This is a genomic window from Micromonospora sp. NBRC 110038 (genome assembly GCF_020884815.1).
GTDB classification, from domain to species: Bacteria; Actinomycetota; Actinomycetes; order Mycobacteriales; family Micromonosporaceae; genus Micromonospora; species Micromonospora haikouensis.
Genome location: NZ_BBOL01000005.1, coordinates 55,588 through 167,321, shown reverse-complemented (window position 1 = coordinate 167,321; position 111,734 = coordinate 55,588). Strand labels below are relative to the sequence as shown.

The following is a 111,734-nucleotide window of genomic DNA, read 5'->3' as shown; positions in this document are numbered from 1 at the left end:
GCGGCCCGGCCGGCGACCTGTACGTACACGTGAAGGTGCGGCCGGACGAGTTGTTCGGGCGTACCGGGGACGACCTGACCCTGACCGTGCCGATCACCTTCCCGGAGGCCGTGCTCGGCACGGACCTGCGGGTGCCCACGCTCGACGGCACGGTGACCCTGCGGGTCCCGCCGGGCACGCCGAGCGGCCGGGTGCTGCGCGCCCGGGGCAAGGGCGTGGTACGCCGCGACGGAAAGGCCGGTGACCTCCTGGTCACCCTCGACGTGGTGGTTCCGGCCGGGGTGTCCGACGAGGCGCGGGCGGCGCTGGAGGCGTTCGCCGAGCAGACCCCGCCGGCCGCCCGGGAACATCTCGACGCCCGGGTGCGTCGGTTCAGTTGAGCCTGCTGGAGTGTGTGCGGAGGTGAGCGGCGATGGCGGGAGAGCACGTCGGCTCGGGTGACCCTGCCTACGAGGCCAAGGTGCTGATGATCTCGGTCGCGGCGCGGATGGCGGGGATGCACCCCCAGACCCTGCGCCAGTACGACCGGCTCGGCCTGGTGCAGGCCGGCCGGGCAGCCGGCGGCGGGCGCCGCTACAGCGTCCGGGACGTGGTGCTGCTGCGCGAGGTGCAGCGGCTCAGCCAGGACGAGGGGGTCAACCTCGCCGGGGTCAAGCGGATCATCGGCCTGGAACGCCTGCTGGAGCAGGCCCAGCAGCGGATCGCGCGGCTGGAGGCCGAGCTGGACGCCGCGTACCGGCGGGTGGCGGAGCTGGAGTCCCTCGCCCGGTTCCCGGGCAGCGACCTGGTGCCGACCAACCGCACCTCCACCGCCCTGGTGGTCTGGCGTCCCCGGCGCGACCGCTGACCCGTCGCTCACCCCGCCGGAGCATCGTCGGCCCGGTCCGCTTCCCGGAACCCCGGCGCGGGCCGGGCCGGCTCCACTAACCTGCGAATCAGGCCGGCCCGCACGATCCGGGCCCACCGCGCTGGCGAGGGGGAGCCATGTCGGAACAGGCCAAGAAGGTGGCGCAGCAGGCGGAGGAGCGGCTCGACCGGGTCGCCAGGTCCGCCCGGCAGCGGTTCGACAAGATCACCGAGGGTCGGTTCACGGACAAGGTCCGGGAGGGCCGGTTCGCCGACCGGGGCGACGGTGCCGACCGGGGCCGGGCCGACCAGGGCTCCGGGCAGGCCGACCGGCGCTCCGGGCAGGGTGCGCGGGACGCGCGCGGCGGGCAGGGCACGCGCGGCGAGGGGCACGGCGGATCGGCCGCCTGAGGCGGCCGCGGCGTCAGCCGATGCGGCGGTTCTCGCGGACCAGGCCGCCCTCGCACCAGTCCCGGTAGTCGAACAGGTGGGGGCGCGCCAGCAGCACCCGGCTGTTGTGCGCCCACGTCCGCATCATCTCGTCGCCGGTCCGCTCCGACTGCTCGACCAGCTTGCGGAAGCGGCGCTTCGGGTGGGCACGGAAGTTCGTCCGGATGCCGTCGGCGGCGTAGATGTAGAGGCAGTGCAGCGCGAACCGGCGGGCCGGGCAGGCCGGGTCCATCGCCAACTCGAAGAGGGTCTGCACCAGGTGGTCCCCGGAGACCAGCAGGTCCCAGTCCGGCGGCATCGACGTCAACGGCACCGAGTCGGGGTGGTACGCCCACGCCCGCAACTCCGCCGGGGACGGGTCGACGGGGTTGGCGAAGCCGTGGAACGTCGAGTCCTGCACGCTCACCGGCCAACCTTCCGCTCGCGCCCGAGGGCGACCGGACGGCCTCCCACGGACCCTTGCTGCTGGGGCGAAACGGTAACCCGGTCCGCCGACCAGGGGGAAGGGGCTCCCAGCACAATTCGGCATCCGATGGACGCGGGGCGGGGCCGGCCGTACGGCCGACCCCGCCCCGGCGGGCGAAACTGAGTGCCGAATCAGTCGGTGGTGACCAGCGGCTCGGCGCGTTGGGCGACGGCCCGTTGGCGCAGCCACACCTTGAACCAGGCGAAGTCGGGCAGCCGTGCCAGCATCGGCCCGGTCACCACCGTGATCAGCACGTACGCGGTGGCCAACGCCGCCAGCTTCGGCTCGACGCTGCCGGCGGCCACGGCGAGCCCGGCGATGACGATGGAGAACTCGCCGCGCGGCACCAGGGCCAGCCCGGCCCGCCATCGGCCGGGTTCCTTGATCCCCACCCGTCGGGCGGCCAGGTATCCGGTCAGCGTCTTCGTCCCCATCGTGACCACGGCCAGCGCGAGCGCCGGCAGCAGCACGGGCGGGATGTCCCGGGGGTCGGTGACCAGGCCGAAGAAGACGAAGAACACCGCGGCGAACAGGTCCCGCAGCGGGGAGAGCATCTCGGTGGCGTGGTGCGCCACGGGGCCGGACAGCGCGATGCCGACGAGGAACGCGCCGACCGCCGCCGACACCTGGAGCTTCGCCGCGATGCCGGCGACCAGCAGGGTGAGCCCGAGCACGCCGAGCAGCAGCGCCTCCGGGTCCTTCGCCGACAGGGCGGAGGAGATCAGGTGGCCGTACCGGATCGCCACCACCAGCACCAGCACGACGGTGCCGACGGCGACGCCGAGCGCGATGCCGCCGCCGAGCAGGCCGGTGCCGGCCAGCACGGCGGTGAGCAGCGGCAGGTAGAGCGCCATCGCCAGGTCCTCGATGACCAGCACCGACAGGACCACCGGGGTCTCCCGGTTACCGAGCCGGCCCAGGTCGGCCAGCACCTTGGCGATCACGCCGGAGGAGGAGACCCAGGTGATGCCGGCCAGCACGATCGCGGCCACCCAGTCCCAGCCGAGCAGGAAGGCGAAGGCCGCGCCGGGCAGCGCGTTGAACACGCCGTCGATCAGGCCGGCGGGGGCCGCCGAGCGCAGGTTGCCGACCAGTTCGCCCGCCGAGTATTCCAGGCCGAGCATGACCAGCAGCAGGATCACGCCGATCTCCGCGCCGACGGCGAAGAACTCCTCGCTGGCGGTCAGCGGCAGCACGCCGCCGTGGCCGAAGACGAGCCCGGCGAGGAGGTAGAGGGGAATGGGGGAGAGGCCGATCCGCCGCCCGAGCCGCCCCAGCAGCCCGAGCAGGAACAGCAGCGCACCGACCTCGATGAGCAATATTGTGGTTTCCTCGTGCATCCGCGCCTCAGCCGTCCGGGTCGCTGTCGGCGAGGATGGCGGTCACGCCGTCGAGCCCCTTGCGGGTGCCGACCACGACCACCACGTCACCGGCGTCGAAGCGGAAGGCCGGGTCGGGCGAGACGATCACCTCGCCCTGGCGCAGCACCGCGACGATCGAGGCGCTGGTCCGGGTGCGGGCCTTCGTGTCGCCGAGCCGCCGGTGGACGTACTTGGAGCCGGCGGGGATGGCGATCTGCTCGGTGAGCAGCCCGGCCGCCTGCTCGCGCAGCCCGGAGAGTTGGCCGAGCATCAGCGACGCGCCGAGGATGTCCGCAAGCGCCTCCGCCTCGTCGTCTGTCAGCGGTATGTCGTGCTGGCAGGAATCGGGATCATCGGGGTCATAGAGGACAAGGTCGCGGCGGCCATTGCGGTGGGAAACCACACCGAGCCGGCGTCCGGATTCCGTCAACAGGTCGTGACGCATTCCGATCCCGGGTAGGGCAGTCTGTTCGACACGTACTCGCACGGCGTCAGGCTACCGGTTGGGGGGTAGGCCGATGACTCGTCGGTTCGGCCGCAGAATGGTCGCGCTGCTGCTCGCGCCCCTGCTGACCGGCTGCTCGATCGGCGACGTCCGTCGCCCGCCGCCGGACCGCACCGCGCCGTCGCCCCGACCGACCGCGATCGAGCCGACGCCGTCGCCCCCGGCCCCCGCCGTCGAGTTGCGCGACGTCCGGGTCCCGGTCGGCAAGGGGTACGACCACCCGTACGTCGAGTTCGTCACCGCCGAGCAGGCGTACGCCCTCTTCTCCAGCTGCCCTGCGGAGCGGGGCTGCCCCGCGGTGCTCTACGCCACGGTCGACGGCGGCCGGTCCTGGCGGCGGCTCACCCATCCCCGCCCGGTCGCCGAGAATCAGCAGCTCTACGTCGCCCCGGGCGTGCTGATGCTGCTCGCCGAGCCGCACGGCCGGTACACCTCCACCGACGGCGGGCGCACGTTCGCGCACACCACGGGCGAGCAGGAGCCCGTCGCCTGGCGGGCCGCCCAGGGCCGGTTCCAGATCGAGGAGGGCGCCGGCCGGGTGGTCCGCTGGGCGGGACTGCGCGCGACGCCGCTGCCCGCCCAGCCGCCCGTGCCGGTGCCGCACGGCGTCGTCGAGGCCCGCGGCCTGCTGGTGGTGGCCGGCGTCGACGGCGGGAAGCCGTACGCGGCGGTCTCGACGGACCGGGGGAGCACCTGGCAGCGGACCCCGGTGCCGGTGCCCGACGGCGAGGTCGGGGTGCTGCGGCCGATGGTCGGGCCGGACGGTGAGGCGCGGCTGGTCGGCTGGCCGCCGGACCGGAGCGGCTTCCCGGCGCTCTGGCGGTACCTGGGCCGGTGGGTGGCGGTGCCCGCCGCGGGGCATCCCGCGCGGGCGGATTCCGTGGTGCCGCTGACCACCGGCCGGTTCGCCGTCAACGGCCCGGACGGCGCAGGCGTGGTGGCCGACGGCCGGTACGAACGGCTCGACTGGCCGGTCGCCCCCAAGCACCACCTGACCCTGCTGGCCGACGGCACGCTGGTGGGCCGCGCCCCCGACGAGGTGCTGCTGGCCACCGGGCCGGTCGGCAACCGCCGCTGGGTGCGCGTGGTGCTGGCCCCGGCCTGACCGGCCGCGCCGCCCCGCGCCCGCCGCCCGGCCGGAGTCGTGAGTGACGCAGGTCACAGCCGCAAGGTTGAGCGGAATAGGCTCAACTCTGGTTGTGTCCTTCCTAGTGGACACGCCGATCCGGGGGAGCCCATGAACACGGAACGTCTCACCACCAAGAGCCGCGAGACCATCACCGGTGCCGTCGCGCTGGCGAACCAGCGCGGTCACGCCACCGTGGAGCCCTGGCACCTGCTGCTGTCGCTGCTGGACACCGAGGGGTCGACCGCCGCCGGCCTGCTGCGCGCCGCCGGGGCCGACCCCGCCGAGCTGCGCCGGGCCGCCCAGCGCGCCGTCGCCGCCCTGCCGGCCGCCCGGGGTTCCAGCATCGCCGAGCCCACGCTGGCCCGCGAGTTCGTCAACGCCATCGGCGCCGCCGAGCAGATCGCCCGGCCGCTCGGCGACGAGTACACCTCGACCGAGCACCTGCTCGCCGGCCTGGCCCGGGTGGGCGGCGCGGTCGCCACTGCGCTGCGCAACGCCGGCGCGACCGAGGAGAGCCTGGTCGCCGCGTTCCCGACCGTCCGGGGCGGGGACCGCCGGGTCACCACCGCCGACCCGGAGCAGACCTACCAGGCCCTGGCCAAGTACGGCGTCGACCTGACCGCCAGCGCCCGCGACGGCAAGATCGACCCCGTGATCGGCCGGGACTCCGAGATCCGCCGGGTCATCCAGGTGCTGTCCCGGCGTACCAAGAACAACCCGGTGCTGATCGGCGAGCCCGGCGTCGGCAAGACCGCGATCGTCGAGGGCCTCGCCCAGCGGATCGTGGCCGGCGACGTGCCCGAGTCGCTGCGCGACAAGAAGCTGGTCTCGCTCGACCTCGGCGCGATGGTGGCCGGCGCGCAATACCGGGGCCAGTTCGAGGAGCGCCTCAAGTCCGTGCTGGAGGAGATCAAGAACTCCAACGGCCAGGTCATCACCTTCCTCGACGAGCTGCACACCGTCGTCGGCGCGGGCAAGGGCGAGGGCTCGATGGACGCCGGCAACATGCTCAAGCCGATGCTCGCGCGCGGCGAGCTGCGGATGGTCGGCGCGACCACCCTCGACGAATACCGCGAGCACATCGAGAAGGACCCGGCCCTGGAGCGCCGCTTCCAGCCGGTGCTGGTCGGCGAGCCGACCATCGAGGACACCATCGGCATCCTGCGCGGGCTCAAGGAGCGCTACGAGGTGCACCACGGCGTACGCATCACCGACGCCGCGCTGGTCGCCGCCGCCGCCCTCTCCGACCGCTACATCACCGACCGGTTCCTGCCGGACAAGGCGATCGACCTGGTCGACGAGTCCGCGTCCCGGCTACGCATGGAGATCGACTCCCGGCCGGTCGAGGTCGACGAGATCGAGCGGGCCGTGCGCCGGCTGGAGATCGAGGAGATGGCGCTGGCCAAGGAGCCCGACGCCGCCTCCGCCGAGCGCCTCGACCGGCTGCGCAAGGAGCTGGCCGACAAGCGCGAGCAGCTCACCGCCCTCTCCGAGCGCTGGCAGACGGAGAAGAGCCACATCACCAAGCTCTCCACCGCCAAGGAGGAGCTGGAGCGGCTCGGCGGCGAGGCCGAGCGGGCCGAGCGCGACGGCGAGCTGGAGCGGGCCGCCGAGCTGCGCTACGGGCGCATCCCCGCCCTCAAGGCCGACCTGGCCAAGGCCGAGGAGGAGCTGGCCCGGCTCCAGGCCGACGGCGCGATGCTCAAGGAGGAGGTCGGCGCGGACGACATCGCCGCCGTGGTCGCCTCCTGGACGGGCATCCCCGCCGGCCGGCTCCTCGAAGGCGAGACCGCCAAGCTGCTGCGGATGGAGGAGTCGCTGGGCGCGCGCGTGGTCGGCCAGGCCGAGGCCGTCTCGGCCGTCTCCGACGCGGTGCGCCGCGCCCGGGCCGGCGTCGCCGACCCGGACCGCCCCACCGGCAGCTTCCTCTTCCTCGGTCCGACCGGCGTCGGCAAGACCGAGCTGGCCAAGGCGCTCGCCGAGTTCCTCTTCGACGACGAGCGGGCCATGGTCCGCATCGACATGAGCGAGTACGGCGAGAAGCACTCCGTCGCCCGGCTCGTCGGTGCCCCGCCCGGCTACGTCGGCTACGAGGAGGGCGGCCAGCTCACCGAGGCGGTGCGCCGCCGGCCGTACTCGGTGATCCTGCTCGACGAGGTCGAGAAGGCCCACCCGGACGTCTTCGACGTGCTGCTCCAGGTGCTCGACGACGGCCGGCTCACCGACGGCCAGGGCCGCACGGTGGACTTCCGCAACGCGATCCTGATCCTCACCTCCAACCTCGGGTCGTCGGTGATCAGCGACCTGACGCTGGCCGAGGAGCAGCGCCGGGAGGGCGTCCTCGCGGTGGTCCGGTCGCACTTCAAGCCGGAGTTCCTCAACCGGCTCGACGACATCGTGGTCTTCGCCGCGCTGCTGGGCGACGACCTGCGGGCCATCGTCGACATCCAGCTCGACCGGATGCGGAAGCGACTCGCCGACCGCCGGCTGACGCTGGACGTCAGCGAGGCCGCCCGGGGGTGGCTCGCCGAGCACGGGTACGACCCGATCTACGGTGCCCGCCCGCTGCGCCGGCTGGTGCAGTCGGCCATCGGCGACCAGCTCGCCCGGGCGCTGCTCTCCGGCGCGATCCGCGACGGCGACACGGTCCAGGTCGACCTGGCCGACGGCAAGGACGGGCTGACGGTCGCCGCGGCCTGACCCGCCGGCCCGGATGCCGATAGGGGCCCCCTGTGCAACGCTTTGCGTCGACAGGGGGCCCTTCCATACTCAAGGGGGTTGGGATGGTCGAGCGGCTCGACGCGGCCGTGCGGGAGCTGGCGGGCACCGACACCCTCGCCTTCGGCGGGGTCGGCTTCGCCGGCACGGTGCTGCCGGAGACCGAGGCGTACTTCGAGGTCGAGCGGCAGCTCGACGCGCACCCGGAGCGGGCCCGGCGGAAGGTCGACTGGCTGCTGGCGCACGGCTCGCCGGCCGGCCGGGCGTACGCGGCGACCCTGCTGGGGCGGGTCGACCCGGCCGCCGCCCGTGCCGCCTGGGAGGCGCTGCGCGGCTCCGAGGCCGAGTTCGTCACCTTCGCCGGCTGCATCATGGGCCGGACCAAGCTGGGCGAGTACGCGAACACGCAGCTCAACCGGCCTGAGGGCGGTTCGTAACTGAGTCATTACTCAACTCCGCTCGGGTTTCGCCACGTGCGCGGGGTTGTTACCGTCTCCGCCGACGCGACTGGGGGAGGCGATCGGGTTGAACGGTTCGGTGGCGTATCTGGTGACGGCGGCGGGCTGCCTCATCGCGGTGGCCGGTGTCGTCATCGCCGTGGTGGCGATGCAACGTTCCCGTAGGCGCACGGGCGGGCGGCCCGGCCCGGTGGACCCGTTCCGGGACCGCGACGCCGACGCGCTGCGGGGCGACCCGCGCCGGCTGAGCCCCGGCGACATCGTCGAGATCCGCGGCACGTCGTACGGGGTGCGCGGCTCCGTGCTGCTCAGGGAGGGCAGCTGGACCTGGTCGGAGCACCTGCTCGACGACGCGGCCGGCGGCCAGCTCTGGCTCTCCGTCGAGGAGGACCCCGACGTGATCATGGTGCTCTGGACGACCGATCCGGCGCTCACCATCACCCCGGGCGTGCCGAGCATCGACCTCGACGGCCACCGGTACGTCAGCAAGGAGGCCGGGCACGCGCGGTTCACCGCCACCGGCAGCACGGGCCTCGACCCGTCCGGTGCGATGCGCTACCACGACTACCGGGGCCCGGGGAAGCTGCGGCTCTCCTTCGAGGCGTACGGCAACGCCGCCTGGGAGGTGGCCCGGGGCGACGAGCTGCACCGCTCCGACGTGATGATCTACCCGCAGTCCGGGCCGGGGAAGGTGAGCTGACCCGTGCTGGTCACCCTCGACGCCCCGTACGTCGACACCAGCGCCGCCGACCTCAGCCTCGCCCTCGGCGACGGCGAACGCCCCGCGCTGCACGTGCTCGACCTCGACCTGCCCGGCGGGATCCGGCTGCGGCTGCGGCTGCTCGGCGCGTCCCACCAGGTGGTGCTGCGCGCGGCCGGCACCGAGCTGACCGAGACCGTCGCCTGCCTGCCCGGCCGCCCGCCCGAACTGCCCGCCACCCGGCTGGACGAGGCGAACGGCTACCGGTTCACCGCCACCGTGCTGCGCCCGGCCGGTGCCGAGCTGAGCACCCGGGTCGCGGCGCTCCGCGCCGAGCTGGCCGGCGACCCGTACGCGCTGGTCGGGGTGTTCCCCGGCGACGCCGACGCGGTGACCGCCCTCGCCGTGCGCACCGACCCGCCGGACGGTGCGGTCGGCTGGCGCACCTGGCACGCGTACCCCCAGACCAACGAGCTGGTCCTGACCGAGACGGTGGTGGCCCTTGTGAGCGCGAGGAGTGAGCCGGGTCTGCGAGCCCCGCAGTCGCGAACGGAGGTGGCGCTGTGACGTACCGACGCTGGTTCGTGGTGGGAGCGGCGGTCGCCGTGGTCGGCGCGCTGCTCGCCGCCTTCGCGATCTTCTACGGCAACTTCTCCCCGCGCGGGTACGTGCAGGACCGGTACAACCGGGCGGCCAGCCGCGACATCGGCGGGCAGGCCGTGGCGTACACCTCGACGAAGACGCCCAGCCAGGTCGCCAAGGAGGTCACCGACGCCTGGCAGCCGGCCGACCAGTACGTCGACGGCAGCGGCGTCTACCTGCGCTACGACGACGACTCGGTGGTGATCCTGCCGATCGCCGCCGGCTCGGTGATCCTGCTCGAACGCATGACCACCGCCTACCCCCGTTACCACTCGACCGTCGGGTCGCACTGGGGCTGGGGACGCGGCAGCACCGTCCGGGGCGGCGGCCCCGGCGCCGGCAAGTAGCCCGACGAACGCCCCTCACCCTGGAGTGTCCCCCTTGCAGAACCTCGTCACCGATCTGCTGGTCACCCTCGCCTACGGCGTGGTCGGCGTCGTCCTGATGGGCGTCGGCTACGGGCTGGTCGACGTGGCCACCCCCGGCAAGCTGCACGAGCTGATCTGGACCGAGCGCAACCGCAACGCCGCCCTGCTGCTGTCGTCCAACCTGCTCGGCGTCGGCACCATCGTGGTCGCCGCGATCGTCGCCAGCGAGGACGACTTCGTGCTCGGCCTGGTCGGCGCGGCGGCGTACGGGATCGTCGGCCTGGTCATCATGGCCGCCGCGTTCCTGCTGCTCGACGCCGTGACCCCGGGGCGGCTCGGTGAGCTGCTGGTCGACCCGGAGCCGCACCCCGCCGTGTGGGTGTCCGCCGTCGTGCACCTGGCCACCGGCGCGATCATCGCCGCCGCGATCAGCTGATGGCCGCCGGCAAGCACCCGGGCGGCGGGCGGCCCGGCCAGCCGGCGGCGAAGAAGTCGTCGACCGCCAGCGGCTGGGTCATCGCGCTGGTGACCGTCGTCCTCGTCGGCGGCTGCATCGGCATCGGCGTGGTCAACGGCGACTCCGGCGGCACGACCGTGCCCGCCCCGGCGGCCGACGAGCGGGCCGACACCGTGCCGATCCTCGCCCAGGCCGCCGCCAGCCAGGGCATCTGCTACGGCTGGCGGCTGGAGAGCTGGTACGGCTCCACCCCGGTCAGCGTCGGCTCCAACCTCGGCGACGGCGTCCCCGTGGTCGACGACCCGGCCTGCCCGCGCTGGGTCGAGGTGACCGCCGACGTCCGCTACACGTCGGAGAGCAGCGAGAGCAGCGACTCGGCGGCCATCGACGTGACCGGCTCGCCCGACATCGACCGCGCCGACCTGTACGCCGTCGAGACCGGCCTCGCCCGCTTCGGCCTCGTGGAGGACGTGTTCGTCGACGACCCCGGCTGGGCGGTCTGCCGGGCCGCCGTGGCGCTGCCGCTGCTGCTCGCCGAGACCGGCGTGGTGTCGCCCGCCGCCGCCCCCAGCGCGCAGCCCGGCGCGGCCGTCGCCCCACTGCCCGACGCCGGCAGCGACTTCTGGCGGGACCGCTGGGGCTGGCTGCTCGCCACCGGCGGGCTGCTGCTGGTCACCGCGCTGCTGTTCACCGTCGGGTTCGTGCAGCGCAGCCGGCAGCGCGCGGCGGCGCCCGCCGGGCGTACCCCGGGGAAGGCGTGACCACCGAGACGCCGGCGGCGGTCGACGGCGAGGCCCCCGCCGCCGCCCGGCCGCGCTGGCGGCTGGCCCGCTCGGCGGTGCTGGTCGCGGTCTTCGTCTGCGCCGCCTGCGGCCTGGTCTACGAGCTGGCCCTGGTCGCGCTCGGCAGCTACCTGATCGGCGACGCCGTCGGTCAGGCGTCGATCGTGCTCGGCGTGATGGTCTTCGCGATGGGCGTCGGCGCGCTCGCCGCGAAGCCGTTGCAGTCCCGGGCCGCCGCCGCGTTCGCCGTGGTCGAGCTGGTCCTCGCCCTGCTCGGCGGGCTGTCGGTGCTCGGCCTCTACGCCGCGTTCGCCTGGCTCGACCTGTACGGCCCGGCGCTGGTCGGCACCGCGTTCGTGCTCGGGCTGCTCATCGGCGCGGAGATCCCGCTGCTGATGGTCATGCTGCAACGCATCCGCGAGCAGTCCGCCGGCAGCGCCGTGGCCGACCTGTTCGCCGCCGACTACGTCGGCGCGCTGCTCGGCGGGCTGGCCTTCCCGTTCCTGCTGATCCCGGTCTTCGGGCAGCTCAAGGGCGCGCTCGTGGTCGGCGCGGTGAACGCGGTGGCCGGCGTGGCACTGGTCTGCACCGTGTTCCGGGCGGAGCTGAGCCGCCGGGCGCGCGTCGCCGTCGGCGCCGGCTCCGTCGTGGTCGCGCTCTGCCTGGGGTACGCCTGGGTCACCGCCGCCGACTTCGAGGTGACCGCCCGCCAACAGCTCTACCGCGACCCGGTGGTGCACGCCGAGCGCAGCCGCTACCAGGAGATCGTGCTGACCCGCTCGGTGCGGGAGGTCGGCCACGCCGACACCGACCTGCGGCTGTTCCTCAACGGCGACCTCCAGTTCAGCTCGATCGACGAGTACCGCTACCACGAGGCGCTCGTGCACCCCGCGCTGAACGGCCCGCGCGGCGAGGTGCTGGTGCTCGGTGCCGGCGACGGGCTCGCGGTGCGGGAGATCCTGCGCTACCCCGACGTGCGGCGGGTGACCGTCGTCGACCTCGACCCGGCCGTGGTGGCGCTGGCCCGCAGCGAGCCGCAGCTGCGCGAGCTGAACGGCGACGCGTTCGCCGACCCCCGGGTGCGGGTGGTCAACGTCGACGCGTTCGGCTGGCTGCGCTCCGCCACCGAACGGTTCGACGTGGTCGTCGCCGACCTGCCCGACCCCGACGAGACGGCCACCGCCAAGCTCTACACCGTCGAGTTCTACGCGCTGGTCCGGGCGGTGCTCGCCGACGGCGGGCGGCTCGTCGTGCAGTCCGGCTCGCCGTACTTCGCGCCCCGGTCGTACTGGTCGATCGAGGCGTCGGTGCGCGAGGCCGGCTTCGCCACCGTGCCGTACCACGTCGACGTGCCCAGCTTCGGCGACTGGGGGTTCGTGCTCGCCGCCCCGGGTGCCGCCCCGCCCGCGCTGGCGCTTCCCGCCGACGCCCCCCGGCTGCGCTTCCTCACCGCCGGCACGCTGGCGTCGGCCGCGAACTTCCCCGCTGACCGGGGCCGGCTCGACGTGCCCGCCTCCACGCTGCTGCGGCCCAGGGTGCTGGAGTACGCCCGCGTCGAGTGGCGCGGCTACTAGCGTCGGGACCATGGTGCGCGGACCGTCGCGTCGTCACTGGATGCCGCCCCGGGCGCTGGCCGCGGCGGCGTACCTCCAGGCGTTCGTGCTGTCCGGGGTGGCCGCCGTGTTGCTGACCCGGGTGCTGCTGCGGGCCACCGGCTATCCCCAGCTCGGCGGCGGCGGCCTGCACATCGCGCACGTGCTCTGGGGCGGCCTGCTGCTGGCCGCCGGCCTCGGCGTGGCACTGGTCTTCCTCGGCGGCGCGGCCAGGATGACCGGCGCGATCCTCGGCGGGATCGGGTTCGGCCTGTTCATCGACGAGGTGGGCAAGTTCGTCACGGCCCGCACCGACTACTTCTACGCCCCCGCCGCCGGCATCATCTACGCCGTCTTCGCGGTGCTGGTGGTCATCACGCAGGCGGTCCGGGAGCGGACCCGGCTGATCCCCGAGGAGCGGACCGCGAACGCCCTGGACGCCGTCGCCGGCGGCCTGATCGACGGGCTCACCGACCGGCGTCGGGCGCAGGTGCTGCGGCTGGCCCGGGGCTCCGGCGCGGAGACCGAGGCCGCCGTGGCCGCGCTGCTCGACGCGGTGCCCCGCCGGGAACCGCCGCCGCCCCGGTTCTGGCAGCCGTGGCTGGCCCGCGTCCGCCGGGTCGCCGTCGGGCTGACCGACCAGCGGTGGGTGGTCCGCTTCGTGGTGCTCTACCTGGTGGTGGAGCCGGCGCTGACCGTGGTCGGGGTGGCGGTCGACGGCGTCACCGGGGCGCTGGACGAGGAGCGGGAGTGGGGCGCGGTGCTCGGCGTCTCGGCGTCCGCGCTGGCCACGGCGGTGCTCAGCATCGCGGCGGCCGTCCGGCTGCGGCGGGACCGGATCGGCGCGTTCCGGCTGTTCAAGCTGGCGATCCTGGTCGACCTGCTGTTCGGGCAGATCTTCAACTTCACCGTCAACCAGTTCGGGGCGGTCGCCGCGCTGGCCTTCGACCTGTTCCTGCTCGCCGTGGTGACGGCCGAGCACCGCCGGCTGTCCCGGGCCGGCTGACGCCCGCCGCGCCGAGTCGGGTGGCCCGTCTTGCCCCGGGACGGCCCGGGGCGGCTCGCCGACGGGCGGCACGGGACTCCGGACGATACCGTGACGTCGTGATCTAGAAGGGAGAAGTCATGGTCGATACCCACAGCACGCCGTCGCGGGCCCGTCCGGGCATCGTGACGATCTCCAGTTACCTGCTCATGTTCTTCGCTCTGCTCCAGCTGCTCAACCTCGTCACGACGATCGCCGTGGCCGGCAAGCTCCGGCAGGGCTTCGAGGACGCGTTCGCGGGCACCGCGAGCGGGGCCGAGGGGCTGGGCACCTTCGTCGTCGGCTTCGCCATCGGCAGCGCCGTGCTGATGCTGGTCCTCGCCCTGGTCCTCGTCGTACTGGCGATCTTCAACAACCGGGGCAGCAACGGCAGCCGCATCACCACCTGGGTGCTCGGCGGCATCCTGCTCTGCTGCGTCGGCGGCAGCATGATCAACGGCGCGGCCGGCTCGATGGGCGGGCCGTCGGCCGGCGGGGACGCGCCGAGCGCCGAGGAGATCGAGCGCAGCCTGACCGCGGCGCTGCCCTCCTGGTACACCCCGGTCAGCCTGCTGCTCGGGGTCGCGGGCCTGCTCGCCGTGCTGGCCGCGCTGATCCTGCTGGCCCTGCCGAAGGCGAACGAGTTCTTCCGCAAGCCGAAGCAGGGCTGGGAGCCGCCGGTCCCGGGTGCCGCCTACCCGGCGTACCCGCAGCAGCCCGGCTACCCGCAGACCCCGGGTTACCCGGCCGCCCCCGGCTACCAGCCCGGCCACCCGACGTACCCGCACGGGACCCACAGCTCGTCCACCCCGGACCAGTCGCCCTACCCGGACCAGCCGGGGCCGTCCCCGTCCGATCGGCCGGACCCGTCCGGGCCCGGGCAGGGCAGCGACCCCGGGCCGTCGCCCTCCAGCGGCTCGTCGGACTCGGGCTGGTCGTCCGGCGGTTCGTCGGACTCCGGCTCCTCGTCCGGCGGTTCGTCGGACTCGGGCTCGTCGTCCTCCTCGTCGTCGGACTGAGCATCGATGCCGCCCCGCCCGCGACCAGCCGGGCGGGGCGCGCCGGATAACGGCGACACCGACGGTCCCTCCGAGTAGGTTCCAACCGGACGCCTACCGGAGGGACTCGTCGTGTCGTACCCCGATCAGGTGCCGGCCCGTCGCCCCGCGGCCGTCGGGCTGGCGGCGGCGGTGCTGCTGCTGATGGCCGCCGGTGCCGTGGCCTCGGCGGTCGCCGCGCTGCTCGTCCTCGGCGGCACCGTCGGGCGGTTCCGGTCGGCGGCGGCCGGCACCTCGGCCGGTGCGGCGGAGGTCGACGACGCGGTCCTCCTGCTGCGCGGCGCGACGATCGCCTCGGCGGTGGTGACGGTGCTGGTGGGCGTCGTGCTGGTCGGCCTGGCGGCCGGGCTGCTCGCCGGCCGGCCCGGGGCCCGGGTGGCGACCTGGGTGGTCTGCGGGCTGGGCGCGCTGTTCGGCTGCTGCGCGGTGGCCGCGCTGGTCGGCCAGCGGGCCGTGCCGCTGCGGCTGTCCGCCGCCGACCGGTCCGCCGCCGAGCTGCTGGGCCTCGTCGGCGACGCGTACCCGGAGTTCTGGCTCGCGGCCAACGCCGCGCTTTCGATCGGCCAGGCGCTCGGTTACCTTGTGGTAGCCGCGTTGCTGGTCTCGCCGAGCGCCAGCGCCTGGTTCCGCCGGCGGCACCCCGCGCCGGCACCGACCGCCACCCCGCACCATCCGCCCCGCTGAGGATCGTCCGTGACGCCAGAGCAGGTCCCCGCCATGCGCCGTGCGCTGGTCACCGGGGCGACGGCGGGCATCGGCGCGGAGTTCGCCCGCCGCCTCGCCGCCGACGGCTGGGCCCTGGTGCTGGTGGCACGCGACGCCGCCCGGCTGGCGGAGAAGGCCGCCGAGCTGACGGGCCGGTACGGCCACCCCGTCGAGGTGATCCCGGCGGACCTGTCCACCGCCGACGGCTGCGCCGACGTGGAACGGCGGCTGGCCGGCGACGAGCAGGTGGACCTGCTCGTCAACAACGCCGGGATCAGCCTCAACCAGCCGTTCCTGCGGTCCTCGATGGCCGATGAGTCCCGCCTGCTGGGGCTGAACGTGCACGCGGTGCTGCGGTTGACCCGCGCGGCGGTCGGCCCGATGATCCGGCGGGGCGACGGGGCAGTGATAAATGTCTCTTCGGTCGCCGGCTTCGGTCCCGTGATGCCGGGATCGACGTATCCGGCGAGCAAGGCGTGGGTGACGGCCTTCAGCGAGTCCGTCGACCTCGCGACCCGCCCGCGTGGAGTACGCGTGATGGCCCTCTGCCCTGGTTACACCCGCACCGGCGCGCACGAGCGGATCGGGATCGACATGTCCGGCACGCCCCGCCTGATGTGGCTGACAGCCGAGCAGGTCGTCGACGAAGCCCTGCGTGACCTGCGGAAAGGTCGCACGGTCAGCGTCCCGTCACGGCGTTACAAGCTGGCCGTCGCGGCGGTGCGGCACGCCCCCCGGGGGCTGCTGCGCCGGTTCGCCCGGGACACCCGGGGCCGCGACGACCGTCGCCCCGGCTGACCTGCGGCGCAGCGGCGGCGGACCGTCCCGTTCGGCGGTTCGGCCGACCCGGCCCGGCGAATCGATCGCACAGAGTAGCCGAATATCGCCAACCATCGGTCGCCCGTGGGGCTGACCGGGGTGGACCCCACACACACCTCCCAGACTTGCGCAGTACCCTCTATCGCCATGGGGGACCACGACGACCTGCGTAAATTCATCATCGACCTGGCTGTGGTCCACGGGCGGGTGGTGCTCTCCTCCGGTCGGGAGGCGGACTGGTACGTCGATCTGCGACGTGTCACGCTCCATCACCAGGCCGCTCCGTTGGTCGGTCGGGTGCTGCTCGACCTGACCGCCGACTGGGAGTACGACGCCGTCGGTGGCCTGACCCTGGGCGCCGATCCGGTGGCGCTCTCCATGTTGCACGCCGCGTCGGCGACCGACCGGTCGCTCGACGCTTTCGTCGTCCGTAAGGCGGGTAAGGCTCATGGTCTGCAACGCCGCATCGAGGGGCCGGACGTGGCCGGACGACGGGTACTGGCGGTCGAGGACACGTCGACGACCGGTGGCAGCGTGCTGACCGCAGTAGAGGCGCTGCGCGAGGCCGGAGCCGAAGTAGTGGGTGTGGCGGTTATTGTTGATCGTGGCGCCGGCGACGCGGTGGAAGCCGCCGGACTGCCGTATCGGGCGGCCTATACGTTGGCTGACCTCGGCCTTGTGGCCTAAAAGTTTGCCGATTCGGACTTGCTGATATGCAGGCGGATCGATGCTGCTGGTGGAAGGATGGAATACGTGGGAACTGCGTTGGCTGAAATGACCATGCCTCAGATCTCGCCGCTTGCCGGCGAGCCGATCGAACGCGCCGACGCCGAGCGGCTGGCGGGGGTCCTCAAGGCCCTTGCCGACCCCGCCCGGCTGCGGCTGCTCAGCCTGATCCAGTCGGCCCCCGAGGGCGAAGCGTGCGTGTGCGACCTGACCGCGCCGCTCGGCCTCTCCCAGCCGACGGTCAGCCACCACCTGCGTATCCTCACCGAGGCCGGCTTGCTGGAGCGGGAGAAGCGCGGGGTCTGGGCGTACTACCGGTTGGTGCCGACCGCGATCGCCACGATCGCGGATCTGCTGACCCCGCCGCGTAAGCGGGCCACCAAGAAGGCCCGCTGACGAGGTTCTCCGTTCCGGCCGTCCCGCCTCAGGACGGCATCGGGTGGCGTGCAAGGGGTGGCGCCACCACCGGACGGTGACGCCTGCCCGGGTAACCGGCAGTCGCCTCGTTACTTCATTGCGGCTTGAACGATGGCCGGTCCCGTCGAAACGGGACCGGCCATCGACGTACGCCTTCTCCGTCAGTGGCCCTCGCCGCGCTCCGGCCACCGACCGCCGTCCTGCGGCGGCTGCTGCGGGAACTGCTGCTGCCCGTGCGGGGCCTGACCGTGGTGGTCGTGGTGGTGCTCGACCGTGTCCCGGACGGCCTCCACCGCACCGGCCGCGCTGGCGGCGGCGATCACCGTCATGACCTCGCCCCGCTTGCGGGCCCGCCGGTCGCGGAGGAACTCGAAGAAGATCGGCAGCACCGAGATCAGGATGATCAGCGCGACCACCGGCAGGATGTACCGGTCGATCTTGTCGCCGATCGCGTTGTAGATCTGCTCGGCGAGCAGGTAGCCGATCAGCAGGATGCCGTCCACCCACAGGATCGCCCCGACGACGTTCCACAGGAAGAACTGCTTCGCCGGCATGCCGAGCACGCCGGCCACCGGATTGAGGAACGTGCGGACGATCGGGATGAACCGGGCCAGCACCACGGCCTTGGCCGGGCCGAACTTCCGGAAGTAGTGCTCGGCCTTCTCCACGTACTCCCGCTTGAACAGCCGCGAGTTGGGGCGCTCGAACATGCGCCGGCCGTACCGCGCGCCGAGCCAGTGCCCGAGCTGCGCACCGACGATCGCGCAGATCGGGCCGCCGATCAGCAGCCCGACCAGGGAGAGCCGGGTGCCGTCGCCGAAGATCGCGTCCGCCACCGGCGAGGCGGCGACGCCGGCCAGGAACAGCAGCGAGTCGCCCGGGAAGAAGAAGCCGACGAGCAGCCCGGTCTCGGCGAACAGGATCACCCAGACGCCGATCAGCCCGAAGGTCTGGAGTAGATCCTTCGGATCGAGCGGGTTCAGGGCGACGGTCTCGGAGACCGCCCGTGCCTTCTCTGCTGTGTCCACGGCCACACAGGGTACCGAACCCGGAACCGGTCGCGCTCCGCGCCGCCCCGGACCGGGCCGGCCGCCGCCCGCACCGGCGGGGGTGACCAGCCCGGTCCCGCCTCACAGGCGCGGGTCGACCGGCTCCGACTCGCAGGCCAGGACGGCGAAGACCAGCTCGTGGCGACGCCACAGCGGAGCGCCGTCCGCCAGCGCGGCCAGGGCCGCCAGCCCGAGCGCGTGCTCGCGCAGGGCCAGCCCCCGCTTGCGCCCCAGCGACCGGCGGCGCAGCGCGGCCAACTGCTCCGGCTCGGTGTACCCGGGACCGTAGATGATCCGCAGGTACTCCCGGCCCCGGCACTTGATGCCCGGCTGGAGCAGCGACCCCTTCGGCGACCGGGAGGCCAGCCCCGCGTACGGCTTGACGACCATGCCCTCCCCGCCGGCGGCGGTCAGCGCCAGCCACCAGCCGGTCGCGTCCGCCTCGGCCGAGGCGTCGGCCAGGTCGACGACCCGCCGCCGGGTGACCGTGAAGAACCCCGGGTCGGCGGCGCACAGCCGGTCGGCCAGGTCCAGGTGCCAGCCGTGGTCCCGCTCGACGTGGCTCGCCCCGGCGGAGGCGAGCACCGCGAACGGGGCGAGGGCCACCCCGGCCAGCCCGTCCGTCGGCGCCACGTACGCCCGGTACGCCGCCGAGTACGCCTCGACGTCCGCCCGGCGGGCCGCCATCCGCGCCCGCAGGTCGCCCACCGGCAGCCCCCGCCCGGCCGCCGCGTCCAGGGTGGCCAGCACCGCCGGCAGGGCCGCGCGGCCCGCCGCGCCCACGCTCGCGTACTGCTCGCGGATCAGCCCGCCCGCCTTCGCCGACCAGGGCAGCAGCTCGCAGTCGAGCAGCAGCCAGTCGGTGTCCAGCTCCGCCCAGAGCCCCGCCACGCCGACCGCCGCCCGGACCCGGCCCAGCAGCTCGCCGTCCAGCGGCGGGCCGAAGAACGGTCGGCCCGTGCGGGTGTGCACCACCCCGCCGCCCGGCCCGAACGGGCCGCCGTCGGGGTCGCGGCAGACCAGCACCACCGCCCGCGAGCCCATGTGCTTCTCCTCGCACACCACCCGGTCGACGCCGGCCGCCCGGTAGTCGGCGAACGCCTGCGCCGGGTGCTCCAGGAACCCGTCGGCCGTGGCCGTGGAGCAGGGCGCCATCGTCGGCGGCAGCCAGGTCAGCCAGCGCGGGTCCACGGCGAACCGGCTCATCACCTCCAGCGCGGCGGCGGCGTTCTCCGCCGGCACGGTCAGCGTCCCGTACGCGTGCTCGACGTGCCGCCGCCCGGTCACGTCGCGCAGGTCCAGCACCGCGTCCGGGCGGGCCGGGGCGGGCGCGACCAGCGGGCGGGCCGGGGCGTACCACTCCTTGACCGCCGGGACGGAGACCAACTCCTTCTCCGGGTACCGCAGCGCCGTCAGCTTCCCGCCGAACACGCAGCCGGTGTCGACGCAGATCGTGTTGTTCACCCACTCCGGCTCCGGGGTGGGCGTGTGCCCGTACACGACCATGGCCGAGCCCCGGTAGTCGCGTGCCCACGGGTAGCGCACCGGCAGGCCGTACTCGTCGGTCTCGCCCGTGGTCTCCCCGTACAGCGCGAACGACCGGACCCGGCCCGACGCGCGGCCGTGGTATTCCTCCTTGAGCCCGGCGTGCGCGACGACCAGCCGGCCGCCGTCGAGCACGAAGTGGCTGACCAGGCCGTCCACGAACGTCGCGACCTCGGCCACGAACGCCGGGTCCTCCGCGTCGAGCTGGGCCATCGTCTCGGCCAGGCCGTGGGTGAGCCGCACGTCCCGGCCGCGCAGCCTGCGCAGCAGCTTCTGCTCGTGGTTGCCCGGCACGCAGATCGCGTGGCCGGCCGCCACCATGCCCATCACCAGGCGGAGCACCCCGGGGGAGTCCGGGCCGCGGTCCACCAGGTCACCGACGAAGACAGGGGTACGACCAGCCGGGTGCACCGCGTCCACCGGGCGGCCCGCGTCGTCGCGGCGCAGCACGTAGCCCAGCCGGAGCAGCAGCGCCTCCAGCTCCTCGCGGCAGCCGTGGACGTCGCCGACGATGTCGAACGGGCCGGTCAGCTCCCGCCGGTCGTTGAACAGCTTCTCGTAGCGGATCTGCGCCGCGTCGATCTCGTCGACGCCGCGCAGCACGTGCACCTTCCGGAAGCCCTCCCGGGCCAGCCGCCCGTACGACTGCCGCAGGTCCCGCTGCATCCGGGTCAGCACCTGCCGGCCGTGGGTGCGGTCGGCCCGCCCCTGCGTGCGCTCCCACGCCACCGCCTCCGGCACGTCCAGCACGATCGCCACCGGCAGCACGTCGTGCTCGCGGGCCACCCGGACCAGCCCGGCCCGGGCGTGCGGCTGGAGGTTGGTGGCGTCCACGACGGTGAGCAGCCCCCGCCGCAGCCGGATCCCCGCCACGTGGTGCAGGGCGTCGAACGCGTCGGCGGAGGCCGACTGGTCGTTCTCGTCGTCGGCGACCATCCCCCGGAAGGCGTCGGAGGAGAGCACCTGGCTGGGCGCGAAGTGCCGCCGGGCGAAGGTGGACTTGCCGGAGCCGGAGACGCCGACCAGCGCCACCAGGGCCAGCTCGGGAATCTCGATCATCGGGCGGCCTCCTTCGTCGTCTCGGTGGTCGTCGGTTCGGCGGTCGTCCCCGGCTCGGCGGTCGTCGTCGTCCCGGTGGTGCGGAACACGGCGAGCTGGGTGGGCGGACCCACCTCCGGGTCGTCGTCGCCGACGCCCCGGATCTGCGCCGCGTAGCCGTACGTCGCCGCGACCCGGTCCACCCAGGCCGCGAACTCGGCCCGGGTCCACTCGAAGCGGTGGTCGGCGTGCCGGAACCGGCCCGCGCCCAGCCCCTCGTAGCGGACGTTGTGCTCCACGTTCGGCGTGGTCACCACGACCGTCGCCGGCCGGGCGTGGCCGAACACGGCGTCCTCCAGCGCCGGTAGGCGCGGCGGGTCGACGTGCTCGATCACCTCCATCAGGACCGCCGCGTCGTACCCGCGCAGCCGGTCGTCCCGGTAGGTCAGGGCGGACTGCCACAGCCGGATCCGGTCCCGCTGCCGCTCCGGCAGCCGGTCCAGCCGCAGCCGGCGGGCCGCCAGCGTCAGCGCGTGGGCGGACACGTCCGTGCCGACGACCTCCGTGAACCGTCGGTCGCCCACCAGGGCGGACAGCAGCGCGCCGGGACCGCAGCCGAGGTCCAGCACCCGGGTCGCCCCGCTCGCCGCGAGCGCGGCGAGCACCGCCTCCCGGCGGCGCAGCGCCAGCGCCGGCTGGCGCGGGACCTCCGCGCGTTCCTCCTCGGCCACGCTGTCGGCGGGCGGCTCCTCGGCCAGCCGCTGCTCGGCGAGACGGGCCATCGCCTCCCCCGCGAGGGCGCGGCGGTGGGCCAGGTAGCGGCGGGTGATGGTGGCCCGCTCCGGGTGGTCGGCGAGCCAGCCCGCGCCCGCCCGGAGCAGCTTGTCGATCTCGTCCGGGGCGACCCAGTAGTGCTTCGCGTCGTCGAGGACGGGCAGCAGCACGTACAGGTGGTTGAGGGCGTCGGCGAGCCGCAGCGTGCCGGTGAGCGTCAGGTCGACGTACCGGCTGTCGCCCCACTGCGGGTGCGCCTCGTCGAGCGGGATCGGGGTGGCCGTCACGGCCCAGCCCAGCGGGGCGAACACCCGGGCCGCCAGGTCGCCGCCGCCCCGGCAGCGCAGCACGGGGACCCGGATCTCCAGCGGGATCGGCGCGGCGGCCAGCTCCGGGCGGTCCCGGGACTCGCCGCGCAGGGCCGAGCGGAACACCTTGGCCAGCGCCGAGGCCAGCAGGCTCGACGCGGCGTACGGCCGGTCGTTGACGTACTGGCCGAGGGTGAAGGTGTCCGGGGTGGCCGCCTGCCGGTGGCCCCGGCCCCTGCCGTGCCCGCCGGCCAGTCGCAGCGGGTCGACGTCAACGAGCAGGGCGGCGGTGCAGCGCTGCTCGTCGGCCTCCGGGTAGAGCACGTGCGCCGCGCCGACGGGCAGCTCGAAGGAGTGCATCCGGTCCGGATGCTTGACGAGCAGGTAGCCGAGGTCGGTGGCGGGGCGGTGCGTCGTGGTGAGGGTGAGCAGCACGGCCCCATGGTGTCAGGGGCCTCGATCTTGCGTCGTCCGCTTTTCGTTGTGTGGCTGGTTGCGGTGGGGGCTCCCCGGAAACCCTTCGTGGTGCCGTGCTTGGGGATGCTTCTCGGTCAGGCGACGAAGTGGGTGCGGCGGCGCTTGGCCAGCAGGTAGCCGCCGACGCCGGCCGTCAGGAGGAGGCCGCCGATGCCGGCGATCAGCCCCGTGGAGGCACCGGTGATCGGCAGCGTGCCGCCCCCGCCGCCGCTGCTGTCGGCGTTGACCACGATCAGGGCGCGGTCGTTGGCCGGCTTGAGGTCGTCCCGGAAGCCGCCCTCACACTCGCACTTCGCGTTGACCAGCACCGTGCCCTGGGCGTTCGGCACGACCTTGTCGATGCGCAGCCGGAAGTCGCCGGTCGACGTCTCGCCGGCCACGGAGATCGTGTCGGCGAGGCAGCGGTACGCGCGGGCACCCGGCTTGCCGAAGTCGCCCCAGTCGGTGCCGTTGCCGCTGCGCGGGGCGCACTCGGCGGGAACCTCGACGGCGGTGGTGCCGGCCGGCACGTCGACGTCCAGGTAGGTGACGGACATGTCGCCGCGGATGTAGTTGAGCGTCGCCGGGCCGTTGTTGCGGAAGCCGACGGTCGCGGTGACCACCGCGCCGGCCGCGCCCTCGACCGTGTCGCCGATCGCCTCCAGGTCGGTGCCGTTCTTGCCGGTGACCGTGATGTTCCACGAGGTGTAGTTGTTGCCCCGGTCGGTGTCGGTCTGGGCGGCCGCCGCCCGCAGCTTCTGCGGGGCGTCGCGCAGGGTCAGCTTCGCGGACCCGGTGCCACGCGCGGCGGCGCGGGCGCCCGCGTCCTCGCGCAGCCCGAACAGGTCCTCGAAGTCCGCGTTCGTCATGAACTCGGCGTTGCCGTACTGGCGGCCCGGCGCGTAGGTGTCCTTGCCGAGCTGGTAGTTCAGCGTCGTGGTGCGCCCCTCGCCGGCCGGGATCTCCTCGTCGAACTGGCAGGCGAGCAGGTGGTCCTCGACGTAGAGGCAGTTGCTGAACCGCTCCTTGGTGCGGATCGAGTAGTCCAGGTCGAAGAACGCCACCACGCCCTCGACGGCCTTCTCGCCGACGTTGACCACGGTCAGCGGGGCCTCGAACGAGCCGCCCGGCGCGGCGCTCAGCTTGCTGTCCGGGCCGCCCGCCAGGTCGACGCCCTCGCCGATGCGGATCCGGGACGTGTAGCTGCCGCGCTGCTTGCCGGCCACCTGGAGGCTGATCTTCAGCTCGCCGGAGTCGCCGAGCTTCGCCTTGTCGGTGGGCGCGATGAGCACCGGTTCGGTCTGCCCGCCGTAGACCTCGTCGAGGGGCACCTCGAAGGTCTCGGCGCAGACCAGGACGCCCGCCTCCGGGGCGGTGCACTGCGCGTTCCCGTCGTCGGCCAGGGTGACCTTTCCGGCGAGCGAGCGGTAGTCGTACCGCACCGTGACGTCGGGGAGCACGGCCGGCTGATCGGCGAACAGCCGCAGGGCCTGCGACTTGCCCGGCGAGTCCGCCGCCAGGGTGGTGTCCTGGAAATAGAGCTCGATGTCGGCCGCGGGCGCGGCGACGGCGGGGCTGGCGGAGGCGGCGACGAGCGCGCCTGCGACGCCGAGCCCGGCCAGCCAGCGCCGGGTCGGATGCTTGAGCATGAAGGGTTCCTCCCCGTGAGGGTGCAGGTGGAGCCCGTGGATCTTAAGGATTCCTTAAGGCGGCAGGTCAACCCGTTCCGTCGATCTTTCCCGGAACGGGCCGAACGGCTGACCAGGTCTGCCGCAACGTCCGGCGGCCCCGGCGTCCCGGGGTCGGCTCCGATCAGCGGTAGTCGTCCTCGTCGCCCGCGACGATCCGGGCCTGCTCCATGGCGTCCCAGTCGCCGACCTCCAGGCCCCGGCTCGGCTCGCCCTCGCTGTCGGCCGGGTCGGTGGAGGCGGCCTGCTCCACGGCGTCGGCCGCCGGGGCCTCCGGGTCCCGCTCCTCCGGCGCGAGGTGGTCGCTCGGGGTGAAGTCCTCGTCGGGCTGACCCATCGTCCCTCCCTGAATCGGCGGAAAGCTACCCACACCGTACGGGCTGGCCGGGGCTGCCGCTCGGTGGCGGGGGTGGAGTCGGCGGATTCCCTCCTCCGGATCGGGCCGGCGGTGCCAGGATGGTGCCGTGGGCTTCCTGATCCGGCTGGCGATCACCGCGATCGCGTTGTGGATCACCACGCTGATCGTGCCCGGCGTCGACGTGGGTGGCCGCAGTGGCGGCAACACCGCGCTGACCCTGGTGGCGGTGGCGTTGATCTTCGGCGTGGTCAACGCGGTGCTCAAGCCGGTGATCAAGGTGGTGGGCTGCGTCTTCTACCTGCTGACCCTGGGGCTGTTCGCGCTGGTGGTCAACGCGCTGCTGTTCCTGCTGACCGACTGGATCGCCCGGCACCTGGACCTGCCGTTCCGGGTGGAGGGTTTCTGGCCCGCCTTCTGGGGGGCCATCGTCATGGCGGTGGTGACCTGGCTGATCAGCGTCGCCGTGCCGGACAGCCTGGCGGACCGGTGAGGCTCCGACCGGGTGCCGCCGGGCCTTGCGGGCGGCCCGCGCGGCGGCCGGCCATGGGCCGGTTTCGTCCGTGGCCACCTCCTGCGGGATACTTCCGGCGGAGGACAGCGCGGTCCGGCGCACCCACGGAAGACAGCGGCCGGTGACGGCCGACAGCGGTAAGTAAGGAGCGTTCGACATGCCCATCGCTTCCCCCGAGGTCTACGCGGAGATGCTGGACCGCGCCAAGGCGGGCCGGTACGCGTACCCCGCGATCAACGTGACGTCCTCGCAGACGCTGAACGCGGCGCTCAAGGGCTTCGCCGACGCGGAGAGCGACGGCATCATCCAGGTCTCCACCGGCGGCGCGGAATACCTGTCGGGTCCGTCCGTGAAGGACATGGTCACCGGCGCGGTGGCGTTCGCCGCGTACGCGCACGAGGTCGCCAAGAAGTACCCGGTCAACGTCGCGCTGCACACCGACCACTGCCCGAAGGACAAGCTGGACAAGTTCGTCCGGCCCCTGATGCAGATCTCCAAGGAGCGGGTCGCCGCCGGCCAGGAGCCGCTGTTCCAGTCGCACATGTGGGACGGCTCGGCCGTGCCCGTGGCGGAGAACCTGGAGATCGCCGCCGAGCTGCTCGACCGGGCCGCCGAGGCCAAGATCGTCCTGGAGATCGAGGTCGGCGTCGTCGGCGGCGAGGAGGACGGCGTCGAGAACGCCATCAACGACAAGCTCTACACCACCGTCGAGGATGGCCTGGCCATGGTCGAGGCGCTCGGCCTGGGCGAGAAGGGCCGCTACATGGCGGCGCTGACCTTCGGCAACGTGCACGGCGTCTACAAGCCGGGCAACGTGAAGCTCCGGCCGGAGATCCTGAACAACATCCAGGAGGCCGTCGCCGCCAAGTACGGCAAGGAGAAGCCGCTCAGCCTGGTCTTCCACGGCGGCTCCGGCTCGCTGCTGTCCGAGATCCGCGAGGCGCTGGACTACGGCGTGGTGAAGATGAACATCGACACCGACACCCAGTACGCCTTCACCCGGCCCGTCGCCGACCACATGTTCCGCAACTACGACGGCGTGCTGAAGATCGACGGCGAGGTCGGCAACAAGAAGCAGTACGACCCGCGCACCTGGGGCAAGCTCGCCGAGGCCGGGCTCGCCGCCCGCGTCGTCGAGGCCTGCGAGCACCTGCGCTCCACCGGCACCAAGCTCAAGTAACCCCCGCTGCAAGGAAGGGCCCCTTGTCGTCGCCTGGGCGATGACAAGGGGCCCTTCCTTGCACCTAGCCCGCCGTCAGGACGCGGACCGCCTCGTGCACGTCGTCGGTGAGGTGCACCGTGCCCGACAGGTCGCCGAACGGCGAGGCGGCCAGCAGCGGGCGCAGCAGCGACTCCACCGGCAGCTCCGTCGTCCAGTACGCCCGGTCGAGGAAGACGTACGCGCCGCTCGCCCCGTCCGTGCCGTAGTAGGTCTTCGTCGCCGCCTGGAACACCTCCTGCACCGTGCCGGCCCGGCCGGGCGCGAAGACGATCCCGCCCCGGGCCAGCCGCAGGATGGTGTCCTCCCGGATGGCGTTCGAGAAGTACTTCGCGATCCGCCCCGCGAACAGGTTCGCCGGCTCGTGCCCGTAGAGCCACGTGGGGATGGCCAGCCCGCCGGCCCGCGCCCAGCCCAGATCCAGGTTGAGGTCCGGGTCGCGCTGCCGGGGCACCGCCGGGGCGTACCGCACCCGGACCTCCAGGGCGGCGGACGTGTACCGGTCGTGGTCGGTGAAGTCCGGCGCGGTCGCGAGCAGGTCGATCGCCGCCGTCAGCTCCCCGGCCGGCCGGGTCGACAGGTACGCGCCCAGGTTCGCCGCCTCCATCACGCCCGGCCCGCCGCCGGTCACCACCAGCCGGTCGGCCCGCGCCAGCTCCCAGCCCAGCACCGCCGCCATCCGGTACGGCACGCTGCCCCGGCGCACCGCGTGCCCGCCCATCACGCCCACCACGGACTGCGGCCCGTGCGTGGCCAGCCAGGCCCGGGTGGCGTCGACCAGCGCGTTGTCCACGCCGTGGTCGTGCAGCCGCTGGCCGAGCGCCTCCTTCACCTCCGGCAGCGCCCCGCCGTGCGCCCGGAAGTGCTCGTACACCCGGGTGTCGTACATGCCGGCGAAGCCGCCCTCGGCGAACCCGGCGGCCAGGTCCTCCGGGGTGTACAGGTGCGACGGCTGGGTCGGGTACGGCAGCCCGGAGAAGGGCGGCACCACGTTCGCGCCGCGCCGGACCAGGTCGGCGCCCACCTCGCGGGAGGCGAACCGGCAGCCGACGAAGAGGGTGCCCGTCACCTCCGTCGCGCTCAGGTCGGGGACCGGGTCGACGTCGAGGCGCAGGCCCTGCACGGTCAGCCCGGCCAGGCTTCCGCCGGCCAGCCGCTGTTCGAACGCGCTGCGGGTCTCGATCTCGGTGGCGCTGGTGTCGTGCGGGGAGAGCACGTCCGCGGGAGGTGGGGTCGGCACGACGCCATCCTGCCCACCCGGGTCAACCCCGCAAACCATCTGTACGCACAGGAGCCCGGCGGCGAGGCCACCGGGCTCCTGCTCCAACCGGGTCCTGGGGAGGCTCCGGACCAATAGTTGTAGTGGAAAACATCACCCGTCGGCATGGGCCGCAGGTCCGGCCCCGGGAACCGCAGGTCCGGCCGGGGCGAACCGCAGGTCCGGCCATCGTGGACCGCAGGGTCGGTGCCACGACCACAGGCGTGACGAAAGCCTCAACCGTTCAGGTGGCCGGGTCTGCGGACCCCCTCGCGCGGCGCAGAGCGAAGCGGGTTGAATGGGACGATGCAGAACCTGTTGCCTGAGCCACCGGCCACCCTCCTGCCGGCCCACGACGAGGCCGACACCGCCCTGGCCGCCGCCAAGGAGGCCGGCACCGACGAGGCGTACGCCGAGGTCGCGGCCCGCTTCCCGACCTACAGTGCGGGCTGGGGTGCGCTCGCGAGCCGGGCCCTGGCCGACGGCCAGGTCGTCCCCGCGTACGCCTACGCCCGGACCGGATACCACCGGGGCCTCGACCAGCTGCGCCGCAGCGGCTGGAAGGGCCACGGCCCGGTGCCCTGGTCGCACGCGCCGAACCGGGGCTTCCTGCGCTGCCTCTACGTGCTCTCCCGGGCCGCCGGCGAGATCGGCGAGGCGGACGAGGCCGCGCGCTGCGCCCAGTTCCTGCGCGACTGCGACCCGGCCGCCGGGGACGCCCTGGCCAGCGCCTGACCCCTCCCGAGCAGGTGCGGCGGCCGGTCCGACACCCGTCGGGCCGGCCGCCGCGCTGATCGGGGCCCCGCCCCGGTCGGAGCCGGGTGCCGGTCAGAGCCCCTCGGCGACCGATGCGGCGATCTTCAGCCAGGCGTCGCGGGTGGCCGACGAGAGCTGCCCGTACCGGATCGGCTCGCCGGTGTCGATCAACCGCTCGTACGGGGCGAGCAGCACCGCCCTGGTCCGGGCCGCGAAGTGCTCCTGGATGGCGGGCAGGTCGATCTCCTTGCGCGAGGGCGGCATCGACACCACCGTCACCGCCTGCCGGACCAGCCGGTGCCGGCCGCTCTGCTCCAGGTGGTCGAGCATCCGGGCGGCCGTCTCCGCCGAGTCGTTACGGGCCGACATGGTCACCACGAGCTGGTCGGTGGCGTCCATCGCGGCCTGCCAGTTCTGCGCCCGGACGTTGTTGCCGGTGTCCACGAAGATCAGCTTGTAGAACCGGCTGACCACCTCCCGGATCTCGGCGAACGCCGACGCGGTGAGCATCTCCCCGCCGGTGGCCGACTCGTCCGAGGCGAGCACGTCGAACATGCCCTCGCCCTGCGAGCGGACGTACTGCGACAGGTCGCCGACCCGCCCGTGCGCGCCCTGGAACTGGCCGAGGTCGCGCAGCATGTCCCGCACCGTGCGGGAGTGGAAGTCCTGCTGGGCGCGCATCCCCAGGGTGCCCTGGGTCTCGTTGTTGTCCCAGGCCAACACGTACCCGCCGCGCTTCTGGCCGAAGGTCATGGCGAGCAGCAGGATGGCCACGGTCTTGCCCGCGCCGCCCTTCGGGTTGACCACGGTCACCTGGCGCAGCCCGCCGAAGTTGCGACGCACCATCTCGATGTCGCGGCGCATCTCCTGCTCCTGCCGCCCCGGCGGGAGCTTGATCAACCCCGTCTTGTTCACCACGGCCCGTACGCCCATCGTGGCCACCGGGTCGGCCGGGCGCACCTGCCGGCGGCGGGCGAAGTCCTCTGCGGTCGGCGCGATCCCGGTGTCGGGCGTCCACGCCGGTTCCGGGTACCCCGGCGGCACCCGGGTCACCCCGTCGGCCTGCCGGTACGGCGGCTGCGGCACCGGTGCCACCGGCTGCTGTGCCACGGGAGACGGGGGCTGCGGCGGCCAGCCCGGTGGGTACCACCCGGACGTGGCCGGCTGCCCGGGCCCGGGTTGCCCCGCGACCGGGTGGCCCTGTTCGGGGTGACCCTGTTCGGGGTGGCCCTGGTCGGGATGCTTCGGGCCCGGCGGGGCCGCGTCGGGGCGGGGCGGGGCGGGCGGCGGTTGCTGCTGGCCGGGACCCCATCCCGCCGTTGCCTCGCCCGCCGTGGCCGGATAGCCCCCCGCGTACGGGTCGACCGGCCCGGCCGCAGCCCCGGCGACGGCCGGCGGGTACGGGGTGGGGGCCAGCGGCCCGGGCGGGTTCATCACCGGCGGGAACGGCCCGGGTGGCTGCGGTGGCGCTGCCTCGACCGGGCGCGGCACCCCGTCGACCGGCTGCGGCGGCCCGGGCCGTGTGGCCGTGTCGACGGGCTCCGGTGCCACCACGGCTGGCTGCGGCGGTGCGGGTCGTGGGACCGTTTCGGCCGGCTGCGGCGGTGCGGGTCGGGCCGCCGCCTCGGTCGCCCGCGCCGCTGCGGGTCGCTGCGGCGGCAGCGCCCACGGCGACTCGGCCACCCGCCCACCACCGTGCGAGGCCGTGCCGCCCGTCTCGCCATGCGAGGTCGTGACGGCCGCTCCGCCGTTCGACGTGCCGTGCGACGCCGTGGCAGCCGCCCCGCCCGAGCCGTCCGCCGCGTCGGTACCGCCCGGCCCCTCCGCGCCGCCGGCCGTACCGTTGCTGCCCGCGCCCGTGTTCCCGGCCGCTGACACGGCCGGTGCCGCCACGGGCCCGACCGCCGTCACGCCCGGTGCCACCGGGACCGGCCCGGCGGCCGACGTCTCGTCGGCGGTCCGAAAGGTCCCGGCAGCCGTCGGCTGCTCCGACGCCACCGCGTCGCCCGGCGACCCGTTCCCCTCGCCGGGTAGCGGCCCGGGCGACGCCTGCGGGTCCAGGGTGAAGGGCAGGTGCAGGTCGACCGGACCCGGCGCCGGCTGTCCGGCCCGGGGAGCCGGCACCCCGCCCATGGCGGGCGGCGCCCAGGCGGTCTCCGCCGGGACCGGGGCGGGACCGCCCGTGCCGTGCGTGGCCCAGGCGTCGGGCCCGTCCGCGCCGTGCGCGGCCCAAGCGTCGGGGCCCGGCCCGCCCTGCTCCGGGCCCGTCGCCGCGGGCGCTTCGCCCTGCGGACCGGCCACCTGGTACGGCGCGTAGGTGCTCGGCGTTGCTCCCAGCGACGGGTAGGCGTCGGAGGCGACGAACGACGGCTCGGTGTCCTCCTGGTACGGCACGGGACCCGCCGCGGCTGTCATGGCCCATGCCGGAGCGGAGCCGCCCCGCCCGGGATCGGTCGCTTCCGGCGGCCAGAGCGGTTCGATGTCCCGCTCCGGCACCGGCTGCTGGCCGGGCACGTGGACCCGGTCGGCGTTGTCGTCCACGCGGTTCCTCCCAATTCCTCCTGCCGAGGATAGGCCCCGGAGCCGAGCCGCCGGGATCGACGCGGGTCTCCGCCGGCGTTCCCGGCGCGCCGGTCTCCGCCGGCGGTGCCACGGTGCCGACGGCCGACCGGGGGTGCGCCGGTCAGGCCGCGTAGACCGCCCAGGCCGCAGGCTCGACCCACCAGGACCGCTTCCGGCTCAACTCGCCCTCGACCCCGTCGTCGAGGTACGGCACCCGCTCGTCACGCGGCACGACGGCCACCGCGCGCCCCCGCGCGCGGCGCACCTCGAACCGCACCCGTTTCCTACCCAACGTCGAGCGGGTCACCACGGGAACGGCCACCGCCACTTCCACCAGCCCGTCCGTCGGGTCGCCGGTGGTGAGCAGCGGCAGCCCGTCGAGCCGGGCGTACCCGGCCGCGTTGCCGATCGCGCAGGCCAGCAGCGGATCGTCGCCGGCCGAGAGCACGGCGTCGTCCACCTCGACGCGCCCCCGCCAGTGCAGCGGCCGGCCGGCGTCGTCGGCGGCGCCGATCAGCGCGCCGTCCAGGGTCACCGAGCCGCCGTCGTTGCGCAGCAGGTCCAGCCGCCGGACGGTGCCGTCCAGCACCGCGGCGGCCACCGCCGCCGGGTCGCGCGGCAGGCCGAGCTGCGCGGCCAGGTCGCGCTGCCCGCCGGCCCGGGCCGGATCGAGCGGGAGTAAGCCCACCGGCGGCAGGTCCGGCACCGTACGGTTGCCGGGCAGGTCGGCCGGGCGGCGGCTGGGCGGTGGGGCGTACCGCCGGACGAGCCGGCGCACGACGGCGCGCAACTGGCCGTCGCTGGCCGTGGCGACGACCAGCCGGGTCTTCGAGTCCGGGTCGGGCCAGGTGAGCCCGTCGGGGCGGGGCGGGCCGTCGAGCCGGGCGAGCACGTCGTCGATCTCCGCGTCCGAGCGGGCGGTGACCGTCTCCACCCGGGCGCCCCGGGCGGTCAGGGCGTCCGCGCAGGCCAGCACCGGCACCCGGGGGGTCTCGCACCGCTGCTCGGCCGGGGCGTGACCGTCGTCACCGGTCGCACCGGCATGGGTCGCCCCGCCGCCGCTCGCTGCGTCACCGGTTGCGCCGTCCTCGCCGCCGCAGCAGGCGCCGCCGCTGCCGCAGGCCCCGCCGGGAGCGTCCCGCTCCGAGCCGAGGGTGAGCAGCACCACGTCGTACACGAAGGAGCCTCCTGCCTGTCGACGAACCCCTGCCGGTCCCGCCGTGACCTCTTGTTAGCCTGACACCCCGGGCTCGCTTACCGGTCGCCACCTGGCACCCGAGCCTTCTGGAGGCGGAGAAGATGCCAGCGATCGTGCTCATCGGCGCTCAGTGGGGCGACGAGGGCAAGGGCAAGGTTACCGACCTGCTGGGTGAGCGGGTCGACTACGTCGTGCGCTACTCCGGCGGCAACAACGCCGGCCACACGGTGATCACCCCGGACGGGCAGAAGTACGCGCTGCACCTGATGCCGTCGGGCGCGCTCTCGCCGAGCGCGATGATCATCATCGGCAACGGCGTGGTGGTCGACCCGAAGGTGCTGCTGACCGAGATCGACGGCCTCGCCGAGCGCGGCGTGGACGTCTCCCGGCTGCGCATCTCCGGCGACGCGCACCTGATCATGCCGCACCACCGGGCCTTGGACCGGGTGGTCGAGCGCTACCTGGGCAGCGCCCGGATCGGCACCACCGGCCGGGGCATCGGCCCGGCGTACGGCGACAAGGTCGCCCGGATGGGCATCCGGTTGCAGGACCTGCTCGACCCGGGCATCCTGCGCAAGAAGCTGGAGCTCGCCCTGCGCGAGAAGAACCAGATCCTGTTCAAGGTCTACAACCGCAAGGCGATCGACGTCGACGCGACCGTCGAGGAATACCTGGCCTACGCCGAGCGGCTCAAGCCGTACATCGCCGAGACCCGGGTGATGCTCTGGGACGCCCTGGACCGGGGCGAGACGGTGCTGCTGGAGGGCGCCCAGGCCACCATGCTCGACATGGACCACGGCACGTACCCCTTCGTGACCTCGTCGAACCCGACGGCGGGCGGGGCGTGCGTGGGCGCGGGCATCCCGCCGACCGCGATCAACAAGGTCATCGCGGTGAGCAAGGCGTACACGACCCGCGTCGGGTCCGGCCCGTTCCCGACGGAGCTGTTCGACGACAACGGCCAGCACCTGCGCAAGGTCGGCCACGAGTACGGCACGACCACCGGCCGGGAGCGCCGCTGCGGCTGGTTCGACGCCGTCGTCGCCCGGTACGCGTGCCGCCTCAACGGCGTCACCGACCTGGTCATCACCAAGCTGGACGTGCTCACCGGCCTGCCGAAGGTCCCGCTCTGCGTCGGCTACGAGATCAACGGCGAGCGGTTCGACGACATGCCGATGACGCAGACCGACTTCCACCACGCCACGCCGATCTACGAGGAGCACGACGGCTGGTGGGAGGACATCACCAAGGCGCGGACGGAGGACGAGCTGCCGGAGAACGCGCGCCGCTACATCGCGCGCATCGAGGAGCTCTGCGGCACCCGCGTCAGCGTGGTGGGCGTGGGCCCGGGCCGCGAGGAAAACGTGACCCGTCACCCCCTCCTCCCCTGACCACCCTCCCCTGACCCGCCGGCTCGCCGGCCGCGGGCCCTCGTCGGTGATCAAGAGAAAAGCGTCACCGTTGACCTCTGCGGTGACGCTTTTCTCTTGATCACCAAGCGGTGGGCGTCGATATCCACAGGGTTGTCCACAGGGGTCGAGGGGTTGGGGGTGGGCGGGGCAGGGTGGGGTGGTGACGCCGTTCGAACTCATCCACCAAGTCGCCGCCCGGCAGGACGGCATGATCACCCTCGCCCAGGCGCAGGCGGCCGGCCTGAGCCGGGACCAGATCCGGCAGCTCTGGCGGTCCGGCCGGTGGACGCGACTGGCGCGCGGCTGCTTCGCCCCCGCTGGCAGCCCGAGCGGCGCTGCTTTCGGCCCGAGCGGCCTGAGCGCCCCCGCTCTCGGCCTGAGCGCCCCCGCTCTCGGCCTGAGCGTCGCTGCCTTCGGCCCGAGCGGCCCGAGCGGCCCTGCTTTCGGTTCGAGCGGCCCGAGTGGCCGGGACAGCCTGGGCGATTCGGGTGGCTTGGGCGTCGGCCCGCGCGGTCCGGTGCCAACCCGGGCCCGGGTCCGTGCTGCGGTGGCCAGTCTGGGGCCGGGGGCCTTCGCGGTGCTCGACACGGCACTGGAGCTGCACGGCATCGCCGGCCTGCGCCGCAGCTCCACCGTCCACGTCTCCGTGCCGGTGGACCGTCCCCGCCCGCAGCGGAACAGCGATCCCGCGTTGACGGTGCACCAGCTCACCACGGCTGCGGGTGACATCGTCCGGGTGGCCGGCATTCCCGTGACCTCTGTCCTGCGTACCGTGACCGACGTGATCCTCCGGCAGGACCGGTACCCGGCCGTGTCCGTGCTCGACTCGGCGCTGAACCGGGGGGCCCTCACCCCGGACGACCTGTGCACGGCGGGGGTGCTCATCCGGGGGCGACGCGGTGCCGTTGCCGCTCGGGGATACCTGCGTGAGGCGGACGGTCGAGCGCAGTCACCGTTGGAGACCCGGTCCCGGCTGAGATGCATCGACGGCGGCGTCCCCCCGGACACGCTGCAACTCCAGGTACGCGACGAGGACGGTCACCTCCTCGGCGTCGGTGACCTGGGCTGGCGCGCCGCCAGGCTGATCGCCGAAGCCGACGGGGCCGGCCCGCACAGCTCGCCGGAGGCGCTCCTGGCCGACCGCCGACGACAGAACCGCCTGGTCAACGCGGGGTGGCGAGTGCTCCGGTTCACCTGGTCCGACACCCTGAACCCGGACTACATCCCCTGGACAGTCCGCCAGGCCCTATCCACCCCCCACTGACCCCACCCACCCACCTACCTACCTACCTACCTACCTACCCACCCACCCCCACCCTCCCGCCGCCCCCGCCCCTCCCGCCGCCCGCGTCGGTGATCAAGAGGATTCGGTCAAATCGAAGATCAAACTTGACGCAAACCTCTTGATCACCGGGGAGGGGGCGGGGCGGGCGGGGAGGGGGCAGGGTGGGGGTGGGTAGAGTTCGTGGGCGTGCGCGTACTTCTTCTGGGTGGTGGCGGGCGGGAGCATGCGCTCGCCCTGGGGCTCGCAGCCGATCCGGCCGTCGAGGGGCTGATCGCGGCACCGGGTAATCCGGGGATCGCCGAGGTCGCCGAGCTGCGGTCGGTGGACGCCGCCGACCCCGCCGCCGTCGCCGCGCTCGCCGTGGAGACCGGCGTCGACCTGGTGGTGATCGGCCCCGAGGCACCGCTGGTGGCCGGGGTCGCCGACGCCGTACGCGCCAAGGGCATCGCCGCGTTCGGGCCGTCCGCCGAGGCCGCCCGGCTGGAGGGCTCGAAGGCGTTCGCGAAGGACGTGATGACCGCCGCCGGGGTGCCCACGGCGCGGGCGTACACCTGCACCGACCAGGAGGGCACGGCTCGGGCGCTGGACGAGTTCGGCCCGCCGTACGTGGTGAAGAACGACGGGCTGGCCGCCGGCAAGGGCGTCGTCGTCACCGACGACCGGGCCGCCGCGCTGGCGCACGCCGCCGAGTGCGGCCGGGTCGTCGTGGAGGAATACCTGGCGGGCCCCGAGGTCTCCCTCTTCGTGGTCACCGACGGTGAGGCGGCGCTGCCGCTGCTGCCTGCCCAGGACTTCAAGCGCGTCGGCGACGGCGACGCCGGCCCGAACACCGGCGGCATGGGGGCGTACGCGCCGCTGCCGTGGGCCCCGCCCGGCCTCGTCGACGAGGTGATGGCCGACGTCGTCCACCCGACGCTGGCCGAGATGCGCCGCCGGGGCACCCCGTTCTCCGGCCTGCTCTACGTCGGCCTGGCGATGACCGCCGCCGGCCCCCGGGTGATCGAGTTCAACGCCCGCTTCGGCGACCCGGAGACCCAGGTCGTCCTCGCGCTGCTGGAGACGCCGCTCGGCGGCCTGCTGCACGCCGCCGCTGCCGGCACCCTGGCCGACCACCCGCCGCTGCGCTGGCGCGACGGCGCGGCGGTGACCGTGGTCGTGGCCGCCGGCAACTACCCGGGCACCCCGCGCACCGGCGACGTGATCACCGGCGCCGACCGTCCGGGCGTCATCCACGCGGGCACCGCCCGCCGGGCCGCCGACGGCGCGTTGCTCTCCGCCGGCGGCCGGGTCCTCTGCGGTACGGCCACCGGCCCCACCCTCGCCGCCGCGCGCGACGCCGCGTACGAGCTGGTGGGCGGTATCGGGCTGGCGGGCTCGCACCACCGCACCGACATCGCCGCCGCGGCGGTCGACGGCCGGATCACGATCCCCGGCTGACCCAGGGATCGTGGCCGGCGAGCGGGTTCCGGCGGGACCGGTCAGGCCATGCCGAGCGCGGCGCTGATGACGGCCTGGGCGGTCGCGCTCAGCTCCTCGCCCTTGGCGTCCGTTGCGGTGATCGAGTACTCGACCCGGAACCGGCCGTCCCGGGTCGACGCCGCAGCGGCCAGGTAGCCGTACCGGGAGCCGGTCTTGGCCCAGAGGATCTCGCCGTCGGCCAGCCGCATGGCGGTCAGCCCCGCGCCGTACCGGGCCGGGCCGCCCGCGACGTCGTCCACGGGCGGGAGGGTGAACATCTCGGTGAGCTGCGGCTCCGGCACCACCCGGCCGGCGAACAGCGCCGTGGTGAAGGTGTCCAGGTCGGCCAGGCTGGAGATGAGGTCACCGGAGGCGGGGGTGAAGGTCTGGCTCCACACGGTCGCGTCCACCAGCTCGGTCACCCCGTCCCGGGTGACGGCCTGGTAGCCGTGGGCGTGCGGGCCCCGGATGCGCGGGTCGTCGCCGGGCCCGTACGTGTCGCGCAGCCCGAGCGGCCGGGCGATCCGCCGCGACAGCTCCTGCTCGTACGTGTGTCCCGTGACCTTCTCGACGAGCAGGCCGGCGACGATGTAGCCCATGTTGGTGTAGTCCTGCTTCTCGCCGGGGTCGAACGCGCGCGGGTTCTCCAGCCCCGCACGGACGATCTGCTCCGGGGTCCACCGGTCGTACCGGTGGGCGAGCTGCCACTCGATGTCGTCGGGCACCGTCGGGCTGGAGATGCCGCTGGTGTGGTTGAGGAGCTGGCGGACGGTCACGGTCGGGTAGTCGGCGGGCAGCAGGCCGGGCAGGTAGTCCTGCACCGTCCCGTCGAGGTCGATCCGTCCCTCGGCGGCGAGTTGCAGCACCAGCGCGGCGGTGAACATCTTGGTGGCGCTGCCCACCCGGAACCGGGCGTGCGGCGGCACCGGGGCCCCGGTGCGCAGGTCCCGCACCCCGCTGGTGCCCGTCCAACAGCCGTCCGGGGTGGTGATCCGGACCTGGGCGCTGGTCGCGTCGGCGTTGGGTAGACCGGCGATCGCCGCCCGCATCGGGGCGGCGTCGAGGGTGCCGGGTCGGCAGTCGACCCCGGACCGTCCGGCGTCGAGCAGGGCGGCGTCGAGCGGGGCGGGCGCGGGGCCGAGGGGCGCGGCGGCGCGCGGGGCCGCGGTGCCGGTGCCGGGGACGGCGACGGTGAGCAGGGCGGCGAGCGCCGTGGCGGCGACCGTACGCCGATTCATGATTGTCATGGCCGTCAGCCTGCCGGCGGGGGGACCCGAGGGCATCCGGGGAAGTCCCCCGGCGGACCCGGGCGGCGGCCTCGGGGATCCCCGGTCAGCCGAAGTAGCGGCGCAGCTCGCGGGTGAGCACCTTGCCGGTGGCGTTGCGCGGCAGGTACTTCACGAAGACCACGTCGCGGGGGACGCTGAACCGGGCCAGGTAGTGCCGGACGTACTCGCGGACCGCCTCCGGGTCGAGGGTCTCGCCGGGGTGCAGGGCGAGGAACGCGGCGAGGCGCTGGCCGTACTCGTCGTCGGGCACGCCGATCACGGCCACCTCGCGGACCTGCGGCAGCCGGGCCACCAGGTCCTCCACCTCGGACGGGAAGACGTTCTCCCCGCCGGAGACGATCATGTCGTCGGCCCGCCCGTCGACGAAGAGCAGCCCGTCGGCGTTGACCCGGCCGAGGTCGCCGGTGTCCAGCAGCCCGTCCCGGCTCTCCCGGGCGGTGCCCGAGGTGTAGCCCTCGAAGAGCATCTCGTTGCCGACGAAGATCCGCCCGACCCGGCCGGCGGGGACCGGTCTGCCCTCGTCGTCGAGGATGCGCAGCCGGGTGCCGTGCGGCGGACGGCCGGCGGTGGTCGGGGCGGCCCGCAGCTCGGCGGGGCCGGCGATGGACGCCCAGGACACCTCGGTCGAGCCGTACAGGTTGTAGAGGACGTCGCCGTAGGTGTCCATGAAGCGCAGGGCGAGCCCGCCGGGCAGCGCCGACCCGCTGAGGGCGACCACCTTCAGGGGCGGCTTCGGCTCGGGCGGCGGCACCTCCATCAGCCGCTGCACCATCACCGGCACGGCGAACATGGCGTCGCAGCGGTGCGCCGTGAGCGCGCCGAGCGTGGCGGACGGGTCGAAGCGGCGGTGCAGCACGATGGTCGCCCGCAGGGCGAAGCAGACCTGGAGCGCCGCGTACCCCCAGGTGTGGAACAGCGGCGCGGCGATCAGCACGGTGTCCCGGACGCGCAGCGGGATGCGGTCGATGATGGAGACCAGTGGGCCGAAGCCGTGCGGGGTGGGCCGGCGTGCCCCCTTGGGCGCGCCGGTGGTGCCGGAGGTCAGCACGATGGTGCGGCCCTCGCGCGGCGGCGGCTGGAGGTCGCCGGGCAGCGCCGCCGCGATCAGCTCCTCCAGCCGGGCCTCGTCGACCCGGTGCAGGTCGGCGGGGAGGCCGAGGGCCCGCTCGGCGAACTCGGCGTCGTGCACGAGGACCTTCAGCCCCTGCTCCTCGGCGACGGTGGCGAGCTGCGCGGGGGAGAGCCCCGTGTTGACCAGCACCGCGTCCGCGCCGAGCAGGGTGGTGGCGACCATGGCCTCGATCAGCCCGTGGTGGTTGCGGCAGAGCAGCCCGATGCGGTCGCCGCTGTGCACGCCGAGGCCGCCGCGCAGCGACTTCGCCAGCCGCTCGGCGCGGTCGAGCAGGGCGCCGTACGTCAGCTCGGCGCCCTGCTCGTCGACGACGGCGGTGCGGCCCGGGTCCCGGGCGGCGGCCTGGCGCAGCTCGCCGGCGAGGCTCCAGCCCCACCGGCGCAGCGCGTTGAGTTGGGCGGCGACCCGGATCGGCGGGCCCGGGGTGAGCAGCCCGCGCCGGGTCAGCGTGGCGACGGTGAACGGCAGATCCATCCGCGGGCCTCCTCCGGGCGTGCGGGACCCACCCGGGGCATCCGGGTCGAGTCGGTTCGTGGTCGGGTCAGCGGACGTGGACGCCGGAGATGGCGCGGGAGATCACCAGCCGTTGGATCTCCGACGTGCCTTCGAAGATGGTGTAGATCTTGGCGTCCCGGTACCAGCGCTCGACCGGGTGGTCCCGCAGGAAGCCGGCCCCGCCGAGCAGTTGCACGGCCTTCTCGGTGACCGACACGGCCACCTCGCCGGCCTTGAGCTTGGACATCGAGCCCTCGCCGGCGGTGAACGGGCGGTTGTTGCGCCCCATCCAGGAGGCCCGCCAGACCAGCAGCCGGGCGGCGTCGATCTCCATCTTCATGTCGGCCAGCGCGAACGCGACCGCCTGGTTCTCGATGATCGGCCGGCCGAACTGCACCCGGTCCTTCGCATAGTCCAGCGCGTACTCGTAGGCGGCGCGGGCCACGCCGAGCGCCTGCGCGCCGACGGTCGGCCGGGACAGCTCGAACGTGCGCATGGCGGCCTGGCCGGAGGCCTTCTGGCCGGAGCGGGCGCGGGCCAGCCGCTCGTCGAGGGCCTCCTTGCCGCCGAGCAGGCAGCGGCCGGGGACCCGGACGTCGTCGAGGAAGACGTCCGCCGTGTGCGAGGCGCGCAGCCCCAGCTTGCGCAGCTTCCGGGTCGCGCTCAACCCGGCGGTGCCCGGGGGTACGACGAACGCGGCCTGCCCGCGCGAGCCGAGCGTGGGGTCGACCGAGGCGGTGACGACGTGCACCCCGGCGATCCCGCCGTTGGTGGCGTACGCCTTCTGCCCGCGCAGCACCCATTCGTCGCTGGCCTCGTCGTAGACGGCCCGGGTGCGCATCGCGCCGACGTCGGAGCCGGCCTCCGGCTCGGTGGTGCAGAACGCGGCGACGGCCGGGGAGTCGGCGTCGCCGAAGCACTGGGGGACCCACTCGACGAGCTGGTCGGGGGTGCCCGCGCCGTAGATGGCGGCCACGGCCAGCGAGGTGCCGAAGATGCCGAGGCCGATGCCGGCGTCGCCCCAGAAGAGCTCCTCGCTGGCGATCGGCAGGGACAGGCCGGTGGGGTCGGCCCAGCAGGTGGCGAGGAACTCGAAGCCGTACAGCCCGACCTTCGCCGCCTCCTGGATCACGGGCCAGGGGGTCTCCTCGCGCTCGTCCCACTCGGCGGCGGCCGGGCGCACGACCTCGGCGGCGAAGCCGTGCACCCAGTCCCGCAGGTCCCGCTGTTCCTCGTTCAGGTCGAGCGAGAACTCGGCCATCGTCAGCCCTTGGGGATGTCGAACAGGTTGGCGATGTTGGCGGCGAGGCCGAGGTCGCCCTTGGCCTTCAGCTTGCCGGTCATGAACATCATCACCGGGTTCGCGCCGCCGGAGACGATCTTCAGGAACTCCAGGGGGCCCATGGTGAGGCTCAGCTTGGGGTCGTGCTGCGGGGTCTCGTTGACCGTGCACGCGCCGTCGGCGACGACGATCTCGTAGGTGTCCGTGCCGCCGTCCGGGCGGCCCGTGATGCCCCAGTGGATCACCGCGTTGGTGGAGCCGGCCCGGTCGGCGCGGAACAGCGTGGGCATCCGGCCGAAGACCTCGCTTAGGACCTTGCCGCGCAGCTCGCCGGACATCACCTCGACGATCTTGTCGTCGGGGGTGGACTTGACCAGCTGGGCGAACTCCTTGGGGCCGTAGTTGGCGAAGTTGGCCGGGTCGAAGTCAGTCATGGAAAGGAACCTCTCGAGCGGCGACTGTGGTTACTCTAGCGTAACCTTACGCACGAGTAGGTATGCTCGCAAGGTGTCCAGCACCCCCACCTTCAAGCGCCTCCCCCGGGCCGTACGCGAGCAGCAGATGCTCGACGCCGCCGTCCGGGTCTTCTCCCGACGCGGCTTCCACGCGGCCAGCATGGACGAGATCGCCGAGGACGCCGGCATCTCCAAACCCATGGTGTACGCGTACCTGGGCAGCAAGGAGGAGCTCTTCGTCGCCTGCCTGCACCGCGAGGGCACCCGCATGATGGAGGCCATCGCCGGCGCCGCCGCCCCCGACCTCGACGCCGACGAGCGGCTCTGGCGGGGCCTGCGCGCGTTCTTCGGCTTCGTCGGGGCGCACCGCGACGGCTGGGCGGTGCTCTACCGGCAGGCCCGCGGCTCCCAGCCGTTCGCCGGGGAGCTCGCCGCCATGCGGGCCCGGCTCGTCGAGGTGGTCGCCGGGATGCTCGACCACGCCCTGCGCGCCCGGGGCCGCGAGGTGGGTGCCACCGACCTGGAGGTCGTCGCGTACGCCCTGGTCGGCGCGAGCGAGTCGCTGGGCGACTGGCTCGCCGACCACCCGGAGGCCGACCCGGAGAAGACCGCCACCCGGATGATGAACGTCGCCTGGCTCGGCGCCGACCAGCTCCTCCGCGGCGTCACCTGGCACCCCGAGGGGTAAGGAAGGGCCCCTGCCAACTCGCCCGACGGGAATGTCGGTGGGGTGCGCGAGGATGGGCGCGTGCTCGACGGCATCGACGACATCGACTGGGTGCGGCTCGGCCACGCCTACGGCTCGGCCGGGGATGTGCCCGGCCAACTCCGCGCCCTGCGCTCGCCCGACGAGGAGGAGCGGCAGGCCGCCATCGGCGCGCTCTACGCCAACATCTTCCACCAGGGGTCGCGCTACGAGGCGTCGGCGTACGCCGTGCCGTTCCTGCTGGAGCTGCTCGCCGACCCGGCCACCCCCGACCGGGAGCTGGTGCTCTACCTGGTGACGGCGCTCGCGGTGGGCTACGACGAGCGGTGGCTGCCCGAGGGCGTCCCGGTGACCGAGTTCCGCCGGGCGGCCGACGGTGGGCGGGAGCTGCTCGCCGCCAAGCCGCCCCCGTGGCACGGCGACGACGAGACCCAGAAGGAGCACGTCGAGTGGGCGTACGTGGAGTCGCTCGACGAGGCGGATCAGCAGCGCCTGTGGGCGCACATCGAGCTGGCCGTCTACGACGCGGTGCGGGCCGGCGTGGCCCTGTTCCGTGACCTGCTCACCGACGCCGACCCGGGGCTGCGCGCCGGGGCTGCGTACGCGCTCGCCTGGTTCCCGGAGGACGCGGCCGGCAGCCTCCCGGCGCTCGTCGCGGCGGCCGGGGCCGCACTGGAGGTGGACGAGGACGAGGCGGCGACCGCCCTGGTGGCCGCCGGGTTGCTCGGTGCCGCGCCCGACGCCGGGCTGCTGACCGACGCGCGCCCGGTGATCCGCTGGGCCGCCGCGGTCGGCCGGGCCCGGGTGCTCGGTGCCGATGCCGACCAGGCGACGGTCGACGAGTTGCTCGCCTGGACGGCCGCCGGCCCGGGCAACCGGCTGACGGCCGACGGGGCCGAGGTGCCGTTCCTCGACGGCGACCTCAACGGGCACGCGGGGCTGTCCCTGCGCCTGCTCGGGCCCTGGCACACCGATCGGGCGTTCGACGCGCTGCTCGACCGGCTGCCCGCCGTCACCGGCGAACAGGCGTTGCCGGTGGCGGCCGAGGCCCTGCGCCTGGCGTTCCCCGAGGGCAGCCTGCCCACGGGGGCGCCGTGTGCGGCGCTGGCTCCCCGGCAACGGCGGCTCGTCGAGCTGCTGGCCCGGTCGCCCGAGGTGTGGCTGGTCGGCGATTCGACGTTCGTCAACTTCAGCCTGCTCGTCGGCGACTACGGCCTGCCGCGCAGCCGAGAGGAGATGCTGGCGTACCTCGAAGGCGTTCCGACCTGACCCTCGACGGTCCGCTCAGCGGCGGCCGGCGGCGCGTCGGCGGGCACGGAGCCGAAGCCAGCGGGCGGCCTCCAGCAGGCCGGTGATCGCGACCGACAGCCCGATCCCGGCCAGGATGCCCAGGATCGGCTCCCGCTCGAAGACCAGCCCACCGAAGTAGCCGAGCAGCCCGCAGTACGCCGCCCAGGTGCCGGCGGCCAGCGCGTCGAAGAGCACGAACGACCGCAGCGGATAGCGGACCGCGCCCATCGTCAGGGTCACCGCCGTGCGCCCGCCGGGGACGTAGCGGGCGGTGGTGAGCATCATGCCGCCGCGCCGGTCGACCGCCCGGCGGGCCCATTCCGACCCGGCGCGTCGCCGGCTGTCCGCCGGCAGCCGGGCCAGCCGGTGCGCGCCGCCGCCCCGGCCGATGGCGTACGACAGGTGGTCGCCGGCCAGCGCGCCGCACGCGGCGAGCAGGATCACCATGGTCAGGTCCGGCTGCCCGCCGACCGCGAATACCCCGGCGGTCACCACGATCGTCTCGCCGGGCACCGCCGGGAAGACGGCGTCGACCGCGGTGACCGCGAAGATCACCAGGTAGACCCACGGCGAGGTGACCGTGTCGTGGAGCAGGCCGAGGACCGACTGCATGCCCTCATGCTCTGCCGTCGCGGCGTTAGGAAGGGGCCCTTCCTATACAAAAGGCGTTGACAAGGTGCCCTTCCTTACCAGCTTGCCCTCGGCGGTGGGTGAGTGGGAAGTGAGCGTCACCGGGGCACCCAGCGCCTCCTCGACCGCCGCCGGCCAGTCGGCCGGAGGGTCGTCGTCGTAGACGGGGCGGGCCGCGAGCAGGCGGGCGGTGAGGGCGGCCTGGCGGTCCAGGTCACCGGGCGGGCCGGGCTCCAGGCGGTCCGTGCTGTCGTAGCGGCGGCAGATCCGCAGGCCCTGGCCGGAGCGCACCCCGCCGGAGAACAGCCGGTCGGCCAGGTCGAGGTGGGTGAGGGCGAGCCCGTCGACGCCGCCGGCCGCGTCGAGGGCGTACCGGTGGGCGACCGCGTCGAAGTGGCCGAACCGGAACCGCCCCTGCCACGGGTTGGTGGCGTTGTGCGCGTCGGCCAGCGGCAGCGCCGGATCCTCGGTGACCAGCGGGCCGGGGCCGTGCCGGGTGGTGGTGACCCGCAGCACGCCCAGCCGCTCGGCGGTGCCGGCGAGCCCCGCCTCGGCGAGCAGGCCCTCGGCGTTGGCGAACGTCGTGGTGCTCCACGTCGTGTACGGGTGGAAGCCGTGCCACTCGTCGAGCAGCACCCCCTGCGCCCCCTCGAAGACGCAGGTCCCGGCGCGCAGCACCCCGGCCAGGTGGGACCGGTCGACGATCGCCACCCGGTCGCCGAACGCGGTGAACGCGGGCAGGCAGTCGTCGACGGGCGGGGCGTCCAGCGGGCCGAGTTCGGCGGTGAGCCGGTCGCGCAGGGCGGCCAGCCGGCGGCGCAGCACGGCCGGGGTGCGGCAGTCCGCCACCCGGGGCGCGGAGCCGGGGTGGGCGAGCCCGTACGCGACGGCCTCGCCCACCCCCAGCCCGCAGGAGCCGTGCCGGTCGGCCCCGCGGGCCAGCTCGCGGGCCCGGTTGGCGGCCCGGTGGTACGGGGTGGCCAGCAGCGCCTCCCCGTCGACGGTGAGCCGGTCGAGCGCGTCGGGCACGCCCACCGCGGCGAGGTGGTCGGCCTCGGCGGCCAGGGCGAGCGGGTCCACCACCACGTGCCGGGACAGGTGGGTCCGCACGCCGGGGCGGAAGGTGCCCGCCCCGAACTGCGCGAACGTGTGGTGCCGCCCGTCGCGCAGGACGACGTTGTGTGCCGCCTGCGCGCCCCCGTTGAAGCGGATCACCGTGTGGACGGGCCGGGTGGCGCAGAGCCAGTCCACGACGGTGCCCTTGCCTGCGTCGCCGTAGCCGAGGTCGACCACCAGCACGTGGTTCACAGTCGGGTCACCCCACGGGTGGGCGGCGTCGACGGGGCGGGCAGCGTGGCCACCTGGTCGCGGGTGCCCCGGCCGAGGCGGGCCAGCGCCTTCGACACGGTGCCGGTGGCCTTCGAGCCGGCCTTCTTGAGGTCGGCCAGGCCCTGGTCGAGGTCGACGGCCTGCTCGCCGAGGCCGACGGTGAGGGCGATGGTCTCGCAGACCGCGTCGAGGTCGTCGAGCACGACGGCGTTCTGCCCGAGCAGGTCGCGCCAGAAGTCCAGCACCTTCGTGTTGCCGGCGTAGCTGCTGCCGGCGGGGAGCAGGTAGTAGGTGTCCCAGCGCCGGGTCACCTCGTCGACGATCTGCAGCAGCGGCACGTCCTCGCGGAGGTCGTCGCCGATGAGCCGGCTCACCTGCCGCCGGTCCACCTGGGGGTAGGCCAGCTCGTCGCCGATGATGAACAGGTAGCCGCGCCGGCCCCGCTTCTCCCAGCAGTCGGTGGCGGTGTGCCGGGCCATGAAGTACATGGCCAGCTCGTACGACTCGGTCATCTGGCCGCCGCCGCCACCCTCCAGCACGATCCGGCCGAGGTCGTCGTCCATCCGGTTGTCCGACTCGAACTGCCCGACCTGCAGCGGCACCCGGTCGCAGGTGGCGTCGCCGATCGCGCCGAACATGATCTGCGGGTCGCGGGCGTACCCCTGGCGGAGCAGGAGCCCGAGCAGCTGCGGCAGCTTGGCCTGGAGGGTGCGGGGCACGTTCCGCATGGAGCCGGTGACGTCGAACAGCACCGTGATGGCCGTCGACTGCGGGTGCTCGGCCGAGTCGCGGCTCTCCCGCATCGCGTCGCGCGGGTCGAGCGCGGGGTGCACCTTGCGCGCCCCGCTGTCGCTGTAGGCGAAGGCGCTCTTGCCGGTGGCCCGGCGGTACCGGTCGGCGGCGTCGTACACGTCGGTGGACCACATTCCACTGCCCATGGCAGCCTCCCTAGGGGTTGAGGGTGAAGGGTCGGAAGGTGCGCGGCCCGTAGAGCCGTTCGAGCACCTCGTCCAGTTCGCGCAGCAGTCGCCACGCGTCGTCGGGCCGGGACGGCAGCGCCGGGCGGCGGCAGCCGTGGGCGAAGGCGCGCAGCTCGCGCGGGGCCCGGTCGCCCATCAGCCACGCCATGCACGTGGCGGCCATCGCCAGGTCGGTGCCGGGCCCGCAGGCCCGTCGGGCGGCGACCTCCGGCGGGTACCAGTCCTCGTGGCCGGGCACCAGCGCGGGGATCGTGCCCCCGGTGGCGGCGGAGAAGCACCAGTCGACGAGCACCACGCCGTGCCCGTCGGGCTCGATCAGCACGTGCCGGGGCAGCACCGCGCCGTGCACGATGCCGGCCCGGTGGGCCAGGCCGAGGGCGACCAGCAGCCGCCGCCACATCCAGGCCGCGTCCCGGCCGTCGAGCCCGTCGGGGTACGCGCGGCGCACCTCGTCGAGGCTGTGCAGGCCGGGTGCGGTGGCCAGCACGCTGATCCGCCGTTCCGCCCCGGTGGCCGGGTCCCGGTGCCGGAGGGTGTCGACGAGCCGGGGCACGTACGGCAGGTAGCGGGGGTCGCCGCGTTCCTCGATGGTGCGCAGCGCGTGCTGCTCGCGGGCGACGAGGTCGTTGTCGGCGGGGTCGCGGGGCAGCTTGAGCAGGCGGTCCGACCCGACGTCGTAGAGGTCGGCGAGGTCGCCGGTGTGGGCGAGCGGGCCGAGCCGGTGGCCGCCGAGGACGATCGGGTCGGCGCTGGCCCGCCCGGCCCGCCACCGGTTGGTGACCTGGACGAACGCGTCGGTGGCGGCGGCGCGTACGGCCGGGTCGAGCGCGCCCAGCCGGTCGGGGTGCAGGGCCGCGACCAGCTCGCGGTAGCGGTGGGCCGACGGGTCGGCGCCGAACAGGTCGGCGTCGGTGCGCGCGGCGGTGACCAGCCGGATCGCCTCGTGGGTGTTCACCGCACCGTCTCCTCCCGGGCGGGGCGCAGCAGCGCCGGGTGCAGCAGCCGGGCGTCGCCGGCCCGGTAGAGCTTGGCGCGGGGGCCGCCGCGCGTGCCGCCGCGTTCGGTGCTCGCGCCGGTGCTCTCCACGAAGCCCGGCACGGAGAGCACCTTGCGGTGGAAGTTGCCGGGGTGCAGCGGGTGCCCCCAGACGGTCTCGTAGACGGCCCGCAGCTCGCTGATGGTGAACTCGGTGTCGAGGAAGCGGGTGGCCAGCGGGGTGTATTCCAGCTTGGACCGGGCCCGCTCCAGGCCGTCGTCGATGATCCGGTCGTGGTCGAAGGCGAGCTGCCGGCTGCTCAGCGCGGTCACGGGCAGCCAGATCGCGTCGTCGGCGTCGCTGCCGGCGGCCGGGTCGGGCAGGTCGGGGGCGAACGCGAGGTAGGCCACCGAGACGATCCGCATCCGGGGGTCGCGGTCGGGGTCGCCGTAGCTGGCGAGCTGTTCCAGGTGGACCCGGCGCAGCCGCTCGCCGCCGAGGCCGGTCTCCTCGGCCAGCTCCCGCCGGGCCCCGGTCGCCAGGTCCTCCTCGGGGCGGACGAACCCGCCGGGCAGCGCCCAGTGGCCCTCGAACGGCGGCCCGCCCCGGCGGACGAGCAGCAGGTGCAGCGCGTCGGACCGGACGGTCAGGGCGACCACGTCGACGGTGACGGCCACCGCCGGGTAGGCCCGGGGGTCGTAGGCGGCGAGGAACTCCTGCTCGTTCACGGCGTCTCTCTCACTCTGAGAACATCTCAACGTGAGAACAACTTAGCGCACGAAAGAGTGAATGCCAAGCCCTGACCCCTCGTCAGCGCACGGAACCTGCCAGGTGCGGCCTGCCGCTGCGCGCGTCGTGCAGGGCGAACTCCCAGGCCGGGTCGTCGGCGGTGGCGGTGAAGGCCACCGTGGACGGCAGCGGCACCGGCAGCTTGAACGCCACCTCGACCGTGTACGCCTCCGGCAGCCGGCTCTCCAGCGCGGCCAGGCAGCGCGCCTTGCTCCACATGCCGTGCGCGATCGGGCGGGGGAAGCCGAACAGCCGCGCCCCCAACCGGGACGTGTGGATCGGGTTGTGGTCGCCGGAGACCCGCGCGTAGTCGGTGCCCACCCTCGGCGGCACCCGCCAGGAGGCGGTGGCGGCCGGCGCGGCGGGCCGGTCACCCCGGTCGCGCCGCGCGCCGCCGCCGGCCGTGCGCTCCCTGCCGAGGTACGTCGACACGCCGCGCCACACCTCCGCCCCGCCGACCGCCCCGACCAGCACCACGTCGACCTGCCGACCCCGCTCGTGCGGGCGCAGGTTCTCGGCGTACGCGCGGAAGTCCAGCGTCTCGCCGGCCTCGACCGGCCGGCGCACGGTGATCCGGTTGGCCACGTGCACCAGCCCGACCAGCGGCAGCGGGAACTGCGGCGCGGTCATCAGCCGCAGCGCTAGCGGAAACCCCAGCACGTGCGGGTACGTCCCCGGGAGCCGGTCGGCCAGCCGGAACCCGCAGACCCGGTCGTAGTCGGCCAGGTGCGTCCGGTCGACGGCGACCCCGGCGACGGCCAGCTCGACCTGCGGCAGCGCGTCGCCCCGGCGGCGACCCGGGCCGGGCAGCGCCCCGAGCAGCGCCCGCCGATAGAGCGGGCCGGCCTGCGGCAGCCGGGGCAGCTCCAGCAGGGTCCGACCCTGCGTGTCCGCGCCGGTCATCACGCCCCCAGCAGGCTCTGGCCGCAGACCCGGACGACGTTGCCGCTGACCGCGCCGCTCGCCGGCCAGGCCAGCCAGCCGATGGTCTCGGCGACGTCCACGGGCAGGCCACCCTGGGCCATGCTGTTCATCCGCCGGCCCGCCTCCCGGACGACGAGCGGGATGCGGGCGGTCAGCCGGGTCTCGATGAACCCGGGGGCGACCGCGTTGACGCTGATCCCGCGCTCGCGCAGCGCCGGGGCGAGCGACTGCACGAGGCCGATCACGCCCGCCTTGGAGGTGGCGTAGTTGGTCTGGCCCCGGTTGCCGGCGATCCCGGCGATCGAGGAGACCGAGACGATCCGGCCGCCGGCCGGGATCAGCCCGCGCTCCAGCAGCACGTCGTTGATGCGTTCCTGGCTGGACAGGTTGACGTCGATGACGCTGTCCCACCGGTCGGCGTCCATCCGGCCCAGCGTCCGGTCCCGGGTGATGCCCGCGTTGTGCACCACCACGTCGACGCGGCCGTGCCGGGACGCGAGGTGGTCGGCGAGCCGGGTGGGCGCGTCCGGGGCGGTCAGGTCGAGCTGCACGGCGGTGCCGCCGATCTCGTTGGCGGCGGCGGCCAGCTCGTCCCCGGCGGCCGGGATGTCGAGCGCGACGACCTGCGCGCCGTCGCGGGCCAGCACGCGGGCCAGGGCCGCGCCGATGCCCCGGGCCGCCCCGGTCACCAGGACGACCTGGCCGTCGAGGGGCCGGTCCCAGTCGGCCGGCGGCTCGGCCGCGCCGGCACCGACCCGGACCACCTGCCCCGAGACGTACGCCGAGCGGCCCGAGAGCAGGAACCGCAGGGTGGCCTCCAGGCCGGTGGCCGTGCCGGCGTCGCCGTGCGCCGTGACGTGCACGAGCTGGGCGGTGACGCCCCGGCCGAACTCCTTGCCGATGCTGCGGGTCAGCCCTTCCAGGGCCCGCTGGGCGGTCGCCTCGCGCGGCGTGCCGCACTCGTCGGGCGGGGTGCCGAGCACGATCACCCGGCCGCCGGGCAGCACCGCGCGGGCCCTCGGGTGGAAGAAGTCGTAGAGCTGGCGCAGCCCGGTGGAGTCGGTGACGCCCGTGGCGTCGTACACCAGGGCGCCGAAGCGCTCCTGGGCATCGGCGGTGGCCGGATCGCGCAGCTCGACCCCGGCGGCGGTCAGGATCCCGCCGACCTGCCCGGCGAGCCGGCCGCCGGTGGCCGAGCCGAGCAGGGCCGGCCCGGTCAGCAGCGGGTCCCCCGGGGTGTGCCGGCGCAGTCGTGGCGGGTCGGGCAGCCCCAGGCGCTTGACCAGCGCGCGGCCGGCCCCCGATCGGACGAAGCTCGCGTACCTGTCGGTCATAGGCGTAGCCTACTGGCCAGTAGGTTGTGGGCAAGCCCTGAAACGGAGGCGGGATCGTGCAGAGCATCCGGCGGGTCGCGGTCATCGGCGGCAACCGCATCCCCTTCGCCCGGTCCAACTCGCGGTACGCCAGCGCGTCCAACGCCGACATGCTCGGCGCGGCCCTCGACGGGCTCGTCGCGCGGTTCGGGCTGGCCGGGCAGCGGGTCGGCGAGGTCGTCGCCGGGGCGGTGCTCAAGCACTCCCGGGACTTCAACCTCACCCGCGAGGTGGTGCTCGGCTCGAAGCTCGACCCGCACACCCCGGCGTACGACATCCAGCAGGCGTGCGGCACCGGTCTGGAGGCGGCGATCCTCGTCGCCAACAAGATCGCCCTCGGGCAGATCGAGGCCGGCATCGCCGGCGGCGTCGACACCACCTCCGACGCCCCGCTGGCCGTCAACGAGGAGCTGCGTCGCACCCTGCTCCGGCTCAACTCCGCCCGCACCCTCGGCGAACGGCTGAAGATCGCGGCGAAGCTGCGTCCGCTCCAGCCGTTCCAGCCGGAGATCCCGCGCAACGCCGAGCCGCGCACCGGGCTGTCGATGGGCGAGCACGCCGCCCGCACCGCCCTGCGCTGGAACGTCGACCGGCAGGCCCAGGACGAGCTGGCGCTCCGCTCCCACCAGCGGCTCGCCGCCGCGTACGAGCGGGGGTTCTTCGACGACCTGCTGACCCCCTACCTGGGGCTGACCCGGGACCAGAACCTCCGCCCCGACACCACCGGAGAGAAGCTGGGCTCGCTCAAGCCCGTCTTCGGCCACCGGGGCCCGGACGCCGAACAGGCGACCATGACCGCCGGCAACTCCTCCCCGCTCACCGACGGCGCGTCCACGGTGCTGCTCGCCTCCGAACAGTGGGCGGCCGAGCGCAACCTGCCGGTGCTCGCCTGGTTCTCCTGGTCGGAGACGGCGGCCGTCGACTTCGTGCACGGCGACGAGGGGCTGCTGATGGCCCCCGCGTACGCGGTGCCCCGGATGCTGGCCCGCGCGGGGCTCACGTTGCAGGACTTCGACTACTACGAGATCCACGAGGCGTTCGCCTCGCAGGTGCTGGCGACCCTCGCCGCCTGGGAGTCGCCGGAGTTCTGCAAGGACCGGCTCGGCCTGGACGCCCCGCTCGGGTCGATCGACCGGGACAGGCTCAACGTCAACGGCTCGTCCCTGGCCGCCGGCCACCCGTTCGCCGCCACCGGCGGGCGGATCGTCGCCACGCTGGCCAAGCTGCTCGCCGAGTCCGGCTCGGGGCGGGGGCTCATCTCGATCTGCGCGGCCGGCGGCCAGGGGGTCACGGCGATCCTGGAGCGCTGACGCCCGGCCCCGCCTCGCCGCGGCTCGCCGCGCTGATCCGCCGCCGTCCGGCCGTCCGGTGCCGGGCGGCCGACGTTCACCGGGCGTTCAACTCGGTGTGTGGCTGTGGTGGCCTCGGGCCGGCAGGGTGGCCGGCGATGGACATCAGCGCAGCCGGGGCAGCACCGGACCTGTCCGTGGTCGTCCCCATGTACAACGAGCAGGACGTCGTCGCGGTGTTCGTCGAGCGGCTCCGGCCGGTGCTCGACGGCACCGGCACCACGTACGAGGTGGTCGCCGTCGACGACGGCAGCCGCGACGCCACGGCCCGGCTGCTGCTCGACCACGCCCGGTCCTGGCCCCAGCTCCGGCTGGTCCGGCTGCGTCGCAACAGCGGCCACCAGGCCGCCCTCACTGCCGGCCTGCACCGGGCCCGGGGCCGCTGGGTGGTCAGCATCGACGCCGACCTCCAGGACCCGCCCGAGGTCATCCCCGAGATGCTGGCCACCGCTCGCGACCGGGGCGTCGACGTCGTGTACGGGGTGCGCGCCGACCGCAGCACCGACACGCCGTTCAAGCGCGGCACCGCCGGCCTGTACTACCGGCTGATGCGGCGCATCGTCGGCGCGGACCTGCCGGCGCAGGCGGGCGACTTCCGGCTGATCAGCCGCGACGTGGTGGAGGTGCTGCGCCGGCTGCCCGAGCGCACCCCGGTCTACCGGCTGCTGGTGCCCTCGCTCGGCTTCGCCGCCGCCGAGGTGCGCTACTCCCGCGCGGCGCGGGCGGCCGGGGAGACGAAGTACCCGCTGCGCCGGATGATCGCGCTGGCCTGGGACAGCACGGCGAACTTCACCGCCGCGCCGCTGCGGCTGGCCACCTGGCTCGGCGTGGTCAGCTTCGCGGCCTGCCTGGTGCTGGCCGTCCTCGGCCTGGTCGCCTACGCCGACGGCGCGACCATCCCGGGCTGGACCTCGCTGTTCGTGGCGGTGCTGCTGTTCAGCGCCGTCCAGTTGATCTGCCTCGGGCTGCTCGGCGAGTACGTCGGCCGCATCTACCGCACGGTGCAGGACCGCCCCACCCACCTCGTCGGCTTCGACTCCGCCGAGGTGCCCTTCGACTCCGCCGGGGTCTCCTTCGGCCCCGCCGAGGCTCCCTTCGGCTCCGGTGGCGCATCCGGCTCCGGCGGGGTGCCCGTCGACCCGGCCGGGGCGTCCGACGCGCCGGCCGTGGCGGTGGCGGCTGGCCGGGCCGGTGACTGAACCGGCGGTGCTGACGCAGGGCCCGCCGGTGGCGTCGGACGCGCCCGCCCCGCACGACGCACCGGCGGGTCGGGGCGGCCCGCCGGCCCGCCGGGTCGCGGCGGCCCTCGCCTGGGCCACGGTGCTCGCCGCGCTGGTCGCCGGCTGGTGGTGGACGAGCACCCCGGGCGGCGACGTCACCCGGTACGTCGCGTACTGGTCGCTCGCCCTGGTGCTGCCGGGCACGCTCGTGCACCGGGCGCTGCGGGGCAGCCGGGGCAACCTGCCGGAGGACCTGGGCTACGGTGCCGCCGTCGGCCTGCTGCTGGAACTCGCCGCCTGGGCGCTCGCCACGGCCACCGGCACGCAGCCGGCGCTGCGCTGGTGGCCGGTGCCGGTGCTGGCGCTGTTCGTCGCGGTGCCCCGGTTGCGCCGGCACTGGCGGATCGCCCAGCCCCGGCCGCTGCCGCTGCGCTGGACGGTCGCGGTCGCCGGGGTGCTGGTCCTCGTCGTGGCCTGGGCGGCCGTGGGCTGGCGAGCGAACCCGCTGCCGCCGGTGGACCACGTCTACTACCAGGACCTGCTCTACCACCTGGGGCTGGTGCACGAGCTGACCCGGACCATGCCCTTCGAGCTGCCGCAACTCGCCGGGGAACCGCTGCGCTACCACTACCTGGTCGACGCGCACCTGGCCAGCGCCAGCATGATCGCCGGCACGGCACCGGCGACGGTCCTGCTCCGGCTGTGGCTGGTGCCGGTCGCCGCGACGGCGGTCGTCGTCACCGCCGGGCTGGCCCGGGACCTCAGCGGGCGCTGGTGGGCCGGCCCGGTCGCCGCGGCGACGGCGTACCTCGGGGTGTCGCTCTCCCTCGGCTCCGCCGCGACGGCCAGCGGCACCCTCCCGCTGTCCGTGGAGAGCCCCTCGCAGACGTACCTGCTGCCCCTGCTCCTGCTGCTCACCGGCGTCTGCGCGGACGTGGTGCGCGGCCGGCGACCCGGGTGGGGGTGGGCGCTGGTGCCGGCGGCGGGCCTGGCCGTCGCCGGGGCCAAGTCCAGCGGCCTGCCCCCGCTGATCGCCGGCGTGGCGCTGGCCGGGGTGGTCGTCGGCCGGCGGGCCCGCCGGGTGCCGTGGGCGGTCGTGTCGCTGTTCGCGGTGCTGGTCGCGGCGATGGCCGTCGGGTACCGGCTGTTCGCCGGGGGCGGCGCGGGGGTGCTCTCCCCGCAGGTGTTCGGGGTGCTGCGGTTCCTCGCGCCGTGGCGGGAGACCGTCGGCGCGGGCGGGGGCATCGCGGCGGGCGGCCTGCTGCCGCCGGGGCTCGCGGCGGCCGGCGCGGCCGGGTGGCTCTTCGCGCTCGCCGTGCTGGGCTGGTGGCTGGCGCTCCAGGCGCCCCGGTACGTCGGCGTGCTGCTCCTGGCCCGCCGGGGCACCCGGGGTGACCCGGCGGCGTGGCTGCTGGCCGGGGCGCTGCTGGCCGGGGCGGGCGGTGCCTGGTCCTTCTTCCACCCGTCGGTCAGCCAGCTCTACTTCTTCCTGGCGGTGGTCCCGTTCGGGGCGCTGCTGACCGCGTGGCTGCTGGCCGAGGCACGCCCGTGGTGGCCGGTCGTGGCGGTCGCGGCGACCGTGGGCGCGGCGGCCCAGTGGCTGCTCGACCCGTTGGCCCCGTCCGAGCGGACCCGGCGGGCCTGGCTGTGGGCGATGGCCGTGCCGGCGGGCCGGGTGCTGCTGCTGGCCGGCGTCGCCGCGCTGCTGGCCGTCCTGCTCGCCGGGCTGCGGCACCGGGGCGGGCGGCCGGCGGGGGCGTCGTGGCGTGCCCGGGCGGCGGTGGCCGGGGTGGTCGCCGCGCTCTGTGGGGCGAGCGTGGCCGGCGGCCTGGAGTGGACCGCGCGCCGGATCGGGGACCCGCCCCGGGCGCTCACCGCCGCCGAACGCCCCTGGGCGCTCACCCGGGACGAGGCGCGGGCCGCCCTCTGGCTGGACGCCCACGCCGACCCGGCGGACGTGGTGGCCACCAACGTGCACTGCCGGCCGGTGCGGACCGTCGCGCACTGCGACGCGCGGGCCTTCTGGGTGAGCGGGCTGGGCGGCCGGCGGACGCTCGTGGAGAGCTGGGGCTACACGGACGAGGCCCTGGCCGGGCACGCCCGCGACGGCTTCTCGTACCCCCGGCAGCCCGCCCCCGACCCGGAGCTGTTCGCCCGCAACGAGCGGCTGTTCACCGCGCCGACCGCCCCCGAACTGGACCGGGCGCGCCGCGAGGACGGCGTGCGGTGGCTGCTCGCCGACTCGGCCGCCGGCCCGGTGTCACCGGAGCTGGCCCGGCTCGCCGAGGTGGGGTTCGTCGCCGGCCCGGTGACCGTGTACCGGCTGCGCTGACGGTCGCCGGCCGCGCTGACCGCGTGCCGGCCGCTGGCGGCGGGTCGGCTGCGCTGACCGACCTCTACCGGTAGAAAACTGCACGAAAGCTCACATTCCAGTTCCGATCTCCAGAAGATGAGGGCAGCTTCTGTCCTTTTTCTGGAGGTTTGATGTGAAAATACCTCGTTGGGCCTTGGCGGCGCTCTCCGGCGCGGCCCTGGCCCTGCTTCCCGCCGTGGCGGCCCAGGCCGCCCCGATCGACACCGACCAGGGCACCCGGCTCATCGCCGACCGGTCCTCCGCCGCCGGCCTCGGCGCCGGCTTCTGGGGTTCCGGTCTCCCGGGCTCCGGCGACGTGGCCCCCACGGGCCCCGCCCAGCCGCAGCCGCCCGTGGGCGACAGCCTGTGCCGCCCCGGCGTCCCGCCGAACGCGCCGCCGACCACCCAGTTCTACGACAACAACCCGCTGCTCGGCCCCGCCACGCTGCCCACCGCGCCGCCGGTCGGTCCGCTGCTCGCCGGCTACCAGCGCTTCGGCGGCCTCACCGAGTCGCAGTTCCTCCAGCAGTACGGCAACGCCACCCAGACCGCGTACGTCTATCCGCCCGCGAACGGCTTCGTCCTCGGCCCGAACGGGGTGCCGATCAAGGCGAAGCAGACCCTGCTGCCCGGCTACCGCCTCGACCGCTTCGGCTTCCCGGGCGGCGCGTTCCTCGCCCCGCTCGGCACCCCGTTCAGCGCCCGGTCGCTGCCGCCGTCGAACCTGAACACGCCGGCCGACGCGCCGCTGGCCAACTACCACGTCTACTGCGTGGTCAAGCCGTTCCCGGTGGACTCCGGGCCGATCGCCCCGTGGTTCGCCCAGCCGGGGATGGGCACCCAGTTCCAGCTCAACCCGGCGTACCTGCCGCAGGCCGGGGGCAACCTGAGCGTCACCTGGCTGCTCGCGCACGGTTTCCTGGTGGAGGAGAACCTGGAGGCGGCACCGTGCGCCGTCCCGCTCCAGCGCGGCGGCGTCCCGGCCGTCTGCTGACGTCGAATCGGATGAACGGAGGTCGGGTGTGGACCGGCATCACGTACGCGCCGCGCTGCTGGCGGCCGGGTTGTCCCCGGACGCCTTCGAGATCGAGGGCGTGCACGAGCACGTGCCGGTCCCGCCCGACTTCTGGTTCCTGCGCCGCTCACCCGACGGACGCTGGGAGATCGGCCTGTACGAACGCGGGACGCACGACGTCCGCCAGGCGTACGACTCCGAGGAGGCCGCCGCCGCCGGCCTCTACACGGCGCTGACGGGTCGGCCCGCGCCGTACTGATCCCTGTTGCCGGGCGTCCCTACTGTGGGTCCAGCCCGCCCGGACGTCACCGGCGGCACCCCTCAAGGAGTGGCCATGCCCGGTCGAGTCCTGCTCCGCCCCGCCCACCTCGCCCCCGTCGTCCTCGGCCTGGCCGTCGCGCTCACCGCCGCCGGCTGCGCGTCCACCGCGACGGGTTCCGGGGAATCCACCGCGAAGACGACCGTGACCGAGGCGCCCGGCGACGCGCCGGCCTCCGCCGGCTCCGGTTCCAGCTCCGGCGACAGTGGCACCGGCACCGGCACCGGCTCGACGGGCGGCGGTTCCACCGGTGGCGGATCCACGGGCGGTGGCTCGACCGGCGGCGGTTCCACGGGCGGCGGGTCGACCGGCGGCGGGTCGACCGGGGGTGGCAGCAACGGCGGCGGGTCCGGCACCAAGTCCAGCGGCCCCACCATCGGATACTTCCGGGTCGCCCAGAAGCCGACCTGCCCGGCCGGGACCAACGTCAACCCGATCGCCGGCACCCCGGTCGTCGTGGAGTGGAAGACCGGCAACGTCGACTCGGTCGCCCTCTCGGTCGACGGCCCCGGCGTGTACGGCGACAACTACCCGCCGGCCGGCAGCGAGACCCTGAACTTCCCCTGCTCCGGTGGCGAGGGCGACGTCCAGGAGCACACCTACACGCTGACCGTCCGCAACGCGCACGGCAAGCAGTCGAAGACCATCATGGTGACCGCGAAGGTGCACGACATCCCGCGCGTCTGACCAGCGACGTCACGCCGGCCAGCCCCGCCGCCACGGGTGGGCTGGCTCGGGCGGCGGTCCGGGCGTGCGAGAGAATGAGGCACGTGACGACGATCCCGAACGTGCTCGCCCACCGGTACGCCTCGCCCGAACTGGTCGCCCTCTGGTCGCCGGAGGAGAAGGTGCGGATGGAGCGGCGGCTCTGGCTCGCCGTGCTCCGCGCCCAGCGGGACCTCGGCGTGGCCGTTCCCGACGGCGTGGTCGAGGCGTACGAGCGGGTGCTCGACGACGTCGACCTGGCCTCGATCGCCGAGCGGGAGCGGGTCACCCGGCACGACGTGAAGGCCCGCATCGAGGAGTTCAGCGCGCTCGCCGGGCACGAGCACGTGCACAAGGGGATGACCTCCCGGGACCTCACGGAGAACGTCGAGCAGCTCCAGGTCCGCGCGTCGCTTGAGCTGGTGCGGGACCGGGTGGTGGCCACCCTCGCCCGGCTCGCCCGGCTCGCCAACGAGCACTCCGGCCTGGTCATGACCGGCCGGTCGCACAACGTCGCCGCGCAGGCCACCACGCTGGGCAAGCGCTTCGCGTCGGCCGCCGAGGAGCTGCTGATCGCGTACGAGCGGCTGGAGGACCTGATCAACTGGTATCCGCTGCGGGGGATCAAGGGCCCGGTCGGCACCGCCGCCGACCAGCTCGACCTCTTCGACGGCGATGCGGACAGGGTGGCCGAGCTGGAGCGCCGGGTCGCCGAGCACCTCGGCTTCGCCCGGGTGCTGGACAGCGTCGGCCAGGTCTACCCGCGCTCGATCGACCTGGCGGTGCTCGCCGCGCTGGCCCAGGTCGCCGCCGCGCCGTCGTCGCTGGCCACCACGATCCGGCTGATGGTCGGTCAGGAGCTGGCCACCGAGGGCTTCAAGCCCGGCCAGGTGGGCTCCAGCGCGATGCCGCACAAGATGAACACCCGGTCCAGCGAGCGGGTGAACGGCTTCGCGGTGATCATCCGGGGTTACCTGTCGATGGTCGGCGAGTTGGCCGGCGACCAGTGGAACGAGGGGGACGTCTCCTGCTCGGTGGTCCGCCGGGTGGCCCTGCCGGACGCGTTCTTCGCCGCCGACGGGCTGTTCCAGACGTTCCTCACCGTGCTCGACGAGTTCGGGGCGTACCCGGCGGTGGTCAACCGTGAGCTGGAGCGCTTCCTGCCCTTCCTGGCCACGACGAAGATCCTGGTCGCGGCGGTGCGCCGGGGCGTCGGCCGGGAGGCGGCGCACGAGGCGATCAAGGAGCACGCGGTCGGCGTGGCGCTGGCCATGCGGGAGCAGGGCGCCACCGAGAACGACCTGTTCGACCGGCTGGCGGCGGACGACCGCCTGGGCCTGTCCCGCGCCGACATCGACGCGCTGATCGCCGACCGGACGGCCTTCGTGGGCACCGCCGGCGCCCAGGTCGACCGGGTGACCACCCGCATCGCCAGGATCGCCCTGACCCACCCCAAGGCAGCCACCTACACCCCACCCCCCATCCTCTGACCCACCCCCGCCCCCGCCCCGGTTCGCCCCCCCGCTCCCCGGTTCGCCCCGGTGATCAAGAGATTTGCGTCATGTTGGAGATCAACTCTGACACTTTTCTCTTGATCACCGACCCGGGGGGACCCGACGCGGGCCCGGCCGGGGCAGGGTGGGGTGGGTGGGGTGGGTGGGTCACGCGTTGCGGGTGGGGGTTTCGGCGGCCGAGGAGAGGTTGGGGGCGCTCGCCGGTTCGGCTATGCCGCCCGGGGCCTCGGCGATCGCCGGGTCGTGTGCCGTGTCGGCGGCGATCATCGGCTGGTCCGGGGGCATGACGTCCGGGGTCTTGGCGGCCACGATGACGGCGGTGCCGTACGCGCAGATCTCCATCCACATCTCGCCGCAGTCCCGGCTGTCGAAGCGCATGCCGATCACGGCGTTCGCGCCGAGGCGGCGGGCCTCCTCGCCGAGGCGGGCCACCGAGTCCGTACGCCAGCGGGTCAGGTTGTCCGGCGCCATGGGGTCGTACGCGCCGCCGCGGAGGTTCTTCACCCCCTCGCGGTACGGGTTGCGCGTCCTGGCCATCGAGGACACCACTTCGCCGAGGATCTGGCGGATCTCGTAGCCGGGCAGTTGATCCGTCGTCACGACCAGCACGGTTCTGATGCTGTCGCACCGGCGGGCGGCGGTTCGTCGGCCGTGGTCACCTGATCGGATGCTGCAAAAGGGGTCGGCGCGGACGGCCGGCGCTTAGCCGACCATCCGCGCCGAGCCGGGCGCTAACCGTCAGACACCGGCCACGGAGGTGATCCAGGCCCGGTTGTACGCGACACTGCCGTAGTTCTGGATGCTCACGCCGTCGGCGGTGGAGGCGACGCCCACCTGCTGGCCGTTGTAGAACTGCGGGCCGCCCGAGTCGCCCCGCCACGCGTTGCCGTTGACGGCGGTGCTCCGGATCGCCTGGCCGCCGTACGCGTCGGTGACGCTCGTGCTGGTCACCCGCACGCTGGCGGTCTTGAGCTGGCTGGACGCGCCGCAGCCGCTGTAGCAGGTCATGCCCCAGCCGTAGATCGTGTTGGTGGAGTTGACCGGCGGGTTGCTGCTGGCCAGCGACACGGTGGAGGTGGTCACCGCGCTGGAGAGCCGCAGCAGCGCCAGGTCGTAGCGGGTGTACGAGGCGCTCACGGTGCGGGTGGTGCCGCCCGAGGCGTAGTAGACGCTGCCGATCCGGACGGACATGGTGCCGCTGACGCAGTGCCGGGCGGTGAGTACCCACGTCGAGGCGATCACGCTGCCGGAGCAGGTGAAGGAGCCGTTGCTGAAGACGGCGGCGGCCCACGGTGCGGAGGAGACGGTGCCGCCGCCGATGATGGGCTGGGGGCCGGCCGGTGCGGCGGTGGCGGCGCTGGTGACGCCGAGGACGCCGGCCAGGGCGGCACCGGCCACGGCGAGCAGGGAACGGATACGCATGGGGACGTACTCCTTGCCTAGGACCCGGGGTCGCCGGGTCGGTCGTGCCGGCGGGCGCGGGGGTCACCCGCCAGGGTCTTCATTGACCTGTATCGATGGATACTAGGGGTGACCACTTCTGGCGGCAAGGCTTCGATCGAGACTAGCCGATGTAACAATTTGGCGACCACTGGCGTGGTGAACCGCCTGCTCCGGGACGTTTCGCGTGGGATCGGACACGGTGCGGCCCCGCGTCCCGCCGGTTATGTTGATCACTGCCTGAACCGCGCCCGGCCGGTGCGGCTGAGGCGGTATCTGCCAGGTAGGCTGGCTGCGCTCGCCCGTTGTGGGTCGGCACCCAACTGCGTACACAGTCAGGAGTGCCCAGTGCCTCGCGTCGTCGTCGACGTCATGCTCAAGCCCGAGATCCTCGATCCTCAGGGCCAGGCCGTCGCAAACGCGCTGCCCCGGCTCGGCGTCAGCGACGTCGCCTCTGTCCGGATCGGCAGGCGGATCGAGATCGACTTCACCGGTGAACCGGACCTGGACCGGGCCCGGGAGATCGCCGACAAGCTGCTCGCCAACCCGGTCATCGAGGACTTCACCGTCCGCCTGGTCGAGACCGACGAGACCGCGGGCGCGCACCCGTGACCGCCCGGGTCGGTGTGGTCACCTTCCCCGGCTCGCTCGACGACGGGGACGCGGCCCGTGCCGTCCGGATCGCCGGCGCCGAGCCGGTCCGGCTCTGGCACGGCGACCCGGACCTGCGCGGGGTGGACGCCGTCGTCCTCCCCGGCGGCTTCTCCTACGGCGACTACCTGCGCTGCGGGGCCATCGCCCGGTTCGCGCCGGTGATGGAGACCCTGGTGGACGCCGCCCGGGGCGGCCTGCCGGTGCTCGGCATCTGCAACGGCTTCCAGATCCTCTGCGAGGCGCACCTGCTGCCCGGCGCGCTGACCCGCAACCAGCACCTGCACTTCCGCAACCGCGACCAGGTCCTGCGGATCGAGGCGGCCGGCACGGCGTGGACCAACGCCTTCCAGGCCGGCCAGGAGATCCTCATCCCGGTCAAGAACGGCGAGGGCTGCTACGTCGCCGACGCCGCCACGCTGGACCAGCTGGAGGCCGAGGGCCGGGTCGTCGCCCGCTACGCCGGCGGCAACCCCAACGGGTCGCAGCGCGACATCGCCGCCATCACCAACCCCGCCGGCAACGTGGTCGGCATCATGCCGCACCCCGAGCACGCCGTGGAGGCGCTCACCGGCCCCTCCCTGGACGGCCTCGGCTTCTTCACCTCGGTGCTCAAGCACCTGGTGGGGGCGCCGGCGTGACCGTGCGCGGCACCAACGGTCGGCTCCACCGCCCCTGCGGCGGCGAGCGCAGCGAGGAGAGGTCATGACCACCCATCCGGACCCGGCGGTACGGGAGACCCCGGGCGGCCTTCCGGCCACCCCGGCGGAGCCCTTCGCGGCCACCGTGGCGCCGCAGGCCGGCCCGGTCGACCCGGCCGCCCGTCCCGGCGAGCCGGTCCACCCCGAGTCGTCCCGGCCCGTCCCGGCCGCCGACTGGGCGCACGGCCTGGACACCGTGCCGCGCGCCGTCGAAACCCCCGAGGAGCTCCAGCCGTACGCCGAGCTGGGCCTCCGCGACGACGAGTACGACCGGATCCGGCAAATCCTCGGCCGGCGTCCCACCCAGGCCGAGCTGGCCATGTACTCGATCATGTGGAGCGAGCACTGCTCCTACAAGTCGAGCAAGGTGCACCTGCGCCAGTTCGGCGAGAAGGCCCCGCCGAGCGACCGGCTGCTGGCCGGCATCGGCGAGAACGCCGGTGTGGTGCAGGTCTCCGACGAGCTGGCGGTGACCTTCAAGGTCGAGTCGCACAACCACCCGAGCTTCGTCGAGCCGTACCAGGGCGCGGCGACCGGCGTCGGCGGCATCGTCCGGGACATCCTCGCCATGGGCGCCCGCCCGGTCGCCGTCATGGACCCGCTGCGCTTCGGCGCGGCCGAGCACCCTGACACCGCCCGGGTGCTGCCCGGCGTGGTGGCCGGTGTCGGCGGCTACGGCAACTGCCTCGGCCTGCCCAACATCGGCGGCGAGGTCGTCTTCGACCCCTGCTACCAGGGCAACCCGCTGGTCAACGCCCTCTGCCTCGGCGTGCTGCGGGTCGACCGGCTGCAGAAGAAGGAGGCCACCGGCCCCGGCAACGTCGTGGTGCTGATGGGCGCCCGGACGGGCCGTGACGGCATCGGCGGCGTGTCGGTGCTGGCCAGCGCCACCTTCGACGAGGGCAGCGAGCAGCGCCGCCCGTCCGTGCAGGTCGGCGACCCCTTCATGGAGAAGCTGCTGATCGAGGCGTGCCTGGAGCTGTACGACGCCGAGCTGGTCGTCGGCATCCAGGACCTCGGCGGCGCGGGCCTGACCTGCGCGCTCACCGAGACCGCCGCGTCGGCCGGCACCGGCATGCGGGTCTGGCTGGAGCGGGTTCCGCTGCGCGAGGCGTCGATGGAGCCGCAGGAGATCCTGGCCAGCGAGTCCCAGGAGCGGATGCTGCTGGTCGTCGCCCCGGACAAGCTGGAGGCGGTGCTCAAGACCGCCGAGAAGTGGGGCGTCTGGGCCACCGCGATCGGTGAGGTCACCGCCCCGTCGCCGGACGGCCATCCCGGCCGCCTGGTGATCACCTGGCGCGACCAGCTCGTCGTGGACGTCCCGCCGGGGTCGCTGGTCGACGACGGTCCGGTCTACGCCCGCCCGATGCGCGAGCCGGCCGACCTGATCCTGCTCCAGGCCGACCGCGCCGAGACGCTGCCCCGGCCGTCGACGCCGGAGGCCCTGCGCGAGACCGTGCTGCGCATGATCGCGTCGCCGAACCTCGCCGACAAGACCTGGGTCACCGAGCAGTACGACCGGTACGTGCTGGGCAACACCGTGCTCGCCCAGCCGGAGGACTCCGGCGTGATCCGCATCGACGAGCACACCGGCCTCGGCGTGGCCCTGTCGCTGGACGGCAACGGCCGGTACGCCCGCCTCGACCCGTACCACGGCACCAAGCTGGCGCTGGCCGAGGCGTACCGGAACGTGGCCGTGACCGGCGCGAAGCCGATCGCCGTGACCAACTGCCTCAACTTCGGCTCGCCCGAGGACCCGGGCGTGATGTGGCAGTTCGCCGAGGCCGTGCGCGGCCTGGCGGACGGCTGCCTGGAGCTGGGCATCCCGGTGACCGGCGGCAACGTCAGCTTCTACAACCAGACCGGCGCGGCGGCGATCCACCCCACCCCGGTGGTGGGCGTGCTCGGCGTGCTGGACGACGTGGCCAGCCGGGTGCCGATGGGCTTCGTCCCGCGCACCGGCGGCGACCACGACCAGCTCTTCCTGCTCGGCGAGACCCACGTGGAGCTCTCCGGTTCCGAGTGGGCCTGGGTGACCCACGAGCACCTCGGCGGCATCCCGCCGCAGGTCGACCTGGGCCGCGAGCGGCAGCTGGCCGACCTGCTGGCCGAGGCGGCCCGGGTCGGGCACCTCAGCTCCGCGCACGACCTCTCCGACGGCGGTCTCGTGCAGAGCCTGGTCGAGTCCTGCCTGCGGCGCGGGGTCGGCGCGGTGATCGCGGTGCCGGAGCAGTTCGCCGGCGGCTCGATGCCGTTCGTCTTCCTGTTCAGCGAGTCGGCCGGGCGGGCCCTGGTCTCGGTGCCGCGCGGCCACGAGAAGGCGTTCACCGCGCTCTGCGCCGAGCGCGGGGTGCCGTGGGAGTTCATCGGCGTCACCGACCCGGCGGGCGGCGCGCTGGAGGTGCGCGACCAGTTCCGGATCGGCCTGGACGAGCTGTCCGCCGCGCACACCGCCACGCTGCCCCGGCTCTTCGGCGGGTCGGAGCCGGCCGAGTCGGCCACCCCGACCGCGCGGGCCACCGCTGCGGTGCCGGTCGCCGCTCCGCCCGCCGCCGTGACCCCGGCCCAGCCGGTTTCCGTGACCCCGGTGGAGCCCGCCGTCGCGGCGGCACCTGCCGCTGCGACGACGCCGGCACCGCCCGCCGTGGCGACGCCGGCCGACGACGAGGCACCGTCGGCAGCCGGGTCGCCTGCCCCGCAGGCTGCCGGAGCACCGGTCGCGGACGCGGACGCCGAACCGGCCGCGCCCGGCGAGCCGACTGCCGCCGACGCGGCTGCCCCGGCCGCAACCGACCCGTCCCCGGGCACCGACGCAGCGCAGCCGACCGACGGTGGGACGCCGCCGGCCGGGGCCGAGCCGCAGCGGGTCGACGGCCCGGAGGCGACCGACGGCTCCGACTCCGGTGAGGCAGGTCCGACGGCCGCGCCCGACCAGCGCTGAGGCGTGACCGCGACGGTCTACGTCCAGCCCGGCTCGGGTGCCCGGTTCGACTGGGGGCTGGCCGGCGCGGCCGAACTCGGCCGGGTCTGCGCCGTCCTGGTGGTGGTGGACGTCCTCTCGTTCACCACCGCCGTGGAGGTGGCGGTCGCCCGGGGCATGCGGGTGCACCCGTTCCCCTGGGGCGAGCAGGCCGCCGAGTACGCCCGCCGGGTCGGCGCCGTCGCCGCCGTGGGCCGCCGGCAGGCGACCCCGGACCAGCCGTGGTCGCTCTCCCCGGCGGCCCTGCGCACCGCGCCGGCCGTCGCCGACCTGGTGCTGCCCTCGCCCAACGGCTCGGCGATCAGCGCCGCCGCCAGCGCCACGGGCCTGCCGGTGGTCGCGGCCTGCCTGCGCAACGCCCGCGCCGTCGGGCGCTGGCTGACCGACCAGGGGTACGGCTCGATCGACGCCCCGGTCGGCGTGGTGGCCTCCGGGGAACGCTGGCCGGACGGCTCCCTGCGCCCGTGCGTGGAGGACCAGCTCGGGGCGGCGTGCGTGCTCGACGCGCTCTCCGGCGTCCCCGGCGGGCTGTCGGTGGAGGCGGCGATGACGCTGGCCGCGCTCGCCGCCACGCCGGACGTCCCGGCCGCCGTGCGCGGCTGCGTCTCCGGCCGGGAACTCGTCGAGGGCGGCTTCGGCGGGGACGTGGAAGTGGCCGTCCAGGTCGGCGTGTCGGGCGTGGTGCCGGTGCTGCGGCAGGGCGTCTTCTCCGCGGCCCGGCTCTGAGCGGGGCTGACTCGGCTCACGCGTACCGACGAAGAAGGCGGCTCCCGGTTTCCGGGCAGCCGCCTTCTTCGTCGTCGCGTTGCGCGGGCCGTGGCCCGCGTCGGTCAGTCGTCCAGCCAGTCCAGCCGGCGACCGCCCCGGTCCTGCTGCTGCGGGGGCGGCGGGGCGTCGGGCCGGCCCCGGCCTTGCTGCTGGGCCTGGTCGCCGTAGTAGCCGCCCTGCTGCTGGTCGTAGCTGGTGGGCTGCTCGTAGCCACGGTCGTCGTAGCCGCCGCCGCGCTGCTGCGGGGGCTCCTGACCGTAGCCACCCTGTTGGCCGTAGCCGCTCTGCTGACCGTAGCCCTCGGCGCCGTATCCGCCGCGCTGGTCGTAGCCGCCCTGCTGCTGGCCGGCGTCGTAGCCGCCGCCCTGCTGGCCGTGCTGGCCGTAACCGCCGCCGCCGTAGCCGCCACCGGTGGGCTCGGCCGCGCCGTAGCCGCCGGTGGGCTCGCCGCCGCGGCCCCCGTACTGCGGGGGCTCCGGCTGGCCGTAGCCGCCGTGACCCTGCTCCGGCTGGTAGGTGCTGGTCGGGTACGGGTCCGCAGCGGGCGGCGGGTAGGAGGAAGCGGTGTCGCCGGTGTACCGCCCCGTCGGCTCGTCGTAGCGCTCGCCGCCGTAGCCGCCACCGCCCTGGCCCGGGTACCCGCCGGCCGGCGCACCTGCGGGCGCGCCGTAGTCGCGGTTGCCGTAGCCGCCGCCGGAGGAGGTCGGTGCCTCGGCACCGTACCCGCCGGGGTTGCCGTAGCCGCCGCCCGAGGCCGGGGCACCGCCGTAGCCGCCGCCGGAGGCCGGGGCGGAGCCGTACCCGCCCGACGCGGGGGCGCTGCCGTAGCCGCCGCCGGACGCCGGCGCGCTGCCGTAGCCGCCGCCCGAGGCGGGTGCGTCGGCGCCGTAGCCGCCCGCGTTGCCGTAGCCGCCGCCCGAGGCAGGGGCGTCGGCGCCGTAGCCGCCGCCAGGGTTGCCGTAGCCGCCCGAGGCCGGGGCACCGCCGTACCCGCCGCCGGAGGCCGGGGCGTTGCCGTACCCGCCGGCCGCGCCGTAACCGCTGGTCTGCGGCTCGTCGCCGTAGCCGCCGCCGGCCCAGCCGCCCTGCTGCTGGCCGCCAGCGCCGTACGGGGCCGGCGGAGCGCCGTAGGGGTCCGGCGGGACGTCGTCGACGACCGGCCGGTGCATCATCGTCGGGGCGTCGCTGAGCGAGGTGCCGCCGACCATCGTCGGGTCGGGCCCGGCACCGACCCGGTTCACCACCCGTGTCTGGTCGTCCGCCCCGCCGTACGCCCCCCGGGCGGCCGGGATCGTGCCCGCCGCCGCAGCGCCGCTCTTCGGCGCGTCGTCGACGTCGTCGCCGTTCTCCCGGCGCTTCATCCAGAGCAGCACGATGGTGCCGACGCCGATCGCCACGAACAGGCCGCCGAGCAGGATGAGCAGCCACGACATGCCGCTGTCCTCCTCGGTGGAGGCGGCGTTGTTCGCGGCGCCGGGGGCGGCCTCCGTCGGCTCCTCGGTGGCGTCGTCGGTGGCCTCGTCGGAAGGCAGCGGCTCCTCGCTGGCCGACGGGCTGGGGCTCGGGCTCACCTCGACCTTGATCGCGAGGCTGAGCCGCTGCCCGGTCACGCTCTGCCCGGCGCTGGCGGTGAAGGACTTCGCAACCCTGACCTCGCCCTGGATCGCGCCGATGTCGAGCCGGCCGGGGGCGATGGGACGGGAGGTGCTGCCGGTGAAGCTGAAGTTGCCGCTGCCGTTGCTGGTGGTCTCGTAGCGGTGCCCGGCGCTGTCCTGGAGCATCACGACGGCGTTCGGCACCGCCTCGCCGTTGGCCGCCGCGACCACCTTGCCGGAGACCGACTTGACGGTCTGCGTCTGGGCGGGGGTGGTCGGCGCGGCCTTGCCCTTGACGTTGAGCTGGAAGCTGCCGGTGGTGGAGTCCGACTTGTCGGGCTGCACCTGGACCGTCACGTTGATCCCGCCGGCGTCCGGCGCGCTGTCGCTGGCCTTGATCGTCAGGAGCTGGGTCCTCGGGGCCTGGCCGTTGAAGCTGATCTGGCCGCAGCCGCCCGTGCAGCTCACGCCGGCCGGCAGCCCGGTGAGGCTGATCTGGGCGCTCGCGTCGTCGTTGCCGGGCGTCACCTTGACGCTCACCGTGGCGTCGCTGCCCGCGTTCAGGTTGATCGAGCCGGGCGTGACGCTGACCTCGGCGGCCAGTACGGGTGTGGCGGGGACGGCGAGCAGGGCGCCGATTGCCAGCGCCACGACCACACCCGCCCGCTGCTGCCAGGCACGTCGGTGTGTTGACACGTCCACCGCCTTCCGGTCTGACTTCCCTCCGCCGGCGGGGCGCCGGGCCGGGGATCATCACGGTACGAATACGCCGTCGGCAACTATGCCTTGTCTGACCGGATCGGCGCGACCCAGGGCCAGCGTCGAAAGCGCCGGAGGCGGGTCGTATCGTCCCGTCGTGTCCTCTCCGCACATTAAGTCCGCAGCGGTCGCCGAGGCGCTCGCCGCGCTCGACGAGGGTCGTACCCCCGAACGGCTGGTGTTCCGGGAGGCGGTCCGTGCCTTGTTGACCGCCCTCACGGAGCGTGCCCCCGGCCGATCGGTGGAGGTGCGTGTCCCACCTTACGGTGCAGTTCAGTGCATTCCCGGTCCCCGACACACCCGGGGAACCCCGCCGAACGTCGTCGAGCTGGATCCGACCACCTGGCTGGAGCTGGCGACGGGCCGGCGGAGCTGGGCGGACGCGGTCACCGAGGGTCGCGTACGGGTCAGCGGGGTCCGTGCGGACCTCTCCGCGCACCTTCCGCTCCACCTGGGCGAATAGTCCCCTCATACGAGCACGGAGAGGAGGCGAATCGTGACTTTCTGTATTGACACCGATTCGCGTACACTGTCAGGCGACGACAGTGGTCCCGGCCGGGCAACGCGGACCAGCACATCCGTCCGGCCCGGCCAGTCCCGACCAGCATGAGGGAGCGGCAGGTGCCCCGAGGCGACGGCCGGCTGAGCCACGATCTCGATCCCCAACGACCCGGCCCCCAGGACGCCTGCGGCGTCTTCGGTGTCTGGGCGCCCGGGGAAGAGGTCGCCAACCTCACCTACTTCGGGCTCTACGCCCTCCAGCACCGTGGCCAGGAGGCCGCCGGGATCGCCGTCAGCGACGGCTCCGGGGTGGTGGTCTACAAGGATCTCGGCCTGGTGGCCCAGGTCTTCGACGAGCCGACCCTGGCGAGCCTGCGCGGGCACCTCGCGATCGGGCACGCGCGCTACTCGACGACGGGCGGCTCGACCTGGGAGAACGCCCAGCCGACCATCCGGTCCACCAGCGCGGGCACCACCATCGCGCTGGCGCACAACGGCAACCTGGTCAACACCGCCGAGTTGCAGCGCGACGTGGCCGAGCGGGGCCTGGCCGCCGACGGCTCGACCAACGACACCTCGCTGGTGACGATGCTGCTGGCCAGTCGTCCGGATCTCTCGGTCGAGGCCGCCGCGCTGGAGGTGCTGCCCCAGCTGCGCGGGGCGTTCAGCTTCGTCTTCATGGACGAGTCGACGCTCTACGCCGCCCGCGACCCGCACGGCGTGCGCCCGCTGGTCCTCGGCCGGCTGGAGCGCGGCTGGGTGGTGGCGAGCGAGACCGCCGCGCTCGACATCGTGGGTGCGAGCGTGGTTCGCGAGGTGGAGCCGGGCGAGCTGATCGCCATCGACGAGAACGGCCTGCGCTCGGCCCGGTTCGCCGCGCCCGAGCCGAAGGGCTGCCTCTTCGAGTACGTCTACATCGCCCGCCCGGACGCCACCATCGCCGGGCGCAACGTGCACGCCGCCCGGGTGCAGATCGGCCGCCAGCTCGCCAAGGAGCACCCGGTCGAGGCCGACCTGGTCATCCCGGTGCCGGAGTCCGGCACCCCGGCCGCCATCGGCTACGCCGAGGAGTCCGGCATCACCTACGGCGCCGGCCTGATGAAGAACCCGTACGTCGGCCGGACGTTCATCCAGCCGTCGCAGACCCTGCGCCAGCTCGGCATCCGGCTGAAGCTCAACCCGCTGCGGGAGAACGTGCGGGGCAAGCGGCTGGTGGTGGTCGACGACTCGATCGTGCGTGGCAACACCCAGCGGGCGATCGTGCGGATGCTGCGCGAGGCGGGCGCGCTGGAGGTCCACGTGCGGATCTCCTCCCCGCCGGTCAACTGGCCGTGTTTCTACGGCATCGACTTCGCCACCCGGGCCGAGCTGTTGGCCAACGGGCTGGACAACGAGGGCATCCGGCGGTCCATCGGCGCCGACACGCTGGGCTATGTTTCGTTGCCCGGCCTCATCGCCGCGACCGAGCAGCCGAAGACCCGGCTCTGCCGGGCCTGCTTCGACGGGGAATACCCGATCGAGCTGCCGGCCGGGAACCTGATCGGCAAGCACGTGCTCGAAGGGGTGGGACGCCGGGTCGCCGATGCCCCGGACGCCCCCGGGCACGACGTCCCACCGCTCGTCGCCACTTCGGGCGGCGCGACCGTACACCGCCAATAGCACCGCCCGACGCGGGCCGACCGGCCACCGCCGGACCCCGCGAGAACCACAAAAGGGGAGAACCGTGACGCACGTTTCCGAGCGCAGCGGCACAGGAAGCAGCCCGACCGGCGCCGGCGGTGACCGCCAGCCCTGGACGGCCGGCAACGGCCGCCCGGCGCGCAAACGCTCGGTCTCGTACGCGGACGCCGGCGTCTCGATCGAGGCGGGCGACCGCGCGGTCGAGCTGCTCAAGTCCAAGGTCAAGCAGACCCGTCGCCCGGAGGTCATGGGCGACCTGGGCGGCTTCGCCGGCCTGTTCCGGCTGGACACCAAGAAATACAAGAACCCGATCCTGGCGTCCTCCACCGACGGGGTGGGCACCAAGCTGGTGATCGCGCAGCAGCTCGACATCCACGACACGATCGGCATCGACCTGGTCGCCATGGTCGTCGACGACCTGGTGGCCTGCGGGGCCGAGCCGCTGTTCCTGCTCGACTACATCGCCTGCGGTGAGGTCGTCCCCGACAAGGTGGCCGAGATCGGCGCGGGCATCGCCGACGGCTGCCGGTACGCCGGCTGCGCGCTGCTCGGCGGCGAGACGGCCGAGCACCCCGGCGTGCTGCGTCCGGACGAGTACGACGTCTCCGCCACGGGCGTCGGCGTGGTGGAGGAGAGCGAGATCCTCAGCCCGGATCGGGTGGAGACCGGTGACGTGGTCATCGCGATGCGCTCCTCGGGCCTGCACTCCAACGGCTACTCCCTGGTGCGGCACGTGCTGCTGGGCGCGGGCCGGATGCGGCTGGACGTGGTGATCGAGGACTTCGGCCGCCAGCGCACCCTCGGCGAGGAGCTGCTCACCCCGACCAAGATCTACGCCCAGGACTGCCTCAAGCTGATCGCCGAGGCCGAGGTGCGGTCCATCGCGCACGTGACCGGTGGCGGCATCCCGGGCAACCTGGTGCGCATCCTGCCGGAGAACGTCGACGCGGTGGTCAACCGCTCCACGTGGAAGCCGCAGCCCATCTTCGACCTGATCCAGTCCAAGGGCCGGATCGAGGACAACGAGATGGAGTCGACGTTCAACATGGGCGTCGGCATGTTCGCGATCGTCTCCGCCGAGGACGCCGACCGGGCGTTGGCCACGCTGACCGGCCGGGGCGTGGACGCCTGGCAGGCCGGCGAGATCATCGAGGGCACCGGCAAGGTGCAGATGGTCGGCCAGCACACCCGGGGTTAATATCGAGGGCCATTGATTTGCTCGGCGTCTGGTCGGGGGTTCACCCGAGCGGCCGTCGCCGCCTAGCCTGAGGGGCACCCTTCGGGTCGGGAAGGAGGGCGATGGCTGCTCGGGGACGGCCGTCCAGCGGGATGCGGGGGATCTCCCCGGTCCCGTCGTACGTCGTGATGCAGCCGACGACCCTGTGCAACCTCGACTGCGCATACTGCTACCTCCCGATGCGGGCGGTCGACCGGCGGATGCCGGTCGCGGTCGCCGAGGCGGTCGCGGCCTCGGTGAACCGCTGGGCGGAGGCCGGCCGCTTCTCGGTGGTGTGGCACGGCGGGGAGCCCCTGGCCGCCGGCCGGGAGCACCTCGCCGCGCTGATCGCCCCGTTCGGCCCGGAGGTCGAGCACCACGTGCAGACCAACGCGACCCTCATCGACGACGCCTGGTGCGAGTTCCTCGCCGCGCACCGGGTGCGGGTCAGCGTGAGCGTGGATGGGCCGCGCGGGCGCAACGGCGACCGGGTCACCCGGGCGGGCCGACCGGCGTACGACCGGATCGTGCGTGGGGTGGCGGCGCTGCGCCGGCACGGGCTGCCCTTCTCGGCCCTGGCCGTGGTCAACGACCCGGAGCCGGGCCGGGCCGCCGAGCTGTACGACTACTTCCTCGGCCTGGGCTGCGAGGTGCTGGGCGTCAACATCGAGGAGACGGAGGGGGTGAACACCCGGGGCAACGCCCACGAGGCGGCGCAGGTGCGGGCGTTCTGGGCGGAGCTGGTAGCCGCCTGGCGTCGGGACCCCCGCATCCACCTGCGCGAGGTGGAGTGGTCGCTGCGGTACGCGGCGGCGGTCCTCGACGGCACCGCCGACGGGCTGCTGCCCCGGCGGCTGGACCCGATCCCCACGGTCGGCTACGACGGCTCCGTGGTCGTGCTCTCCCCGGAGCTGGCCGGCTTCTCCGACCCCCGGTACGGCGACTTCAGCAGCGGCAACGTGCTGACGACCCCGCTGGCCGAGATCGTGGCCGGCGCGGAGCGGACGACCGGTTGGGTGGGTGAGTTCCTGGCCGGCGTGGAGGCGTGCCGGGCGTCCTGCCCTTACTTCGGGTTCTGCGGGGGCGGGCACGCCGCCAACCGTTACTTCGAGCTGGGGCGTTTCGACGGTACGGAGACCGAGCACTGCCGCAACAGCAAGATCCGCCTACTGGAGGGAGTGTTGGACCATGCCCGAGAACACCGGACACCGGCAGTCTGAGCGCGTCGGAGGGGCCACGGAGGGCCCGGTCGTCGACCGGGTGCGGGATGCCGCCGACGGGCTCGTCGCGCTGCTCCAGGAGGCGGAGGACGCGCGCCGGCTGCGGTCGGAGGCGGCGGGAGAGGGCACGGGCGCGGTGTGCGCCTGGAACCACTTCGAGAACATCCCGACGTTCTACAACTGGAACAACCGGCCCCGCTGAGGGTACGGCTCCGAGATCAAGGACCTGCCGATCGCCCGGAACGGGGTCCGGTGGACAGATCCTTGATCATCGGTTGGTACGCCGGCCCCGGGACGGGCACAAACACAAGCACGCGGACTGCCGCGTGCTCAGCTGCTCCCGGGGGTCAACGGGTCGGACGGACCCAGGGGTCCGGGTCCTCGTCCGCGTGATCCTCGTCGTCGTCGTCGACATACTCTTTGTAGTCGTCGTCGAAGTCGTGGTTCGACTTACCAGCACCCGCCAGTTCGCGCTGCAAGGCGGTGAGGTCGGTGTTCGGGGAGTGGTACTTCAACTCCCGGGCCACCTTCGTCTGCTTGGCCTTAGCACGGCCGCGCCCCATGGCTCGACCCCCTCGCACAGAATTCGGGGCAGCCCGAAGGCGGGCCCCGATGACGTCAGGCATCTCTCGTGGCTCTTACGGTACATGGGGATGCCGCCCTTCGGCACCTCGGGTTACCGCAGGCCGGCTCTGCGCGTCGCAGTTATCCGGCCGTCACCGATTGTACTGAGGTAAGGGGCGGTTGCCGAATCACCCGTGACATCGGGCAGTTGGGCAGCAATCACCCCGATTTCAGCTTAACGCCGTCCGCCGCCGGACCCTGCCCGGTCGCCCGACCCGGGGCCAGGGTGGCCCCCCGGGCCGGGCTGTGACCTTCACCGCAGCACGCGGCCCCGCACCGCACAGCACGCGGCGCGGCACCGCACAGGCGGCCCCGCGCCGCGGCGCGGCGGTCGTCACCTCAGGTGGATCGTCCGCAGCCGGCCGACCTCCGCCATCCGGCGCTCGGCGAGCCGGTCCGCCGCCACCGCCGGGGGCACCCCCTCGTCGTCGGCGAGCCGCAGGATCTGCCGGGTGGTGTCGTAGATGCGGGTGGCCCGGAGCTTGGCCCGCTCGAAGTTGAAGCCCTCGATCTCGTCGGCCACCTGGATCACCCCGCCGGCGTTCACCACATAGTCGGGGGCGTAGAGGATGCCCCGGTCGGCGAGCAGCTTCTCGATGCCCGGGTGGGCGAGCTGGTTGTTCGCCGCCCCGGCGACCACCTTCGCCCGCAGCGCCGGCACCGTGTCGTCGTCGAGGGCGCCGCCCAGCGCGCACGGGGCGTACACGTCGATGTCGGTGGCGACGAGCGCGGCGGCGTCGTCGACCAGCTCGACCTGCGGGTGGTTGGCGCGCACCCACTCGCGCGCCCGGGGGTCGACGTCGGTCGCCACCACCTCGGCGTGATCGTCGAGCAGGTGCCGGGTCAGGTGCTTGCCGACCTTGCCCAGCCCGGCCACGCCGACCCGTCGGCCGTTGAGGGTGGGCGCGCCCCAGACGTGCTCGGCGGCGGCCCGCATGCCCTGGAAGACGCCCCAGGCGGTCAGCACCGAGGAGTCGCCCGCGCCGCCGTGCTCCACGCTGCGGCCGGTGACGTAGCGGGTCTCCCGGGCGATCACGTCCATGTCCGCCACGTAGGTGCCGACGTCGCAGGCGGTGTAGTAGCGGCCGTTGAGCGATTCGACGAAGCGGCCGTACGCGCGCAGCAGCGGCTCGCTCTTGAGCTGGTCCGGGTCGCCCCAGATGACCGCCTTGCCGCCGCCCAGGTCCAGCCCGGCGAGCGCGTTCTTGTACGCCATGCCGCGCGACAGGTCGAGCACGTCGGCCAGCGCGGCCTCTTCGCTGGCGTACGGGTAGAAGCGGGTGCCGCCGAGCGCGGGGCCCAGCGCGGTGGAGTAGATGCCGATGATCGCGCGGAGGCCGGTCTGCGTGTCCTGGCAGAACACGACCTGCTCGTGGCCGGTGGATGACGGGTCGTCGATGCTGGTGAAAACGCCCATGGCTGACTCCTGTGACGGTGTGCGTCCTTGTGGGACGCGGACCTGGTGGCGCGTCCGGCGGGATGGTGCCGGTGCCTCCGAGCCTAGTATCGGCCGACGCCGTGCCGTCGTGCGCAGCGTGCCCGGTCGCGGGCGTCCGGTGCCCAGCGCGCCTGATCGGGGGGCGCTGCGGGCGTCCGGGTTGCGTCTCGTGGGAGGATCGCGCCGTGCCGTCGCTCTTCGCTTCTTACCTGCGGGTGTACGAGCCGCTGACCGCCTTCGACCGGGACCGCCAGTCCTTCTGGCGGCGCTACGTGCAACAGGGGCGGGCGGTGGCCCCCTCGGAGGGGCCCCTGCGGCAGCGGACGGCGGTCATCGAGGCGCTCGGCGCGGGCTGGACCCGCCTGCCCGACCTGCCCGAGGAGGCGTACGTCCTGGAGGTCGACGACGCCCTGCTGGTCTGCCCGTGGAACCTGCGGATCCGGGTGGCCGAGGCGGCGCTGAGCGCCCGCGACGGCGTGCCGTCGGTGCTGGCCGACGCGTTCGTGCCGCCGATCCTGGCGGGGCAGGCCAAGGCGGTCGTGGAAGACTGGCGCAGCGGGGCCCGGGTGCTGGAGCACGGCGTGCCGCGGGTGCACGAGCAGATCGCCACGTGGGGCGTGCCGCTGCGCTGGTTCGTCCTGTTCGACTTCGAGGAGCGGGACCTGGTGACCCGGCCCGGGCGGCGCGCGCTGCGGTACCGGACGGAGATCTCGAAGGCCCGCCGCCGGTCGTCGCGGGCGCTGTCGGTGCTGCGCAAGACCGTCGGCGAGGCGCCCATCACCGAGGCGGTCGAGGAGGCCGCGCGGTGGTTGGAGGAGTTCCACCCGCGCTCGGTGGTGGAGCTGGACTACGGCGGCCTGGTCGAGCTGCTCTCCGACGAGACCCTCGCCGAGGACGACTCCCCGGCGCTCGTCGCGGGCGGCCTCGCCGGGCTGTCCAAGGGGGAGGCCGACGAGGCGTCGGCGGCGTACGACCGGCTCGTCGCGCGGTGGCGGGCGGTCCAGTTGCTCGAGCGGTGCAACTAGCCTCTGACCTGGGTAAAGAACGGTCCAAGGGGGCGCAAACCCCCCATGGAAGCGCTCCCAAGGTGAGATGCTCTCGTAGTTGGAGCATCACGACCAGTGACTATGAGTCCAAATAAGGTGGGTTCTGGCGTGTATTAGTCGTATAAATCGGGCATGGTTCATCCGTCCGTCTAGGGACCTTCGGCCGTTCGGCCCATGTCGGACATCGGGGACTAGCCGGACCATGGGAGACGCGTCGGCCGGCGGGACCCCGGCCGATGTCTATACCTGTGGAGGAGTGACCGATATGGCATCGCGAACGCACGAACCGGAGCCGCTGCTCACACCGGCCGAGGTGGCGTCGATGTTCCGTGTCGACCCGAAGACGGTGACCCGGTGGGCCAAGGCTGGCAAGCTCAGCGCCATCCGCACCCTGGGCGGCCACCGCCGTTACCGCGAGTCGGAGGTTCGCGCCCTGCTGCAGGGGCAGATCCCCCAGCAACGCCAGGGGGACTGAGACAGTTCCTTCAGACGTACGGATCAGGGGTGGCAGAGCGATTCTGCCGCCCCTGATCCGTGTCCGGCCCCCGTCACCGGGCCCCCTCGTCCCCGGGCGCGGCTCCCTCGGTGAGGGCCACCCGGATGCCCACCGTGCCGCCCTCGCCCCGGCGCAGCCGGCTGCCCAGCAGGCTGAGGCGGCCCACCAGCCGATACTTCTGCTTCAGCAACTCGCGGATCCGGCGGGTCTGCGCCGGATCGCAGATGACCGCCCGGCCGGGCACCGCCGCACCGTGCGGGCGGCCCCGCACGTCGCACGGGGCGACCGTGACCTCGCCGCTGCGCCGGATCCGTTTCACCTTGCCCGAGTCGGCGACGGTCCACGCGGCGAGCGCGTCACCGTCGCGGACCACCCACACCGGCGTGGGCACCGCCCGCCCGTCCTTGCGGAACGTGGTCAACAGCACGTACTTCTCGGCGCCCAGCCGGTCCAAGGTGGTCACGCCGCCAGGATACGACCGAGCGGACACCAGGCAGCGGGGATAGCGTGAACCATGTGACCGGGGAACCCAGGATCGGCGACGTCTTCGGCGAGCTGCTGCGGGACGCGCTCGCCGTGCAGAGCGGAGTCGGTGCCCGGCCGCTGGCCGGGGGACGCCTGCCCCGCCCGGTCATCGAGGTCATCGAGCGGGACGACGGCCTGATCAACGGCGCCCCCGCCGCCCACTACCTGGCCGGGCCCGAGGACTGGCAGCCGTACGACCACCGGGCCGTGGACCGGGTGCGCGGCGAGACGCTGGACGTCGGCGTCGGCGCCGGCCGGATCGCGCTGCTGCTCCAGGAGCGCGGCGTGCCCGTGACCGGGCTGGACACCTCGCTCGGTGCGCTGAAGGTGTGCCGGCGGCGCGGCGTACGCGACCTGGTGCACGGCACGGTCGACGAGCACGCCGCCGACGGCCGGCGGTACGACACCTTCCTGCTGCTCGGCAACAACCTCGGCCTGATCGAGGGGCGGGACCGGGCACCGGCGTTCCTCGCCGCGCTGGCCGCGCTCGCCCGGCCCGGAGCGCAGGTCATCGCCCACGGCACCGACCCGTACGGCACCAGCGACCCGGTGCACACCGGCTATCACGAGCGCAACCGGCGGCTCGGCCGGCTCGGCGGCCAGCTTCGGCTGCGCCTGCGGTACCGCGAGCTGGGCACCGAGTGGTTCGACTACCTGGTCTGCTCCGTGGCCGAGCTGGCCGACCTCGTACGCGGCACCCCGTGGCGGCTGGCCGACGTGGACGACCGGGACGCCCCGTACTACCTGGCGACGCTGACGCTCACGGGCTGAGGTGTGTGCAGGGGCCCCTGCACAACAGAAAGCGTTGACAAGGGGCCCCTCCTCACACCTCAGACCTGGACGGTCGGGGGGAGCTGTTCCGGCGGGAGGCCGCCGTCGCCGTCGACGACCTCGTCGGGGGTGCCGTCCTCGTCGAGGTCGACCATCGTGATGTCCACCTTGCCGTCGCCGTCGGTGTCGAACTGGAACAGGTCGGCCCGGCCGTCACCGTCAGTGTCGACCACCCAGACGTCGGTCTTCCCGTCGTTGTTGGTGTCCGCGCGGAGCAGGTCGACCCGCTCGTCGCCCCGGGTCTCCACGGTCTCGTTGGTCTCCACACTCTCCGGTGCCTGGCTCATGTCGGGTCCTTCCCTCGGTTGACGGCCGTCTTTACCCGGATCGACGCGCCCCCACGCATCCGCCGGGTGGCGGTGCTGCATAGGGTCGCACCCATGAGCCAGTGCAGCGAGCGCCCCGGTGCGGCGGAGACCCCGTGCGCCGGGCGGAGCGAGGAGACGTCATGAGCGGTCGGTTCGTCGTCGTCGGGGCCGGCACGATGGGCCTCGGCATCGCCTACGTGGCGGCCGGCGCGGGATACCGCGTCGAGCTGGTGGAGGTCGACCCGGGCCGGGCCACCGCCGCCGGGGCGCGGCTGGGCGAGCTGTGGGAGCGGGCGGTGCAGCGCGGGAAGCTCACCGCCGACGCGGCGGCGGCCAACCGGGAACGGTTGACGCTGCGGCCGTCCCTCGGCGAGGTCGCGCCCGAGCCGGACGTGGTGGTGGAGGCCGTCCCCGAGCGGCTCGACCTCAAGCGGGCGGTGCTGCGCGACGCAGCCGCCCTGCGCCCCGCGCTGCTCGGCAGCAACACGTCCAGCATCGCCATCGCCGAGCTGGCCGCCGGACTGGACCGGCCCGAGCGCTTCCTCGGCCTGCACTTCTTCAACCCCGTCTGGGCCATGGCGCTGCTGGAGGTCGTGGTGGGCCCGGCCACCGCCGACGAGACCACCGCGGCGGCCGTCGCGCTCGCCGGCCGGCTGGGCAAGGACCCCGTCGTCGTACGCGACATGCCCGGCTTCGCCACCTCCCGGCTCGGGGTGACCCTGGGCCTGGAGGCGATCCGGATGGTCGCCGACGGGGTGGCCAGCCCCGCCGACATCGACAAGGCCATGGTGCTCGGCTACCGGCACCCGGTCGGCCCGCTGGAGCTGACCGACCTGGTGGGGCTGGACGTCCGGCTCGACATCGCCCGCACCCTCCAGGCCGCGTACGGGGACCGGTTCGCGCCGCCGCCGCTGCTGGAGAAGATGGTCGCCGAGGGGAAGCTGGGCCGGAAGTCCGGGCAGGGCTTCTACCACTGGGACGAGGGCGGCAGGCGATGAGCGGGCTGCGCGTCGAAGAGCGCCCCGACCGGCTCGTGGTGACGCTCGACCGGCCGGAGAAGCGCAACGCGATCGACGCCGATCTGGTCGCCGAGCTGCACGCCGTCTGCGCCGAGCTGGAGGCCCGGCCCCGGCTGCTGCTGCTCACCGGCGGCACCGAGGGGATCTTCGCGGGCGGGGCGGACATCGGCCAGCTCCGCGAGCGTGGCCGGCTCGACGCGCTCGCCGCGATCAACTCGGCGGCGTTCGCCCGGGTCCGGGCGTTGCCGATGCCCACCGTCGCCGCCGTGGACGGGCCGGCGCTGGGCGGCGGGGCCGAGCTGGCGTACGCGTGCGACCTGCGGGTGTGCACGGCCCGCGCCGTGTTCGGGCAGCCCGAGGTGCGGTTGGGCATCCTGGCCGGCGCGGGGGCGACCCACCGGCTGCCGGCGCTCGTCGGCGAGGCCCTCGCCAAGGAACTGCTCTTCACCGGCCGCCGGGTGGACGCCGCCGAGGCGCTGCGGATCGGCCTGGTCAACCGGGTGGTCGACGATCCGGCCGAGCTGCTGCCCACCGCACACGGGCTGCTCGACGAGATGGCGAAGGGGTCCGCGCTGGCGCTGCGGCTGACCAAGCTGGCCGTGGACGCGCCCCCGGCTGCCCACCCGCACCTCGACCTGGTCAGCCAGGCGGTGCTGTTCGAGGACGAGGAGAAGCGGCGGCGGATGACCGATTTCCTGGAGCGCCGCCGGGACCGCTGACGCGAGCCGCGAGTCGGCGGCCGCCCCGCGAGGATCGTGGGCGGCCGCCGCTCGGACCAGGTCGGTTCAGTGCCGGATCTGCACCCCGGAGTCGGCCAGCGCCCGGATCACCTGCGCGGACTCGCCGAAGCCGATGACCAGCACGGCGTCCGCGCCGTACTCCTTGATCTCGCGGGCCCCCGCGGTGAAGTCCAGCGGCGGGGCCTTCGCGTCGGCCGGCGGCTCGTACGTCAGCAGCTTCACCCGGTCGCCGTCGATGCCGGCCCGCTCCAGCTCGGCGCGGACGTTCTCCTGGAGGCCCTCGCCGTACGAGTCCTTCCGGGCGACCAGGGCGATCCGGTGCGGCCCGTCGCGCAGGATCACGTCGGCCAGCGCCCGCCCCTGAAGGCTGTCCGGCGGGGCGGTGCGGAAGTAGAGCCCCTTGTCCTCGACCGAGGTCAGCCCGGCATCGGTGTTGGACGGCGAGAAGAGCACCAGGCCGGCGGCCACCACGTCCGGCAGGACGGCCCGGGAGATGCCCGACGCGCCCGCGCCGATGATGACGTGCACGCCGTCGGCGATGTGCTTCTCCACCGTCTCCTTCGCCACGGCAGGATTGGTGCCGTCATCCCCGTCGACCCAGCGCACGTCCTCGCCGAGCACGCCGCCCGCGGCGTTGATCTCCTTGAGGGCGAGCGCGGCCCCGGCGGCCAGCGGCGGGTACGCGATGGCCAGGTCGCCGGTGCGCGGCAGCAGGCCGCCGAGGACCAGGGGCGCCGAGGGGGCCTTGCCGCCGCCCTGCCGGTGCGGCCGGGGCGGGTTCTTGGTGCTCGCCGCCGACTCGTCGCCGGCGCCGACGAACTCGGTCTTGCCGTCGTCGAGCTTCTCCTCGCCGAAGGTCAGGGTGGCGTAGCTGGCGGTGGCCGGCTCACCGGCGTCGGTGAACCCGGCCCGGTTGAGCGAAACACCCCGGTACTCGATGTCCCGCCCGTTCCGCGCCAGCCGCAGGCAGTCCGCCGGCTTCTCGCACCGCTCGCCGTTGTTGGTGACGCCGACGATCTGCTTGGCGATCGCGGCCGGATCGGTGCTGCCGGCCAACTGCGCGGCCAGGGCGCTGATCACGACGGCGTCGTACGACTCGGCGGAGTAGAGATAGTCCCCCAGCTTCGGGTCGATGGCGCGGAGCCGGTTCTTGAAGGCCTCCGGCAACGGCGTGAGCGGGGTCGTGCCCTTCATGCCGTCGAGCAGGTCGGCGCGCTCCTTGAATTCCGCAGCGTACGCGTTGGTCATGTTGCCGTCGCTGCCGTAGAGGCGGACCTGTGGGGTGGTGGTCGCCTCCTCGGACTTGTCGGCGCCGCAGCCGGCGCCGGCGAGGAGCAGCGCCCCGCACGCCGCCAGGGCGGCGACGCGCGAGCCGGGTGATACGAGCATGGTCGTCCTTCCTCCGGGAAAGGTCCGCTGCGCACATTAGCGTGCCTGGCTGATCGGCGGGACCGTGGAGGAGGGTCGAACCCCAGCTAGCCCCGGCGACGCACGGACGGTCACGGGGCGCGCGCTCTCGGGTGGTCACCGCTTGACCACCGGACGTACAGTTCGGCGGGTGACGGACGTACCGCAGCAGACGCTGGACGACGCGACCGCCGTGCTCCACTCCGCCCTCGCCGGCGACGGCGACGCGGTGGTGGGCACCTTCGACAAGGTGGTCGACCGGGCCGGCCTCGCCGGAGCGTACGGGGTGGCCTGGTGCCTCGCGGCCACCATGGTCGGGGACGTGCCCGCCCCCGGCGGCGCGGCGCTGGACTTCCCCGGCATCGACGAGGCAGGCTACGACACCCGCTGGGTGGCGCGTTTCGTCAGCGCGTACGCCAACGCCGACGCCGACACGGGGGAGGCGCTCTTCGGCGCGGCGGTCGCCGACGGCCTGCTGCCGGACTGCCTGCTCACCCTCGCCGGCTCGACGGTGGCGACCCTGCGCAGCCGGGCCGGCTGACGCCCGACCCCGACCCGGGGGCCGGGCGTCGGGCGTCGCCGGTCAGAACGCGTGGTACGCGATCAGCGGCTCGTACTCGTAGCGCAGGTTCTGGAAGCGCACCCGGAAGTTCACCCCGTCGCGGACGTTGGTGGCCACCGTCGTCCACCCCGACTTCGCGGGGAGATAGGTCCAGTAGTTGCAGTTGTTGGTCTTGTCGACGAAGACCACGCACGCCTGGGTGCCGAAGCTGCTGTCGTTGCGGACGTTGACGTCCGCGCAGCGGCTGGTGGTCCGGTAGGTGCCGGCCTCGCCGCCCCAGCTACCGGTCTGGAAGTACGAGCGCACGGCGCCGCCGTAGCAGGTGGCGTACGTGCCGGCGAGGTTGCCGGCGACCAGCGGCTGGGCGGGAGCGGCGACGGCGGGGGCGGCGAGGGCGAGCGCCGACACGGCCGCGGCCGTCGAGGTGGACAGCAGGCGGACGACCGGGGACGACATGGGTGCCTCCAACGGGTTTGTTGACCGTCCGGGTGGGACGGCCGACCGACCGGGACGATGATACTGGTCGATCTTCCCGGCGTCGGCCCGGCCGTGGCGGGGCCGGTGTGATAGCTCTGGTGGCATGTCGCAGGCCATGCTCGCCAAGGTGCGCAAGCTGCTGGCGAAGGCCGAGGACCCGGCCTGCACGCCCGAGGAGTCGGCCGCCTTCACCGCCAAGGCGACCGAGCTGATCGCCCGCTACGGCGTGGACCGGGCCCTGCTGGCGGCCCGCGACCCGACCACCGACCCGGTCGGCGACCGGGTGGTCGAGGTCGTCGCCCCGTACGCCCGGGACAAGGCCGGCCTGCTCGCGGCCGTCGCCGACCCGCTGCGCTGCCGCTGCGTGCGCCGCCGGCACGGCGACGGCTTCGCGATGCACCTGTTCGGCTTCGCCAGCGACCTGGAACGGGTCGACCTGCTCTTCACCTCGCTGCTGGTGCAGGCCGCGCACGGGCTGGCCGCCGCCGGGGTACCGGCGGGCGAGCACCCGGCCGCGTTCCGGCGGTCCTGGCTCGCCGGGTTCGCCCAGGTGGTCGGCGCGCGACTGGCGGCGGCGGAGGCCGACGCGGTCGCCGACTCGGGCGGCCCCTCGGTCGCGCTCGTGCTGGCCGACCGCTCGGACCGGGTCCAGCGTCGGGTCGCCGAGGTCTATCCCCGGCTGCGCACGGCCGCGCCGAGGCGGCTCGCCGGCACCGGCTTCGGCTCGGGCGCGGCGGCGGGTCGACGTGCGGACCTCGGCGGCCGGGGGGTGACCCCAGCAGCCCGGCCGGCACGGGGCCTCACCCGCTGACCGTCGCGCGGGCCGCTGTGGGGTTGACGCCGTTGCCGCAGGTCGTCAGCTGTCGTGGGGGTGCAGGACACAGGAGAGATAGCGGGTCAGCAGCTCGTGCCAGCCGGCCGTGAGGGCCTCCCGGTACCCCTCGGCGGCCGCGCCGTGCCGGTCGAAGTGCCGGTGCTCGACCTCCACCCGGGTCCACTCCGGGCCCTCGGGGAGGAACAGCACCTCCACCTCGCTGGCCCGCGCCGGGTCGGGGACGGGAACCCGGTCGGGCCCGATCTGCCAGACGAACACCAGGCGGCGGGGCGGATCCCAGGTGAGCACCCGGCCCCAGTCGGCGCGGAAGCCGTGCGGGCCGATCTCGTAGAGCATGCCGCCGGCGTGCGGCTCGACGCCCAGCTCGACCAGCTCGGCCGGCCCGGACCAGGTGTATTCCGGCACCCACCAGTCGGTGAGGGCACCGGTGAAGACCGCGAAGGCCCGTTCGGCGGAGGCGGGAACGAGGAGGCTGCTGCGCAGCGAGTATCGTGCGACGTCCTGCCGGACGGCTGTCGGACCGTCGATCTCCTGTCCCATAGGCCCGGACCATACCGGCTGGTGTCCTGGAGTGCAGCTTGCAAAGTGCCGGCTTGCGGACCCGTTGCGCCCGGATGTCGGACAGTAGCGCCGAGTGGTCGTGACGCCACGCCTTGCTGCCTCGCGCCGCAGCGACTCATGCTGCTTGTACGGACTCCCAGGGGTAGGGCATCGCCCGGAGTCGTTCGACGTGGGCGAGGTGACGCCGCTCGTGGTCACCGGCGGGCGGCGGCTTCGTCCGCCCAGCGCTGGACCTCCGCGATCCAGTCCTCGTGCTCGCTGCGCAGCGCGTCGTGGAGTGCCTGAACGTACGGGTCCATCGTCATCGGCCCTCCTCATCCCGAACCACTCGGCGTGGAATCCGCGAGCTATCCCACGGCTTTGAACAGGCCCAAGGTTGCGCCTGAAACTCCCAATCGGGCAAGCATGCTCTGCACGAGCTCCCGGAGGTAGGGGTACATGACTCGGTGACTGTGGGTCTGTCCCAAGGCCAGCGCGCGCTCATGGTCGGGCACGAGAGGCGATTCAGCCCTGAACTGAACAACTATGGATGCTTCTACGATTGCAGCCGCATCATCCGCGTCCTCGTCGCTGCCACCAATGGCAACCTTGGCGTCGTGCTTGAAGGTGAGACCTTCTTCGTCGAAGCGATGCGCCAGCATCAGGGTTACGTGCGTAGGCACATCTTGACCGCTCGGAATGTCAGGCGCCGACCGGTTTCTGATCTCACCAGCGGCTCGGTCGAAGGTGACGCTGACCAACTCCAACTGCCGAATCAGCTCGTCAGCCTGTTCGAACAGCTCTTCGTCGGACCGAGTTTCGCTCATCGTTGCCTATACCTTCGTGAAGGATGACGAGGAAGCCGTGTAGGTGACACTGGGGGGCGCGACCTTGGCCCCGCTCACGGTCAGCGTCGCGGATCGCGAGACTGACCGGTCCGGGCGGAAGGCGCTGTTGTGCAGGCCAGAGAAGCGGCGAACCAGCATCACGTTCAACACCCCGCCGGGCCGGACAATCCACCCATTCCGGTGCAGGGGTGACGGGATGTCGGGCAGGTGGGGGTATCCCGGCGCGTTGATGCCGCCATGTCGCCGACATGAAGTCGATCAACCCAGCCACGCCCCGCCGGACCGCACGCCCCGGGGTCCGTCGGTCACCCCGGCCCCGCCCCGACCCACGTTGCGCCCACGCCGGACCCGTCCCACGTCACCGCGAGTCAGCGGTACCTTGTCGCCAGCAACCAGGGCGGCACGGGCGGGAAGGATCTTGGGCGGGCAAGTGAATGAAATCGGTTCTGTTGATCTTTAGCGGTCCAGGCCGGGAAGTGTGTTCCCCGCGCATGCGGGGGTGAACTCGTCTGCAACGCGCCCAGGTCGGGCGAACCGCCGTGTTCCCCGCGCATGCGGGGGTGAACTTGGCGTGCAACCTACGTGCAACTAGCGGCGGTGATCATGGGTGCCCAGCGGTCAACCACGGACAGCGTTGATCGCTGCGACCCAGGCCACATAAGCAAGATCCCCACCTGCGTTTCCGCTGGTGGGGACCTCTGTAGCCCGGCGAAAGGCTATGTGGCCAGGGGCGGGGTCGAACCGCCGACCTTCCGATTTTCAGTCGGACGCTCGTACCAACTGAGCTACCTGGCCGTGCTGCTCGGCTCATCGTACCCAAGTGGCGGGATCGCCGCCGGCAGGGCACCTGCTCCGATACGCAGAACGCCGCGCATCTTACGCGCGGCGTCAGCGCTTGCGGTCCTGACGGGACTTGAACCCGCGACCTCCGCCTTGACAGGGCGGCGAGCACTCCGACTGCTCCACAGGACCTTGCTGGTGTTACCGGTGTTGCTCCGGCTTGCGCCGGTCGTGCCCCCAACGGGATTCGAACCCGTGCTACCGCCTTGAAAGGGCGGCGTCCTGGGCCGCTAGACGATGAGGGCGGCCCCGCCATCATTGCACACTCGCAACTTCTAGCGGACTTGCTCCCATCCGGCCCCGCCGGAGGCTTCGAAAGCATACGTGACGGTCGGCCCACGAAACAAATCGGTATGGCCGGTGGCACATCCAGCCGTAAACCTGCAGGTCATGGGCGGTCTAGCCGATCCGGGTGAGCCCGTAGCGCCGCTTCAGGTCGCCGATGAGGTGGGCGCAGGCGGCGACCGTGGCGGCCCGGTTGCCGCCCCCGTCGTGCATCAGCACGATCGAGCCCGGCTTCGTCGCGCCCATGACCCGCTTCCTGATCGTCGGGGCGGTGGGCTTCGCCCAGTCCTGCGGGTCGACGGCCCAGTGCAGCGATCGCATGCCGAGCTGCTTCGCCACCGTCACCACCTCCGGGGTCCACCGCCCGCCCGGCTGCCGGTAGAGGGTCACCTTGGCGTCGGGCGCGGCCGCCCGGATGGCGCGGTTGGTGCGCGTCAGGTCGGCGCGGATCTCGGCGACCGGCCGCCGGCCGAGGTCGATGTCGTGCCGCCAGCTGTGGTTGCAGAGCTGGTGCCCCTCGCGGGCGATCCGGGCGACCAGTTGCGGGTGCTTGCGCACCTGCGTGCCGACCACGCAGAAGGTGGCCTTCGCCCCGGCTGCCTTGAGCTGGTCGAGGATCTTCGGCGTCCAGGCCGGGTCGGGCCCGTCGTCGAAGGTCAACGCCACCGCCTTGCCGCCCGTGGTCCGGCGCAGCCCGGACGGGAGCTTGGTGGGGCGCGGGCGCAGCGGGGGTGGGGTGGTGCGGGTCGGCTTGGGGGCGACGGTCGGCTTGGGCGTCGGCTCCGCCGGGGGCGCGGTGGGTGTCGCCGGGGAGGCGGCGGCTCCCGGGCGCCGGTCGGTCGTCCGCTCGCCGCAGCCGGCAAGGAACAACGCAAGGCAGAGGCCGAGCACGAGAACTCTCCGTGCGCTCATCGTCACTCCGAGGGGTCGGGGGCCGTGGGCCACTCGACCGTAGTGGACGAAACGCGAACGGTGGCAGGGCGGTCAGTCCCCCGTCGACTGGTCCAGGGAGTCCCGCACGGCCAGGGCGAGCGAGACCGCCTCGGCCAGGTCGACCGGCCGGACCACCCCGGCCGGCAGCGAGTCGGCCCGCCAGCCGGGGCCGGCGGCCAGCACCAGCAGCGGGCGGCGCGGGCTGGCCAGCAGCGCGGTGAGCTGGGCCGGATCGGCGGTGGCCCGGATGTGCGACCAGACCACCACGGCCGCCGGGCCGGTGCGGTTGACCGCCTCGACCAGGGCCGCCGCCGGCACCCGGGCACCGAGCATCCGGTACGCGACGCCGGCCTCGGCCAGCGCGGCGGCGAGCGCCTCCAGCGGCAGGGTGTGCTGCTCCTCGTCGGCGCAGGAGAGCAGGATGCGGGCGGGGCCGGGGGCCGAGGAGGCGCGGGCGACGGCCGCGAACGCCTCCGAGACGCACCGCGATACCAGGTGCTCCACCTCGATGAGGCCGGCCGTGGCGGCGTGCCGCTCGCCGATGCCGACGAGCACCGGGCGCAGCAGCCCCTCCCAGGTGCCGACGACTCCGTCGGTGGCCAGGGCGTGCGCGATCGTCTCCCCGATCGCCACCGAGTCCAGCCGCATGGCGGCCCGGGCCAGCCCTCGGGCCGCCGGCCCGGCCCGGCCGACCGGGATGGTCTGCCCGCCGCCGTCGCGCCCGCCGCCCGGCCGGATCCGGTTGGCGACGACGGCGGACGGCGCGCCGCCCGGTCCCGTGGCGGGCACCTGCCGGGCCCAGCGGGCCGCCTCGGCCGGGGTGACCCCCTCGGCGGTGAGCTTGCGCATGATCTCCAGGCGCGCGAGATCGGCCGGCGTGTACCGCCGGTGGTGGCCCGGCAGGTGCTGGCTGGGGCCCAGGCCGTATCGCTGGTGCCAGGTGCGCAGCGTGGTGACCGCGACGCCCAGGCGGCGCGCCACGGCCCCCGCGCTCAACGCCTCATCGCCCACCCGACCGCTCCGCCGCCTCGTTCACCTCGTCCGCCGGGGGACCGGCCGGGGTCGCGTCGGGGCCGGCGGTGCCCGCCGGCCGGGACGGGCGTAGCAGGCGGTTCACCACCCCACCCAGCCAGGGGGCGTACGCCCGGGGGTCGACGTCGAGGTCGGCCTCCAGCGTCGCCGGGTCGACCCAGCGCAGCTCGGCCACCTCGGCCGGGTCAGGCCGCACGGGCAGGTCGGCCGGGACGTCGGCGCGCAGCACGTGGTCGTACTCGAACTCGACCCGACCGGTGGCCGGGTCCTCGGCGTAGTAGACGTACACGCCGGCCTCGGTCAGCTCGACGGGCCCGACGCCCAGCTCCTCGCCCAGCCGGCGGTTCGCAGCGGTCACCAGCGACTCGCCCGGCGCGGGATGGCCGCAGCAGGAGTTGGCCCAGCGCAGCGGGAACCGGGTCTTCACGGCGGCCCGGCGCTGCAGCAGCACCCGGCCGTCCGGGGCGACGAGCAGCACGGAGAAGGCCCGGTGCAGCCGGCCGGGCGGCTGGTGGGCGGCGGACACCGTCGCCTCGCCCTGCGCCCGGCCGTCGTCGTCGACCAGCTCGACCAGGTGTTCCTCACGCACGCTCACCGCACACCTCCCACTACTCGGGCGCTCACCGGCCGTCGCCCGTCACGCGGGCGGCGGCCAGCTTGCCGGAGATCAGGACCATGGGCACGCCGACGCCGGGCTGGGTGCCGGAGCCGACGAACACCACGTTGTCGAGCGTGCGGTGCAGGTTCGACGGGCGGAACGGGCCGGTCTGGAAGAGGCTGTGCGCGGACGCGAACGGGGTGCCGGCGGCCATGCCCTGCTCGGCCCACTCGGCCGGGGTGACCGCGCGCAGCACCTCGATGCCGGCGCCGAAACCGACGTACCCGCGCTCCTCCAGCGTCCCGACGAGCTGGTCGGTGTACCGGCGGGTGAGGTCGCCGCGCCACTCGAACGGGGCCCGGTCGAGGTTCGGCACCGGGGCGAGCACGTAGTACGTGTGCCCGCCGGCCGGGGCGACCGCCGGGTCGGTGCGACTGGGGTTGGTGACCAGCAGGGACGGGTCGGTCATCAGCTCCCCCCGCCGGATCACCTCGTCGAACGTGCCCTTCCAGGATCGTCCGAAGTGGATGTTGTGGTGGGCGATTTTCTCATAGCCCTGCCGCGAGCCGACGTGCAGCACCACGCACGACGGCGAGTAGGTCAACCGGCGTCGCCTGGTCGGCGGGAGCAGGTCCCGGTAGGCGACCGGAAGGTCCGGGTTGAGCACCACCACGTCGGCTCCGACGAACTCGCCGTCGGCGGTGACCACCCCGGTCGCCCGGCCGTTCGCGGTCTCCACCCGGGCGACCGTGGTGCCGTAGCGGATCTGCACGCCGTGCTTCTCGGCCGCGCCGGCCATCCCCCGGGAGACCGCGTGGATGCCGCCGCGCGGGAAGTAGACCCCGGCCACCGAGTCGAGGTACGCGATGACGGCGTAGATGGCCAGCGCGTCGTGCGGGGCGAGCCCGGCGTACATGGCCTGGAAGGAGAAGATCCGCTGGGTGCGCGGGTCGCGGAAGAACTGCTCGATCTTCGTTTGGAGCCGGCGGAACGCGCCGCCGGCCAGCAGCTTCAGCAGGTTGCCGGTGAGCAGGTCGGTGGGGGCGTCGAGGTTGCGTTCGATGAAGTCGGCCCGCTCGAGCCGCCACAGCTCGCGGGCGTAGTCGACGAAGCGCAGGTAGCCGTCGGCCTCCCGGGGCCCGCAGACCGAGGCGATCTCGGCGGCCATCCGGGTGGTGTCGGTGATGACGTCCAGCGTCGAGCCGTCCGGGTAGTACGCCCGGTACGCCGGGTCCAGCGGCATCAGCTCGACCCAGTCGCCCAGCTCCTCGCCGACCGCCCCGAGCGCCTCGGCGATCAGGTCGGGCATGGTGAGCACGGTGGGGCCGGTGTCGAACTCGTAGCCGTCGACGCCGAGCCGGCCGGCCCGGCCGCCCGGCACCGCCTCGCGTTCGAGCACGGTCACCTGCCGCCCGCTGCCGGCCAGGTGCAGCGCGCAGGCCAGCCCGCCGAGTCCCGCCCCGACGACCACCACCCGGTCCGTACGTCCGGTCACGGTGCGCACGCGACCACCTCCCTCACGAAGTTGCCCATCATGCCCGCCGCGCGGTGGCGGCGGTGGCGAGGCCCGTCAGCGCGGTGCGCGCGGTCTCGTCGATCGACGCGGTGTCGAGCGCGGCCAGCGCGTCGGCGACCCGGTCGGAGATCATCCGTTCGACCCGGGCGACCGCGCCGGTGTCGGCGACCAGCTCGGCGAGCCGGGCCACCTCGCGGGCGGCGGCGACCCGGCCGGCCCGCTCCAGCGCCCGGCGCTGGTTCGCGGTGGCGAGCTGCCGGGCGAGCATCAGCAGGGCGGTCGGCTTGCCGGTGCGCAGGTCGTCGCCGGCCGGCTTGCCGGTGGTCGCCGGGTCGCCGTAGACGCCGAGCAGGTCGTCGCGGAGCTGGAACGCCTCGCCGACGGCCAGGCCGTAGCGCGTGTACGCGGCGGTCAGCGGCCCGTCGGCGTCGGCGCCGGCCAGGGTCGCGCCGAACAGCAGCGGACGCTGGACGGTGTAGCTGGCGGTCTTGTAGCGGGCGACCCGCAGGGCCCGGTCCAGCGACCAGTTGGCCGCGTCGTTCTCGCCCAGGACGTCGAGGTACTGCCCGGCGACCGTTTCGACGCGCATCTGGTCGTAGCAGCGCCGGACGTCGAGCAGCCGGGCCGGCGGCACGGTGGCGTGCCCGAGCAGCCGGTCGGCCCAGACCATGCAGAGGTCGCCGACGAGCACGGCGACCGCCTCGCCGAACCGGTCCGGGTCGCCGGTGTGCCCGGCGGCGACGTGCCGGGCGGCGGCGGACCGGTGCGCCGTGGGCCGGCCGCGCCGGGTGTCGGAGGCGTCCATCACGTCGTCGTGCACGAGGGCGAACGTGTGCAGCAGCTCCAGGGCCGCGAGCGCCGGCAGCACCGCCGGCAGCGGCTCGTCCCCACCGGCGACCCCTCGCCAGCCCCAGTACGCGAAGGTGGGGCGCACCCGCTTGCCGCCGGCCAGCACGCAGTCGCGCGCCGTCGCGGCGAATTCGCCCATCGCCGAGTCGATTTCGGCGAGCGTGGAGACCTCGGCGGCGAGGAACCCCGCGAGAGTGTCGTCGACCCCCTTGACCAGGTCATTCGTGAACGCGGCCAGTACGCCGCGGACCGGATCGTCCGTCGCTTCCGGCTGTGCCGGCGCGACGCGGAGCGCATTACCCGCAACTGCGTCGTTGGCCATGTCGGCGAGCGTACCCTAGGGTTACGAGTTGCGTCGATTGCTGCGTCGAATCCGAGGAGGGCCGGTGGACGTCGACCTCACCGCTGCCTATGACCGCTGCCGCGAGCTGCACAGACGTCACGGCCGCACCTACTATCTCGCCACCCGCCTGCTCCCCGCTTGGAAACGGCGGCACGTTCACGCCTTGTACGGATTCACCCGGTACGCCGACGAGATCGTCGACCGCACCGAGGACCTGCCACCCGCCGAGCGGGCCGCCCGGCTCGACGACTGGTCGGCCCGCTTCCTGGCCGGGCTGGGCGGGGCCCAGGTCGACGACCCGCTGCTGCCCGCCGTGCTGCACACCATCGCCGTCTTCGACCTGGACCGGGCCGACTTCGCGTCGTTCCTGCGCAGCATGGCGATGGACCTGACCGTCACCGCCTACCCCACCTACGACGACCTGCTCGACTACATGGAGGGCTCGGCCGCCGTCATCGGCACCATGATGCTGCCGATCCTCGGCAGCTCCGACCCCGCCGCCGCCCGCGAGCCCGCCCGGCAGCTCGGCCTCGCCTTCCAGCTCACCAACTTCATCCGGGACGTCGCCGAGGACCTGGCGCGCGGCCGGACGTACCTGCCCGACGAGGACCTCGCCAAGTTCGACGTCACCCGCGACGACCTGTTCGCCGCCGCCGCCCGGGGCCGGGCCACCCCGAGGATCCGCGACCTCATCGAGTACGAGGTGAGCCGCGCCCAGACGCACTACGAGGCCGCCGCGCCGGGCGTGACCCTGCTCGCGCCTGCCTCCCAGGCGTGCATGCGCACCGCGTACGCCCTCTACGGCGGCATCCTCGACGAGGTCGCCGCCCAGGACTACGACGTGTTCACCCGGCGGGCGCTGGTGCCCCGGCGGCGGCGGATGGCGGTGGCGGGGCGGGCCCTGCTCACCCCCGCCGGCACCCCCGTCGTGGTCCCCGGCCCGGCCCTGACGCCCGCCGGCCGATGACGCGTACCGCGATCGTGTTGTTCACCCGCGACCTGCGGGTGCACGACCACCCGGCGCTGGCCACGGCCTGCGCCGCCTTCGACCGGGTCGTCCCGCTCTACGTGCTCGACCCGGCGCTCGCCGGCCGCTCGCCCAACCGGACGCGCTTCCTGCACCAGAGCCTCGCCGCCCTGCGCGACGCGCTGCGGGAACGCGGCGGCGACCTGGTGATCCGGCACGGCGACCCGGTGGCCGAGACGATCCGGCTGGCCGGCGAGGTGGGCGCCGAGGGGATCGGCCTCTCCGCCGACGTCAGCCGGTACGCCCGCACGCGGGAGCGCCGGCTGCGCGCCGAGTGCGAGCGGCACCGCCTGCACCTGCGACTCTTCCCCGGCCTCACGATCGTCGACCCCGGCGCGGTGCGCCCGGCCGGCGGCGACCACTACCGGGTGTTCACCCCCTACTTCCGGGCCTGGCAGGGGGCGCTGTGGCGGGAGGAGTCGGCCCCGCCCGACCGGGTACGACTGCCCGAGCGGCTGACGTCCGGGGCGTCGCCCGACGGCCTGCCGGTCGGGGAGCTGCCCGCCCTGCCGAAGGGGGAGTCGCCGCACGCCGTGCCGGGCGGGGAGGCCGCCGCCCGCAGCCGCCTCGCGCAGTGGCTGCCCACCGTCGACCGGTACGGCGACATCCACGACGACCTGGCCGGCGACGCGACCTCGCGGCTCAGCCCGTACCTGCGCTTCGGCTGCCTGTCGCCGCTGGAGCTGGCGAACCGGGCGGGTGAGCGGGCCGGCGATCCGGGCGGCGCGCGGTTCGGCCCGTTCGTCCGGCAGCTCTGCTGGCGGGACTTCTACCACCAGGTCACCGCCGCGTTCCCCGAGATCGCCACGAAGGCGTACCGGCGGGGGGCCACCGAGGACTGGCGGCACGACCCCGAGGCGCTCGACGCCTGGGCGCGGGGGCGTACCGGCCTGCCGATCGTCGACGCCGGGATGCGGCAGCTGCGCGCCGAGGGCTGGATGCACAACCGGGCCCGGCTGATCACGGCCGGCTACCTGACCAAGGTGCTCGGGCTGGACTGGCGCGAAGGGGTGGCGGTCTTCTCCCGCTGGCTGCTCGACGGCGACGTGGCCAACAACGCCGGCAACTGGCAGTGGGTGGCGGGCACCGGCAACGACAGCCGGCCGCACCGGGGGTTCAACCCGGTGCGCCAGGCGGGCCGCTTCGACCCCGACGGCGCGTACGTCCGCCGCTGGGTGAAAGGAGGGGCCCCTGGTTAACGCATTCTGGTGCACAAGGGACCCCTCCTGACAACCGGGCCCCGGCGCGGCAGCGCGCTCAGAGGCAGGAGTGCAGGGCCTCGACCAGCTCGTCGACGCGGTCGTGGTCGGCCAGCCGCGCGGTCGCGTACGCGAACACGTAGCCCCGCCCCGGGTCGGCCCAGGCGCTGCTGCCGCCGATCCCGCCCATGCCCCAGCTGCCGTCCGGCTCCCGCTGCATGCCCAGCGTCCAGCACGCCCGGCGGTCGAGCACCAGGTCCGGCCCGTCGTACTGGGCCCGGGTCGCCTCGGCGACCAGCTCCGGGCTGAACAGCCGCACCCCGTCCAGGGTGCCCCCGGCGAGCAGGCCGGCATAGCAGCGGGCCAGCCCGGCGGCCGTGGCGTGCAGGTTCACCGCCGGCACCTGCGCGCCCCGCCACAGCGGGCCGTTCAGCACCGCCACGTCCAGGCCGCCCGCCGGGTTGCCCAGCGCCGCCGCCCGCAGGGACCCCGGCTCGCCGAGCGTGCGGACCGGCCAGCCCGGATCGGCGTACGACAGGTCGGCGCACCGCCGCCGGTCGGCCGCGCCGAGCCCGAAGCCCAGGTCGAGCCGCCACGGGCCGGCGATCTCCTCGGCCAGGAACCGGCCCACCGACCGCCCGTCCACCCGCCGCACCAGCTCGCCCACGAGGTGCCCGTACGTCCAGGCGTGCTCGCCCGCGACGGTCCCCGGCGTCCATCGCGGCTCGGCGGCGGCCAGGTCGGCGCAGAGCAGGTCCCAGTCCGCGATCACGTCGGCCGGCCGGGGCACCGGGAACGCCGGCAGCCCGGCCGTGTGGCTGAGCACCTGGCGGACCGTGGCCGGCGCGCGGAACCCCGGCCAGTGGTCGGCGACCGGGTCGTCCAGGTCGAGCCGCCCCCGGTCGACGAGCAGGAGCAGGCAGAGCGCGGCCACCGGCTTGCCCACCGAGTAGACGTTGACCAGGGTGTCCGGCCGCCACGGGTCGCCGCCCCCGGCCGGCGGCACCGATCGGCCGGGCGGGACGGCGGCCCGGGAACCGGCGACGAGGTCGACGACCGGCGTGCCGTCGTACCAGATGGCGAGGCCGGCCCCGGTCTCCCGGCCGGCGGCGAACAGGTCGTGGAAGCAGTCCCGGACGGGGGCGAAGCGTGCGCGCATCCGGCCACGGTAGGGGCCCGGCGAGCCCCGGGGCGCGGGAATTCCGGGAGGCGGGCGAGGGCGGCCAGCGCTGGGCTTCCGGGAGGCGGCGACGGCCCGCAGCACCGGAACTGCACCTCGCGGTGGCCCACGGTCCTCCGGTGCGGAATGCTGGTCCGATGGCGGAACCGGAACTGGTGGACGTGGTCGTGCTCGGGCTCGGGGTCGGCGGCGAGGAGGTGGCCGGCCGGCTCGCCGAGGCCGGCCTGAGCGTCGTCGGCATCGAGCGGCGGCTGGTCGGCGGCGAGTGCCCGTACTGGGGGTGCATCCCGAGCAAGATGATGATCCGGGCGGCGAACGCGGTCGCCGAGGCCCGGCGGGTCGCCGAGTTCGCGGGCGAGGCCGACGTACGCCCCGACTGGGCCCCGGTGGCGAAGCGGATCCGCGAGGAGGCGACCGACAACTGGGACGACCGGGTCGCCGTGGAGCGGTTCACCGGCAAGGGCGGCCGGTTCGTGCGGGGCAGCGGGGCGCTCGACGGCCCCGGTCGGGTGCGCGTCGGCGACCGGGTCTTCCGGGCCCGGCACGGCATCGTGCTCGGCACCGGCACCCGGCCCTTCGTGCCGCCGCTGCCCGGGCTGGCCGACACGCCGTACTGGACGAACCAGCAGGCCATCGAGGTCGAGGAGCTGCCGGGCAGCCTGCTGGTGCTCGGCGGCGGCGCGATCGGGCTGGAGCTGGCCCAGGTCTTCGCCCGGTTCGGCGTCGAGGTGACCGTGCTGGAGGCGTCGGGCCGGGTGCTCGCCGTCGAGGAGCCCGAGTCCTCCGAGGTGGCCGCCGCCGCCCTGCGCGCCGACGGGGTGCGGATCGCCACCGAGGTACGCGCGGAGCGGGTCGACCACGACGGGCGGGCGTTCACCCTGCGGGCGGTGGGCGGGGCCGAGTTCACCGCCGAGCGGCTGCTCGTGGTCACCGGCCGCCGGGCGCACCTCGACGAGCTGGGCCTCGACACCGTCGGCGTCGACCCGGGCCAGCGGTTCCTCGCCGTGGACGACCGGATGCGCGTCGCCGACGGGATCTGGGGCGTCGGCGACCTGACCGGGGAGGGCGCGTTCACCCACATCGCCATGTACCAGGCGGCCATCGTGGTCGCCGACGTGCTCGACCACGTCCGGCGGGCGCGGGCCGGCGCGGACGCGAGCGGTGCCGCCAGCGCGGTCGGCGGCGCGGCGCACACGGAGGGCACCGGGATCGCCGGCGGGGTGCCGCACGCCGACTACCGGGCGCTGCCCCGGGTCACGTTCACCGACCCCGAGATCGGCGCGGTCGGGCTCACCGAACGGCAGGCCCGCGAGCGGGGCATCAACGTGCAGGTCGGGGTGAGCCGGCTCGACTCGTCCACCCGGGGCTGGATCCACCGGGGCGACGGGTTCGTCAAGCTGGTCGCGGACGCCGACCGGGGGGTGCTGGTCGGGGCCACCTCGGTCGGCCCGGCCGGCGGCGAGGTGCTGTCGGGCCTGGTGGTGGCGGTGCACGCGGAGGTGCCGCTGAGCCGGCTCCGGCACATGATCTACGCGTACCCGACGTTCCACCGCGCCATCGAGACCGCCCTGCGCGACCTGAGCTAGCCGGCCGGCACCCCCTCAGGCGGGGGCGCCGTGGCGGCCCGCACCGGCCGCGAAGCGCGCCGCCCCCGCCGTCGCGTCGGCCGCGAGGGACGCCGCGCCGTAGGCCAGCTCCACCGCGAGGGCGTCCGGCTCGGGCAGGTTCGCGCCGGCCAGCACCGCCGCCCGGTCGTTGCGCAGGCACGCCTGCGGGTGCCGGGCGATCTCGGCGGCCAGACGCTCGGCCTCCGCGCGGGCCGCACCCGGCGCGACCAGCCGGTTCACCAACCCCATCGCGTACGCCTCCTCGGCCGGGACCGGCCGGCCCGTGAGGATCAGGTCCAGCGCCCGGCTCTCGCCGATCAGCCTCGGCAGGCGGACGGTGCCGCCGTCGACCAGTGGCACGCCCCAGCGCCGGCAGAACACGCCGAGCACCGCGTCGGACTCGGCGACCCGCAGGTCGCACCAGAGCGCCAGCTCCAGCCCGCCGGCCACGGCGTACCCGGAGATCGCGGCGATCACCGGCTTGGACAGCCGCAGCCGCGTCGGGCCCATCGGGCCGTCGCCGTCCGGCTCGACCCGGTTGCCGCTCGGCGTGCCGATCGCCTTGAGGTCCGCCCCGGCGCAGAACGTGCCGCCGGCCCCCCACAGCACGGCCACCGCCGCCGCCGGGTCGGCCTCGAAGGCGCGGAACGCGTCGGCCAGGGCCCGGGCGGTGGGACCGTCGACGGCGTTGCGGGACGCCGGCCGGTCCAGGATCACCGTGGTCACCGCGGCGGCGTGCTCGACCCGTACCCCCATCGGGACAGCATGCCCTGCCCGGACGCCGACGCACCAGCGCGGGCGTAGCCACCCTGCCGGACGGCCACCGGTGTTCGTACTCCGTACATCGGCTTCGCACGGCGGACAGCCCGGCCCGTGGCGGCTTCTCTCGTCCTCTGTCGGCCGCCAGAATGCGCGCTGAAGGGCCACCGAACGTGTCGACGCGAACTCGTGCGGTGCCCGTCGCCCGTCGCCGTGGGCCCCGGGTGAGGTGAGGGTGAGGGACGCCGTTGGGCGCCACCGCCGCCGTGATGCGGGGAGATGCCGTGACAGGACGTACCGGGGCGGGGCCGTCCGCGACGAAGCGGGTCGACTGCGGCGACGAGGCATCCGCCGACCCGCCCGGGTCGTGGTCGCGGCTCGTCACGGACGATCCGGACGAGGCGCACCGCTGGCTGCTGGCGGCCTATCCGGAACACCGATTACGCGCGTTCGACCGCCGCGGTGGGGTCGTCTTCCGGGCCGCCCACGCGCGTTTCGGCTCGGCCAGCGTGGCCCGGGTGCGCTATCCGATGAACGCGGACAACGACGTGTCCACCCGGGACGTCGTCGGGGTGGCGGAGGTGCTCTCCGGTGGCTGGGGGGTCGACGTCGGGGCCGGGGAGGTGATGGCCGGAGCCGGTGACCTGCTGCTCGTGCCGCCCCGGCGGACCAGGGCGATCCTGCACCGCGACATGGAGGTCGTCGCCGTGGAGATCCCCCTCGCCGACGTGCGGCGGGTGGCGCAGGAGCGGTGTGGCCTCGCGCCGGTCGACCTGCGGTTCCAGGGGCTGTCGCCGGTGTCCCCGTCCGCCGCGCAGCTCTGGCGCAACACCACGCGCTATCTCACCCAGGTGGCGCTGCCGGGCGCCGCGTTCGGGGCCAACGCGCTGGTGCAGGCGGAGGCGACGGGCCTGCTGGTGGCCGTCGCGCTGGCGACGTTCCCCAACACGACGATGACCGAGGCGCCGTCGCGCGGCGCGGGGGCCGTCGCGCCGGCCGCGGTCCGTCGTGCCGTCGCCTACATCGAGCAGTACGCGGACCAGACCCTGACCGTGACCGACGTGGCGGTCGCGGCCGGGCTGGGCGCGCGGGCGCTCCAGCAGGCCTTCCGCAAGTACCTCGACACCACCCCGACGCGCTACCTGCGACAGGTACGCCTGGAACGGGTGCACACCGAACTCCAGGCCGCCGAGCCCGGCGCGGGCCTCACCGTGGCCGCCGTCGCCGCTCGGTGGGGCTTCGCCCACCTGGGCCGGTTCGCCACCGAGTACCGCCGGGCCTACGGGCGGCCGCCCAGCCAGACGCTGCGGAGCTGACCGGGCGCGAGAACCCCTCGGGCCTGGGAGGTGGCGCTCCGGCGTGCCGTTGCACTGTCCACCCGGGCCGGGTAGCTAGGCTCCCTCGTGACCCAGGGGGGTGAATTGGTGACTTCGGGTAGTCACGTCCCGCCCGCGCTCACCCGGTTCTCGACCAGCGACCCGGCAGAGGCGGCGCACGTCTACGAGACCGCGTACGGCCGCAGCGTGCGGCTGGCCGCCGTGCCGACCGGGCTTCCGCTCCGCCACGACCGGTGGAACGCCGGGGCGTTCTGCATCGACGACATCAGCATCGCCCTCGACCTGCGGGTGAACGCGGAACCACTCGGTTACGTCCTGCTCGCCGCCCCCCGCCGGGGGTGCTTCGGGCGCCGCTGCGACGGCGTCGACGAGCTGGTCGGCCCCGGCGAGATCGCCGTGCTGTACCAGCCCGACCTGCCCGGCTCCTCGTGGTCCAGCGACCTGGACGTGACCTGCGTCCTGCTGGACCTCTCGCTGATCGACCAGGTCGCCCGCGCCGATCCGGACCGGCCGCTGGCACCCCTGCGGTTCGTCAGCTTCCGGCCGATCCGCGCCGACGCGGAGTGGCGGTGGCGGCAGACCGTCCGGTACGCGGAGTCGGTCATGGCCGCCGGCGGCGCGCCGGGCGCGTCCCCGCTCGTGCTCGGTGGCCTCGGCCGCCTGCTCGCCGCGGCGACGCTCGCCGCGTTTCCCAGCAACGCCCTCCGGGAGGACCGGCCGTGCGACCGGGCCGACGCCCACGCGGGGACCCTGCGCCGGGCGATCGCCTTCATCGAGTCCACCGCGGGGACCGACATCGGCCTCGTCGACATCGCCCGCGCCGCCGGCACCACCCCCCGCGCGGTGCAGCTCGCGTTCCGCAGTCAGCTCGGCACGACCCCCCTGGCCTACCTGCGCCGGGTGCGACTCGACCTGGCCCGCCAGGAACTGTCCCGGGCCACGCCCGGCGACGGCACCTCCGTGGCCGCGACCGCCGCGCGCTGGGGATTCGCCGACCCGCGCCGCTTCGCCGCCCGCTACCTCACCACGTACGGGGAACTGCCCGGCCGGACGCTGCACCGCTGACGCGGGTTAGCATCGCCGGCGGCACGATCATGCGAGGTGCCCCGCGGGTGCGGGGAGAATCGGGAAGCCGGTGTGAATCCGGCACGGGCCCGCCGCGGTGACCGGGGAGCCACCGTCCACGCGCGAGGAGCGCAGCCACTGGCCGTGCGGCTGGGAAGGCGGACGGGCAGGCGTCGATCCGGGAGTCCGAAGACCGGCCTCGCGTCGACCGCCCACCCGCTGGGTGGGCCGAGCGCAGCGGGAGCCTGCCTGTGGAACTCTACGACGCCATCCACCGCCGCCGGGACGTCCGGGCCCAGTTCACCGGGGAGCCGGTGCCGGCCGACGCCCTGCACCGGATCCTCGACGCCGCGCACGCCGCGCCCAGCGTCGGCTACTCGCAGCCGTGGGACTTCGTCCTGGTCCGGGACGCCGCCGTCCGCCGCCGGTTCTACCGGCACGTGCAGGCCGAGCGGGCCACGTTCGCCGCCACCCTGGACGGCGCGGCGGCCGAGCGGTTCGCGCGTATCAAGATCGACGGGGTGCTGGAGTCGACGCTGTCGATCGTCGTCACGTACGACCCGGAGCGCGGCGGCCCGGCCGTGCTCGGGCGGCACTCCATCGCCGACGCCGGCCTCTACTCGGTCTGCCTGGCCATCCAGAACCTCTGGCTCGCCGCGACCGCCGAGGGGCTGGGCGTCGGGTGGGTCTCCTTCTACCGGGAGCCGTTCCTCGCCGAACTGCTGGGCGTGCCGGCCGGCATCCGGCCGGTGGCCTGGCTCTGCGTCGGGCCGGTCACGCACCTGGAGACCGTGCCCGACCTGGAGCGGCACGGGTGGCGGCGACGCCGGCCCCTCGCCGAGGCGGTGCACCACGACCGCTGGCCGCAACGGGTGACCGACCGACCGAACAGCTAATTCAGGTACGTCTATGTGGCGGCTAGGCTGGCGTAGCGCTGAGTCATCACTTAGCTACGTTGGGAGGAGTTCCATGCGTACCACCGTCAAGGTCCTGGCCGCGTCCGTCTTCGCCGTCCTGGGCCTCGCCGCCGGTGCCACCCCGGCCCTCGCCGCCGCCCCGGCACCCTTCTGCGAGTCCGGCGCGTCGCAGTTCTACTGCGACGCCAGCAGCGCCGGCACGACGACCTGGAGCATCACCTGGTACTCCGGCAGCGTCGGCACCTTCACGACCGCCGGGTCGACCCTCTTCGCCACCTGCCCGGCCAGCAACCTCGGCCACCCGGTGCGTGCCAGCTACAGCTACTTCGACGGCAGCACGACCCAGTACAGCGGCACCACCCAGTTCATCTGCCGCAGCGGCCCCTGGCTGTAGCCGGCCCCGTCCGGCGTACGCGCGACCCACGCGTACGCCGGACGCCCGGCACGGCTGCCCGGTTTGCGACCGCTTCTGCCGGGAAGTCGGACGGAATGCGGGCACTCTTGACGAAACTCGAACAGGCTTCGGCCCTGGACCGGGCCGGCGACCGGCTGCAGCGCGGCGTCCAGGCCACCCTGCGCCCGCAGCGGGTCCGCGACCTGCTGCACGGCGTCTTCATCGGCCACCCCCTGCACCCGGCGCTGGTGCAGGTGCCGGTCGGCTCCTGGATCAGCGCGGCCGTACTCGACCTGATGCCCGGCCAGCGCCGGGCGGCCACCGCCCTGGTGGGGCTGGGCACCGTCAGCGCCCTCCCGGCGGCGATCGCCGGCCTGAACGACTGGGCGGCCCTCTCCCGGGAGCAGCGCCGCGTCGGGCTGGTGCACGCCGCCGCCAACGCCGTCGGCCTGACCCTGTACGCGGGTTCGCTGGCGGCCCGGCTGCGCGGGCGGCACGGGACGGGGCGGGCGCTGGCCTACCTCGGGCTGGGCGCGGCGAGCGCGGGGGCATACCTCGGCGGGCACCTCGCGTACAAGCAGGGGGCGCAGGTCAACCAGAGCATCTCCGAGCTGCACCGGATCGGCGAGGGCTGGCACCCGCTGGCGGACATGGCCAACCTGCCCCAGCGGAAGCTGGTCACCCGCGAGGTGGACGACGTCTCGGTGATCCTCTACCGGCACGGCGACGAGGTCACGGTGATGCTGGAGCGCTGCCCGCACCAGAGCGGCCCGCTCGGCGAGGGCGAGGTCACCGAGATCGACGGACACGCCTGCGTCGTCTGCCCGTGGCACGGGAGCGCGTTCCGGCTCAACGGAGGCGAGGTCATGCACGGGCCGTCCGGGAACGACCAGCAGATCCTGCCGACCCGGGTGGTCGACGGGGTCCTGGAGGCGAGGCTGCCCTGAGGCCGGGCCCCGCCGGGCCTGGCCGGGCCCGGTCCGGCCTGGCGGGGACCGCCGGACCGGGCCGGCGGCGTGGCCCGGCCGGACGGGCTGGCCCGCCGGCCCGCCGCCATGTCGGCGACATGGCGGTTTCCCTGGCACCGGATGCCCCCATGTCGGCGACATGGAGTCGATCATGCGCCCCCCGGCCCGCCCGGCCCGCCCGGCCCGCCCGGCCCGCCCGGCTTGGCCTGGCCCGGCTTGGCTTGGCCTGGCCCGGCTCGGTGCCGTGCCTCGGCTCGGGGGTCAGTCCCGGCGGTGCCGGCCGGTGACGAGGGCCCGTGCGCTGCTGGTGGCCCTGGCGACCGCCGGCCGGCGGCGTAGCCCGAGGACGGCCCCGATCTGCGCCCCGACGATGCTGGCGACGGCGAGCACCGCCGAGACGGCGAGCGGCCGGTTCATCTGGTCGCCCGCGCTCGCCCGGGACGCTCCGGCGGCCATCGCGGGCTGCGGCCCGGAGGGCGGCTGGGCGACCTGCTGGGTGCCGTGCGACGAGCCTCCCGCCGACGAGCCGGCCGGCGGCTGGGCGGCGGAGGGGCCGGGGGCGGGACGGGTGGCCCGTGGCGAGGTGGGCGAGGGCGGCGTGGGCGAGGGCTGGGCCGCACCCGGTGCGGCCGGCGCGTCGGCGGCGGGCGGGGTGGCGGGTGCCGACGGCGGCCGGGGGGTGACCGTACCGCCGGGGGCGGGCGTCGTGGGCCGGACCACCAGCTTCCCGGTCGCGTGCCTGCGGGCCCCGGTGTCGTGGACGCCGTCGGGCAGCGTGATCAGCTGCCCGGGGCGGATGCGGTCCGGGTCGCCCAGCCGGTTCAGCTTCGCCACGTCCCGGTAGCGGTCGAAGTCGTCGAGGTAGCGCTCGGCGACCTCGCCCAGGTAGTCGCCCTTGGCGACCCGGTACACCGTCGGTTCCGCCTCCTGCCGGAGGTCGGCCGCCGTGGCGGCCGTCGGCGTCGTTGCCCGGGCGTCGACCACCGGCAGCGCGGCGACCGGGCGGGCCGCCGGTGCCCCGGCGACGGCGGCGGGTGCGGCGGCGGGATACGGGCCGGACAGCACGGTGGCCGCGCTGGCGGCGGCCGGACTCGCCGCGATGATCAGGGCCACCGAGCCGACCAGCGCCGCGGCGGCGCGCTGCTGCCGGCTCATCCCGGGCAGCCGGGGTGCCGGTCGGCGCAGCGTCTGCGCGCCCAGCTCCACGAGCACGGAGAAGGCGAACGTGGCCCAGCCGAACCAGCCGACCAGGGCCAGCGCCCGCAGGAAGAGCTGACCGTCGTCCCGGCTGGTCAGCGTGGCACCGACCTCGGCGAGGCTGGGCAGGTGGTCGGGCAGCGGGTTCCCGGCGAACGCGATCAACGCCACCGGCCCCCCGACCAGCACGGCGATCAGCACGACCAGCGCGCCGAACCCGGTGAGTACCTGCCCGACCCGCCGTGCGGCGGAGCGACCCGGTGCGGCCATGGCGTGCCTTCCCTTCCTAGGAGCCCTCGGTGAGGGCGCGTGCGGTTGCCTCGCCGGAGACGGTGACGGCGTCACCGAAGCCGAAGAAGCCGAGCAGGTAGCGGTCGTAGGTGACGGTGACCTGGACGCGGATGAGCTTCTCCCCGTCGACGACGGGGAACTCGACGCTGTGGTCGGTGGCACCGGCGGCGGCGAGGTAACTCGTCACCGCCGCCCTGGCCGCCGTCTCGTCGATCTCCTTGCGGCCGCCCTGGATGGCCTTCGCCCGGTCGATGGACTGGCCGCCGGTGCGCGCCGCCTCGGCGGCCAGGTTGTCGGCCAGTTGCCGGGAGCGGAGCTGCCCGGCGCCGTCGAAGGCCAGGCCGATGATCGCGAGGACGCCGATCATCGCCGCCGCCAGGAACAGGCTGACCCGGCCCTCGTCGCCGCGCCACCGGCGCCCCGGGCCGGCGGCGGGGGTGGTGGCCCGGCGCTCGTTTGGACCGTCGGCGGGGGCGGTGTGCACAGCTCCGCCGGGGGCGCGGGCGGTCACGACCGGCTCCGGTAGCGGTCCAGCGGGGAGGTGAAGCTGGCCGAGATCGTCCGGCTGCCCGCCATGTCGGGCAGCAGCGCCAGGTCGATGTCGGTGAAGGTGACCGTGCAGGTGACCTGCACCGTCACGGCGGCCGTCGTGCCGGGGCCGCTGTCGAACGCCTCGGCGAAGCTGACCGGCGAGCCGCCCACCGAGCCGCGCAGGGTGAGCGTGGGCTGGCCGGCGCAGTTGGCCCGCTGCCAGTCGAGTTGGCTCTGCGCGGCGGCCAGGGCCCGATCGCGCGCGGTCTCGGCGTCCCGGGAGATGGACGCGGCGCGGGCGGCGTCGTGCGCCGCCGACTGGACCGCCTCCTGCGCGATCGCGGTACGCCCGGCGACGCCGGCCAGCACCATCAGCCCGATGAACGCGGGGGCGAGGACGGCCACCTCGATGGCGACCGAGCCGCGCTCGGCTGCGGGGCGACGGCGGCGGCTCATCCGGTCGTCCACCGTTCGACCGTGCCGTGCGCGGTCTGGCGCACCGGGAAGCTGACGCCGGGGATGACCGACAACGAGTCCCCGCTGACGGTGCAGGTGACCTCGGCGAGGGTGGTGACACAGGCGGGCCCCGGCTGGTCCCAGCCGACCAGCCAGTCCCCGGCGGCGGTGAGGAAGTCGACCGCCCGCGCCTCGCCGGCCCCGGCGGGGGCCTCGTACAGGCGTTGGGCGTTGACCGCGCTCTGCGCGGCGTTCAGTGCGGTGGCGCGGGCGACGAACCAGGCGGCGACCTGGATCGAGGCGAAGAGCAGCACGAGGATCGCCGGCATCACCACCGCCAGCTCCACCGGGTTGGCCCCCCGGTCCGCCCCGCCCCCGGTGAGCCGCCGCCGGGCCGCCCGGCCCAGCCGTACGCCGCTGGTGAGCTGCCGCTGGGCCCGCCGGCCGAGCCGTACGCCGTCGCCGAGCCGCCACGGGGCCCGCCGGCCGAGACCGGCCCCTGGCCGGGGCGACCCGTGGCGGCGCAGGCCGGCGGGCCGGTCGGCGGGTGCCGACCGGCTCCGGTCCACGCGGGTGGGGCGGTGGGTCATTACGGTGCCGTCGGGTCCTGGTGGGTCGGGATGTTGCTCATCCAGTCGTTGGCCCTGGCCAGGGCGAGCGCGGTTACCGCCATCGCCACGAAGACCAGCCCGAAGATGATCACCGCAGTCGGGACGGGGCTGTCGCCCCGCTCGCCGTCGCGGCGCAGCTCGGCCAGCCGTGTCGTCAGCGCGACGTGCAGGTAGGTGATGAGGTGCATGAGATGCTCCTTCGGAGGGGGAGGGGTTTCACAACCGGGCGAGGAACGGATAGACGGCGAAGCCGAGCAGCACGAAGACCAGCAGGGAGCCCGGAATGTCCAGCCGGCTGGTGATCGCCTCGGCGCGGGCCAGGTTGTCGGTGCGGATCTGGTCGCGCAGGGAGTCGGCCCGGCTGCGTAGCGTGTCGTGCACCTGCGCGCCCTCGCTGCCCGACGAGCGCATGATCGCCCCGACGTCGCCCAGCTCCGGGATGCCGATCCGGTCGGCCAGCTCGCGCAGCTCGTCCCACGGCGAGTGCATCTGCATCTGGGCGATCCGCAGCGACTCCCGGATCCGGTCGAACACCCAGCCGTCGCAGACCGTCGCGGCCCGCTCCAGGGCCTGCACGGGGCCGTGTGCGGCCGAGAGCTGCAACGCCACCAGGTCCAGGTAGGTGCAGACCGCCTGGCGGAACTCGTCCCGGGCGGCGTCCGCGCGGGTCAGCACGCTGCGGTGCGCGATCAGGGCGGCGACGAACGCCATGCCGAGGCTGCCCAGCAGCGGCACGGCCAGCGGCACGGACACGCCGCCGAGGAAGAGCACCGCGCCGAGGAAGGTCGGGGTGGCCAGCCCCACCAGGGCGGAGAGCAGCAGGGACAAGGCGTACTGCTCGGGGGTGCGGTCGAGCAGGGCGAGCTGCCGGTGCGGCGGGCGCAGCCAGCGGGCGAACCCGCCGATCCAGTCGGGCCCGCGCCCCGTGGTGGCCCGGCCGGTGCCCGGCGGCTGGTGCAGCCGGCGCAGGGCGGGGCCGAGCGCCGGTGCGGCCGGCAGGGCCTCCCGGACCACCAGGAACAGCCCGAGGCCCACCGCCGCCCCGCCGACGACGGCCAGGGTGAGGTGCCAGTTGAGGATCATCCGATCGCCTCCGCCGGGTCGGGGGCGGGCAGGAAACGCGCCGGCCGGGGCGGCTGGCTCATCGACCGCACCCAGGCCAGCAGCCCGACGAACGCCGCGCCGAGCACGAGCATCACGAGCTGCCCGACCGGCGTCCCGTACGGGCGGACGTAGTCGGTGTTGACCAGCCCGTACGCGATGGTCAGCAGGGTCATCCCGGTGAGGAAGCGCACCGCGAAACGCGGCTGGGTGCGCTTGGCCTCGATCTCCCGCCGGGTGGCGACCTCGGCGGCGGCGGCACCCGCGATCGAGCCGAGCACGTCGCCGAGCCGCTCGCCCCGGTCGGACAGGTGCAGGATCAGCGCCGCCACGACCTGGTCGCACACCGGGTCACCGATCTCGTCGGCGAACGCGAGCAGCGCCGACTTCGCCAGCCAGCCGGCCTGGAGGCGGGCGGCGAGCAGGCGTACCTCCTCCTCGATCTCCGCGGGGGCGGTGGCCAGCGTGCCGAGGATGGCCTGCTGGAGGCCCTGACCGGTCGACGAGACGTCCTTGAGCCGGCGGGTCCACTCGCCGACGGCCTCGATCCGGGCGATGGCCCGCTGCTCGGCCCGGCCGACGGAGAACAGCCACGGCGCGCCGGGCACCGCCACGGCGACCAGCAGGCCGACCACCGGCAGCCCGGTGAGCAGGAACGCCAGCGCGCCGGCCAGCACCGCCCCGCCGAGCAGGAGTTGGTGGTTGCGCCGCTGCCGGGGCGTGCCGGAGCCAAGCCAGAGCCGGCTCAGCCCGCCGCCGGGTCCCGCGCCGGGGGCCGGCCCGGCCGGCCGGGTGGTGCCGACCAGCGCGACGACGGCGAGCACCAGGCCGGCCACGCACGCCGCGCCGGAGACCACCGCGATCAGCTCGATGTCGGCGGTCACCGGGCCACCGTCCGCGCCCCGAGCCGGGTGTGCCGGGGCCGCCGCCACGCCCCCGTGCCGGCGTCGATCCACCGGCCCAGCAGCCGGGCGTCGTAGCCCACCCGCAGCAGCTGGTCGCGGACGCGTTCCGGCAGGTGCCGGGGGACCGCCCGGCCGTCGGGGCCCGGACCGAAGACCGTGGTGGTGGTGATCCGGCTGCCCTCGCCGACGCCGATGACCTCCTCCACGTGGGAGACGAACCGGTGCTTGCGCCCGCCGATCGCGGTCTCGTCCTCGACGGTGACGTAGACGATCAGGTCGAGGGCGTTGCCGGCCATCCGGCGGGCCTGGTCGACGGTCATCTCCCGGCCGTGGGAGAGCGCCAGCTCGACGATCCGCTCGCCCACCCCGCCCGGCGACCGGGCGTGGATGGTGCACATCGACCCCCGGCTGGTGGTCATGGCCTGGAGCATCGGCACGATCTCCCGGGACCGCACCTCGCCGACGATGATCCGCAGCACGCCCATCCGCAGCGAGACGGGGATCAGGTCGGCGATGCTCACCTCGCCGGCCGGACGGCCGTCCAGCCCGCGCTCGCCGTGCCCCTCGCGGGCCTCGAAGCTCATCACCGCCCGGTGCTTGTGCCCCCGGCGGGTGGGCAGCAGCTCCCGGCTCTCCTCCAGCAGCACGTACGGCTCGTCGGCCGGGATCTCGTCCATCAGCGCCCGGATGACGGTGGTCTTGCCGGCCCCGGCCAGGCCGGCGACCATGATGTTCAGCCCGGCCCGCATGGACGCCCGGAGGAAGTCGCGCAGCAGCGGGTCAATCATCTCGTCCAGGTCGCCCCGGCCGCCGGCGATGTCGTCGAGGCTCACTTCGAGGGTGTTGTGCTTGCGGATCACCGCGTACGGGCGGTGGCTGACCAGGAAGACCGCGGCGAGCCGGCTGCCGTCGGGCAACTGCAGGTCGAGGGTCGGCTTCGAGGTGGACAGCGACCGCTCGGTCGCCCCGGCCCGGCGGGCCGCCGCCTGGAGGATCTCCACCAACTCGTCGTCGCTGTCGGCGATCGGGTCGGCCCAGTCGACCCCGCCGCCGTGCCGGGTGATGCGCACCTGGTCGCAGCCGAGGATGTGCACCTCCTCGATGGTGCCGTCGACCAGCAGCGTCTGCAGCCGCCCCAGGCCGACCAGCTCGGCGGTCACCTGGTCGAGCAGCAGCCGCTCCTCCCCGGCGGCCATCGGGGTGCCGGCCCGGCGGACCGCGTCCGCGTACTCGGCGACGACCGCGACGGCGAGCCGGGCCCGCTCGACGTCCTCGGCGTCGGCGTCGAACTCCCGACCGCGCTGCCACAGGGTGAGCCGCTCGCTGAGCTCGCGGCGCAGCTCGCGTACCACGGCGAAGTCGACCCGGGGTCGGGGCGGTGCCGGCGCGACGGGCGGGGCCGGCGCGGCCCCCGCCGGCGGCGCGGGCTGCGGGTGGCCGCCGCCGGTCGGCGCGGGTGGCGGGTGGGGGCCGCCCGACGCGGGGGCGAGCGGCGGCGCGATGGAGGTCGCGGCGGGCTGCCGCGCCACCCGGGGGTCGTGCGACACCGGCTCAAACCGCACCCGGCACCCCCTGGGTGACGGGCCAGGCCAGCCGCGCCCGGCGGCGGTCCAGCAGCGCCCGGACCGGCACCTCCAGGGCGCCGGCCGCGCGCATCAGCGGCCGTCCGGCCCGCAGGGTCCCGCCGAGGGTCAACACCTCCGCGGTACGCGGGTCGTCCGGCAGCCGCGCGATCACCGGCAGCCGCAGCGCCTTGCTGATCTCGCCCCGACCGTGGCCGTCGCCGACCGGCAGCAGCCGCAGCGTGCCCGGCGGCACCCGGTGCTCGGTGAAGTCCCGCTCGATCGCCCGGACCATGGCCTGGGTGGCGGAGAGGTCGGGCAGCCGCGCCCGGGTGACCAGGAGGACCACGGCGGCGGCGCGCAGGATCGGCCACGGCGGGCCGGCGACCTGGAGCCGGCCGCAGTCGACAAGCACGTCGTACGGGGGGTCGCCGCGCTCCAGGTCGAGGAAGAAGTCGGTGAACCGCTGCCAGAGCGGGGCGACGCTGCCGGCCTGGGCCGGGTCGACGACGCCGGGCAGCAGCAGCCGCTCCCGGCGCGGGGCGTCCAGGTCGACCAGTTGCGACCAGAACGCCGTCTCCAGGCTGCCGTCGCGCAACTCCCCGACGGCCAGCTCGCCGATGCCCCGGGGCCCGTCCAGCGCACCGCCGAGGTAGCCGGCGAGGATCGAGCCGCCGGCCGGGTCGCACTCGGCGAGGATCAGCCGCCGGTGCCAGGTCAGGGCGCAGGCGAGCGCGGACGCGGTGACGCCCGGCGAGCCCTTGGCCGAGACCAGCGCGATGATCGCCATGCTCAGGCCGCCCGGGTCAGCACGACCGCGATCCGGCTCTGGGCGGCGAGCGCCACCACGGCGGGCACGTCCCGGGCGGTGAGCGCGACGTAGACCACCACGCTGCTGGTGCTCGGGGTGGCCGTGTCGATGACGGTCGCCTCGAACCGGGTGCTGGAGGCGGGCTGCCCGCCGGAGCTGCGGTCCGGGGTGCTGACCAGCAGCACCCGGTCGCCGGGGTGCAGCCGCTTCGCCGGCACCCGGCCCGGGGCGAGGTCGAGCGCGAGCTGCTGCTGGCCGGGGCCGAGCAGCGGATCGTCGGTGAGCTGGCCGAGGGTCAGCAGGGTGCCCGGGGTGAGGGCGACGGCCGCCCGCATGCCGACCACGTCGTCGAGCTGGGCGGCCGGCACCGGCCGCAGCCCCTGGCCGCCGGCCACCTGCACGGTGACCAGGTCGTCCGCGCCGAGCGTGCGGCCCACCTCGACGGCGCGGGCGACCGCCAGGTAGCTGCCGGTGGCCCGCACGGAGGTGACCGCGAACGCCGCGCCGAGGCCGCCGAGGGCGATCAGCAGCACGGCGAGGCCGAGCAGGCCGGGCCGGACCCGCCGCTGCCGGACGACCCGGGGCGGGGCGACGGGAGCGTCCACCGGCTGCCCGGTCCCGTTGCGCGTAGCGAGACTCACCGCGTCACCACCTGAAGTTCGTCGATCTGGACCTGGATGGTGCCGCTTTGGCGGGTCTGCGGGATCTCGCCCCGCACGCCGTTGGTGGCCCTCCAGCGGACGGTCCAGTGGGTCGTGGCGAAGACCTCGTACGTGTCGGCCTTCGCGTAGCCGGCGTAGCCGCAGTCCGGGGAGCGGCCGCCGGCACCCGGGCCCTGCGGGTCGTACGGGGTGCCGGGGCCGTGGCAGGTGACCTCGTCGTCGTTGCCCATGTCCCACACGATGTCGTCGACCTTCGCCTCGATACTCACCGTCAGGCCCCGGTCGGAGGCCGAGGCCTCCAGCGGGCCGAAGTAGGCCTTGCCGGGGCTCGCCCACATCCACACCGGGAGGCCGACCAGCCCGGAGCCGATGCGCTTGCGGGGCGCGACGGTCGCCCGGGGCGGCAGCAGCGAGATCGAGGCGAGCGCCCGGCGGGCCAACTCCTCCGGGTCGGGCGGGGTGCCGTAGCCGGGCGGCGGCGCGTCCAGCAACTCCTCGTGCACGCTGCCGAGGTCGCCGCCGTTGCAGGTCGCCGTGTACCACTGCATGCCCTCGGGGGTGTCCTCCCGCTGTGGATCCGACAGCCTGTAGTAGCAGCCGTTGCCGTTGTTGAACCAGCCGAGATCCTCGTCGTAGCAGGGGAGGACCCTGCCCTTCCACTGGCACGTGCCGCTGCCGCCGCTCGAACCGTCGCCGTCGCCGGGGTCCCCGCCGCCCGGGTTGCCCGGGGTGCCCGGGTCGTCGTCCCAGACGTCGCAGTCGTTCTGGCCGATGGGGCACTCGATGCCGCCCTCGCGGGCCGCCGCGACGGTGGCGGTCGGCGGTGCCGCCGCGACGGCGAGCGCGAGGACCAGGCCGATCGCGGCCAGCAGCCGCCCGGGGCGGGGTGCGGAGGGCAGCCCCGGGTGGGCGGCGGGCGGTCGCGTCGGGCGAGCGGCGGCACCAGCCGCGCGGCGACCCCACCGGGTCAGCACGGCTGGTCCTCGTGGCCGGCGCCGTAGTTGATCAGCCAACGGCCGTGGTACCGGGTGGCCGTCGCGGTGGCCAGGTGCCGACCGCCGCCCGAGCCGGGTACCACCCGTTTGGTCTTGGCGTCGACCAGCCGGTAGCCGGTGGTGTCCAGGCAGTCCTGGATCTCGACGGTGGCGGGGACGGAGTCCAGGCTCACCGACGTGACGGTGGGGTCGGAAACGAAAGTTCCGGTACGCACGGCACCGTGCTCCTTAGCTTCGCGAATTGCCAGTCGAACCCTGGTCAACAACGGGTCGGCCAGGAATTTCGCCAGTTCCGGGTGGCGCGGATCGCTGCGCCGGCTCGCCGCCCGTGATGCCGCGAGATATCCGGAATAGGCGGCGAGCGCCGCCTCCCGGGCCGCCCGTTCCTCGGCCGCGGAATGGGTCGCGGTGGCGCTCGGCCCTGCCGTCGCCTGGGGCCGCGCGGCGGCTTCCGGCTTCGCGCCGCACGCAGCCACCGGCGTGGCGGTCAGGGCCGTGACCAGTAAGATCATCCATCGGCCGGGGCGCCGTGTTCGCAACGCCGTGCCTCCTCGCTGGCGACCCGGGGCGGGCGGTGCACCGACCGTCTCCGGGCGTGCGGCAGCGCGGCCGGATCAACTCATCCGGGCCCCTCGGTTCACCGCCGCATTTACCTGTGCTGATCTTCTAAGAGCCGTGCACCGATGTCTTCTGTGGCCTCCGACGCCTCATGCTGGGGTTGCGTCGCACTCAAGGGGCGAGCATAAGCTGACGCCTGGCGATGCAACAGAGGCAATCTGTTCGAATACGCTGGGTGATGGACGGCGGTGATCACGGATGGCGGGCGTCGATGCCCCGTGTCGCGCTCCGCTGCTGTACGGTGACCCCCGTCACAGTGTCGGAGCGTCGACGGCGGTTGGTCCGTTCGGCTCGAATGCTGGCCCGCTCCAGGCGGGTAGGCCCGAATTGCCCCCCGCCCGGCGGGGGATCACCGCCGGGCGGGCATCCCACCCGACCGGCGGCCCGGTGGGATGCGCGGCCGTCGGATTCCGCACCATCCGCTACACGTCGGCCAACCGAGAACTACTCACCGTGTCGCCCCGCCCCGGGGTGTCCAGGTCCGGGAGCCGGTCGTGACCGGGGAGCGGCTCCGGCGACCGCCCGACCCGACCCTCGCGCCGCCCGCGCCGGGCCGGCCTTCTCGCGTACGCCTGACGGCCCTGCTGGCCGGCACGCCGCTGCTCCGCCTCGCGGTCGCCCGGTACGCCGTACCGCCGGGGGAGCCGGACCGGGTCGCCTGCCCGCGCTGCGGCACGCCGCTCGGCCTCGACCGGCCCTGGCCCGCGCTAAGCCCGGCGGCGCGGTGCGGCGGCTGCCGGGCCCGGGTCGGCGCACCGGCCGGCGCGGTCGAGCTGGCCGCCCTCGCGGCGCTGGCGGTGCTCGTGGCGGTGCCCGCCGCGCCGGCCGAACGGGCGGCCCTCGCCTGGTGGCTCTGCTGCGCGGTGCCCCTCGTGCTGATCGACGCGGCCGTGCACCGGCTGCCCGACCGGCTCACCTGGCCGGCCGCCGCCGGAGTCCTGGCCCTCTACGGCGTGGCCGCCGCGACCTCGGCGGGGATCGCCCCCTGGCTGCGCGCCGCGCTCGCCGGGGCCGGGCTGGCGCTGGCCTTCGCCGCCACCACCCTGCTGCTCGGGCGGCGCGGCTTCGGCCTCGGCGACGCCAAGCTGGCGCTCGGGGTGGGCGCGCTGCTCGGCTGGTACGGCTGGCCCGTCCTCGTCCTCGGCCTGCTGGTGACGTTCACGCTGTCCGCGCTGACCAGCCTGGCGCTGCTGCTGGCCCGCCGGGTCCGCTGGTCCAGCCACCTGCCGTTCGGCCCGTTCCTCGCCCTCGGCGCGGTCGCCGCCCTGCTGCTGGCCCGCTGACCGAGCCGCCTCCCGCGCTACCCGCCTCCCGCTACGCGCCCGCGCTACGCGCGGGCCCTCCCTTCACCGGGCGGGCCAGCCGGCGCAGCAGCTCGGCCGCCGGCCGCGCCAGCAGCGGGGCGCCGACGCCGGTGACCAGCGCGCCGAGCAGCAGGCCGGCGAGCACGTCGTGCGGGTAGTGCACCCCGACGAAGACGCGGGAGAACGCGGCGAGCACGGCCAGCGGGACCGCGTACCAGGCGAGCCGGGGGGAGAGTAGGACGATCGCCGTCGCCAGCGCCCCGGCGATCGTGGAGTGGTTGCTCGGGAAGGACCAGTCCCCCACGGGCGGGCACCGCTCGGCGATGATCAACAGGTCGGTCGGTACGCGGCAGGGGCGGTCCTGGTCCACGACGGTCTTGAGCAGCTCGCTGCCGCCGTACGCGAGGACCA

General features: G+C 74.4%; 111 protein-coding genes, 3 tRNA genes, 1 pseudogene and 1 riboswitch (2 of these 116 only partly in view). Of the genes and pseudogenes, 59 read left to right on the top strand and 56 right to left on the bottom strand.

The genetic code is table 11. From position 1 onward, the window contains the following. From dnaJ to LPU61_RS19105, 3 genes are all read left to right on the top strand, one after another. On the top strand, positions 1–380 hold the 3' end of the coding sequence (dnaJ, locus tag LPU61_RS19115; protein ID WP_043961132.1) for a molecular chaperone DnaJ. The gene continues 808 nt to the left of window position 1, outside the view; 380 of the gene's 1,188 nt are visible here — the last part of the coding sequence; its start codon lies beyond the left edge, outside the window; it ends in the stop codon at positions 378–380. 32 nt (positions 381–412) lie between these two features. After that, positions 413–847, top strand: coding sequence for a heat shock protein transcriptional repressor HspR (locus LPU61_RS19110; protein WP_043961133.1), 435 nt, complete (start codon positions 413–415; stop codon positions 845–847). 137 nt (positions 848–984) lie between these two features. Next, entirely contained in the window at positions 985–1,257 is a 273-nt protein-coding gene (locus LPU61_RS19105; protein WP_229405665.1) for a hypothetical protein, read from the top strand. 13 nt (positions 1,258–1,270) lie between these two features. Here the strand turns inward: LPU61_RS19105 and LPU61_RS19100 are convergent, their stop codons facing one another. The 3 genes from LPU61_RS19100 to LPU61_RS19090 form a co-directional block, all read right to left on the bottom strand. Next, on the bottom strand, positions 1,271–1,702 hold the full coding sequence (locus LPU61_RS19100; protein WP_043961136.1) for a hypothetical protein: 432 nt from the start codon (positions 1,700–1,702) through the stop codon (positions 1,271–1,273). 191 nt (positions 1,703–1,893) lie between these two features. Then, positions 1,894–3,102, bottom strand: a complete 1,209-nt coding sequence (locus tag LPU61_RS19095) for a cation:proton antiporter (protein ID WP_043961138.1) — start codon at positions 3,100–3,102, stop codon at positions 1,894–1,896. A gap of 7 nt (positions 3,103–3,109) precedes the next feature. Then, positions 3,110–3,610 carry a cation:proton antiporter regulatory subunit gene (locus tag LPU61_RS19090; protein ID WP_043961139.1) on the bottom strand — a complete coding sequence of 167 codons (501 nt, stop codon included), beginning with the start codon at positions 3,608–3,610 and terminating at the stop codon, positions 3,110–3,112. Between the two features lie 31 nt (positions 3,611–3,641). Here LPU61_RS19090 and LPU61_RS19085 point away from each other — a divergent pair, with 31 nt between their 5' ends. The 15 genes from LPU61_RS19085 to LPU61_RS19015 all read left to right on the top strand — a co-directional run bounded on the left by LPU61_RS19085 (position 3,642) and on the right by LPU61_RS19015 (position 17,202). Further along, positions 3,642–4,733: a hypothetical protein gene (locus LPU61_RS19085; RefSeq protein ID WP_144420132.1), complete on the top strand. Its 1,092-nt coding sequence runs from the start codon at positions 3,642–3,644 to the stop codon at positions 4,731–4,733. A gap of 132 nt (positions 4,734–4,865) precedes the next feature. Further along, positions 4,866–7,457, top strand: coding sequence for an ATP-dependent chaperone ClpB (gene clpB, locus LPU61_RS19080; protein ID WP_043961142.1), 2,592 nt, complete (start codon positions 4,866–4,868; stop codon positions 7,455–7,457). 83 nt (positions 7,458–7,540) lie between these two features. After that, on the top strand, positions 7,541–7,912 hold the full coding sequence (locus LPU61_RS19075) for a hypothetical protein (RefSeq protein ID WP_043961143.1): 372 nt from the start codon (positions 7,541–7,543) through the stop codon (positions 7,910–7,912). Between the two features lie 88 nt (positions 7,913–8,000). Next, positions 8,001–8,633, top strand: coding sequence for a DUF4178 domain-containing protein (locus LPU61_RS19070; RefSeq protein ID WP_229405664.1), 633 nt, complete (start codon positions 8,001–8,003; stop codon positions 8,631–8,633). Positions 8,634–8,636: 3 nt separating this feature from the next. Further along, positions 8,637–9,200, top strand: a complete 564-nt coding sequence (locus tag LPU61_RS19065) for a DUF2617 family protein (protein WP_043961145.1) — start codon at positions 8,637–8,639, stop codon at positions 9,198–9,200. After that, on the top strand, positions 9,197–9,622 hold the full coding sequence (locus tag LPU61_RS19060) for a DUF4247 domain-containing protein (protein WP_229405663.1): 426 nt from the start codon (positions 9,197–9,199) through the stop codon (positions 9,620–9,622). The genes LPU61_RS19065 and LPU61_RS19060 overlap by 4 nt, the downstream gene beginning before the upstream one ends. A gap of 34 nt (positions 9,623–9,656) precedes the next feature. Continuing rightward, on the top strand, positions 9,657–10,079 hold the full coding sequence (locus LPU61_RS19055) for a DUF350 domain-containing protein (RefSeq protein ID WP_229405662.1): 423 nt from the start codon (positions 9,657–9,659) through the stop codon (positions 10,077–10,079). Beyond that, the gene (locus tag LPU61_RS19050) at positions 10,079–10,861 is read left to right on the top strand and encodes a hypothetical protein (RefSeq protein WP_229405661.1); all 783 of its coding nucleotides are present in this window, start codon (positions 10,079–10,081) and stop codon (positions 10,859–10,861) included. Before LPU61_RS19055 ends, LPU61_RS19050 begins: the two co-directional genes overlap by 1 nt. Then, positions 10,858–12,456 carry a polyamine aminopropyltransferase gene (locus LPU61_RS19045; protein WP_229405660.1) on the top strand — a complete coding sequence of 533 codons (1,599 nt, stop codon included), beginning with the start codon at positions 10,858–10,860 and terminating at the stop codon, positions 12,454–12,456. The genes LPU61_RS19050 and LPU61_RS19045 overlap by 4 nt, the downstream gene beginning before the upstream one ends. A 40-nt stretch (positions 12,457–12,496) precedes the next feature. Then, entirely contained in the window at positions 12,497–13,480 is a 984-nt protein-coding gene (locus LPU61_RS19040) for a hypothetical protein (protein WP_043961150.1), read from the top strand. Positions 13,481–13,599: 119 nt separating this feature from the next. After that, positions 13,600–14,517, top strand: a complete 918-nt coding sequence (locus LPU61_RS19035) for a hypothetical protein (protein WP_043961152.1) — start codon at positions 13,600–13,602, stop codon at positions 14,515–14,517. 111 nt (positions 14,518–14,628) lie between these two features. Next, the gene (locus LPU61_RS19030; RefSeq protein WP_229405659.1) at positions 14,629–15,240 is read left to right on the top strand and encodes a hypothetical protein; all 612 of its coding nucleotides are present in this window, start codon (positions 14,629–14,631) and stop codon (positions 15,238–15,240) included. Between the two features lie 33 nt (positions 15,241–15,273). Then, positions 15,274–16,059 carry an SDR family oxidoreductase gene (locus LPU61_RS19025; RefSeq protein WP_043961155.1) on the top strand — a complete coding sequence of 262 codons (786 nt, stop codon included), beginning with the start codon at positions 15,274–15,276 and terminating at the stop codon, positions 16,057–16,059. Positions 16,060–16,227: 168 nt separating this feature from the next. Further along, positions 16,228–16,767 carry an orotate phosphoribosyltransferase gene (gene pyrE / locus LPU61_RS19020; protein ID WP_043963685.1) on the top strand — a complete coding sequence of 180 codons (540 nt, stop codon included), beginning with the start codon at positions 16,228–16,230 and terminating at the stop codon, positions 16,765–16,767. A gap of 57 nt (positions 16,768–16,824) precedes the next feature. After that, on the top strand, positions 16,825–17,202 hold the full coding sequence (locus tag LPU61_RS19015; protein ID WP_007073957.1) for a helix-turn-helix transcriptional regulator: 378 nt from the start codon (positions 16,825–16,827) through the stop codon (positions 17,200–17,202). A 182-nt stretch (positions 17,203–17,384) separates the two neighbouring features. Here LPU61_RS19015 and LPU61_RS19010 read toward each other — a convergent pair whose 3' ends face one another. From LPU61_RS19010 to LPU61_RS18990, 5 genes are all read right to left on the bottom strand, one after another. Continuing rightward, positions 17,385–18,257 (bottom strand): DedA family protein, encoded by an 873-nt coding sequence (locus LPU61_RS19010; RefSeq protein WP_043961156.1) that lies wholly within the window; start codon positions 18,255–18,257, stop codon positions 17,385–17,387. Between the two features lie 96 nt (positions 18,258–18,353). Further along, positions 18,354–20,876: a polynucleotide kinase-phosphatase gene (locus LPU61_RS19005; RefSeq protein ID WP_229405658.1), complete on the bottom strand. Its 2,523-nt coding sequence runs from the start codon at positions 20,874–20,876 to the stop codon at positions 18,354–18,356. Then, a complete protein-coding gene (locus LPU61_RS19000) occupies positions 20,873–22,372 on the bottom strand; it encodes a 3' terminal RNA ribose 2'-O-methyltransferase Hen1 (protein ID WP_229405657.1) in 1,500 nt (499 codons plus the stop codon). The genes LPU61_RS19005 and LPU61_RS19000 overlap by 4 nt, the downstream gene beginning before the upstream one ends. A 116-nt stretch (positions 22,373–22,488) precedes the next feature. Beyond that, the gene (locus tag LPU61_RS18995) at positions 22,489–24,042 is read right to left on the bottom strand and encodes an LPXTG cell wall anchor domain-containing protein (RefSeq protein ID WP_229405656.1); all 1,554 of its coding nucleotides are present in this window, start codon (positions 24,040–24,042) and stop codon (positions 22,489–22,491) included. 163 nt (positions 24,043–24,205) lie between these two features. Further along, entirely contained in the window at positions 24,206–24,418 is a 213-nt protein-coding gene (locus tag LPU61_RS18990) for a hypothetical protein (protein WP_043961158.1), read from the bottom strand. A 127-nt stretch (positions 24,419–24,545) separates the two neighbouring features. On the opposite strand from LPU61_RS18990, the gene LPU61_RS18985 reads away from it, so the two are divergent. Both LPU61_RS18985 and fbaA read left to right on the top strand, forming a co-directional pair. After that, complete coding sequence (locus LPU61_RS18985; RefSeq protein ID WP_043961159.1) at positions 24,546–24,929, top strand: phage holin family protein; 384 nt, start codon at positions 24,546–24,548, stop codon at positions 24,927–24,929. Between the two features lie 178 nt (positions 24,930–25,107). Beyond that, entirely contained in the window at positions 25,108–26,130 is a 1,023-nt protein-coding gene (fbaA, locus tag LPU61_RS18980) for a class II fructose-bisphosphate aldolase (protein ID WP_007073962.1), read from the top strand. A gap of 64 nt (positions 26,131–26,194) precedes the next feature. Here the strand turns inward: fbaA and LPU61_RS18975 are convergent, their stop codons facing one another. Next, the gene (locus LPU61_RS18975; protein WP_229405655.1) at positions 26,195–27,409 is read right to left on the bottom strand and encodes an LOG family protein; all 1,215 of its coding nucleotides are present in this window, start codon (positions 27,407–27,409) and stop codon (positions 26,195–26,197) included. Between the two features lie 324 nt (positions 27,410–27,733). Here LPU61_RS18975 and LPU61_RS18970 point away from each other — a divergent pair, with 324 nt between their 5' ends. Continuing rightward, on the top strand, positions 27,734–28,162 hold the full coding sequence (locus LPU61_RS18970; RefSeq protein WP_043961161.1) for a DUF3151 domain-containing protein: 429 nt from the start codon (positions 27,734–27,736) through the stop codon (positions 28,160–28,162). A 93-nt stretch (positions 28,163–28,255) separates the two neighbouring features. Here LPU61_RS18970 and LPU61_RS18965 read toward each other — a convergent pair whose 3' ends face one another. Together LPU61_RS18965 and LPU61_RS18960 are read right to left on the bottom strand one after the other, a co-directional pair. Next, a complete protein-coding gene (locus LPU61_RS18965) occupies positions 28,256–30,724 on the bottom strand; it encodes a chromosome partitioning protein (RefSeq protein ID WP_374199694.1) in 2,469 nt (822 codons plus the stop codon). Positions 30,725–30,866: 142 nt separating this feature from the next. Next, positions 30,867–31,922, bottom strand: coding sequence for a hypothetical protein (locus LPU61_RS18960; protein WP_229405654.1), 1,056 nt, complete (start codon positions 31,920–31,922; stop codon positions 30,867–30,869). A gap of 122 nt (positions 31,923–32,044) precedes the next feature. Here LPU61_RS18960 and LPU61_RS18955 point away from each other — a divergent pair, with 122 nt between their 5' ends. The 4 genes and pseudogenes from LPU61_RS18955 to purD all read left to right on the top strand — a co-directional run bounded on the left by LPU61_RS18955 (position 32,045) and on the right by purD (position 36,077). Next, positions 32,045–33,334 (top strand): adenylosuccinate synthase, encoded by a 1,290-nt coding sequence (locus tag LPU61_RS18955; protein WP_043961166.1) that lies wholly within the window; start codon positions 32,045–32,047, stop codon positions 33,332–33,334. A 178-nt stretch (positions 33,335–33,512) separates the two neighbouring features. After that, positions 33,513–33,659 (top strand): annotated as a pseudogene (locus LPU61_RS31870) (type IV toxin-antitoxin system AbiEi family antitoxin domain-containing protein); the annotation flags it as partial. A 243-nt stretch (positions 33,660–33,902) separates the two neighbouring features. Next, positions 33,903–34,619 (top strand): DUF559 domain-containing protein, encoded by a 717-nt coding sequence (locus LPU61_RS18950; RefSeq protein ID WP_063838589.1) that lies wholly within the window; start codon positions 33,903–33,905, stop codon positions 34,617–34,619. A gap of 207 nt (positions 34,620–34,826) precedes the next feature. Beyond that, positions 34,827–36,077, top strand: coding sequence for a phosphoribosylamine--glycine ligase (purD, locus tag LPU61_RS18945; protein ID WP_229405653.1), 1,251 nt, complete (start codon positions 34,827–34,829; stop codon positions 36,075–36,077). A gap of 41 nt (positions 36,078–36,118) precedes the next feature. Here the strand turns inward: purD and LPU61_RS18940 are convergent, their stop codons facing one another. The 4 genes from LPU61_RS18940 to LPU61_RS18925 form a co-directional block, all read right to left on the bottom strand. Continuing rightward, on the bottom strand, positions 36,119–37,345 hold the full coding sequence (locus LPU61_RS18940; protein WP_199485961.1) for a serine hydrolase: 1,227 nt from the start codon (positions 37,343–37,345) through the stop codon (positions 36,119–36,121). Positions 37,346–37,430: 85 nt separating this feature from the next. Continuing rightward, complete coding sequence (locus tag LPU61_RS18935; protein WP_229405652.1) at positions 37,431–38,993, bottom strand: AMP-binding protein; 1,563 nt, start codon at positions 38,991–38,993, stop codon at positions 37,431–37,433. Between the two features lie 67 nt (positions 38,994–39,060). After that, positions 39,061–40,275, bottom strand: a complete 1,215-nt coding sequence (locus LPU61_RS18930; RefSeq protein ID WP_043961173.1) for an acyl-CoA dehydrogenase family protein — start codon at positions 40,273–40,275, stop codon at positions 39,061–39,063. Positions 40,276–40,277: 2 nt separating this feature from the next. Continuing rightward, on the bottom strand, positions 40,278–40,730 hold the full coding sequence (locus LPU61_RS18925) for an SCP2 sterol-binding domain-containing protein (RefSeq protein ID WP_043961175.1): 453 nt from the start codon (positions 40,728–40,730) through the stop codon (positions 40,278–40,280). 73 nt (positions 40,731–40,803) lie between these two features. On the opposite strand from LPU61_RS18925, the gene LPU61_RS18920 reads away from it, so the two are divergent. Next, complete coding sequence (locus LPU61_RS18920) at positions 40,804–41,439, top strand: TetR/AcrR family transcriptional regulator (protein WP_043961177.1); 636 nt, start codon at positions 40,804–40,806, stop codon at positions 41,437–41,439. 60 nt (positions 41,440–41,499) lie between these two features. Continuing rightward, entirely contained in the window at positions 41,500–42,726 is a 1,227-nt protein-coding gene (locus LPU61_RS18915) for a hypothetical protein (RefSeq protein WP_229405651.1), read from the top strand. 15 nt (positions 42,727–42,741) lie between these two features. Here the strand turns inward: LPU61_RS18915 and LPU61_RS18910 are convergent, their stop codons facing one another. The 7 genes from LPU61_RS18910 to LPU61_RS18880 all read right to left on the bottom strand — a co-directional run bounded on the left by LPU61_RS18910 (position 42,742) and on the right by LPU61_RS18880 (position 49,709). Further along, positions 42,742–43,359, bottom strand: a complete 618-nt coding sequence (locus tag LPU61_RS18910; RefSeq protein WP_229405650.1) for a DedA family protein — start codon at positions 43,357–43,359, stop codon at positions 42,742–42,744. A 42-nt stretch (positions 43,360–43,401) separates the two neighbouring features. Then, entirely contained in the window at positions 43,402–44,685 is a 1,284-nt protein-coding gene (locus LPU61_RS18905) for an adenylosuccinate synthetase (RefSeq protein WP_229405649.1), read from the bottom strand. Further along, entirely contained in the window at positions 44,682–45,644 is a 963-nt protein-coding gene (locus LPU61_RS18900; RefSeq protein ID WP_043961182.1) for a hypothetical protein, read from the bottom strand. The genes LPU61_RS18905 and LPU61_RS18900 overlap by 4 nt, the downstream gene beginning before the upstream one ends. 10 nt (positions 45,645–45,654) lie before the next feature. After that, a complete protein-coding gene (locus LPU61_RS18895; RefSeq protein ID WP_229405648.1) occupies positions 45,655–46,641 on the bottom strand; it encodes a serine/threonine protein kinase in 987 nt (328 codons plus the stop codon). After that, positions 46,638–47,390 (bottom strand): NUDIX domain-containing protein, encoded by a 753-nt coding sequence (locus tag LPU61_RS18890; protein WP_077935497.1) that lies wholly within the window; start codon positions 47,388–47,390, stop codon positions 46,638–46,640. Before LPU61_RS18890 ends, LPU61_RS18895 begins: the two co-directional genes overlap by 4 nt. A gap of 82 nt (positions 47,391–47,472) precedes the next feature. Next, positions 47,473–48,354 carry a MaoC/PaaZ C-terminal domain-containing protein gene (locus LPU61_RS18885; RefSeq protein ID WP_229405647.1) on the bottom strand — a complete coding sequence of 294 codons (882 nt, stop codon included), beginning with the start codon at positions 48,352–48,354 and terminating at the stop codon, positions 47,473–47,475. Continuing rightward, entirely contained in the window at positions 48,354–49,709 is a 1,356-nt protein-coding gene (locus LPU61_RS18880; protein WP_229405646.1) for a 3-oxoacyl-ACP reductase, read from the bottom strand. The genes LPU61_RS18885 and LPU61_RS18880 overlap by 1 nt, the downstream gene beginning before the upstream one ends. A gap of 56 nt (positions 49,710–49,765) precedes the next feature. On the opposite strand from LPU61_RS18880, the gene LPU61_RS18875 reads away from it, so the two are divergent. The 7 genes from LPU61_RS18875 (at position 49,766) to purB (ending at position 58,199) form a co-directional block, all read left to right on the top strand. Continuing rightward, positions 49,766–51,058, top strand: a complete 1,293-nt coding sequence (locus tag LPU61_RS18875; RefSeq protein WP_229405645.1) for an acetyl-CoA C-acetyltransferase — start codon at positions 49,766–49,768, stop codon at positions 51,056–51,058. A gap of 137 nt (positions 51,059–51,195) precedes the next feature. Then, positions 51,196–52,296, top strand: coding sequence for a glycosyltransferase family 2 protein (locus LPU61_RS18870; RefSeq protein WP_229405644.1), 1,101 nt, complete (start codon positions 51,196–51,198; stop codon positions 52,294–52,296). Next, positions 52,289–54,649: a hypothetical protein gene (locus LPU61_RS18865; protein WP_229405643.1), complete on the top strand. Its 2,361-nt coding sequence runs from the start codon at positions 52,289–52,291 to the stop codon at positions 54,647–54,649. Before LPU61_RS18870 ends, LPU61_RS18865 begins: the two co-directional genes overlap by 8 nt. 175 nt (positions 54,650–54,824) lie before the next feature. Further along, positions 54,825–55,664 (top strand): TNT domain-containing protein, encoded by an 840-nt coding sequence (locus LPU61_RS18860; protein ID WP_052503575.1) that lies wholly within the window; start codon positions 54,825–54,827, stop codon positions 55,662–55,664. A gap of 28 nt (positions 55,665–55,692) precedes the next feature. Then, positions 55,693–55,944: a hypothetical protein gene (locus LPU61_RS18855; RefSeq protein ID WP_043961194.1), complete on the top strand. Its 252-nt coding sequence runs from the start codon at positions 55,693–55,695 to the stop codon at positions 55,942–55,944. A gap of 75 nt (positions 55,945–56,019) precedes the next feature. After that, positions 56,020–56,691: a hypothetical protein gene (locus LPU61_RS18850; protein WP_052503576.1), complete on the top strand. Its 672-nt coding sequence runs from the start codon at positions 56,020–56,022 to the stop codon at positions 56,689–56,691. Positions 56,692–56,774: 83 nt separating this feature from the next. Continuing rightward, entirely contained in the window at positions 56,775–58,199 is a 1,425-nt protein-coding gene (gene purB / locus LPU61_RS18845; RefSeq protein WP_229405642.1) for an adenylosuccinate lyase, read from the top strand. 171 nt (positions 58,200–58,370) lie between these two features. Here the strand turns inward: purB and LPU61_RS18840 are convergent, their stop codons facing one another. Both LPU61_RS18840 and LPU61_RS18835 read right to left on the bottom strand, forming a co-directional pair. Continuing rightward, positions 58,371–58,892 carry a YbjQ family protein gene (locus LPU61_RS18840; RefSeq protein WP_229405842.1) on the bottom strand — a complete coding sequence of 174 codons (522 nt, stop codon included), beginning with the start codon at positions 58,890–58,892 and terminating at the stop codon, positions 58,371–58,373. A 69-nt stretch (positions 58,893–58,961) separates the two neighbouring features. Continuing rightward, complete coding sequence (locus tag LPU61_RS18835; RefSeq protein ID WP_043961198.1) at positions 58,962–59,645, bottom strand: DUF1986 domain-containing protein; 684 nt, start codon at positions 59,643–59,645, stop codon at positions 58,962–58,964. Between the two features lie 366 nt (positions 59,646–60,011). Here LPU61_RS18835 and purS point away from each other — a divergent pair, with 366 nt between their 5' ends. From purS to LPU61_RS18815, 4 genes are all read left to right on the top strand, one after another. Then, positions 60,012–60,275 carry a phosphoribosylformylglycinamidine synthase subunit PurS gene (gene purS / locus LPU61_RS18830; protein WP_043961200.1) on the top strand — a complete coding sequence of 88 codons (264 nt, stop codon included), beginning with the start codon at positions 60,012–60,014 and terminating at the stop codon, positions 60,273–60,275. Then, on the top strand, positions 60,272–60,955 hold the full coding sequence (gene purQ / locus LPU61_RS18825; protein WP_229405641.1) for a phosphoribosylformylglycinamidine synthase subunit PurQ: 684 nt from the start codon (positions 60,272–60,274) through the stop codon (positions 60,953–60,955). The genes purS and purQ overlap by 4 nt, the downstream gene beginning before the upstream one ends. A 64-nt stretch (positions 60,956–61,019) precedes the next feature. After that, on the top strand, positions 61,020–63,956 hold the full coding sequence (gene purL / locus LPU61_RS18820; protein ID WP_374199693.1) for a phosphoribosylformylglycinamidine synthase subunit PurL: 2,937 nt from the start codon (positions 61,020–61,022) through the stop codon (positions 63,954–63,956). A gap of 3 nt (positions 63,957–63,959) precedes the next feature. Next, the gene (locus LPU61_RS18815; protein ID WP_043961205.1) at positions 63,960–64,721 is read left to right on the top strand and encodes a 2-phosphosulfolactate phosphatase; all 762 of its coding nucleotides are present in this window, start codon (positions 63,960–63,962) and stop codon (positions 64,719–64,721) included. A gap of 104 nt (positions 64,722–64,825) precedes the next feature. Here LPU61_RS18815 and LPU61_RS18810 read toward each other — a convergent pair whose 3' ends face one another. Beyond that, positions 64,826–67,054: a carboxypeptidase-like regulatory domain-containing protein gene (locus tag LPU61_RS18810; RefSeq protein WP_229405640.1), complete on the bottom strand. Its 2,229-nt coding sequence runs from the start codon at positions 67,052–67,054 to the stop codon at positions 64,826–64,828. A 160-nt stretch (positions 67,055–67,214) separates the two neighbouring features. On the opposite strand from LPU61_RS18810, the gene LPU61_RS18805 reads away from it, so the two are divergent. The 5 genes from LPU61_RS18805 (at position 67,215) to amcA (ending at position 71,936) form a co-directional block, all read left to right on the top strand. Beyond that, a complete protein-coding gene (locus LPU61_RS18805) occupies positions 67,215–67,580 on the top strand; it encodes a sterol carrier family protein (RefSeq protein WP_043961208.1) in 366 nt (121 codons plus the stop codon). A 158-nt stretch (positions 67,581–67,738) separates the two neighbouring features. Further along, positions 67,739–69,277: an amidophosphoribosyltransferase gene (purF, locus tag LPU61_RS18800; RefSeq protein ID WP_043961210.1), complete on the top strand. Its 1,539-nt coding sequence runs from the start codon at positions 67,739–67,741 to the stop codon at positions 69,275–69,277. Positions 69,278–69,341: 64 nt separating this feature from the next. After that, positions 69,342–70,496 (top strand): phosphoribosylformylglycinamidine cyclo-ligase, encoded by a 1,155-nt coding sequence (gene purM, locus LPU61_RS18795; protein WP_043961212.1) that lies wholly within the window; start codon positions 69,342–69,344, stop codon positions 70,494–70,496. A gap of 131 nt (positions 70,497–70,627) precedes the next feature. After that, positions 70,628–71,734 (top strand): cyclophane-forming radical SAM peptide maturase AmcB, encoded by a 1,107-nt coding sequence (gene amcB / locus LPU61_RS18790; RefSeq protein ID WP_305071966.1) that lies wholly within the window; start codon positions 70,628–70,630, stop codon positions 71,732–71,734. Beyond that, the gene (amcA, locus tag LPU61_RS18785; RefSeq protein WP_043961216.1) at positions 71,703–71,936 is read left to right on the top strand and encodes a multiple cyclophane-containing RiPP AmcA; all 234 of its coding nucleotides are present in this window, start codon (positions 71,703–71,705) and stop codon (positions 71,934–71,936) included. Before amcB ends, amcA begins: the two co-directional genes overlap by 32 nt. A gap of 145 nt (positions 71,937–72,081) precedes the next feature. Here the strand turns inward: amcA and LPU61_RS18780 are convergent, their stop codons facing one another. Then, on the bottom strand, positions 72,082–72,297 hold the full coding sequence (locus tag LPU61_RS18780) for a DUF3073 domain-containing protein (protein WP_036373645.1): 216 nt from the start codon (positions 72,295–72,297) through the stop codon (positions 72,082–72,084). Between the two features lie 395 nt (positions 72,298–72,692). Then, positions 72,693–73,775: a Glu/Leu/Phe/Val dehydrogenase gene (locus tag LPU61_RS18775; RefSeq protein ID WP_229405639.1), complete on the bottom strand. Its 1,083-nt coding sequence runs from the start codon at positions 73,773–73,775 to the stop codon at positions 72,693–72,695. A 206-nt stretch (positions 73,776–73,981) separates the two neighbouring features. Between LPU61_RS18775 and LPU61_RS18770 the strand changes: the two genes are divergently transcribed. Both LPU61_RS18770 and LPU61_RS18765 read left to right on the top strand, forming a co-directional pair. Further along, the gene (locus tag LPU61_RS18770) at positions 73,982–74,821 is read left to right on the top strand and encodes a hypothetical protein (protein WP_043961221.1); all 840 of its coding nucleotides are present in this window, start codon (positions 73,982–73,984) and stop codon (positions 74,819–74,821) included. A 286-nt stretch (positions 74,822–75,107) separates the two neighbouring features. Beyond that, positions 75,108–75,317, top strand: coding sequence for a BldC family transcriptional regulator (locus LPU61_RS18765; protein ID WP_007073996.1), 210 nt, complete (start codon positions 75,108–75,110; stop codon positions 75,315–75,317). 73 nt (positions 75,318–75,390) lie between these two features. On the opposite strand, the gene LPU61_RS18760 is transcribed toward LPU61_RS18765, so the two are convergent. Beyond that, positions 75,391–75,801 (bottom strand): PPOX class F420-dependent oxidoreductase, encoded by a 411-nt coding sequence (locus LPU61_RS18760; protein WP_043961227.1) that lies wholly within the window; start codon positions 75,799–75,801, stop codon positions 75,391–75,393. A gap of 53 nt (positions 75,802–75,854) precedes the next feature. Here LPU61_RS18760 and LPU61_RS18755 point away from each other — a divergent pair, with 53 nt between their 5' ends. Further along, positions 75,855–76,634 (top strand): bifunctional 2-polyprenyl-6-hydroxyphenol methylase/3-demethylubiquinol 3-O-methyltransferase UbiG, encoded by a 780-nt coding sequence (locus LPU61_RS18755; protein WP_229405638.1) that lies wholly within the window; start codon positions 75,855–75,857, stop codon positions 76,632–76,634. A gap of 59 nt (positions 76,635–76,693) precedes the next feature. Here the strand turns inward: LPU61_RS18755 and LPU61_RS18750 are convergent, their stop codons facing one another. Further along, positions 76,694–76,981 carry a hypothetical protein gene (locus tag LPU61_RS18750; RefSeq protein WP_043961229.1) on the bottom strand — a complete coding sequence of 96 codons (288 nt, stop codon included), beginning with the start codon at positions 76,979–76,981 and terminating at the stop codon, positions 76,694–76,696. A gap of 161 nt (positions 76,982–77,142) precedes the next feature. Between LPU61_RS18750 and LPU61_RS18745 the strand changes: the two genes are divergently transcribed. Together LPU61_RS18745 and LPU61_RS18740 are read left to right on the top strand one after the other, a co-directional pair. After that, entirely contained in the window at positions 77,143–78,000 is an 858-nt protein-coding gene (locus tag LPU61_RS18745; RefSeq protein WP_043961230.1) for a 3-hydroxyacyl-CoA dehydrogenase family protein, read from the top strand. Then, positions 77,997–78,740, top strand: coding sequence for an enoyl-CoA hydratase/isomerase family protein (locus LPU61_RS18740; RefSeq protein WP_229405637.1), 744 nt, complete (start codon positions 77,997–77,999; stop codon positions 78,738–78,740). Before LPU61_RS18745 ends, LPU61_RS18740 begins: the two co-directional genes overlap by 4 nt. A gap of 66 nt (positions 78,741–78,806) precedes the next feature. Here the strand turns inward: LPU61_RS18740 and LPU61_RS18735 are convergent, their stop codons facing one another. Next, entirely contained in the window at positions 78,807–80,150 is a 1,344-nt protein-coding gene (locus LPU61_RS18735; protein WP_043961232.1) for an ABC transporter substrate-binding protein, read from the bottom strand. A 169-nt stretch (positions 80,151–80,319) separates the two neighbouring features. On the opposite strand from LPU61_RS18735, the gene LPU61_RS18730 reads away from it, so the two are divergent. Then, the gene (locus tag LPU61_RS18730; protein ID WP_043961233.1) at positions 80,320–80,709 is read left to right on the top strand and encodes a hypothetical protein; all 390 of its coding nucleotides are present in this window, start codon (positions 80,320–80,322) and stop codon (positions 80,707–80,709) included. A gap of 42 nt (positions 80,710–80,751) precedes the next feature. Here the strand turns inward: LPU61_RS18730 and LPU61_RS18725 are convergent, their stop codons facing one another. Then, positions 80,752–81,186: a hypothetical protein gene (locus LPU61_RS18725; protein WP_043961234.1), complete on the bottom strand. Its 435-nt coding sequence runs from the start codon at positions 81,184–81,186 to the stop codon at positions 80,752–80,754. A gap of 124 nt (positions 81,187–81,310) precedes the next feature. On the opposite strand from LPU61_RS18725, the gene LPU61_RS18720 reads away from it, so the two are divergent. Next, positions 81,311–82,018, top strand: a complete 708-nt coding sequence (locus LPU61_RS18720; RefSeq protein ID WP_043961235.1) for a DUF2786 domain-containing protein — start codon at positions 81,311–81,313, stop codon at positions 82,016–82,018. Positions 82,019–82,063: 45 nt separating this feature from the next. Here the strand turns inward: LPU61_RS18720 and LPU61_RS18715 are convergent, their stop codons facing one another. The 10 genes from LPU61_RS18715 to LPU61_RS18670 form a co-directional block, all read right to left on the bottom strand. Further along, complete coding sequence (locus LPU61_RS18715) at positions 82,064–82,582, bottom strand: SRPBCC family protein (RefSeq protein WP_043961236.1); 519 nt, start codon at positions 82,580–82,582, stop codon at positions 82,064–82,066. Positions 82,583–82,950: 368 nt separating this feature from the next. Continuing rightward, a complete protein-coding gene (locus LPU61_RS18710; protein ID WP_043961237.1) occupies positions 82,951–83,409 on the bottom strand; it encodes a hypothetical protein in 459 nt (152 codons plus the stop codon). A 742-nt stretch (positions 83,410–84,151) separates the two neighbouring features. After that, positions 84,152–84,225, bottom strand: a tRNA-Phe gene (locus tag LPU61_RS18705). A 103-nt stretch (positions 84,226–84,328) separates the two neighbouring features. Continuing rightward, a tRNA-Asp gene (locus tag LPU61_RS18700) sits at positions 84,329–84,402 on the bottom strand. Between the two features lie 40 nt (positions 84,403–84,442). After that, a tRNA-Glu gene (locus tag LPU61_RS18695) sits at positions 84,443–84,515 on the bottom strand. Positions 84,516–84,669: 154 nt separating this feature from the next. Then, on the bottom strand, positions 84,670–85,467 hold the full coding sequence (locus LPU61_RS18690) for a polysaccharide deacetylase family protein (RefSeq protein ID WP_043961238.1): 798 nt from the start codon (positions 85,465–85,467) through the stop codon (positions 84,670–84,672). A gap of 72 nt (positions 85,468–85,539) precedes the next feature. Then, entirely contained in the window at positions 85,540–86,499 is a 960-nt protein-coding gene (locus LPU61_RS18685) for a MerR family transcriptional regulator (RefSeq protein ID WP_043961239.1), read from the bottom strand. Further along, a complete protein-coding gene (gene idi / locus LPU61_RS18680) occupies positions 86,489–87,115 on the bottom strand; it encodes an isopentenyl-diphosphate Delta-isomerase (protein WP_229405636.1) in 627 nt (208 codons plus the stop codon). Before idi ends, LPU61_RS18685 begins: the two co-directional genes overlap by 11 nt. 25 nt (positions 87,116–87,140) lie before the next feature. Further along, a complete protein-coding gene (gene crtI / locus LPU61_RS18675) occupies positions 87,141–88,622 on the bottom strand; it encodes a phytoene desaturase family protein (RefSeq protein WP_043961241.1) in 1,482 nt (493 codons plus the stop codon). Positions 88,623–88,650: 28 nt separating this feature from the next. Continuing rightward, positions 88,651–89,805, bottom strand: coding sequence for a polyprenyl synthetase family protein (locus LPU61_RS18670; protein WP_043961242.1), 1,155 nt, complete (start codon positions 89,803–89,805; stop codon positions 88,651–88,653). Between the two features lie 64 nt (positions 89,806–89,869). On the opposite strand from LPU61_RS18670, the gene LPU61_RS18665 reads away from it, so the two are divergent. Further along, positions 89,870–90,793 carry a phytoene/squalene synthase family protein gene (locus LPU61_RS18665; protein WP_043961243.1) on the top strand — a complete coding sequence of 308 codons (924 nt, stop codon included), beginning with the start codon at positions 89,870–89,872 and terminating at the stop codon, positions 90,791–90,793. Continuing rightward, positions 90,790–92,052, top strand: a complete 1,263-nt coding sequence (locus tag LPU61_RS18660; protein WP_043961244.1) for a deoxyribodipyrimidine photo-lyase — start codon at positions 90,790–90,792, stop codon at positions 92,050–92,052. The genes LPU61_RS18665 and LPU61_RS18660 overlap by 4 nt, the downstream gene beginning before the upstream one ends. Before the next feature lie 58 nt (positions 92,053–92,110). Here LPU61_RS18660 and LPU61_RS18655 read toward each other — a convergent pair whose 3' ends face one another. After that, on the bottom strand, positions 92,111–93,211 hold the full coding sequence (locus LPU61_RS18655; protein WP_229405635.1) for a serine hydrolase: 1,101 nt from the start codon (positions 93,209–93,211) through the stop codon (positions 92,111–92,113). Between the two features lie 158 nt (positions 93,212–93,369). Between LPU61_RS18655 and LPU61_RS18650 the strand changes: the two genes are divergently transcribed. Next, positions 93,370–94,818 (top strand): NAD(P)/FAD-dependent oxidoreductase, encoded by a 1,449-nt coding sequence (locus LPU61_RS18650; RefSeq protein WP_229405634.1) that lies wholly within the window; start codon positions 93,370–93,372, stop codon positions 94,816–94,818. 15 nt (positions 94,819–94,833) lie between these two features. Here the strand turns inward: LPU61_RS18650 and LPU61_RS18645 are convergent, their stop codons facing one another. Next, positions 94,834–95,595 carry a crotonase/enoyl-CoA hydratase family protein gene (locus LPU61_RS18645; protein WP_043961247.1) on the bottom strand — a complete coding sequence of 254 codons (762 nt, stop codon included), beginning with the start codon at positions 95,593–95,595 and terminating at the stop codon, positions 94,834–94,836. A 287-nt stretch (positions 95,596–95,882) separates the two neighbouring features. On the opposite strand from LPU61_RS18645, the gene LPU61_RS18640 reads away from it, so the two are divergent. The 5 genes from LPU61_RS18640 to LPU61_RS18620 all read left to right on the top strand — a co-directional run bounded on the left by LPU61_RS18640 (position 95,883) and on the right by LPU61_RS18620 (position 100,258). Beyond that, positions 95,883–96,914 (top strand): AraC family transcriptional regulator, encoded by a 1,032-nt coding sequence (locus LPU61_RS18640; protein ID WP_229405633.1) that lies wholly within the window; start codon positions 95,883–95,885, stop codon positions 96,912–96,914. A 108-nt stretch (positions 96,915–97,022) separates the two neighbouring features. Further along, a complete protein-coding gene (locus tag LPU61_RS18635) occupies positions 97,023–98,000 on the top strand; it encodes a helix-turn-helix domain-containing protein (RefSeq protein ID WP_229405632.1) in 978 nt (325 codons plus the stop codon). 17 nt (positions 98,001–98,017) lie between these two features. Beyond that, a riboswitch (cobalamin riboswitch) is annotated at positions 98,018–98,217 on the top strand. A 34-nt stretch (positions 98,218–98,251) separates the two neighbouring features. Next, positions 98,252–98,896 (top strand): 5,6-dimethylbenzimidazole synthase, encoded by a 645-nt coding sequence (gene bluB / locus LPU61_RS18630; RefSeq protein WP_229405631.1) that lies wholly within the window; start codon positions 98,252–98,254, stop codon positions 98,894–98,896. Positions 98,897–98,969: 73 nt separating this feature from the next. Then, positions 98,970–99,311, top strand: a complete 342-nt coding sequence (locus tag LPU61_RS18625; protein WP_229405630.1) for a hypothetical protein — start codon at positions 98,970–98,972, stop codon at positions 99,309–99,311. A gap of 95 nt (positions 99,312–99,406) precedes the next feature. Further along, the gene (locus tag LPU61_RS18620) at positions 99,407–100,258 is read left to right on the top strand and encodes a Rieske 2Fe-2S domain-containing protein (protein ID WP_229405629.1); all 852 of its coding nucleotides are present in this window, start codon (positions 99,407–99,409) and stop codon (positions 100,256–100,258) included. 282 nt (positions 100,259–100,540) lie between these two features. Here the strand turns inward: LPU61_RS18620 and LPU61_RS18615 are convergent, their stop codons facing one another. The 12 genes from LPU61_RS18615 to LPU61_RS18560 all read right to left on the bottom strand — a co-directional run bounded on the left by LPU61_RS18615 (position 100,541) and on the right by LPU61_RS18560 (position 109,913). Continuing rightward, the gene (locus tag LPU61_RS18615; RefSeq protein ID WP_229405628.1) at positions 100,541–101,746 is read right to left on the bottom strand and encodes a LysM domain-containing protein; all 1,206 of its coding nucleotides are present in this window, start codon (positions 101,744–101,746) and stop codon (positions 100,541–100,543) included. Between the two features lie 16 nt (positions 101,747–101,762). Continuing rightward, the gene (locus tag LPU61_RS18610) at positions 101,763–102,134 is read right to left on the bottom strand and encodes a hypothetical protein (protein WP_229405841.1); all 372 of its coding nucleotides are present in this window, start codon (positions 102,132–102,134) and stop codon (positions 101,763–101,765) included. Positions 102,135–102,274: 140 nt separating this feature from the next. Then, positions 102,275–102,754 carry a TadE/TadG family type IV pilus assembly protein gene (locus LPU61_RS18605; RefSeq protein ID WP_043963704.1) on the bottom strand — a complete coding sequence of 160 codons (480 nt, stop codon included), beginning with the start codon at positions 102,752–102,754 and terminating at the stop codon, positions 102,275–102,277. Then, positions 102,751–103,344: a TadE/TadG family type IV pilus assembly protein gene (locus tag LPU61_RS18600; RefSeq protein WP_374199692.1), complete on the bottom strand. Its 594-nt coding sequence runs from the start codon at positions 103,342–103,344 to the stop codon at positions 102,751–102,753. Before LPU61_RS18600 ends, LPU61_RS18605 begins: the two co-directional genes overlap by 4 nt. Continuing rightward, positions 103,344–103,553, bottom strand: coding sequence for a hypothetical protein (locus tag LPU61_RS18595; protein WP_043961253.1), 210 nt, complete (start codon positions 103,551–103,553; stop codon positions 103,344–103,346). The genes LPU61_RS18600 and LPU61_RS18595 overlap by 1 nt, the downstream gene beginning before the upstream one ends. Positions 103,554–103,581: 28 nt before the next feature. Continuing rightward, entirely contained in the window at positions 103,582–104,445 is an 864-nt protein-coding gene (locus tag LPU61_RS18590) for a type II secretion system F family protein (protein ID WP_043963708.1), read from the bottom strand. Continuing rightward, positions 104,445–105,398: a type II secretion system F family protein gene (locus LPU61_RS18585; RefSeq protein WP_374199691.1), complete on the bottom strand. Its 954-nt coding sequence runs from the start codon at positions 105,396–105,398 to the stop codon at positions 104,445–104,447. The genes LPU61_RS18590 and LPU61_RS18585 overlap by 1 nt, the downstream gene beginning before the upstream one ends. Further along, the gene (locus LPU61_RS18580) at positions 105,347–106,933 is read right to left on the bottom strand and encodes a CpaF family protein (protein ID WP_043961255.1); all 1,587 of its coding nucleotides are present in this window, start codon (positions 106,931–106,933) and stop codon (positions 105,347–105,349) included. Before LPU61_RS18580 ends, LPU61_RS18585 begins: the two co-directional genes overlap by 52 nt. Beyond that, a complete protein-coding gene (locus LPU61_RS18575; RefSeq protein WP_043961256.1) occupies positions 106,923–107,723 on the bottom strand; it encodes a hypothetical protein in 801 nt (266 codons plus the stop codon). Before LPU61_RS18575 ends, LPU61_RS18580 begins: the two co-directional genes overlap by 11 nt. A 2-nt stretch (positions 107,724–107,725) precedes the next feature. Then, positions 107,726–108,385: an SAF domain-containing protein gene (locus tag LPU61_RS18570; protein ID WP_229405626.1), complete on the bottom strand. Its 660-nt coding sequence runs from the start codon at positions 108,383–108,385 to the stop codon at positions 107,726–107,728. Further along, entirely contained in the window at positions 108,382–109,380 is a 999-nt protein-coding gene (locus LPU61_RS18565) for a hypothetical protein (protein ID WP_229405625.1), read from the bottom strand. Before LPU61_RS18565 ends, LPU61_RS18570 begins: the two co-directional genes overlap by 4 nt. Beyond that, on the bottom strand, positions 109,374–109,913 hold the full coding sequence (locus LPU61_RS18560; protein ID WP_229405624.1) for a hypothetical protein: 540 nt from the start codon (positions 109,911–109,913) through the stop codon (positions 109,374–109,376). Before LPU61_RS18560 ends, LPU61_RS18565 begins: the two co-directional genes overlap by 7 nt. Before the next feature lie 600 nt (positions 109,914–110,513). On the opposite strand from LPU61_RS18560, the gene LPU61_RS18555 reads away from it, so the two are divergent. Next, positions 110,514–111,302: an A24 family peptidase gene (locus tag LPU61_RS18555; RefSeq protein WP_308102573.1), complete on the top strand. Its 789-nt coding sequence runs from the start codon at positions 110,514–110,516 to the stop codon at positions 111,300–111,302. 31 nt (positions 111,303–111,333) lie between these two features. Here LPU61_RS18555 and LPU61_RS18550 read toward each other — a convergent pair whose 3' ends face one another. Then, positions 111,334–111,734, bottom strand: the 3' portion of a protein-coding gene (locus tag LPU61_RS18550) for a phosphatase PAP2 family protein (protein ID WP_043961259.1). 223 nt of this gene lie beyond the right edge of the window; 401 of the gene's 624 nt are visible here — the last part of the coding sequence; its start codon lies off the right edge, out of view; it ends in the stop codon at positions 111,334–111,336.

Coding starts and splice junctions, on each gene's coding strand:
- LPU61_RS19005 (WP_229405658.1), bottom strand. CDS start 20,876: ATGATCGAGATTCCCGAGCTGGCCCTGGTGGCGCTGGTCGGCGTCTCC.
- LPU61_RS18775 (WP_229405639.1), bottom strand. CDS start 73,775: ATGGGCGTTTTCACCAGCATCGACGACCCGTCATCCACCGGCCACGAG.
- LPU61_RS18990 (WP_043961158.1), bottom strand. CDS start 24,418: ATGGGTCAGCCCGACGAGGACTTCACCCCGAGCGACCACCTCGCGCCG.
- pyrE (WP_043963685.1), top strand. CDS start 16,228: ATGGGGGACCACGACGACCTGCGTAAATTCATCATCGACCTGGCTGTG.
- LPU61_RS18710 (WP_043961237.1), bottom strand. CDS start 83,409: ATGAGCGAAACTCGGTCCGACGAAGAGCTGTTCGAACAGGCTGACGAG.
- LPU61_RS18720 (WP_043961235.1), top strand. CDS start 81,311: ATGTCGCAGGCCATGCTCGCCAAGGTGCGCAAGCTGCTGGCGAAGGCC.
- LPU61_RS18725 (WP_043961234.1), bottom strand. CDS start 81,186: ATGTCGTCCCCGGTCGTCCGCCTGCTGTCCACCTCGACGGCCGCGGCC.
- LPU61_RS19085 (WP_144420132.1), top strand. CDS start 3,642: ATGACTCGTCGGTTCGGCCGCAGAATGGTCGCGCTGCTGCTCGCGCCC.
- amcB (WP_305071966.1), top strand. CDS start 70,628: ATGCGGGGGATCTCCCCGGTCCCGTCGTACGTCGTGATGCAGCCGACG.
- LPU61_RS18660 (WP_043961244.1), top strand. CDS start 90,790: ATGACGCGTACCGCGATCGTGTTGTTCACCCGCGACCTGCGGGTGCAC.
- LPU61_RS18740 (WP_229405637.1), top strand. CDS start 77,997: ATGAGCGGGCTGCGCGTCGAAGAGCGCCCCGACCGGCTCGTGGTGACG.
- LPU61_RS18835 (WP_043961198.1), bottom strand. CDS start 59,645: ATGCGTATCCGTTCCCTGCTCGCCGTGGCCGGTGCCGCCCTGGCCGGC.
- LPU61_RS19105 (WP_229405665.1), top strand. CDS start 985: ATGTCGGAACAGGCCAAGAAGGTGGCGCAGCAGGCGGAGGAGCGGCTC.
- LPU61_RS18955 (WP_043961166.1), top strand. CDS start 32,045: ATGCCAGCGATCGTGCTCATCGGCGCTCAGTGGGGCGACGAGGGCAAG.
- LPU61_RS18850 (WP_052503576.1), top strand. CDS start 56,020: ATGCCCGGTCGAGTCCTGCTCCGCCCCGCCCACCTCGCCCCCGTCGTC.
- LPU61_RS18610 (WP_229405841.1), bottom strand. CDS start 102,134: ATGATCGGCGTCCTCGCGATCATCGGCCTGGCCTTCGACGGCGCCGGG.
- LPU61_RS19015 (WP_007073957.1), top strand. CDS start 16,825: ATGGAATACGTGGGAACTGCGTTGGCTGAAATGACCATGCCTCAGATC.
- LPU61_RS19025 (WP_043961155.1), top strand. CDS start 15,274: ATGCGCCGTGCGCTGGTCACCGGGGCGACGGCGGGCATCGGCGCGGAG.
- LPU61_RS18560 (WP_229405624.1), bottom strand. CDS start 109,913: ATGATCTTACTGGTCACGGCCCTGACCGCCACGCCGGTGGCTGCGTGC.
- LPU61_RS18935 (WP_229405652.1), bottom strand. CDS start 38,993: ATGGATCTGCCGTTCACCGTCGCCACGCTGACCCGGCGCGGGCTGCTC.
- LPU61_RS18925 (WP_043961175.1), bottom strand. CDS start 40,730: ATGACTGACTTCGACCCGGCCAACTTCGCCAACTACGGCCCCAAGGAG.
- LPU61_RS18600 (WP_374199692.1), bottom strand. CDS start 103,344: ATGACCCACCGCCCCACCCGCGTGGACCGGAGCCGGTCGGCACCCGCC.
- LPU61_RS18910 (WP_229405650.1), bottom strand. CDS start 43,359: ATGCAGTCGGTCCTCGGCCTGCTCCACGACACGGTCACCTCGCCGTGG.
- LPU61_RS18940 (WP_199485961.1), bottom strand. CDS start 37,345: ATGACAATCATGAATCGGCGTACGGTCGCCGCCACGGCGCTCGCCGCC.
- LPU61_RS18870 (WP_229405644.1), top strand. CDS start 51,196: ATGGACATCAGCGCAGCCGGGGCAGCACCGGACCTGTCCGTGGTCGTC.
- LPU61_RS19075 (WP_043961143.1), top strand. CDS start 7,541: ATGGTCGAGCGGCTCGACGCGGCCGTGCGGGAGCTGGCGGGCACCGAC.
- purL (WP_374199693.1), top strand. CDS start 61,020: ATGACCACCCATCCGGACCCGGCGGTACGGGAGACCCCGGGCGGCCTT.
- LPU61_RS18650 (WP_229405634.1), top strand. CDS start 93,370: ATGGCGGAACCGGAACTGGTGGACGTGGTCGTGCTCGGGCTCGGGGTC.
- LPU61_RS18620 (WP_229405629.1), top strand. CDS start 99,407: ATGCGGGCACTCTTGACGAAACTCGAACAGGCTTCGGCCCTGGACCGG.
- LPU61_RS18900 (WP_043961182.1), bottom strand. CDS start 45,644: ATGGGCAGTGGAATGTGGTCCACCGACGTGTACGACGCCGCCGACCGG.
- LPU61_RS19095 (WP_043961138.1), bottom strand. CDS start 3,102: ATGCACGAGGAAACCACAATATTGCTCATCGAGGTCGGTGCGCTGCTG.
- LPU61_RS18780 (WP_036373645.1), bottom strand. CDS start 72,297: ATGGGGCGCGGCCGTGCTAAGGCCAAGCAGACGAAGGTGGCCCGGGAG.
- LPU61_RS18970 (WP_043961161.1), top strand. CDS start 27,734: ATGCAGAACCTGTTGCCTGAGCCACCGGCCACCCTCCTGCCGGCCCAC.
- LPU61_RS18645 (WP_043961247.1), bottom strand. CDS start 95,595: ATGGGGGTACGGGTCGAGCACGCCGCCGCGGTGACCACGGTGATCCTG.
- amcA (WP_043961216.1), top strand. CDS start 71,703: ATGCCCGAGAACACCGGACACCGGCAGTCTGAGCGCGTCGGAGGGGCC.
- LPU61_RS18605 (WP_043963704.1), bottom strand. CDS start 102,754: ATGAGCCGCCGCCGTCGCCCCGCAGCCGAGCGCGGCTCGGTCGCCATC.
- LPU61_RS18745 (WP_043961230.1), top strand. CDS start 77,143: ATGAGCGGTCGGTTCGTCGTCGTCGGGGCCGGCACGATGGGCCTCGGC.
- LPU61_RS18615 (WP_229405628.1), bottom strand. CDS start 101,746: ATGGCCGCACCGGGTCGCTCCGCCGCACGGCGGGTCGGGCAGGTACTC.
- LPU61_RS18750 (WP_043961229.1), bottom strand. CDS start 76,981: ATGAGCCAGGCACCGGAGAGTGTGGAGACCAACGAGACCGTGGAGACC.
- LPU61_RS19035 (WP_043961152.1), top strand. CDS start 13,600: ATGGTCGATACCCACAGCACGCCGTCGCGGGCCCGTCCGGGCATCGTG.
- LPU61_RS18880 (WP_229405646.1), bottom strand. CDS start 49,709: ATGACCGACAGGTACGCGAGCTTCGTCCGATCGGGGGCCGGCCGCGCG.
- clpB (WP_043961142.1), top strand. CDS start 4,866: ATGAACACGGAACGTCTCACCACCAAGAGCCGCGAGACCATCACCGGT.
- LPU61_RS18655 (WP_229405635.1), bottom strand. CDS start 93,211: ATGCGCGCACGCTTCGCCCCCGTCCGGGACTGCTTCCACGACCTGTTC.
- LPU61_RS18625 (WP_229405630.1), top strand. CDS start 98,970: ATGCGTACCACCGTCAAGGTCCTGGCCGCGTCCGTCTTCGCCGTCCTG.
- LPU61_RS19050 (WP_229405661.1), top strand. CDS start 10,079: ATGGCCGCCGGCAAGCACCCGGGCGGCGGGCGGCCCGGCCAGCCGGCG.
- LPU61_RS18575 (WP_043961256.1), bottom strand. CDS start 107,723: ATGGCGATCATCGCGCTGGTCTCGGCCAAGGGCTCGCCGGGCGTCACC.
- LPU61_RS18715 (WP_043961236.1), bottom strand. CDS start 82,582: ATGGGACAGGAGATCGACGGTCCGACAGCCGTCCGGCAGGACGTCGCA.
- fbaA (WP_007073962.1), top strand. CDS start 25,108: ATGCCCATCGCTTCCCCCGAGGTCTACGCGGAGATGCTGGACCGCGCC.
- LPU61_RS19110 (WP_043961133.1), top strand. CDS start 413: ATGGCGGGAGAGCACGTCGGCTCGGGTGACCCTGCCTACGAGGCCAAG.
- LPU61_RS18735 (WP_043961232.1), bottom strand. CDS start 80,150: ATGCTCGTATCACCCGGCTCGCGCGTCGCCGCCCTGGCGGCGTGCGGG.
- LPU61_RS18930 (WP_043961173.1), bottom strand. CDS start 40,275: ATGGCCGAGTTCTCGCTCGACCTGAACGAGGAACAGCGGGACCTGCGG.
- LPU61_RS18885 (WP_229405647.1), bottom strand. CDS start 48,354: ATGACCGGCGCGGACACGCAGGGTCGGACCCTGCTGGAGCTGCCCCGG.
- LPU61_RS18765 (WP_007073996.1), top strand. CDS start 75,108: ATGGCATCGCGAACGCACGAACCGGAGCCGCTGCTCACACCGGCCGAG.
- LPU61_RS18690 (WP_043961238.1), bottom strand. CDS start 85,467: ATGAGCGCACGGAGAGTTCTCGTGCTCGGCCTCTGCCTTGCGTTGTTC.
- LPU61_RS18595 (WP_043961253.1), bottom strand. CDS start 103,553: ATGCACCTCATCACCTACCTGCACGTCGCGCTGACGACACGGCTGGCC.
- LPU61_RS18995 (WP_229405656.1), bottom strand. CDS start 24,042: ATGCTCAAGCATCCGACCCGGCGCTGGCTGGCCGGGCTCGGCGTCGCA.
- LPU61_RS19040 (WP_043961150.1), top strand. CDS start 12,497: ATGCCGCCCCGGGCGCTGGCCGCGGCGGCGTACCTCCAGGCGTTCGTG.
- LPU61_RS18670 (WP_043961242.1), bottom strand. CDS start 89,805: ATGGCCAACGACGCAGTTGCGGGTAATGCGCTCCGCGTCGCGCCGGCA.